The sequence below is a fragment of the Amycolatopsis pretoriensis genome (assembly GCF_900107925.1).
Lineage (GTDB): Bacteria > Actinomycetota > Actinomycetes > Mycobacteriales > Pseudonocardiaceae > Amycolatopsis > Amycolatopsis pretoriensis.
Genome location: NZ_FNUJ01000010.1, coordinates 57,672 through 173,014 on the forward strand (window position 1 = coordinate 57,672; position 115,343 = coordinate 173,014).

Below are 115,343 nucleotides of genomic sequence, written 5' to 3' on the forward strand. Positions count from 1 at the left end.
CAACGGCGCGCTTCCGCTCTCGGCTCTCGACAACGTGGACAGAATCGTAGGTGATCGGCGACCCGCCGCGGCCGAGCCTTCGCATCTGGCCCGAACCCCGAACGGTACTGAGCTGGCGTTCAAGCTGACCTACACCGACGAGGTCCCGACCCGCCCATCGAGCACACGGGCCACCTCCACGTGATCGGTGAACCCCACATCGGCGACCCGGTCCCGATCGTCATCCCCGGTCGCCCCCGATGGCACTTGTGCTGTTCAGCCCGCCCTGAAAATACCGCGGCGGCATGATCGCACTTGGAAAGTGAACCTCATGCCGGCGGCTCAAGCACGACAGGCAGGCTGATGCGCAACGTCCGCTCATGCCGGATCCAGAGCGTGACCGCGAGCGCGGTAACGTCGCCCGGCGCCGTAGATCCCCACCGCGGTTCGATGTGGTTCCGGATCCGGCTGAGATAGTTCTCCTCGGTGCGGACCTCCACGTCCAGAGCGTCCGCCCACAACGCCGCCCACACAGCCACGGTGGTCCTGGCGGCCCGTGGATCCAACCACGTACCGCGCCGCTGGTCAGCCTCGATCTTCGTCGCGTAGTCGTCAGCCAGCTTCTTGGTACCAAAGCCGGAACGTGATCCGATCCGGCCGCCGCGTACCGCACACGCCACGAGTGCGCACCGATCTTCTCTGTCCAGGCCATCATGACCTCCACGTTCGCGTTTGAGCCGGACAGAGCAGGTGTGCGCCGCCAACGACGAAACCGCAACCGAAAGACACCTTGTGCACAGGTCAACGCGCACTGTTATGGGACGCGGTCAACGTCGAACTGACTGCTAGGGGCTTCGCTGCCCTGGAACATCAGCCCAGCACTTCCGCGCCAGCCGGATCGGGGAAGCATTCGCGCACAACGGGATCGGCGTCACCTCGCAGCGCTCGGCAAGTACACCGAGGCGATCGACCAGTACACCCGCGCACTGGAGATCACGGGAGAAGTCGACGACAAGGGCCTGCGTGCCTAGTTGTTCAGCCGCCTGGGCCGCGCATATCACCAAGCAGGCGACCGCGCCGCGGCGCGGGCCATGTTCGACGAGGCCCTCGTGCTCGCGCGGACGCATGGCGACCGGTTGGAGGAGGCCGACGCCTTGGCCGCCTGGGCCAGGTCGCCCACGCCCGTGGCCCCGACCCAGGCCACGCGGCATTGGATCGCCGCTCTCGCCCATTACGACGCCGTCGGAGTTCCGGAAGCCGACCATCTCCGCGCGCGGCTGAACAGCTGAGCGTCGCCGCCCTGCCGCCTGCCGCAGTGCGACCGCGTGTCGTCAAGAACTGCTGCCTCACGCCACGACGAATGCCCGGCTCCGTCAGAATTGCCCACACCGGAACTTCTTCGGGCCGTCCGGGTACACCGCGGCCCGGACCTTGTCGAGGTTCGCCAGCAGCGCCGTCAGGTTGGCGGGGTCGTCGCGATAGCGGTGGGGGTCGCTGAGGTAGCTGAGCATGGCCTGGTTGAACGCCTGGCTCAGGCCGGACGGCATCAGGTCGGAGGCGTCGAAGCACAGGGTTTTCGGCTCGGTGAGGATGCGGGCGACCTTCCGGCGCACGGGGTCGTCCGGATAGCCCTCCGGCCGGACGGCGCGATCCGGTGAGAACGCGGCGGCGTTGCGGATGGCGGGCCAGATCGCCTGCCCGGCGTCGGACGCGAGGAACCGCATGAGCTTGTCCGCCGCGTCGCTTCGCTTGAACATAGCGGCGAAGTCGCCGGCCACCTCGTAGGTCGTGGGCTGCTTGCCGTCCGCGGTCGGGAACGGGAAGAAGTCGTAGTCGGTCCCCGGCCGGAGCGAGCCCCCGGAGTTGTCGATGTAGGAGGTGTGGTGCAGGTAGCAGCCGGGTTTTCCCGGTGTGAACAGCGGTTTCCCGGCGTCGGCGAAGTTGGTCAGCAGTGCGTTCTCGGTGCCGCCGGTGATGTTGCCGTCGCGGGACACGAGGTCGCCCCACGTGGACAGGGCGCGGGCGAGGTCGGGGGAATCCTGCCAGGACAGGTCGCCGTTCGCCCACTTTTCGTAGCCGGTGGTGCTGGCCTGGTGCAGCAGGAGGTCTTCGACCCAGTCGGTGCCGGGCCAGCCGGACACCGGGGTCGACTCGAGGCCCATGCACCACGGTGTGGCGCCCTTCGCGGCGATTACGGCGGTCAGGTCCTCGAGCCCGGCCCAGGTGGTGGGCGGCTGCCAGGCCTGGCCGAGCAGCTGCCGAATCGCCGCGGGGTTGTACCAGATCGTGCTCTTGAGGCTCACGACGACAGGGAGCGCGTAGCGGTGCGCTGGGCTGCCGGGTGGCTGGATCCCCTCCTCGATCGACTGCCAGAGCGGGCCGAACCGGCCGGCGTCGCCGAGTGTCTCGTCGAGGGGCTGCAGGGCGTCCTGCGCCGCGAACGTCTCCAGCTGCCCGCCGCTGGGCAGGATGGCGATGTTCGGCTGCGTCCCGGTCTCCAGGTCCTTCCGCAGTTCCTGGTCCAGCGCCCGGGTCGCCTGCCGGAACTCCACCTTGACCCCGGTCTGCCGGGTGAACTCGGCGAGCACGTGGTTTTCGAACGCGTCCCGCTCGGCACCGGACCAACTGGACAGCACGACGACGGTTTCGCCGGGCGGCGAGCACGCCGTGGTGCCGGCCGCGACCAGCGCTACGGCCGTCAACCCGGACAGCAGGCGGTGAACTCCGTGACGGATCATCGTGACCGGTACCTGTATTCCTGGATTCGTGGTTGCAGCCCGAGGTACACGAACAGGGCGATGCCCAAGCCCGCCACCGGGATGGCGAACTCGAGGCCGTTGCTGTCGTCCGCCGCGCCGGCCAGCGTGCTCGCGACGGCGGCGTGGGCGACCTGATCCGGCTGGGACGCAGCCATCTTCACCCGGCCACAGGTCGTGCCGTCGGCGGTGCACTGCTGGTTCAGCCGGGCGGCCACCGCGCCGTCGGCGGGATCGGTGCCGAATTGCGGCGTGCGGTCTCGCACGAGCTGCTCAACCGAGGAGCGCGCGTCCTCGAGCTGGGCCTTGGACGTCTCCGCGGTGGCCGCCGCGTACGCGGTGACCCCGATCAGCACGACCGCGGCCGCCGAGAGCCACCAGTTGACCGTCCGGCGGAACCGCTTGGCGAGGAATACCAGCGTGCCCGTCAGCAGACCCAGCAGTGCGAGCGCGAGCAGCAGCCAGATCACGAGCGCCCAGGCGGACATCCAGAACGAGGACGCCTGGTCCGCGAGTGCCTGCCGCTCCAGTTCGCCCAGCTTGCCCAGCTCGGCCAGCACGCCGGTGTGCATGAGACGAGAGGCGTAGACCATCTCGACCGTGCCCAGCCGGACCGAGCCCGCGACGTAGTCGGCGTGGGCCTGTTCGATCAGCTGCCGGTATTCGGTGAGCCGGTTTTCGATCAGCAGCAGCTGCTGGCTGACCGGCTCGCCGGCCTGGCCGGTCTCGGCGATCTGCTCGAGGTTCTGCCCGGCGAGGCCGGCTTTCGCCTGGTAGTCGCTGCCCGGCCCGGTGATCAGCGCCTGGCCGGCGCCGAAGCTGTGCACGGCGGCGCTGTCGGCCTCGGCCAAAGCTTCCGAGGCGGCCGACACGGCCATCATCGCGGGGATGGTGTGTTCGGTCGCGGCCCCGACGGTGGTCTTCACACCAACGAAGGCCCCGAAGGACGTGACCACCGCGACCGCGGTCAGCGCGAACAGCGCGCCCCGCAGCCGCCGCAGGGTGCTCGCGGTGGTGCTGGTGCGGGTCCGGTGCGACGCCGGGTGCGGCGTCCTGACGACCGTCACGGCGACTGCTCCGTGCCGAAGGGGTGGCCGCACTGCTCGCACACGCTCGGGTCCGGATCGTTCGTCCACCCGCAGTCCGGGCACGTCACCGGCTCGCCCGCGGCCACCGCCGGCCCCCGGCCGCCGCCGTCGTGGGTGGAGTGGGTCGAGATGACCTCGAGGCCCTTGATGTCTTCGATCCGGACCGGGGACTTGAGCCTGACCCGGCCGGCCGGGTCGCCCGGAACGTCCACCACCCGGCGCAGCGCGTCCAGGATCTCGCCGTTGCCGAGTTCCGTGGCGAGCCGGACGGCCGTGCTGAACCGCTCCTCGGCGGTTGCCCGGTCCTCGCGCCTGGCCGCCGCGCAGCCGGCGTCGATGGCGTCGGTGAGCCGCTGCTGGCTGATGCCGCGGGTGATCTCCTCGGGCAGCCGGGTCCGCGGCGACGGCTCGTCCGTCCAGTTCGCCAGCACGATCGCCGGGGCGACGGGGTCGGTGGCGGCGGGGCCGCGAACGTCCAGTTCAATCCGCGCCACGGCGACGTCCCGGTGGAGCGGCTTGCCGTCGGGGTCGATCGCGAGCCCCACCTGATAGTCGCGGGTGCCGTTCGCCCACGAGCCCGTCGGCAGCCGGGTGACCAGCTCGTCTTCGGCCACGACCTGGTCGGTGACGTCGAGGAGGCTCGGGAACAGCTGCTTGATGTACCGCAGCCGGGTGCCGCCGAACAACCGCAGCCGCAGGTCGACGTCGGGCACGACCTTGCGCATGGCTTCGCGCATCAGCGCGCTGAAGTCGTCCTTCATCCCGGTGAACTCGGCCACCCCGCGCGCCTGTCCGTTGAGGACGGACACGATCCGCTTGAGCTCCTGCGGCTCCCACGCGTCGCCGATGCCCCGGACGTCACAACCGAAGTGCCCGCGGACCCGGTCGAGGACCTCGGTGAGCTGCTCTGGTGTCTCGTGCTCGTTGCGGCCGTCGGTGAACAGCATGGCGTGGCGGACCGCGTCGGGGTGGGCCGTCAGCAGCCGGTCGGCCAGGGTGAGCCAGCTGCCGATCGCGGTGCCGCCGTCGGGCGTCAGCCCGTCGACGACCTCGCGCGCCGCCGCCCGGGTCGCGGGAGACGCCGGGACCAACCCGCCATCGGGCGGGTAGACGAGCGTGGCGTACTCGCGCCCGGCGATGATCCCGAACAGCACGCCGTCCCGCAGGACGTCGATGGCCGCGCGGGTCGCCTTCCGCGCCGCGAAGATCTTCGCCCGGGGCCGGTCCATCGACAGCGAGCAGTCCACGATGACAACCTCGGCCGCGCGCGTCCGGTCGCCGGCACCGTCGCCGAGCCCGGCCGCCGTCACGGTGATCACGGCGTCGACCGTGCGGGAGCCGCGGGCGAGGTCCTTGGTGTGGCTCACCTCGAGGGTGAAGCCGTTGTGGTCGGTCATCGTCTGCAGGTCACCACCAGGTTCTCGGGCGGACGGTGTTGGCGAGGTCGACCAGCGTGCCGGCCTGGTCGTCGTCGCCGGCCTGCTCGGCCAGCTCGGTGAACGAGCGTTCCAGCCGCCGCCGCACGCTCTTCTCGGTGACCGGGGCGCCGAGGACGTCTCCGCCGGGCAAGGTCGGCGAGCCGTCGCGGTACAGGTGCAACGCGGCCTGCTGGACCTCGGTGCGGAGCCGGGTGTGGGCCGGGCCGAAGCCGGCCGATTCGGTCAACCGGGTGACGGCCTGGTCCACGCCGCGCGGGTCCGGCCCGGGGTCGGTGCCGAGCCGCCCGGCACACACGCGGATGGCGGCGATCCGCGCCGCGTCGTAGTGCTTCGACATGGCAGTCACATCGTCCAGCGGTTTCACCGCACCGTTCCGGTCGGACCCGGCCAGCGCGATGCGCGCGAGCCCGAACGCGGCACTGACCTCGGCCGGGTCGGTGCGCCACACCACGTCGTAGTGCTCGGCGGCCTCGTCGTAGTGCTTGCGGGCCAGGGCGTGGTGCCCGGCGGCCTCTTCCCGGCTGCCGAGGAACTGCGCGCAGCAGCCCAGCGCGAGCCTGGGCACCAGTTCTCCCGGCAGGATCCGCCGTACTTCGGTGAACGCGGCCGCGGCGCCTTCGATCTCCTTGCGGTGCAACGCCAGCAGGCCCGCGTGCCAATGGGTGCGCCAGTCGTCGCCGAGCCGGCCGCCCGCCTCGCGGAGCGCCGCCTCGGCCTCGGTGTGCCGCCCCTGCGCCAGGTGCACGCGGCACCGCGCGAACTCGATCTCCGCCGTGGGCCTGCCGAACTTCGCCAGTTCGTCGAGCAGCCGGTCCGGGTCGCCGGTGGTGACCGTGGCGAGGAGACCCGCGGCCGGGTCGTCGGGATCGACGAGCAGGTCCGGCAGTGTCCTCGCCACCGTGTCCGGCTGGGGCATGCCGGGGTCGAGCGGATCCGGAACCAGCACGTCCTCGCCGGCCGGCTCGGCCGTCCACCGCCGCAGCGGCAGTGGCGTACCGAGGCCGTCGTCGATCAGGTCGGGCGCGGTCGCGAACCTGGCGGAGGGCTTGGGAGGCAGCTTTGTGCCGCCGCGCAGGGCGGTGAGCTGACGGAGCACGCCGTCGAGTTGTTCGCTCATCTCGGCGGCCGAGCCGGTCCGGTGGTGCCAGTCCGGGGCGGTCGCCCGGTCCAGCACGAGCCGAAGCGACTTGATCCCCGGTTCCAGCGGGTCCCTCGCGCCTGGCAGGCGGTGCCGGCCTTCGTCGCTGTGGGTCAGCAACGCGTACAGCGTCTTGCCCACCGAGAACAGGTCCATGTCCGGTTGCATGCCGCGGGCCTTGCGTTCCTCGCGGGGAACGGTGTAGCCGGGAGTCCACCACCCGGGGCCGGTGAAGCCGGCCTCGCAGGTGGCGCCCAGGTCGATCAGCCGGACCTGACGGTGTTGGTGGATCACGTTGTCCGGCTTCATGTCGCAGTACACGAGACCCTGGCCGTGCAGGTAGCCGAGTGCGGCCAGGATCTGCCTGCCGTAGTTGACGACGTCCTCCACCGGCAGCGGCCGCTTTTCGTCCCTGGCGAGCCGTTTGATCTCCTGCAACGACTTCCCGCCGACGTACTCCATGACGATGTAGCCGGTCGGCTTCCCGGTTCCCTCGCCCGGGGCGACGACGAAGTCGTGGATGCGAACGATGTTCTCGTGGTTGAGCCCGATCAGCCGTTTCTTCTCGTTGACGACGGCCTCGGCCGTCCTCGGGTCGTGCTCGTTGATCAGGCCCTTCACCGCGACCGGTCGCTCGTCGAGGTGGGTGTCCTTGGCCAGGTACACCCAGCCGACGCCGCCGTGCGCCAGCGGGCCGACCACCTCGTAGTGCCCGATCAGGTCGCCCGGCCGCAGTTTCGGGACGAACGAGAACGGCGTGCCGCACTTCTGGCACAAGCCGGAGGCTAGCCCGCGTCGGGTGCCGCGCGAGCGGCCGACCGGGTAGTCGCAGACACCGCAGCGGCGGCCGGTCTCCGGCACCTCGGTGTCCTGTCCCTGGGTGTGCGGCGCCGCTTCTTCCTCCGACGGCAGCTCGTCGAAGCCGGTTCCCGTCCGGGACCGGATGGCCGTCGGTGCCCCGGTGCCCGAACCGGGCTCCGGAACCGTCTCCTCGTTCGGAAGCGGCGGCAGGCCGCACACGTTGCAGAACCCGAACTCGATCTCCCCGGCACACCCCGGCTGCTCGCAGTGGATCATCGTGCACGCCCTTCCCCGCGCCGGTGGCGCACCGCGTCGGCATACCGGTGGACCGTGGCCTGCGCGTTGTCCAGGCCGCAGGGGGCCTGCCAGAGGGCGTCCCGGGCCGCCCGGTACAGCCGGGCGAGTTCGGGGTCCTCCACGAGCGGCCCGGTCGTCCGTTCCTTGTACGCGTCGAGCAGCCTGCGCAGCTCGTTCCGCCGGTCGAGCAACGCGTTCAGCCGGTCGAAGAGGTTCCGCGCGTCCCGCAGCAGCCGGGCCGCGGCCCGTTCGGCATCGGCCAGTGCCGCCTCGTCCGCCCGGTCGGCGGCGCGCAGGCCATGGGCCACAATCGACAGTTTCGCCGAAGCCGTGGAGAGCTTGCCCGGGCTGGGTGCTCCCGTCACCCGGGGCGCCACCTCCGTGTGCCGCTCCCGGGCCAGCCGGACCGCCGCGGTCGCGTCGGCCACCGACTTGTCGAGCCGGTCGAGCCGCTCTTCGGAGACGCCGCCGACGTGCATAACCGCCAGCCCGGGCAGGAGTTCCGTCCGGGAACCGAGCACGAGCTTGCCGCCGCCGCGCGGTGCGGCCGCCGCGATGGGTCCCAGCAGATCCCGCAGGAGGGAATCGGGTGTCGCGGCGTCGTCGGCCGAGTCCACGACCAGGAACAGCGCGGCCGCCGCCGGCACCACCCGGTCCACCAGTCCGGGGCCGGCCGAGTCGAGACCGATGCGTTCCGCGATCCGCATCGCCAGCTGCTCCGTGGTCTGGCCGGTCGCGTCGATCGCGAGGTCGACACTGCGGGCCGGCAGGACCAGGTCGGACGGCACCGAGGAGACGGCCTCGGCCGGCAGCCGCCTGCGGGACACCGGGTCCGACAACGACACCACCATGGCGAGGGCGGTGGAGCGCTCCGCCCCGGCCGGCCCCACGACGTTGAGGGCCATGCCTGGCGCGGTCGGCCGGAGGCGATCGCTGAGGGCCTGTGCGGCCAGCCGGACGCTGGTGCCGCCGGTGTCGTCCTGGTCGCCGCTCACCTCGTCGAGCCGCTGCTCCGCTTTGGTCACGAAGCCCGGGTCCGTAGCCGCGTCACCCGCCACCAGACTCGCCACCGGCGACAAGTACTCCGCGACCGTGTCCATCGGGATCATGTAGGCGGCGTCAGAGCCCTCCTTCGCGACCACGATGCCGACGATGTCCCCGGTCGCCTCGTCGAGCACGCCCGCGCCGCTGAAACCCCGGCGCACCCACGGTCCGACCGGCGAACGCGGGATCAGCTGCACCCACTCGTCCTCGGGCCCGCACGGTCCGACCGTCGTCGCCAGCGCCCATTCCGACCGGGCCCGGACGCCGTGCGGGTAGCCCTGCACCTTGACGTCCTTGTTGCGCGTGGAGATGTTCCGCAGTGGAGCGGAAACGGCGGCCGCCACCGGACGATCGAGCTCGAGCAGCGCGACGTCACCGCACTGGTCCTCGCGGGCCGGGACCCAGTGGCCGGCCATGACCGAAGCACCGCCCCGCGGCTGCCCGGGCAGCCCGACGAATTCGATGCCGATCCGCGCCGCCGGCTCGTCCGCCAGTCCCTGCCGGACGACGTGCGCGCAGGTCAGCACCAGCCGATCGCTCAGCAGCACACCTGCCCCGCACAGCTCGCCCCGCGCGCCGACGATCCCCACCCGCCAGGGGTATCCTCCCACTCGGTGAAGGTTACCGGTAATCCGTGTAGCGGGCTGCCGTTTTCACCACAAAAGTGGTTTCTTCATCTCTGGCGACACCCAGGTAAACCGCCGTTCGGGTGATTTCGAACGAGCAGGAATGGGTGGCTTCGTCGACCGGGCCGGCCATTGTTGATAACGTGCGGGCGTGGCGGAATTGATCTCCTATCAGCTGGACTCCGGCGTCGTGCGCGTCGAGGTGGACGACGACGAGTTCGCCCGGGTGTCGAGGACGGGTGACCTCGACACGACGACCAGGATCCTAGCGTCGGCACTCGGTCAGGTCCGAGACGCGGCGGACACGGCACTCCGGCAGTTCCGCGGCATGATCAGCAAACCCGACGAAGTGCAGATCGAGTTCGGCGTGAAGCTCACCGCCCAGGCCGGCGCCGTGATCGCCAAGTCCGGGCTGGAAGGCCAGTTGAAGGTAAAACTGGCCTGGCGGCGCGACACGGCGGACGAAGACGAAGAAGTGGATCAATCGGCAGCGGATCCGACACCCTCGGGGAGCTGACCGGAAGCCCGTCCGCGCGGGTTCGCGCAGAATCCGCGAATGGCGGCCGTGAACCGGCGCCCGGACAGCGGGGAAAGCGCATTCACCGAGCCGGGTCCGGCACTAGTTGCCAATGAGGTCGAACAGGTGACGGGTTCGTGTGGCCAGGCGTGAGATGCTCGCGCAGTAAGGCGACCAAGAACGGCGGCAGCGCGATCGTCCGCGCGGAGGCTCGGGTCTTCGGCGGCCCGAGCCAGCGCAGACATCTCCAACGTCCGCCCTCAGACACCACCACGCAGCGATCGACCGCCGCCCACGCTGTGCAGGCCAGAACCACCGTTAGCTACGCACTGTCTATGCCGCTGATCTTGCGTTCGCATTCGACAGGCTGACGAGCGCGCCGGGGGCGCGACTGCTGAATCGGGATCTTGCGCCTGAATGGCTAATCCGGTGAAACATGCAGCTCTACACCGCCATCGACACCTACAGTCCGTGACCCGGTCCGCGTATGCGAAGAAGCTCGAGCAGCAGCTCGCCCGGGGAACACCCGACTCGGTCACCGCGTCATGGCGAAAACCCAGTGTGCCAACCGCGTCTTGATCGACCGGTCCCAGAACAACCTCGCCAGACTATCCATCGCCCCGTACTCCCTGCGCAGCCGCGACCACCCGACCGTGTCCATGTCGCCGACCTGGGACGAAGTCGAAGCGTGCCGGCGCCCTGACCTGCGAAGTCTCTGTCTTGCCACGCCGCGGACGGGTATCTGAAGGTCAACTACAGCTCCCGACAGAAGGAGCCAGCCGCGAAAGGCGACATCACGACCTAGCACGAGAACAAGGGCGATGGCACGCTGGACAGGCTGCCTGAGTGTCACCCGGCTCGGAGATCGCCAAGCTGCGCACGAACCCTCTTCCGTGTCCGGTGGATACGGGCTTTGACATTCACCAGTGAAATCCCCAGGTAGTCGACGATCTCCTGATGAGTCATACCGCCGATTTCGCGAAGCAAAAGGGCTGCGCGGCATCTGGGTCGTCGGCCTGCAGCCGCTCGATCGCGTCGAGAAGGGCCACCCGTGTTCCGGCAATGACACTCGTCCTGCGCGGATCCGCTTGTTCGGGAAACGAAGCAGGATACTGCACCCGTTGCGCATGCGCACGAAGCCGACGGTAGGTCATGAGCGCACTGTTATCCGCCGCCGCACGCGGCGAGCTGAGCCTGCGCCAGGATCTCGCTGTCCGCCAGTTCTCCGAGCTGGCGCAGGACGAGGTCGTTGTAGGCCAGCACCCCGGGCTCGGCGGTGATCCGGCGCGCGAGGTGGAATGCGCCGACCGCGTCGGCGATCGGCCGGCGGCCCAGGAGCGCGAGCCCGCAGAGGACGGCTCCCTTGGCATCGAGCAGGAGGTAATCCCGGTGGGGCCACCCTTCCGTAGAAGCGCGGCGCCTCTTCGCCCCACCAGTGCACGGTGCTACGGCCGCTTCCGGCGCGAACCGCTTGCGCTGGATCGGCGGCTATCAAACCCAGCTGGGCAACTATCTGCTCGGGTACCGGCAATACAACAGCACGTACGCGCGCTTCACCCAGCCCGATCCCACCGGTCAGGAGTTCAATGCCTACGCCTACGCCAAGGGAGACCCGGTCAATCGCACTGACACCACCGGCACCGTCTCGGCAGGCTGTGTGAATGCAGGCGCGACCGCCGCCTTCGCTCTGCTCGGAGCGGCAGCAACCCCCTCGCGGTGGGAACGTCCTTCACCACGGTCGGAGCCATCGGTGGTACGGCACTCGCATGCCGTAACGGCTAGACTCGACCACCCTGACACGAGGAGAAAACCAGCCAATGAGTAAGTCAGTAAGCGTAGCCTTCACCGGTTTTTCCGCAGCCTTACTCATTGCCCTGGTGATCATGTCAGTAATTTGGCAGAACCCCATTTCGATCATCATAACTGTCATCTTCGCACTGCTATTCATTTACTCGGTTATCACCCTCAGGCGGAATTGGACGAAGCTGGAGTGAAACCGCTGCTCGCTGCCTCTTGATGGCTCTGGCGGTGCCGTGGCTTGCCGGGTGGTGGTCCCTTCATCAACGATGGGACCACCACCCGGTGCGTCTTCCGCGACGGGGAAGAGATGTTCAGCATCCAGTGCGGAGACCGGACGCCGCCAGTCCTTGGGAAGCCCCTGGCATTGATCTCACACGATGCTCTGTTCCCCGCAGCCACAGTCACCGCAAGCGCTTTTGTATGCTGACACCCGTTCTAAGCGACTGGGGGTTGGCGCATGCGGATCGTGATGACGTTGCTGGTGCGCGACGAGGCCGACATCGTGGCCGCCACGGTGGAGCACCACCTCGCCGCGGGGATGGATTTCATCGTGGCGACGGACAACGGGTCCGTCGACGGCACCACCGAAATCCTGGAACGCTACCGGGACGCCGGGGTACTCGAACTGTGGCACGAGCCAGGCCGCGACTACGAGCAGGCCCGATGGGTCACGGCCATGGCCCGGCGCGCGGCGGAGTCGCACGGCGCCGACTGGGTGATCAACGGCGACGCCGACGAGTTCCTCTGGCCCGGCGCCGCCACCGATGTCGACCGGACCGCCATCGCGGACGCGCTCGCCGCCGTCGACAGCCGGTGCGGCACCGTGGAGATGGTCCGCGACAACCTGGTGGCCGACCCGCCCGCCGCGGCCCGTGGCCCTCGACGCACGTCCTGCGCGACACTCTGGCGTTGTCGGCGCGTGGTACGCGGATCGGGAACAAAGTGTGCCACCGCGCCGACCCCGGGGTGACGATCGGCTTCGGCAACCACAGCGCGTCCGGCGTTCCGGGCGGACTTGCCGCCGAGCGGCCGTTGGGGATCCTGCACGTGCCCGACCGCGGGCTGGAGCAGTTCACCCGCAAGGTCGCCAACGCGGGCTCCGCGTTCGCCGTCAACACGCGCCTCGACCCGGGCATCGGCTGGCACATGCGCGAGGACTACCAGCTCCTGCTCGACGACGACCTGGCGCGAACCTGGTCTCAGCGGCAGCCGGATGCTTCCGCCGTCAGCGCCGGCCTCGCCGAGGGAACCCTCGTCCGCGACAGCCGGCTCACGGACCGGCTCACCGAACTCCTGCCGACCGCGGTCATTCCCGACGCTCTGAAAGATGTCTTTCGCGAAGAGTAGCGTCAGTGAGTGCGGACCTCGTCGAGGCGAAGGCGTTGCCGGCCCGGCTTCCGGGATGGCTGAAGCCGGCCACGAGCGGCAACAAGGGCAAGCGACGTGCCTGAGCTGTCCGGGCGACCGGGTCAGCCTTCAGTCGGCTCGTCGGTGGTCGCTTCCTCGACGATCTCCGCGATGTGGACCGTGTCGTCGTCCTGGTCGATGTCACCACCCTGGACATCGACTGTCTCCAGGTCGTACTTCTCGCGCAGGAACCGCTCACGGTAAAGATGCTCGGCGTCGCTGGTCAGTTTGGACAGCAGCCGCGCGTTGAGGCCGGCGCCGATCACGATGCCGACGACCGGCACGGCCTGTCCGAGCTTCTTCTTCGTCAGCTGCACCGCGGAACGCTCGTAGAACGCTTTGACGATCTGCGTGACGCCGTTCTTGTTCAGCTGGTCCCACGTCGCCTTGCGGGCGAGGTCGTTCACGAGCTTGTTCAACTGGAGGTACGCGACGCTCTTGCTGGTCTGCTGGGCCATCCCGAAGCTGAGGACGCCGAGCGCGAAGACCCTCTCCTGCGGCAGCTCGGTGTCGTAACCGTAGTACGCGGCGGTGTGGGCGATCGCCCTCGTCATCGCGCCCAGTACGAGCACCGCGTCGGCCGCGATCGCGGCGGCGACCGTGCCCGCACCGGGTGCCGCGCCGGCGCCCGCGCCGACGATGCCACCGGCTGTCGTGAGCAGTTCGCCGCCGGAGACCGCCAGGCCGGCGGCCGCGCCCTCGAGCGCGCTGAACGCCGGGTAGCTCAGCCCCAGCCGGGGCTTGGCCTTGTCGATGTCGCCCAGGTCGAGCTGGTGGATGTCGCTCAGCTCGCTGACGGCGTGTCCGCGCTTGGCGTACGCCGCGACGACCGCCTTGCGTCGCAGTGTCGCTTCACTGGCCTTGTTCACCAACGTCAGCAATCCGTCGATCGAGTTGTGGACGATCGTGGTCAGCTGTTCCGCGCCGGGCACCTGCTCCAGCCGTCCCTTGGCGACCTGGCCGCCCTCGACCAGGCGATTGCGAACGCGTTCCGGAACCAGACGACGCTCGTTGACCGTCAGCCGCTCGTCACGCCAGCGCTCGATGTCCTGCCACGCCGTACGCTCGTACGGGCTCATCTGCTCGATGCCCACGGCCACCCCCTCGATGCCAAGACCGCTCCGCCTGCCGCGGCGAACTCATGGGGCATGGTAAGCGGTTCCGTTGCCCGGCAGCGCCCGCATCGGCGATGCTGTGGGTGTGGAGTACGTGTCCAGAGTGCCGCGACCGCCGCTGGACGGGCTGATCGACGACATCTACTACCTCGAAGGCACGGCGCCGTACGCCCGGCTGACGCTGCCGCCGATGCCCGGGGCGTGGCTCATCGTCAACCTCGGGGCGCCGTTCCAAATCCGCGCCGGCACCGAGACCGAGATGGCCGAGTACGCCGACGGCTGCCTGGTCACCACGCCCACCCACGCGGTGGAGTTCGGCTACCCGCTCCGGACCCGGTCCGTCGGTGTGCACTTCAAGCCGTGGGGACCGGCGCCGTTCGTGCCGATGCCCGCGGCCGAGCTGCGCGACCGGCCGGTCACGGTCGAGCAGGTCTGGGGCCGGACCGCCGTCGCCGAGCTGCGCGACCGGCTGGCCACGGCGGACGGACCACACGAGATGCTGACGCTGCTCGAGGAAGAGCTGTTGCGACGGCTGCGCGAGACCGCCGGCCTGGGACTGGTCCGCCACGCGAGCAGCGTCATCGCGGCGGCCGGCGGGGCGGTGGCGATCGGTGACCTGAGCGTGGCGGCCGGTGTCAGCAGTACTCATCTCACGCAGCGGTTCAAGGAGCTCGTCGGCGTCACGCCGAAGCGGCTGGCCCGCTCCTACCGCTTCGCCGCCACCGTGTTCTCGATCGATCCCGCCGAAGCGATCGACTGGGGCGAGCTCGCCGGTGGCGCGGGTTACTTCGACCAGGCCCACTTCGGCCACGAGTTCCGGGCGTTCACCGGCCTCACGCCGACCCGGTACGTCGAAGTCCGGCGGCGGTTCCTGCGCGAACACCCCGGCCACGTGCTGGACGGCTGGCCGCTGCCAGCCGATTGATTTCTTACAAGAGTGACAGCTGCCGGCACGCTAATTTGGGGCGATCCAAGGAAGAGGAGAGCCTCGTGGGCGAAGTGGTCATGTACAGCTCGGTGTCCGTGGACGGCTTCATCGCGGACGAGAATGACCAGCCCGGACCGCTGTTCGAGTGGTTGTCCGGCGGTGACGTCCCGTTGGACGAGAGCGGCGAGGTGAAGGTGTCGCAGACGTCTTACGACTACACCCGGCCGTACTGGGACCGGATCGGGGTGACAGTCGTCGGCCGGCACGTCTTCGACCTGACGGACGGCTGGGACGGGAAGCCGCCGGGCGGGATCGACCACGTGGTCGTCGTGACGCACCGGCCGGCGCCCGAGGGCTGGGACCCCGAGGCGCCGTTCCACTTCGTCGACGGCGTCGAGGCAGCCGTGGCGAAGGCGCAAGCGCTTGCGGGTGAGCGCCTGGTCGAGGTCGCCGCCGGTGACGTCGGGGGCCAGGTGCTTGCCGCGGGCCTGGTCGACGAGGTGCGCATGGACGTCGTACCCGTCGTGTTCGGGGCCGGCAAGCGCTACTTCGGGTCGGTCCACGCGCAGCACTTGCTGGAGGATCCTGACGTGGTGCCGGGCAACCGGGTGCTTCACTTGCGTTATCGGGTGCGCCGTTGACCGATCCGGAAGCCGCCGGTCTTCGGCTCGATCAGTTCCGCCAGCCGCAGCGGGGTGCGGTCCTCGAACATCGGGCCGATCAGCTGCACTCCGACCGGCAGGCCCTCGGGAGAGCGCCCCGCGGGCACGGCCGTGGCGGGCAACCCCGGCATCGTCGCCAGGCCGGCCCAGACCAGCTGGTCGAAGTACGGGTGCCGGGCGCCGTCGACGTCGATGGTGCGTTCCATCGGGTTGGGGTGGTGGTCGTGCGGGAACGCCGGGGTCGGCGTGATCGGGCACGCGACCGCGTCGAACTCGGTGAACAGCCGGCGCCACGCTCGGCGGTGGAGTTCGCGGCCGTGGTTCGCCCGCAGCCAGTCGCTGTGGCTGAACGCCATCGCGTTCAGCCGGACCGCGTCCAGGCCGGTCGCCTGGGCCTGGAGCCGCTCCAGGGATTCGATGGGGAACCGCGCGATCGAACCGGAAATCAGCAGTTGCATGTAGAGCGTCGCGGCTTCGGTCAGGTCGGGTAGCAGCGGGCTGTGCCGTTCGACGCGGGCGCCGCCATCGGCGAGCGCGGCCGCCACGCGGTTCAGGCCCTCGCGCACCGCGGATCCGGTCGGGATCAGCGGGTGCTCGTCGAGGACCAGGACCCGGAAGTCGCCGAGCCGATCGTGGCGGGCGGGCGGCAGGGCCACGCGGTGCGCCAGGCCGTGCGTCAACGGGTCCGGGCCGGCCATCACGTCGAGCAGGAGCGCGAGGTCGCGGGCGGTGCGCGCCATCGGGCCGACGACCGCGAGGTCGAGGTCCACCGGCAAGGCCGGCTCGGACGGCGCGACCATGCCGCGGGTGGCCGCCAGCCCGAGCGTCGGCTTGTGCGCGTAGACGCCGCAGAAGTGCGCGGGCGTGCGCAGCGAGCCGGCGATGTCGGAGCCGATCGACAACGCGCCGAACCCGGCCGCCAGGGCCGCCGCCGACCCGCCGGACGATCCGCCCGAGGTGCGGCCGCGGTCCCACGGGTTGGTGGTGGTGCCGTAGAGCTCGTTGAAGCTCTGGATGTCCTGCAGTCCCAACGGCACGTTGGTCTTGCCCAGCACGACCGCGCCCGCGGCCTTGAGCCGCGACACCTGTACCGCGTCCTCGGCCGGCAGGTGGTCCCGGTATTGCGGCATGCCCCACGTCGTGGGCAGCCCGGCGACGTCGTAGGACTCCTTGACCGTCACCGGGACGCCGAGCAGCGGCCGGTTCTCGCCGCGAGCGCGTACCTCATCGGCGTCGCGCGCGGCGGCTCGCGCACGGTCGAAGTCCGGCACGCAGATCGCGTTGATCACGTCGTCTTCGCGCTCGATCCGGGCGATCGCCTCTTCGGTCAGTTCCGCCGATGTCACCGCACCGTCGCGCATCGCGGTGATGAGTTCTTCGGCCGAGTGAAAGCTCCAAGTCATGATCCGGAAGCTAGCGACGTGCCGGGGAGGGCACGAAATTCCGGTTGGTGCAACGAGAAGGCCGCGCGGGCCGTCGGTGGCCTCCACCCGGGTAGTCACGGAACGCCGCGCCGCGCAATGGGATGGACGTCTCACACGCACAACGGCCTGCTCGCCGAAGAAGGCGGGGCTCACGGCACCCGCGGATCCAGGAAGTTCGTCCACACCCAGTCCGACAGCGGCCCGAACGCGGGCTTCGCCGGGACGAACACCGCGGACGGCGCCACGTGCGCGGCGCGCGCCCGGGTCCAGACGTCGAACCACCACCGGCGCAACGCCGCCGGGTCGCCCAGGACCGCCGGTGGGGCTCCCAGGTGACGGCGCCAGATCTCCGCTCGCATCCTGCGGATCGGGCGCCAGCCGGGTGGGTTCGCCGGGCCCGCGCCGCGGGGGTCGTGGACCGTCAGCATCACCTCCGTGTCGTGGGTCCAGCTGCGGTAGCTGCTGTTCACCGACCCCACGACCGCCGTGACGTCGTCGACGATCGTCAGCTTGCTGTGGACGTACGCGGTGCGGCCCGTGGTCGTCCCGTCGTCGCCCGTGCGCTCGAACACCCAGAACCGGTTGGGGAACGCCGCGACCAGCGGGGTGAGCATCAGGCGCCGGCGGTAGGCGAGGTCCGGCAGGTCCCCGACGCTCGCCTCGTTCGCCATCACCACCACGCCCCAGAGGTCCGGGTTCGCCCGCAGCGCGTCCTTGATGGCCTTCGTCAGCTCTTCGGTTCCCGAGTAGTACTGGTCCTCCATGTAGAAGTACTGCTTCGCCGACCGGATCGCGGCCGCGATCGCCCGGGCCGAGGTCTGGATCTTGGCGGGGTACGGGAACCCCGGCGCGTAGGTGTGCGTGACCTGGGACGTCAGCGGCCCCGCGGCCGGTGACGGCGGGACGCTCAGGCCGCGCAAGGCCGGCAACGGCGCCAACGGGACCGCCGGCGGTGGGACGGTCGCCCGCCACCGGCTGGTGAACGTGCGGAGCAGGCTGTCCGCACCCGGTCCGTCGACGCGCACCGTCACGTCGAACAGCGGGGCGCCGGGGAGGCGCTTGCCCGCGGCATCCGTGGCGTACAGGCGATCGGTGCTGAACTCGATCCCGCCCACGTAGGCGACGAACCGTTGCTTCGAGCCGACGATCAGCAGCTTCTGGTGGTGCGAGCCGGCGAAGAGGTGCGCGTCGTCGATGTGGCACCACGCGTCGTGGCCGTCGGCCCTGAGCTTCTTCACCAGCGCCTCGGTGGCCAGGTTGTGCGCGCGCGTCGGGCCCCACCGGGCGGCCAGGTCGAGGAGGATCTGCCGGACCCGTGGCGGGAACCGGCGCAACGTGGTCTGGTCGAGCGCCCCCGCCCAGAGCAGCAGCCGGATCTGCGCGCCCTTGTCGGCGGCGAACCGCAGTGCCTCGCCGAGGTTGTCGGTGCGGCCGGACGCGGTCGGCACCGGCAGGTCGTTTTCGCAGTTCCAGCCGGCCAGGTAGACGAACGGTTCCGGGTGGTTGGCCGCCGCCCGGATGTCGGCGAGCATTCTCGGCAGGGCGGCCTCCCCGCCGACGAGGTGCTCGATCCGCGTGCCCGCGGCCGGCGCGTCGAGCCCCGAACTGGGATCGGCAGGCAGGAACGGCTCCTCCATCAGACCGTGGTGCCGAGGTTGGACCCGATCTCGATGTCGGTGCCCGAGGACGGCGTGTACTCGTTCCACTCGGCGATCAGCGCGCCCTTGGTCCCCGGCTGCAGCACGACGAACGGCGCCACCGAGCCGTCGTGCGCCCGGGCGGTCGACGCGACCGTCAGCCGCGTGCTGTCGGGGATCGCCGTGATCACCGTCGTTTCCTGCACGACACTCCCGTCCGCCGGGTCGGTCTTGTCGGCCGAGTCGAGCACCACCTGCGCGCCCACCAGGAACCCGTCGGTCGACCCGACGCGGAAGGTGACGGGGCTCGTGCTCTTCGGCAGCACCGCGGACGTCGTCGTGTAGGCGGCGTCTTCGAGCCGCACCGCGCTGCGGCCCGGGTTCGCCGGCGGGATGCCCGGGTAGTTGCGGTCGTCGTAGGCCGCGATCTCCTTGGCGACGGACAGGTACCGCGGGTCGGGCACGACCGGTGGGCTCTTGAACCCGCCCTCGGCGAACGCGACCCAGGCCTCTTCCCAGCCCTTGCGGACCGTCAGCACCACGCGCGCGCTGCCCGAGCGCAGGAACGCCTGCCGCGTGCTGTCCGGGTGCTGCAGCTGCCGGACGAACTCCCAGCTCTGCGGCGTGTCCCAGAAGTAGGAGTAGAGGAACGTCACGACGTTCTCCCACTCGATGGCCTGGTTGACGAACCGGATGACGCCCTCGTGCTCCCGGACGGTCGCCCAGCTCGCGGCGTCGAGGCCGAGGTCGTTGCCGTCGAAGCCGATCCCGTGCTCGAGGTCGACCCCGGCCTTCTTGAACGCCTCGACGACGTCCGGTGGCATGAAGGCGAAGCCGGGTCCGAGCAGGAACCGCACCACGCCCTTCATGATCTCTTCGTTTTCCTCACGCCGGAGCGTCAGCGTGTCGACGTTCTCGATCTTCTCGGCCAGCACCGCGATCTTGGCGGCGGTGTCCTGCTGCCGCTCGAAGTACTGCGTCTGCGCCGCGTCCCGCAGGATGTTCCAGACGGTCGCCTGCCACCGTTCCTTGACGACGGTGCTGAGCGGCGGCTTGCGCGGGTCCGGGTCGAGCTTGGTCGGGATCTCCTCGAGCTCGGCGACCAGCTTCAGCTGCGTGTTCCGGTTGTGCCCCAACGCGAACGACACGACGACCTTGCCGGTCGCGTGCAGCATGAAACCCTTCCACTGCTCGGAGGTCAGCTCGATCGGGCCGAACTGCCCCTGGGTGCCGCGGTTGGTGTAGGACGACCCCAGCACCGCGATGGAGAACAGGTTTTCGTCCCCGGTCTGGCTCGTCAAGGCGTACCAGAGCGTCAACGTCCGGATCCGGTAGCCGTCCGGGATTTCCAGGGGATCCATCGTGTAGATCCCCGGTTCGTCGAACGACGGCACGCTCGTCGCGGTGCGCTCGACCGGCGCCGGCAGCAGTGGCGGGTCCGGCACGACCGCGCCGAAGCACTCGGCCAGGACCAAGTGGTGCGGCTGCGCTTCGCCCGGCAGCGTGTCCGCCGTGATCTTGTTGTGCGGCAGGTTGAAGACGAACGGGCCGATGCCGTCGCGCAGGTCCGCCAGCTGCTTGTGGGCCTTCCGCAGCCCGGCCCCGGGCTCGGGGATGACCAGGTCGTAAGTGAGCCGCAGGCCGTACCGGTACAGCCGCACCCGCCACTTGCGCATCAGGCTGAAGTAGTCGACGCGCATCGCCTCGGTCGAGCTCGGGTTCCGGATGGTCCGGGTCGACTGCTCCTCCGCGCCCGTCACCGTCGTGGTCGAGATGGTGATCTTGTGTTCCTGCTTCGTCCGCGCGGACGCCTTCTTCGTCAGCTCGGTGGCGTGTTTCGTGCTCGTGGTGGCGGACTGCGAAGTCGAGTCCTGGGCGGTGAACCCCGACGACGCCGAGCCGGAGATCACCGGGATCCCGCCCGACACCGACCCCGTCACGTTGAACTGGTTCGAGTGCTGGGCCTGTGAGGTGGCGGCCTGGCTGAGCTCGGTGTTGTCGGTCACGCCGGTTTCGCTGGTGTTCTCCAGCGAATCGGTCACGATCGACGTGAACTCCTTGCTCAGCACCGACCATTCCTTGTGGCTGACCGCGGTTTCCTCCAGCGGTGCCAGCGGGATGGTGGCGATCAGCTCGCCGCGCTGCAGCCCGGCGGGCGCCATTTCGAGCCGTTCGAGGTTCAGCATGCCCAGTGGTGTCGCCTGGGTGTTCGCGGTCAGCGCGCCGACGGCGATCGCCGCGTTCCGGACCCGCTGCCGCGCCTGCCCGAGCCGCGTCGCGGTCACGTCCGGGTCCTGCAGCGCCTGGGTCAACGCCCGGCCGCGCAGCTCGGCGACGGCGTCGCCGAGTTTCGTGAGGTCCGCGACGGACGCGTCGACGAGCTCGCCGGCGTCCGGTCCGTCGCCGGCCTCGAACCCGCGCAGCAGGTCCGTCGTCGACGCCTCGACCTGGACGCCGGTGTCGCGCAGGAGCGCTTCCGCGTCGCCGACTTCGCCGGGCCGCAGCCCGAGTTCCCGCGCGAAGGCGTGCTTGACCAGGGCTTGTCCGCTGCTGGGGACCGGCATGGTCAGCTGGACGTGTGTCGCCTTGGCGATCTCTCGCGTCGCGCTCGTCAGCACCGCGGGCGCAGGTGGTGGCGGTGCCGCGTGCTGGTCGGTCTGGTGCGCCTGGGCTTCGGTCACGTCCGGCTCCGTCCGTGCGGTGGGTTCCGCCTTCAGGCTTCCGGGCCGCGGTGCGGTCGTCGACGGCCGGCGGGCCCGCCGAGCGGGCACGACCGCACGTCCCGAACGGTCACCCCTTGAGGCACCGGCGGGTAGTGATTTCCTCCGTCCTCAGTGGACGTTTCCCAGTGAAGTGCGGTACCAGGCGGCCGCTTCGGCGAGACGCGGGCCGAAGCCCGGTCCCGGGGAAACGCCCGTGAGGTCCCAGATGCGGGTGCTCTCGTACCAGTGGTCCCGCGTCAGGAGGGAATACTGGTGGTCGGTCAGCGCCGGCAGTGCCGCGCGGGTGCGGGCCCGGTGCTCGGCCAGCGGGAGGTCCGCGACCGGAACCGGGAGGCCGAGCAGCTCGCACACGGCCGTGATGAGGACGCGCAGCCGGACGGGGTCGGGATCGGCCACGTGGAAGACCTCGCCCGCGCCGCCGGTGCCGGGGTTGAGCGCCAGCACGGCGATCGCCGCGGCCAGATCGGCGACCGCGACGAGCGACGTGCGGGCCTCGCCCCCGGCGGCCCACGCCGGGACCGCGCTGATCCACCGGGCCAGCGCGGGAACGACGTGCCGGTCACCGGCACCGTGCACGAGGTGCGGCCGCAGGACGACCCCACCGGCGGCGAGGACGAGGCGTTCGCCGGCCAGCCTGCTGCGGCTGGTGGCGGACGCCGGCCCGGTCGCGAGGGGGGACTGCGGAGCGAACTCGCCGGTCGGCCGATCGTGACCGGCCCGCGAGCCCGGCCCGCCGCGGGTGGCCGGCGATCCGCCGCCCGCCGCCGGGCTGGACCCCGAACCGCCGACGGCGCTTGGCCCCCTGCGACCGGCTCGTGGCCCTGGGCCGGCCTGGTCCGTCGACTCGCCGCGGCCGGCCGGCGAATCCGGGCCGGACCACGGACCGCCGCGGACGGCCCGCGAGCCCGAGCCGGCCTCGCCTGCCGACCCGCGGTGACCGGCCGGCGACTCTCGGGCCGCTTCTGATCCGCCGCGACCGGCAGGCGAACCCGAGCCCGACCCCGACTCGCCGCGATCAGCCGGCGCCCCCAGGTCTGACCCCGGCCCACCGCGGCCAACCTGCGCCCCCAGGTCCGACCCCGGCTCACCACGGCCAACCTGCGAGCCCAAGCCTGCCCCCGGCCCACCGCGGCCGGCCAGCGCCTCCAAACCTGCCCCCCACCCGCCGCCTACCTGCGAGCCCAGGCCCGACCCCGACTCGCCGCGATCGGCCGGTGCCCCCGGGTCCGACCCCGGCCCACCGCCTACCTGCGAGCCCAAGCCTGTCCCCAGCCCGCCGCGGCCGGCCGGCGAATCTCGGGCGGCCTTTGATCCGCCGCGACCGGCAGGCGAACCCGAGCCCGCCCCTGACTCGCCGCGATCGGCCGGTGCCCCCAGGCCCGACCCCGGCCCACCGCTGCCGGCCAGCGCCTCCAAACCTCCCCGCAACCCACCGCCTACCCGCGACCCCAGGCCCACCCCCGACCGGCCGCGGCCGGCCGTCGGAACCGGGTCCGTCCCCAGACCGGACCCGGGCTCCGACCCGAACTCCCCCACCGGCTCCGGTGCTCCCCTGTGGACCCCGTCCCGGTAAACCGCGCAGGTGCTCAGGTACAGCACCTCCGTCGTGCCCGCGCGGCGGGCTTCCGCCAGCAGCTTTGCCGTGCCGTCCTCGTTGACGGCCGTGCACAGTGCCGCGTCGCCCCCTATCTGGGAGGCCAGGTGCACCAGCGTCGTGATGCCCGTGCACAGCCCCGCCAACCCCGCCGCGTCGGTGATGTCGCCGCGCCAGGTCGTCACGCCCGCGTCCGTCATCCACGCCGGCAGCGGGCGGCGGGCCAGGACGCGGACCCGCGCGCCCGCGCCGCGGGCGATCAGCTCGCGCAGCACCGCCGTGCCGACGAAGCCGGTCGCGCCGGTGACCAGGAGGTCCGGCTCACCGGTTCTCACGACAAGTGCATCCCCAGCGTGCCACTCGCGACCGTGGCACCCTTCTGCCGGACCTCGACCCGGACGAACCGGTTGCGGCCCGGGCCGGCCGGATCCGCGTCGACCACCAGCACGCACTCCGAGTCGAACTCCACGTACTGGTCGAACCGGAAGTCGACGCACCCCGGCAGCGCGTACGGGTCGCCGATCGCCAGCAGGGCCGCCTGACGCGCCCCTTCGATGAGCAGCATCCCCGGCGCGTGGTCGACCGGGTGGTCGAAGAGCACCGCGTGGTCCGGGTCGAAGCGCAACGCCCACGTGCCGTCCGTCGGCGTCGCCGCCACCAGGACGTCCTCCACGCGGTCACGGCCGACCGACGCCGGCGTGACCGCGGGCAGGACCGCGGCCTGGAACGGCGTCGCCGCGAAGTGGTCACCCCGCACCCGGCGGTAGACCGCCGAGGTCACGCAGCGCCAGCCCTCCGACGCCGTGCCGATCCGCCGCCCGCCGCGGAAGCACTCGAAGTCCAGCCGCATGCCCCCGACGTGCTTGCCGCGGAACTCGACCTCGTGCGCGGTGACCCGCAGGACGACGTCGACCGGCCAGCCGCCGGTGGCCAGGCCCGTTTCGTCGATGTCGTAGGACTTGTAGTCCGAAAGGAAGCTGTGGCTGAGCGGAACGCCGTACGCCCGGTGCGCGATCAGCAGCGCCGCCTGGCGGATGGTCTCCGCGTACAGCATCGGATCGTGGGAAACGGGCGTCCGCGGCCCGAAGAAGCTGTGCCGGCGCGGCCACTGCGCGCCGACTTCGAACCGGCCTTCGCCGAGGATGTGCAGGTCAGTGACGAAAACTTCCGAAACGGCCGCGCGGTGCACGAGGCTGCGCGGGATGGTCTGCTGGAAGTCTACCGAGCTCACCGACGGGATCGTCGCGATCTTGGTTTCCGGAATTTGGCGTACAGTCTCCTGAAGCATGGTGCCGACCATGACAGTCCTCCCAGATTTTCTTCCCCAGTGTCCCCCCACATCAGTTCTAGCGGAATCGGACACGCAAAACCATACCAACCGAGCGGTTTTTTTAGTGGCTTTCCCGGCCGCCGGGACGTAGACTGTGCCTCTGCGGGGTACCTGCCAAACGGTCTACTGTGGACCGATCCGCCGGAGCGAGAGGGGCTGATGTGGCTCGCCAAGAGCGTGCGGAGCAGACACGGAACGCGATCCTCGAGGCGGCCGCCTCGCGGTTCGACGCGGTCGGCTTCCTCGGTGCGAGCTTGTCGGAGATACTGACCGAAGCGGGCGTCACCAAAGGCGCGCTGTACTTCCACTTCAAGTCCAAGGAAGACCTGGCCGACGCTCTGATCGACGAGCAGTTCACGGTCTGGGACCCACTCGCGGCGATCGAGAACCCGGGGCTGCAGACGGTCATCGACCTGACCCAGGGGATGGCGGCCAGCCTGCAGTCCGACGTGCGGGTCCGGGCGAGCATCCGGCTGGTCATCGAGCAGGGTTCGTTCATCGCGCCGGCGGGCAACGCGTACAAGCGGTGGATCGACACGATCCACGGCTGCCTGCTCGCGGCGAAGGCGGCGGGCGACCTGCGCAAGGAGATCAACGCGTACGACCTCGCGGTGTTCGTGCAGGCGTCGTTCACCGGGATCCAGCTGAGTTCCCAGGTGCTGACCGGCCGCAACGACCTGCTCGAGCGCACGACGTTCATGTGGAGCACGATCCTGAGCTCGGTGGTCCCGCCGCGGCGGCTGCACCGGTTCGCCCCGCAGGGCACCGAGCAGGTGACGGCCGCGGTCTGAGGCTCAGCAACAAAGGGCGGCCCGGTCGGGCCGCCCTTTTTTCTTTCTGTACAACGAAAGTGCTCAGGTCCGCGCCGGGCGGACCGGCGACGGCCGGCGGGACAGCTCCAGCAACCGCCACAGCTTGCCCAGCGTGGCCGCCAAGTCGTTGTCCGGGACGACGATCCGGCTCGACACCACCGACTCCAGGCCGACGCACGTCACCACCACCAGCAGCTCCGCGGTCTCGACCGGCACGTCCGCGCCGAGCTCGCCGCCGGCCACCGCTTCGGTCAGGTACTGGTGGACCTGCGCCAGCCACGCCCGGGAGAACAGCACGAACCGCTCGTCCACCGAGCCCATCTCGCGCGCCAAGCGGAAGCTCGCGCCCACCTTCGGGTCGCGGTCGAGCCAGTGCATCAGCGCCCGGCTCAGGTCGGCCAGCCGCGGCAGCGCCGGACGGGGAACCGGCTGGCGGCGGACGTGCTCGCGCAGCACCGCCGTCGCCGCGTCCTGGACCTCGTCGCAGATCTCGTCCTTGGAGGAGAAGTGGAAGTACAGGCCGCCTTTCGTGACCCCCGCCGCCTGCGCGATGCCCACCATGCTGGTGGCCGCGTACCCGTCCTGGTGCAGCAGCTCGGCCGCGGCCTCCAGCAACAGGCGCCGCGTGTGTTCCGAGCGTGCCTGCTTGGTCACCGTCGGTCTCCTCCGTCCGGCGCAGGGACCCTGCGCGCTCGATCATGATTACATACCAACCGCCCGGTTTACAACCGGGGTAACCCCAGAAACCCGCTCCGAGCAAGGAGATTGGCGACCGCTCGCAGAACAAACCGACCGACCTCCCGGTTTTGTCTTGAAAACCGGGAGGTCGGTTTAGTACGCTGCCGGAGTGGGACCGGGCAGTTGGGCGCTGGAGGACAACACTGGGGGCGCCGGGCCGGGCAGATCCGATCGACGCGGACACCGGAGGGCACAGGAAATGGACTACGGGATACTGGGGCAGATCAGGGTCGGAGGGCGGCCCGGCGTGAGCGCTCCGCGGGCACGCAAGATCGAGACGCTCCTGGCCGTGTTGCTGGTCAAGCGCAACCAGGTCGCGACCACCGAGCACCTGATCGGCGAGCTCTGGGGCGAGCACCCGCCGGCCCGCGCGAGCGCCGCGCTGTACGTCTACGTCTCGCAGCTGCGGAAGCTGCTGCGCGGCACGGGCGCCGACGCGGACGACAGCCCCGTCGTCACCAGCCCGCGCGGCTACTCGCTGCACGTCACCGACGGCGAGCTCGACGCCGACCGCTTCACCCGCCTCTACGAGCGCGGCCGGTCGCTGTACTGGGACCGCAGCTACAAGGAGGCCGCGGCCGTCCTGCGCGAAGCCGCGAATCTATGGCGCGGTGAGGCGTTCGGCGGCTTCACCGACTCCCCCGACGTCCAGGCCTACGCCGCGCTGCTGGAGGAAACCCGGCTGGAGTGCCTGGAACTGCTGATGGAGACCGAGCTGCTGATCGGACGTCACCGCGAGGTCGTCGGTCAGCTGTCCGCGCTGGCGAAGGAGCACACGCTGCGCGAGACGTTCTACGAGTACCTGATGACCGCTTTGCTGCGCTCGAACCGCCGTGCGGAGGCTCTCGAGACCTTCGCTTCCGCCCGGCAGAACCTCGTCCAGCAACTGGGCATCGAGCCCGGCAGTTCGCTGCGGAAGCTGCACCACAGCATCCTCGTCGGCGAGATGTCGGACGCGGTCTGACCCGGCCCGCGTCCGGCCCCCGACGGCCCGGTCCACCGCCACCAGCGGGGACCGGGCCGTTTTCGTGCTCAGGGGGGGAGCGGTCAGCTGCGGTAGACCGACACGACCGGCGTGCCGCACGCGGCGGGCTCGCCGTACCAGCCGCCCCAGCGGCTCTCGAGCGCCAGGTCGGCCAGCTCGGCCATGAGGTCCAGCTCCGCCGGCCACACGTACCGCAGCGGCACCCGGGCGTCGGCCAGGAACAGCGTCTGACGCGCGCAGTCGTGCCCGGTCACCAGCGGATCCGTCGCCCAGCGGGCCGGATCGGGGTGGTAGCCCTGCACGACGAGGGCGGCGCCGGGCCGCAGCAGCGCCGCCAGCCGGCGGACCGCGCGCACCTGGTCCCGCTGCACGAGCAGCCGGGAGAGCACGTCCGAACCGGCGTGCACGACGTCGAACCGCTGGGCAGGCAAGCTGTCCACGCCCGCCTCCGCGGCGGCGTACCCCAGTTCGGCGAGCTCGTCCGCGACCGGGCTCCCGCTCAGCACGAGCACGCGCGGACGGTGGGCGACGCGGTCGGCGACCTCGGCGAGGAACGCCGCCGCGCCGGCCGGATCGGCGGCCAGCGGGGCGGACCACGCGTCGAGGGTCACGGCCGGGTTCTCGGCGGTGCGGGCCGGCATCGGGCCACCTCACTTCACGGACGGGTCGGATCGTCTCTACGCAGAGTGCCCGACCGACCTAAAGTCGACCTTGCGCGCACGAAAAGGCGGCCCGTGCTCGGGGGCACGGGCCGCCTTCGCCACCGCGGAGGGGGTCAGCCGCGGGCGCGCTGGTGGAACTTCCGGATCGCGAGGTACGCGCCGCCGGCGGTGATGACGACCGACCAGGCCAGCGCCAGCCACACCGTCGATGCCACGGCCGTGCCGTTCATCAGGCCGCGGACGGCGTCGATCACCACCGTCACCGGCTGGTTGTCGACGATGGCCCGCAGCACCGACGGCATCGACCCCGTGGGCACGAGCGCGCTGGTGGCGTACGGGACGAACACGAAGATCATGCCGAGGCCGCCCGCGCCCTCGACGGTCTTGGCGATCGACCCCAGCAGCGTCGCGAGCCAGAACACGCCGGCCGAGAACAGCACCAGCAGGCCGACCGCGGCGAGCCAGCCGAGCACGCCGCCCGCCGGGCGGAACCCGATCGCCAGGCCGACCGCGACCATCACCACGAGCGAAAGCATGCTGCGCAGCACGCCGGAGACGACGTGGCCGACGAGGACGGCCGAGCCGGCCATCGGCATCGAGCGGAACCGCTCGACCAGGCCCTGGGTCAGGTCCGCGGCCACGCCGACCACGGTCGTCGTCGAGTTGAAGCCGATGCTGACGACCACCAGGCCGGGCACCAGGTAGTCGACGTAGGCCATGCCGGGCAGGTTGATCGCGCCGCCGAACATGAAGCGGAACAGGAGCAGGAGCACGATCGGCAGCGAAACCGCCTGGATCAGCATCTCCGGGTTGCGGACGATGTGCTTGATGTTGCGCGCGACCAGCACCCGGCAGTCGGACAGCGCCAGCGCGAACGCCGAACGGGTCGGGGTGCCCGGGACCTGCGTCCCCTCGAGCTCCCTGGACAGGGTCTGGGTCATCGCTTCGCTCCCGCGGTTCCGGTGAGGGTGTGGAAAACGTCGTCCAGGGTCGGCTCGGAGAGCTCCAACCCGGTGGTTTCGAGGCCCGCGTCGTCGATCCGGTTGAGCACCAGCCGGACCTGGGCCGGCTGGTCGATCGCGACGCTGACGGTGTCGCCGGTCAGCACCCCGCCGGCGACGTCGTGCGCGCGCGCCGCCTCGGTTTCGGTGGCGAAGGTGAGCTTCAGCCGCTCGGTGCCCACCTGGCGCTTGAGCTCGGCCGCCGTGCCCTCGGCGACCACGCGGCCCTTGTCGATCACCGCGATCCGGTCGGCGAGCTGGTCGGCTTCTTCGAGGTACTGCGTGGTGAGCAGGATCGTGGTGCCGCCGTCGAGCAGCTCGCGGATCGCGTCCCACATCGCCGAGCGGCTGCGCGGGTCGAGACCGGTGGTCGGCTCGTCCAGGAACAGCACCGGCGGCGAGGTGATCAGGCTGATCGCCAGGTCGAGCCGGCGGCGCATGCCACCGGAGTACGTCTTGACCTGGCGGTCGGCCGCGTCGACCAGGTCGAACTGCGCGAGCAGCTCGGTGGCGCGGCTCTTCGCCGCCGGCGTGGCCAGGTGGAACAGCCGCGCCATCATCTCCAGGTTCTCGCGGCCGGTGAGCAGCTCGTCGACCGCGGTGTCCTGCCCGGTCAGGCCGATCTGCTCGCGCACCGTCCGCTTGGACCCGGCGAGGTCGTGGCCGTTGATGGTCACGGTGCCGCCGTCGGCGTCCAGGAGGGTGCTGAGGATCCGCACCGTCGTGGTCTTCCCGGCGCCGTTGGGGCCGAGCAACGCGAACATCGTGCCGCGCCGCACGCTCAGGTCGACGCTTTCCAGGACGTCCACGTCGCCATAGGACTTGCGCAGCCCCCGTGCTTCGATCGCGTAGCCGGTGACCATGGGGTTACCTCTCCTCGTTCGGGTCGTTCCAGTGGGCCACAACCCGGCCGGCCCGGACAACAGTGGCCGGGGCCGGCCGGATTAGGGGTTCCCGCCCGGTGCGGTCAGTCGTCGCTGGCACCGATGGCCATGCTGATCAGCGCGTCGGTGTCGAGGTCGTCGATCGACGCCTCTTCCACGGCTTCGGGCTCCTCGGTGATCTCTTCGGCCAGGCGCACGCCGGCCAGCTCCAGCAGCCCGTCCAGCAGCCCGGCCGCGCGCAGCTTCTCCAGCGGGATGCCCGCCAGCGCGTCCCGGACTCCTTGCTCCGTAACGGCTTCCTCCGGGACGGCCTCTTCGGCGGGTGCCAGTTCGCCGACGAGGAACTCGGACAGGATCCGCGGGGTCGGGTAGTCGAAGATCAGGCTCACCGGCAGCTTCAGCCCGGTGACGAGGCTGAGCTTGTTGCGGAACCCGGTGGCGGACAACGAGTCGAAACCGACCTCGTTGAACGAGCGGTCCGGCTCCACCGCCTCCGGCCCGGCGTGGCCCAGCAGTGCGGCGGCGTGCGTGCGCACCAGGGTCAGCACCATCGGGACGCGCTTGTTCGCCGCCAGGCCGGCCAGCTTCTTCGCCAGCGACTCGGTGTCCTCGGCCGCGTCCTGCGCCGCGCGGCGGCCGGGCGTGCCGGCCAACCCTCGCAGCACGGCGGGGAGGTCGTCGCCGCCGGACGACGCCAGCACGCGCGTGTCCAGCGCGATCGGCACCAGCTGCGCCTCGGCCGCGCCGACCGTCGCGTCCAGCAGCCGCAATCCGTCCTCAGTGGACAGTGCGGTGATGCCGGTCTCGCCGATCCGGTGCGTGTCCGCGTCCTCCAGCGCCGCGCCCATGCCGTCGCTCCACAGGCCCCACGCCAGCGAGGTGCCGGTGAGGCCCTCGGTGCGGCGCCGGGCGGCCAGCGCGTCCAGGAACGCGTTGGCCGCGGCGTAGCTGCCCTGCCCCGGTGCGCCGAGGACCCCGGCGGCCGAGGAGAACAGCACGAACGCGGTGAGGTCCAGCTCGCGGGTCAGCTCGTGCAACGCAGTCGCCGCGTCGACCTTCGGCCGCAGCACGGTGTCGAGCCGGTCCGGCGTCAGCGACGTCAGGACGCCGTCGTCGAGGACGCCGGCGGCGTGCACGACCGCCCGCAGCGGCGCGTCGGCCGGGATCCCGGCCAGCAGCGACACGAGCGCGTCCCGGTCGGCCACGTCGCAGGCGGCCAGGGTGACGTCGGCGCCGAGCTCGGTCAGCTCCGCCCGGAGCTCGGCCGCGCCCGGGGCTTCGGCCCCGCGGCGGCTGGTGAGCAGCAGGTTGCGCACGCCGTGCTCGGTGACCAGGTGCCGCGCCACGGCCGTGCCCAGCGCGCCGGTGGCGCCGGTGACGAGCACCGTGCCTTCGGCGTCCCACACCGGGGCCGCCACCGCGTCGGCCGCCCGGACCAGCCGCGGCACCAGCACCGCGCCCGCCCGCAGCGCCACCTGCGGCTCGTCGGACGCCGACACCGCGGCCAGCGTCCGGCCGGTCGGGGTGCCCGCGCCGAGGTCGACGAGCGCGATCCGGCCGGGGTGCTCGGCCTGCGCCGAGCGCACCAGGCCCGCGACCGCGGCCCCGGCCGGGTCGGGGTTCTCCCCCGCCTCGGCGGCCACCGCGCCCCGGGTCACCACGATCAGCGAACCGGTGGACCCGGCCAGCCAGTCCTGCAGCAGGCCGAGCACGCGATGCAGTTCGGCGTGGACGTCGCCGGTGCCGCCCGCGGGCAGCACGACCAGGCCACTCGTCTCGGAAACCGACTCGGCCGCCTTGGCACCCAGCGCCTCGGTGAGACCGAAGGCGTCCGGGCCCAGCACGGTCCAGTCGGTGACCTCGGCGACGGCGTCGAGGTCGGTCCGCTCCCAGGCGACGCGGAACAGCGAGTCGCCGCCGCCGGCCGGCACCGCCTGCGGCACCGCCGACATCGGGCGCAGCAGCAGGGATTCCACCGACGCGACCGGGGCCCCGGCGCCGTCGGCGACGTCGAGGGAGACCGCGCCGGAGCCGACCGGGCGGACGTGCACCCGCAGGGTCGTCGCCCCGACCGCGTGCAGCCGGACGCCTTCCCAGGCGAACGGCAGCGCCGGTTCGTCCCCGGCCGCCCCCGAGACGCCGATGGTGTGCAGCGCGGCGTCGAGCACGGCGGGGTGGATGCCGTACCGGTCCACATCGGACACCGCGGCCGGCAGCTGGATCTCGGCGAACGCCTCGCCGTCGCGCTTCCAGGCCGCGACGAGCCCGCGGAACGCGGGACCGTAGACCAGGCCGTCGGCGGCCAGCTCTTCGTAGGTGCCCTCCAGCCGGACCTCTTCGGCGCCGGCCGGCGGCCACTCGGACAGCTCGAACTTCCCGGTCTTGCCCGCCTTGGCGAGCTTGCCGATCGCGTGCCGCGTCCAGGCGGCGCTGTCGCCTTCCGGGCGGGAGTGCACGCTGAACGTCCGGGTGCCGCCGCCGTCGGGTGCGCCGAGCGCGAACTGCACGCGGATGCCGGAGCGCTCGGGGACGACCAGCGGGTACTCCAGGGTCAGCTCCTCCAGCCGCGGGCAGCCGGCCTCGTCGCCGGCCCGGATCGCCATCTCGACGAAACCGGTGCCGGGGAACAGGATCGAGCCGCCGACGACGTGGTCGGCCAGCCACGGGTGCGTGCCCACGGACAGCCGGCCGCTGAACAGCAGCCCCTCGGCGTCGGCCAGTTCCAGCGCCGAGCCGAGCAGCGGGTGGTCCTCCTCGCCGACGGCGCCGGAGGTGCTCTCCAGCCAGAAGCGCTGCCGCTGGAACGGGTAGGTCGGCACCGGCACCGGCCGCGCGCCGGTCGGCTCGTAGACCGCGGACCAGTCGACGTCGACGCCGCTGACGTGCAGCTGTGCGACCCCGGTCAGCGCGGCGACCGCCTCGTCGTTCTCCTTGTGCAGCAGCGAAGCCAGCGCCTCGGGCTGTTCGTCGAAGCAGCCCGCGGCCATCGCGGCGAGCGTGGTGTCCGGGCCCAGCTCCAGGAAGCGGGTGACTCCGTCGGCGGCGGCGCGGGTGACCGCGTCGAGGAACCGGACGCCCTCACGGACCTGCTGGACCCAGTACTCCGGCGAGGTCAGCTCGGCCGGCCCGCCGGTGACCGTGGAGATCACCGGGATGCGCGGGGTGCTGTAGGTCAGCTCCGAGGCCACCGTGCGGAACTCGTCGAGCATCGGGTCCATCAGGCGGGAGTGGAACGCGTGCGAGACGCGCAGCCGCTTGGTGCGCTCGAACTTCGCCGCGACCTCGGCGACGGCGTCGGCCTCGCCCGAGACGACGACCGCGCTCGGGCCGTTGACGGCGGCGACGTCGACGCTGTCCCCCGCGGCTTCGCGCACCGCGTCCGGAGTCGCTTCGATCGCCACCATCGCCCCGCCCGCCGGCAGCGCCTGCATCAGCGCACCGCGGGCGACGACCAGCTTCGCCGCGTCTTCGAGGGAGAGCACGCCGGCGCAGTGGGCTGCCGCGATCTCGCCGATCGAGTGCCCGGCGAGCACGTCCGGCTTGACGCCCCACGCCCGGACCAGGCGGAACAGCGCGACCTCCAGCGCGAACAGCGCGGGCTGGGTGTAGCGGGTCTCGTCGAGCCCTTCCCCGCTGTCGATGATCGCCCGGATCGGGCGGTCCAGGTGCCGGTCGACCGCGGCGCAGGCCTCGTCGTACGCGGCGGCGAACGCCGGGTACTGCTCGGCGAGCCGCGCGCCCATCTTCGCGCGCTGCGAACCCTGGCCGGCGAACAGGAACGCGGTTCGCCCGCCCGCGGTGGCGATCCCGCTGACGACCCCGCGCGCCTCCTCTTCGTCGACCAGCGCCGCGAGCCCGCGGACGAACTGCGGTGACCGGCTGCCGATCAGCACCGCCCGGCGGTCGAACGCGCCGCGCGTGGTGGCCAGCGAGAAGCCGATGTCGGCGAGGCTGCCCTCGGGCTCTTCGTCCACATAGGACATGAGCTGCTCGGCCTGCGCCCGCAACGCCGCGGCGCCGCGGCCGGAGACCGGCCAGGCGACGGGACCGTCGTGGGACGGCCCGCCGCCGCCGACCTCGGGCCGGTCGCCCTCTTCCAGGATCACGTGCGCGTTGGTGCCGCTCACGCCGAACGACGAGACGCCCGCGCGGCGGGTGTGCCCGTTCGGCAGCCACTTCACCGGCTCGGCCAGCACCCGGACGGTGCCCGAGGACCAGTCGATCTCGCTCGAGGGCCGGCCGACGTTCAGCGTCGCGGGCAGTTCGCCGTGGCGCATGGCCAGCACCATCTTGATGACGCCGGCCGTGCCGGCCGCCGCCTGCGTGTGCCCGATGTTCGACTTCACCGAGCCGATCCACAAGGGACGGTCGGCGGCGCTCTCCTTGCCGTAGGTGGCGAGCAGCGCCTGGACCTCGATCGGGTCGCCCAGCTTCGTGCCCGTGCCGTGCGCCTCGACGGCGTCCACATCGGACGCGCTCAGGCCGGCGTCGGCCAGCGCCGCGCGGATCACGCGCTGCTGCGCGGGACCGTTGGGCGCGGTGAGCCCGTTGGACGTGCCGTCCTGGTTGACCGCGCTGCCCTTGAGCACCGCGAGCACCGGGTGCCCGAGGCGCCGAGCCTCGGACAGCCGCTCCAGCACCAGCACGCCGACGCCCTCGGACCAGGTGGTGCCGTCGGCGTCGTCGGAGAAGACCTTGCACCGGCCGTCGGGGGCCAGGCCCTGCTGCCGGCTGAACTCGACGAACGTCTCCGGGGTCGCCATCACCGTGACGCCACCGGCCAGCGCGAGCGTGCAGTCGCCGCTGCGCAGCGCCTGCGCCGCCATGTGCATCGCGACCAGCGACGACGAGCACGCCGTGTCCACGCTGACCGCCGGGCCCTCCAGGCCGAGCGAGTAGGAGACGCGGCCGGTGACGATGGAACCGGCGCTGTTCGCGCCCACGTAGTCGTGGTACTGCACCCCCGCGTAGACGCCGGTCGGGCTGCCCTTGAGCGAGACCGGGTCGATCCCGGCGCGCTCCAGCGCTTCCCAGCACGACTCGAGCAGCAGCCGCTGCTGCGGGTCGATCATCGGCGCTTCCTTCGGCGAGACACCGAAGAAGCCCGGGTCGAAGTCGCCGGCGTCGTAGACGAACCCGCCGCGGGCGACGTACGTGGTGCCCGGCCGGCGGCCGGTCGGGTCCAGCAGGCCGTCGACGTCCCAGCCGCGGTCGGCCGGGAAGTCGCCGATGGCGTCGCGGCCGCTCGCCACCAGGTCCCACAGCTGCTCCGGCGAGGTGACCCCGCCCGGCAGCCGGCAGGCCATCCCGACGATCGCGATGGGCTCGTCGGAGGCGGCGGAAAAAGCCACCGTGGTGATCTCGTCCCCCGTGCCGGCCAGCTCGGCCAGCAGGTGGGCGGCCAGCGCCGACGGCGTCGGGTGGTCGAAGATCAGGGTCGCCGGCAGCCGCTGCCCGGTGGCCGCGGTGAGCCCGTTGCGCAGCTCGATCGCGGTGAGCGAGTCGAAGCCCAGCGAGGAGAACTGGGCCGCCGACTCGATTTCGTGCGCGCCGCCGTAGCCGAGCACGGTCGCGGCGTGCCCGCGCACCAGTTCCAGCACGGCGTCGGCGCGGTCGTCCTCGGGCAGGGCCAGCAGCCGCGCGGCGAAGGAGCCGGCCGGAGCCGCGGACGCGCTCGCCGCGACACGCCGGGCGCGCCCGCCGACGAGGTCCTCCAGGGTCTTCGGGACGCGGTCGAGCTTGCGCAGCGCCGGCAGGTCGAGCTTCACCGGCACGACGGCGGCCTGCCGGGACGCCAGCGCCCGGTCGAACAGGCCGAGGGCGTCCGCGGTGGACAGGGGCACGATGCCCCCCGAACCCAGGCGCGAGACCTCGGCCTCGGTCAGGGTCCCGCCCATGCCGCCGACCTCGCCCCACAGGCCCCAGTCCAGCGACAGCGCCGGCAGTCCCTTCGCGACGCGGTGGGCCGCGAGGGCGTCGAGGAACGCGTTGGCCGCGGCGTAGCTGCCCTGGCCGGGCGCGCCGAGCACGCCGGAGACCGACGAGAACAGGACGAACGCCGAAAGCGCGGTGTCGCGGGTCAGCTCGTGCAGGTTGCGCGCGCCGTCGACCTTCGGCCGCAGGACCGCGTCGAGCCGCTCGGGCGTGAGCGCCGTGACGACGCCGTCGTCGAGGACACCGGCGGCGTGCACCACCGAGGTGAGCGGGTGCTCGGCCGGGATCGCGGCCAGCACCGCGGCCAGCGCGTCGCGGTCGGCGACGTCGCAGAGCGCGATGTCGACGTGCGCGTCCAGCTCGGTGGCGAGCCGCTCCAGCTCGGGCGTGCTCCGGCGGCTCACCAACAGCAGGCGGCGGACGCCGTGCGTGCCGACGAGGTGCCGGGCGAGCGTGCCGCCGAGGGCGCCGGACGCGCCGGTGACCAGCACGGTGCCGCTCGGGTGGAAGTACGCGGGCTCGGCCGCGTCCGCGATCCGCACGAGCCGCGGGACGAGGACCGTGCCGAAGCGGACGGCGGCCTGGGGTTCGCCGGTGGCGAGGACCCCCGCCACGACGTCGTCCGCGGCGCTCTCGGCGTCGAGGTCGAGCAGCACGAAGGTGTCCGGGTTCTCCTCCTGCGCCGAGCGCACGAGGCCCCAGACGGTGGCGGCGGCGAGGTCGGTGACGTCCCCGGCGGCCGCGACGGCCCCGCGGGTGACGACGACCAGGCGCGCGTCCGCCGGGTGCTCGGCGGCCAGCCAGTCCTGCAGGGCGGCGAGCACGCGGTGGGCCGGTTCGGGAGTTCCGGTGCAGTCGAGGACCTCGGCGGCAGCCGCGTCCACAGGGGACTCCGGGACGACCGCGCGCTGCCAGTCGACGCGGTACAGCGGCGCGACCGCGTCGGCCGCGACCGGCGTGGTGAACGCGCGGAACACCGCCTCGGTCACGGTGGCGACGGGCGCCCCGGTGGTGTCGGCGAGCGCGACCTCGTAGCCGTCCTCGGTGGTCGGGGTGAACCGCACCCGCAGCGCCGAAGCGCCGGTGGCGTGCAGTTCGACGCCGGTCCAGCAGAACGGGACGCGGCCGACGCCGCCGTCCCCACCGCCCGCGACGCGCAGGGCGTGGGTGCAGGCGTCGAGGGCCGCCGGGTGCAGGCCGAAGCGGTCGGCGTCGCTGTCCTCGGGCAGCACGACCTCGGCGAACACCTCGCGCCTGCGGCTCCAGACCGCGTGCAGCGAGCGGAACAGCGGGCCGTAGCCGAGGCCGGTGTCGGCGAAGTCGTCGTACACGCCCTCGATCGCGACGGGCTCGGCACCGGCGGGCGGCCATTCGGCCAGCTCCACCCCGCCGCGGTACGACGGCGGCGTGACCGTGCCGCTCGCGTGCAGCGTCCACGGCTCGCTGTCGGCGCCTTCCGCGCGCGAGTGGACGGTGACGGCGCGGACGCCGTGCTCCCCCGCCGCGCCCACGGTCACCTGGACCTGCACGCCACCGCGTTCCGGCACCACCAGCGGGCTGCTGAGCGTGAGTTCTTCGATCCGGCCGCTGCCGACCTGGTCGCCGGCGCGGACGACCAGTTCCAGGAACGCCGTGCCGGGCACGGTGACGACGTCGCCGAGCCGGTGCTCGGCCAGCCACGCGTGCGTCTCGACCGACAGCCGCCCGGTGAGCACCACGCCGTCGGTGTCGGCGAGTGCGATGGCGGCGCCGAGCAGCGGGTGCCCGGCCGAGGTGAGGCCGACCGCGGTCACCTCGTCGCGGTTGGCGCGGGCGTCGAGCCAGTAGCGCTTGCGCTGGAACTCGTACGGCGGCAGGTCGACGCGCTGGGCGCCGGTGCCGGCGAAGACCGCGGCCCAGTCCGGGACGAGCCCGCTGACGAACAGCTCGGCGAGCGCCGTGAGCGCGGTGGCGGGCTCGGGACGGTCCTTGCGCAGGACCGGCACGACCACGGCGTCGAAGCTCTGGCGGGCGAGCGCGGAAAGCACGCCGTCCGGCCCGACCTCGACGAACCGCGAGACGCCCTGGGCGCCCAGTGCGGTGAGCCCGTCGTGGAACCGGACGGCGGCGCGGACGTGCGAGACCCAGTACTCCGGCGTCGCGATCTCGGGTCCGGCAAGCGCGCCGGAAACGTTGGAGATCACCGGGATCGTGGGCTGGGAGTAGCTGAGCGTCCGGGCGACGGCGGCGAACTCCGCCAGCATCGGCTCCATCAGCGGCGAGTGGAAAGCGTGCGACACCTTCAGCTTCGAGGACTTGTGGCCCTCGAACCGCGCGACTACTCCCGCGACGGCGTCTTCGGTGCCGGACAACACCACGGAGTCCGGGCCGTTGATGGCGGCGATGCTCACGTCGCCGGTCAGCAGCGGCGTGACTTCGTCCTCGGTCGCCTGCAGGGCGACCATCGAGCCGCCGGTCGGCAGCGCCTGCATGAGCTTCGCCCGGGCGGCCACCAGCGCGGCGGCGTCGGCCAGCGAAAGCACGCCCGCGACGTGCGCGGCGGCCAGTTCGCCGACCGAGTGGCCGAGCAGGAAGTCGGGCTTGACGCCCCACGAGGACAGCAGCCGGTACAGCGCCACCTCGATCGCGAACAGCGCGGGCTGGGTGTAGCCGGTCTGGTTGATCAGGCGCGGATTCTCGAAGACGACCGTCTTCAGTGGACGGTCGAGGTGCGGGTCCAGCGCGGTGAAGACCTCGTCCAGTGCCTCGGCGAACACCGGGAACGCGGCGGCCAGCTCGGCCCCCATGCCCGCGCGCTGAGCGCCCTGGCCGGAGAAGAGGAACGCGGTGAGCCCCTCGACGGCGGTGCCGGTGACCAGCTCGCCGGCCGCCAGGGCCGTGAGACCCGCCTTGCCGTCGAGCACCACCGCGCGGTGGCTCAGCGGCGAGCGGGACGTCGCCAGCGAGAACCCGAGGTCGAGCGGGGTGGCATCGTCCACGACGGACAGCAGTTTCGAGGCCTGCGCCCGCAGCGCCGCGGCGCCGTGCCCGGACAGGGGCCACGGGACCGGCACTCCGGCGGGCCAGCTCGGCGTGGTTTCCACGACCTCGGCGGCGGGGGCTTCCTCGACGATCACGTGCGCGTTGGTCCCGCTGACCCCGAACGACGAGACACCGGCGCGGCGCGGCTTCTCCCCCGCCGGCCACGGACGCTCCTCCGTCAGCAGCGAGACGTTCCCGGCGGTCCAGTCGACCTCGGCGCTCGGCTCGGTGACGTGCAGGGTCTTCGGCAGCACGCCGTTGCGCAGCGCCTGCACCATCTTGATCACGCCGCCGACGCCGGCCGCGCCCTGGGCGTGGCCGATGTTCGACTTGATCGAACCGAGCCACAGTGGACGGTCGCGGTCCTGGCCGTAGGTGGCGAGCACGGCCTGCGCCTCGATCGGGTCGCCGAGCGTGGTGCCGGTGCCGTGCCCTTCGACGGCGTCCACATCGGACGCCGAGAGCTGCGCGTTGGCCAGCGCCTGGCGGATGACGCGCTGCTGGGACGGGCCGTTGGGCGCGGTGAGGCCGTTGGACGCGCCGTCGGAGTTGACCGCGGTGCCGCGCACGACGGCGAGGACCCGGTGGCCGTTGCGGCGGGCGTCGGACAGCCGCTCCAGCAGGAGCGTGCCCGCGCCTTCGGCCCAGCCGGTGCCGTCGGCGCTGTCGGAGAACGGCTTGCAGCGGCCGTCGGCGGCGAGCCCGCGCTGGCGGCTGAACGCGACGAACGGGCCGGGCCGCGACATCACCATCACGCCGCCGGCGAGTGCGAGCGCGCAGTCGCGCTGCCGCAGCGCCTGCACGGCCAGGTGCAACGCGACGAGCGACGACGAGCAGGCCGTGTCGACGGTGATGGCCGGGCCTTCCAGGCCCAGCGCGTAGGCGATCCGGCCGGAGATGACCGAGCCGGCGTTGCCGGTGCTCAGGTAGTCCTGCACTTCACCGGCGAGCACCGACTGCGGCAGCTCGTCGTAGTAGTCCTGGTCGCCGCTGCCGAGGAAGACGCCGACCTGCTGCTTGGCCAGGGAATGGGGTGCGATGCCGGCGCGTTCGAAGGTCTCCCACGCCAGCTCCAGCGTGAGGCGCTGCTGCGGGTCCATGGCGAGCGCCTCGCGCGGCGAGATGCCGAAGAACGGCGCGTCGAACTGGGCGACGTCGTGGATGAAGCCGCCCTCGCTCACGTAGCTCGTGCCCGGGCTGTCGGGGTCGGCGTCGAACATCGTGTCCAGGTTCCAGCCGCGGTCGGCCGGGAACGGCCCGATCGCGTCGCGGCCCTGCGCCACCAGTTCCCAGAGGTCCTCCGGGGACCGGACGTCGCCCGGGTACCGGCAGCCCATCGCGACGATGGCGATCGGCTCGGCTCCGGCGGCCTCGACCTCGCGCAGCCGCTCCCGCGTCTCCTGCAGGTTGGCGGTCACCCGCTTCAGGTAGTCGACCAGCTTGCTTTCGTCAGTCATCGTGGACATACCTCTCAGGCGCCGAGCTCGTTGTCGATGAGGGCGAACAGCTCATCCGTGGTCGCGGTCTCCAGCACTTCGGTGGTCTTCGTGCCGGACAGGGTCTTGTGCAGGGTGGTCACCATCGCCTGCAGGCGGGCGACGATCCGGGACCGGTCGATCTCCGCGGCGTCCAAAGTGGACGTCACGGCTTCGAGCCGGTCGAGTTCCGTCTCCAGCGGGACCGCCGCTTCGCCGCCCAGCTGCGTCCACAGGTGCTCGGCGAGCGCCTGCGGGTTGACGTGGTCGAACGCGACGGTGGCCGGGAGCTTGAGACCGGTGGCGACGCCGAGCCGGTTGCGCAGGTCGACCGCGGTGACCGAGTCGAACCCGAGCTCCTTGAACGCGCGGGCCGGTTCGACCGCCGAGCCGTTGTCGTAGCCGGCGACCACGGCGACCTGGCCGCGGACCAGCTCCAGCAGTGTCCGCTGCTGTTCGGCGGTGGTCAGCGAGGCCAGCTTCCCCTTCAGGTCGCCGGTGTCCTCGACCGGACCGGACTCCTCCTGGGCGACCTCGGCCAGGGCGCGCAGCAGCGGCCGCGGCCGGGCGAGCTGGTACACCGGGGCGAACACGGCCCAGTCGATGTCGGCGACCACCAGGTGGGTCTCGTCGCGGTCCAGGGCCTGGCCCAGGGCCTCGACCGCGAGCTCCGGGGCCATCTCGGCCAGGCCGATGCGCCGCAGCAGGTCGCTCGCCTCGGCGCCGACCATGCCCCCGCCGCCCCACGAACCCCAGGCGACGGCGGTCGCGGTACGTCCCGCGGCACGGCGGCGGCGGGCGAGCGCGTCGAGGTAGGCGTTGCCCGCGGCGTACGCGGGCTGGCCGGAGGTGCCCCACACGGCGGCACCGGAGGACATCAGCACGAACGCGTCCAGCTCGGTGTCGCCCAGCAGCTCGTCGAGCAGGGCCGCGCCGGTGATCTTGGCGCGGGTGGCGGCGGCGAACTCCGCGGGCGTGACGTCGGCCAGGGCCGGCTCGTCGGTCAGCACGCCGGCGGCGTGCACCACCGCCGTCGGCGGGTGCTCGGCCAGCAGCGCCGCGAGCGCCCGCTCGTCGGTGACGTCGCAGGCCGCGACCGTGACGCGGGTGCCGCCCAGCTCGTCGACCAGCTCACGCGCGCCCACGGCGTCGAGGCCGCGGCGGCTGGTGAGCACGAGGTGCTCGGCGCCGCGGCCGGCCAGCCAGCGGGCGACGTGCGCGCCGACCGCGCCCGTGCCGCCGGTGACCAGCACCGTTCCCCGCGGCGTCCACTCGGTCTCGGTTGCCGGCAGCGGCGCGCGGACCATGCGCCGGGCGAACACCCCGGACGGCCGGATCGCGACCTGGTCCTCGTTGTCCGCTCCGGACACCACCGAGGCCAGCCGCGCGGCGTCCGCGGGACCCTCGACGTCGACCAGGCCACCCCAGGTGGCGGGCTGGTCGAGCGCGACGACCGTGCCGAGGCCCCACACCGCGGCGGCGGCCGGGTCGGCGTCGGCGAAGGCGTCCACCGCGACCGCGCCGCGGGTGACGACCCACACCGGAGCGTCGCTGTCACGCAGGACTTGCAGCAGGGCGATGGTGGCGGCGACCGCGGTGCTGAGCGCGGGGTGCTCCGGGTGTTCGCGGGTGTCGAGGGCCAGCAGCGACAGCACGCCGTCGAACGGCCGCAACGCCGTCGCTTCGGTGAGCGCCTCGGCCAGTTCCCCGTGCTCGGCGATCACCCGGACGACATCGCCCTGCTCGGCGAGCGCATCGGCCAGTTCGGCCGCCTCGGGGACGTCAGCCGGGACGACGACCAGCCAGGTGCCGATCAGCCCGCCCGTGACGGTCACCGGCGCCCAGGAGACCCGGTAGCGCCAGGACTCCACAGTGGACAGGTCGGTGCGGCGGCCGTGCCAGGCGGCCAGCGCCGGGACGACCTCGGCCAGCGGGGCGGCTTCGACGCCGAGCCGGGCGGCGAGCGCGTCGACGTCGCCGGCGGTGACGTCCTGCCAGAAGTCCTGGTCGGCGACCTGCGCTCCGGTCACGGGAGCCGCGGGGGCTTCCTCTTCGTGCCAGAAGCGCTTGTGCTGGAACGGGTACGTCGGCAGTTCGACGATCCGGCCGCCGGGGACGAGGGAGGCCCAGCCGGCCGCGCCGCCGCGGACCGAGTGCTCGGCCAGCGACGTCGCGAACCGGGTCATGCTGCCTTCGTCCCGGCGCAGGGTCCCGGTGACGGAACCGCTGTGGCCGCCTTCGTCGAGCGTCTCCTGGATGCTCATCGCGAGCACCGGGTGCGGGCTGACCTCGACGAACCGGGTGTAGCCCGCCTCGGCGAGCTTCGCGACGACCGGGGCGAACCGGACCGTGGTGCGCAGGTTCGTGAACCAGTACCGGGCGTCCATGGTCGCCCCGGGTTCCTCGGTCACCGTGGAGGTCATCGCGACCGTTCCAGCGCCGGGGGTGATCGGGCCGAGGTCGGCCAGCAGGCGGTCGGCGAGGTGCTCCACGTGCGCGGAGTGCGACGCGTAGTCCACCGGCACGCGCTTGGCGCGGAAGCCTTCGGCGACGAGCTGGTCACGCAGCTGGTCGAGGGCATCGCCGTCACCGGAGAGCACCGCCGAGGTGGCGCCGTTGTCGGCGGCCAGGGAGATCCGGCCGTCCCACGCGCCGAGGCGGGCCGACAGCTCGGCGGCGGGCAGGCCGGCGGCGAGCATGCCACCGCCGCGGCCGCCGAGGACGTCGCCGATCGCCTTGCTGCGCAACGCGACCACGCGGGCACCGTCCTCAAGGGACAGGGCACCCGAGACGCTGGCCGCGGCGATCTCCCCCTGGGAGTGCCCGATGACCATGTCCGGCTCGACGCCGTGCGCGCGCCACAGCGCGGCCAGCGAGACCATCACCGCCCACAGCATCGGCTGGACGACGTCGACCCGGTCGGCGGGCGGCGTGCCGGGCTCGCCGTGGAGCACGGCGACGACCGACCAGCCGGTGAACTCGGACAGCGCCGCGTCGCACTCGGCCATCCGGGCGGCGAACGCGGGCGACTGGGTCAGCAGCTCGGTCGCCATGCCGGTCCACTGGGAGCCCTGGCCGGGGAAGACGAACACGGTCTTGCCGCGGACGTCGGCGGTCCCGGTGACGACGTCGGGGCGTGACCCGCCCGCGGCCAGCGTCTCCAGGGCCTGCCGGGGGTCGGTCGACAGCACCACCGCGCGGTGGTCGAACTGCGCGCGACCGGTGGCGAGGGTGTGGGCGACGTCGACGAGGTTCTCGTCCACATGGGACACCAGCCGACCGGCGGCCGCGGCCAGCGCGGCCGGGGTCTTCGCCGAGAGCACGAGCGGGTGGACCACCGGCGCGGGCGGTTCTTCCCGCTCCTGGTCCGGTGCCTGCTCCAGGATCACGTGCGCGTTGGTGCCGCTGACGCCGAACGAGGACACGGCCGCGCGGCGCGGGCGGGAGACCTCGGGCCACTCACGCGGCTCCGCCAGCAGCTCCACCGCGCCCGCGGTCCAGTCGACGTGGCTCGACGGGGTGCCGAGGTGCAAGGTGCGCGGCAGCCTGCCGTGCCGCAGCGCCTGCACCATCTTGATCACGCCGGCGACGCCGGCGGCGGCCTGCGGGTGCCCCATGTTGGACTTGATCGAGCCGAGCAGCAGCGGCTCGCCCGTCGTGCGCTGCCCGTAGGTCTCCATCAGCGACTGCGCCTCGATCGGGTCGCCGAGCGCGGTGCCGGTGCCGTGAGCCTCGACGGCGTCCACATCGGACACCGACAGCCCGGCGTCGGCCAGCGCCGCCTCGATCACCCGGACCTGCGACGGGCCGTTCGGGGCGGAGAAGCCGTTGCTCGCGCCGTCCTGGTTGACCGCGGAACCGCGCAGCACCGCCAGAACCCGGTGACCGTTGCGGCGCGCGTCCGAGAGGCGCTCCACCACGAGCACGCCGACGCCCTCGGCCCACGACGTGCCGTCGGCGTCGTCGGAGAACGACTTGCTGCGCCCGTCCGCGGCCAGGCCGCGGCGGCCGGAGAAGTCGACGAACATCTCGGGCGTGCCCATCACGGCCACGCCGCTGACCAGCGCGAGCGTGCAGTCGCCGCGGCGCAGGCCCTGGGCCGCCATGTGCAGGGCCACCAGCGACGACGAGCACGCGGTGTCCACCGAAACCGACGGTCCTTCGAGCCCAAGAGTGTAGGAGACCTGCCCGGAGACCAGGCTTCCTTCGGGGCTGCCGCCGCTGTAGTCGTGGTACATCACGCCGGCGAAGACACCGGTGGGGCTGCCCTTCAGCGCCTGCGGGTCGAGCCCGGCGCGCTCGATGGCCTCCCAGGACGCTTCGAGCAGGATCCGCTGCTGGGGGTCGGCGCGGCGGGCGTCCCGCGGGCTGATGCCGAAGAACTCCGCGTCGAAGTTCGCGGCGTCGTAGAGGAAACCGCCGTGGCGCGTGTAGGTCTTGCCGGGCCGCTCGGGCGTCGGGTCGTAGACGCCCTCGATGTCCCAGCCGCGGTCGGCGGGGAACTCGCCGATGACGTCCCGGCCCTCGTCGACGACGTCCCAGAGGTCGTCCGGCGTCGCGATGCCCCCGGGGTAGCGGCAGCTCATGCCGATGATCGCGAGGGGCTCGGTGTCCCTGGTCTCCAGCTCGTGCACGCGGTGCCGGGCCTGCTTGAGGTCCGCCGTCGCGCGCTTGAGGTAGTCGCGGAGCTTGTCCTCGTTGCCCATGGCTTTCCCGTTCACCGAAACTCCCATCACGAAATGCCCAGTTCGTTGTCCAGCGCGGCGAAGAGCTCGTCGTCGGTGGCGGCGTCGAAGTCGGCCTCCGGCGCGTCGTGGCCGGTGTGCGCGTCGGTCCACTTGCGCACCAGGGCGTCGAGCCGGGCGGTGACCTTCGCGGCCGAGCCGTTGAGCGACCCGGCGGCGCCGCCGAGCAGCGCCTCGAGCCGGTCGATCTCGGCCAGCAGCGGCTCGGCGGCGCCGCGGGCCGGGCCGAGCAGCGCGTTCAGGCGCCGGGCGAGCGCGGCCGGCGTCGGGTGGTCGAACACGATGGTCGCGGTCAGCTTCAGGCCGGTCAGCGCCCCGAGCTGGTTGCGCAGCTCCACCGAGGTGAGCGAGTCGAAACCCATCTCCTGGAAGGCGCGCTCGGGCTCGACCGACGCGGCCGAACTGAACCCCAGCACCGCGGCGACCTGCTCGGCCACCACGGTCAGGAGGTGGGCCTCGCGCTCGGACTCGGGCAGCGCGCCCAGCCGGGCGGCGACCGCGCCGCCGGACCGCGCGGCCGGGCGGCGGCTCGGCGCGGGCCGGACGAGCCCGCGCAGGACCGGCGGCAGGGCGTCGCTGCGGGCGCGCAAGGCCGCGAGGTCGAGCTTCACCGGCGCCAGCACGGCGTCGTCGGCGGTGAGGCACGCGTCGAGCAGGGCAAGGGCTTCGCCGGTGGCCATCGGCGGCGTGCCGAGGCGGCGCAGCCGGCGGAAGTCGGCCTCGTCGAGTTCGCCGGCCATGCCGCCGTCCTCGGCCCAGGCACCCCAGGCCAGTGCCGTCGCCGCGAGCCCGTGGGCCCGGCGGTGGCGGGCCAGCTCGTCGAGGTAGGCGTTGGCGGCGGCGTACCCGGCCTGCCCGGCCGCGAGGACGGTGCTCGCGGCCGAGGAGAACAGGACGAACGCGGCCAGGTCGCGGGTCAGCTCGTGCAGGTGCCACGCGCCGTCGACCTTGGGCGCGAAGACGCGGTCCAGCTCGTCGTCGGTGAGGGTCTCGACCCGGCCACCGGCGGCGACACCGGCCGCGTGCAGGACGGCGGTCAGCGGCGCGTCGGCCGGGACCGCGTCGAGCAGCGCCCGCACGGACGCCGCGTCGGTGACGTCGCAGCTCGCGATCGTCACCTCGCCGCCCAGCTGCCGGAGTTCTTCGCTCAGCTCGGCCGCACCGGGCGCGTCGGCGCCCCGGCGGCTGGTGAGCAGCAGGCGGCGCACGCCGTGGCGCGTCACCAGGTGCTTCGCGACGACCGCCCCGAGCCCGCCGGTGCCGCCGGTGATGAGGACGGTCCCGTCGGGGTTCCAGTTCAGCTCCCCGGCCGGCGGGGTCGCGGGGGTCAGGCGCGGCACGACGACCTTGCCGTCGCGGACCGCCACCTCGGGTTCGCCGGTGGCCAAGGCGGGCCCGGCGGCGCCGTTCGCGTCGAGGTCGACGAGCACGAACCGGCCCGGGTTCTCGGCTTCGGCCGCCCGGATCAGGCCCCAGACCGGCGCGAGGGCCGGGTCGACGTCCTCGCCGTCGACCGACACCGCGCCGCGCGTGACCACGGCCAAGCGGGTTTCGCCGTCTTCGGCGAGCAGTTCCCGGACCGCGGTGAGCACCTGCCGCGTGACCGCGCGGGCCGCGGCGGGCGGCGAACCGTCCGGAGTGGACACTTCCAGCACCTTCGCGGCCCCGGCGTTCCCGGTGGGGGAAGCGGGTTCCCACGCCACCCGGAACAGCGAGTCCCGGCTCGGCGCCAGCTTGTCCAGCGAGATCGGCCGCGCGGCCAGGGACTCGACGGACAGCACGGGCGCGCCGGCGTCGTCGGCGATCCGCAGCGTGATGGTGTCCGGGCTGGTCGGCGACACGTGCACCCGCAGCGCCGCGGCGCCCGCGCGGTGCAGGGTGGTACCGCTGAAGGCGAACGGCAGCATCGGCTTCGCTTCGCCGTCCCCGGGCTCCGGGCCGAGCAGCTGAGCGTGCATCGCGGCGTCGAGCAGCGCCGGGTGCAGGCCGTAGCCGGCGGCGTCGGCGCTGTCGGGCAGGACGACGTCGGCGTACACGTCGTCGCCGCGGCGCCACATCGCCCGCAGGCCCTGGAAGGCGGTGCCGTAGTCGTAGCCCAGCTCCGCCAGGTGCGCGTAGGGGTCGGCCAGCTCGACCTCGACGGCCCCCGCCGGCGGCCACTCGGCCAGGTCGAACGCCGGCGGTTCCGCCTCGGTACCGGCGAACCCTTCGGCGTGCCGGATCCAGGTGTCCTGGCCGTCGAGTCGCGAGTGGACGGTGAGCCGGCGGCGGCCGTCGTCCTCGGCGTCCACCGAAACCTGGATCGCCGCGCCCCCGCCTTCGGCCAGGGTCAGCGGGGCGTGCAGCGTCAGCTCCTCGATCCGGGCGCAGCCGGCCTCGTCGGCGGCGCGCTGCGCCAGCTCGAGGAACGCCGTGCCGGGCAACAGGATCGTGCCGAGGACGACGTGGTCGGCCAGCCACGGCGCGGTGGCGGTGGACAGCCGGCCGGTGAGCACCAGCGTGTCGGAGTCCGGCACCCGCACGACGGCGCTGAGCACGGGGTGCCCAGCGGGCTGCTGGCCGTGGTCGGCGGCGTCCCCGGCCGCGGTGGTGGCGGGTGCCCAGTAACGGGTGCGGCGGAACGAGTAGGTGGGCAGCGCGACCCGCCGGGCGCCGGCGTAGAACGCCGCCCAGTCCACGGGAATCCCCCGCGTGTGCAGGGTCGCGAGCGCGGTCACGACGGTGTGGGCTTCGGGGCGGTCCTTGCGCTGGGCCGGCACGAAGGCGAGTGCGTCGTCGTCCAGCGCGGCCTGGGCGGCGGCGGTGAGCACCGCGCCCGGCCCGATCTCGACGAACGTCCGGACGCCCTCGCCGGCCAGTGTGCGCACGCCGTCGTGGAACCGGACGGCCGCGCGGACCTGGTGCACCCAGTACTCCGGCGTCGCCAGGTCGGCGTCGGCGGAGACCGTCGAGACGATCGGGATCGCGGGCGCGTGGTAAGTGAGCGTCTTCGCGACGGCGGCGAACTCGGCGAGCATCGGGTCCATCAGCGGCGAGTGGAAGGCGTGCGAGACGCGCAGTTTCGAGGTCTTGCGGCCGTCGAACTCCGCGACGACTCCCGCGACGGCCGCTTCGGTGCCGCTGAGCACAACTGAGTCCGGACCGTTGATGGCGGCGATGCTCACGTCGGAAGTGAGCAGCGGCATCACCTCGGCTTCGGTGGCCTGGATCGCGACCATCGCGCCACCGGCGGGCAGGGCCTGCATGAGCTTCGCCCGCGCGGCGACCAGCGTGCAGGCGTCGCCGAGCGAAAGGACGCCGGCGACGTGCGCCGCGGCCAGTTCGCCGATGGAGTGCCCGAGCAGGAAGTCCGGCCGCGCGCCCCAGGTCGCCAGCAAGCGGAACAACGCGACCTCGACGGCGAACAGCGCGGGCTGCGTGAAGCCGGTCTGCCGCAGTGCTTCCTCGTCGTCGAGCACCGTCCTCAGTGGACGGTCGAGGTGCTGGTCCAGTTCGGCCGCCACGGCGTCGAGCGCTTCGGCGAAGGCCGGGTACTGCTCGGCCAGAGCCAGGCCCATCCCGGCGCGCTGGGCGCCCTGACCGGTGAACAGGAACGCCGTCCGGCCGCTGCGCCGGCGGCCGCGCACGACGCCGGGTGCGTCGGCACCCTCGGCAAGCGCGGTGAGCCCGGCGAGCAGCTCCGTGCGGTCGGTGCCGACGACGACGGCCCGGTGGTCCAGCGCCGAACGCGTGGTGGCGAGCGAAAAACCGATGTCTTCGAGCGAACCGGCGGCATCGGCGAGCCGCCGCGCCTGCGCGGCCAGGGTGTCCGCCGAGTCGGCCGACACCTGCCACGCGACGACGGGCAGCGCGGCAGGGGGCGCCGGCTCCTCCTGGACCGCCTCCGCCTGCTCGACGATCACGTGGGCGTTCGTGCCGCTGATGCCGAACGACGACACCGCGCCGCGGCGGGGCCGGGACACCGCGGGCCACTCGCGGGACTCGGTGAGCAGCTCGACGCGCCCGGCCGACCAGTCGACGTGCGGCGAGGGCGCGTCCACGTGCAGCGTCTTCGGCAGCACGCCGTGGCGGATGGCCTGCACGACCTTGATCACGCCGCCGACGCCGGCGGCGGCCTGCGCGTGCCCGATGTTCGACTTGAGCGAGCCGAGCCACAGCGGCTCTTCGGCCGTTTCGGGGCGCTGGCCGTAGGTCGCCAGCAGGGCCTGCGCCTCGATCGGGTCGCCCAGCTTCGTCCCGGTGCCGTGCCCTTCGACCAAGTCGACGTCCGATGTGGACAGTCCGGCCGATTCGAGCGCCTGCTGGATGACCCGCTGCTGCGCCGGTCCGTTGGGGACGGTGAGCCCGCTGGAGGCGCCGTCGGAGTTCACCGCGCTGCCGCGCACGACGGCGAGCACGTCGTGGCCGAGCCGGCGGGCGTCGGACAGCCGCTCGACGACGAGCACGCCGACGCCCTCGCCCCAGCCCGTGCCGTCGGCGCCCGCGGCGAACGCCTTGCAGCGTCCGTCGTCCGACAGGCCGCGCTGCTCGGCGAAGTCGATGAAGGTGCCTGGTGTGGCCATCACGGTGACCCCGCCGACGAGGGCCAGCGCGCAGTCGCCGCGGCGCAGCGCCTGGGCGGCCCAGTGCAGGGCGACGAGCGAGGACGAACACGCGGTGTCCACGGTGACCGCCGGGCCCTCCAGCCCGAGCGCGTAGGCGACGCGGCCGGAGACGACGCTGCCGGCGGCCTCGTGGCCGAGGTAGTCGTGGTACATCACGCCGGCGAACACGCCGGTGTCGCTGCCGCGCAACGTCTCCGGCACGATGCCGGCCCGTTCCAGCGCGGTCCACGACGTCTGCAGCAGCAGGCGTTGCTGGGCGTCCATCGCGCGTGCCTCGCGCGGCGAGATGCCGAAGAACTCGGGGTCGAACTCGGCGGCGTCGTAGAGGAAGCCGGCCTCGCGGGTGTTGGTGGTGCCGGGCCGTTCGCCCGCCGGGTCGTAGAGCGCGTCCAGTGCCCAGCCGCGGTCGGCCGGGAACGGGCCGATGGCGTCGGTGCCGGTCGCCACCAGCTCCCACAGGTCGTCCGGGGAGCCGACGCCACCGGGGAACCGGCAGTCCATGCCGACGATGGCGATCGGCTCGGTGCCGGCCTCCCGCGCGTCCCGCAGGGCCTGCTTCGCCTCGCGCAGTTCGGCGGTGGCGCGCTTGAGGTAACCGAGCAGCTTGCCCTCATTTTCCGTGCTCACGTCATGACCCCCAGTTCGGCACCGGCGAAGCAGAAATTGGCACTCACGTAATCGACCGCCTCGGGAAGTTGCCGCGATTTCCAGGTGATTCCGGGAAAAACGCTACCCAGATGTATTCGCCCGCCCCACCCCTAACGGGCCCAGGCAGGGGCCCGGGGCACCTCGCAGGTAATCGCCGACCGTCGCAGTCGGGATCAGCGGAGCAGTTCGGCCATCACCGTGCGCGGCGCCGGCAGTGCGGCGATCTCTTCGCGCAACGCCGTCGCGGCGCGGGACAGGTCCTCGTCGGTCGTCAGCGTGCGCGCTTCTTCGCCGGATCCGGTCTTCCCGGCGCCGGCCGCCGTGATGCGGGACGCGATCGCCGACTCGGCCAACGAAAGCTGGGGCAGGCCGTGCGCCGCTGCCGCGAGGGCCAGGGCCGCGTCGCCGTCGTGGATGACCGCCGCGCACGTCGGCAGCAACGCCGCCGGGGGCGCGGAGTCGACGAGCCGGACGTTGGCCGGCATCGTGACCCCCGCCGGGATGCGGGCCGCGCACACCAGCTCGAAGTCCGCTCCGGCGACCACGTCGAAGAGCGGGCCGAACAGCGTTTCGTCGGTGAGGGACAACAGCACCCGGCTGCGCCTTGCCTTGCGGCGCAACCAGTTCGGCACCACCACGGGACCGAAGTAGGGCACGTGCCGCATCGCGCGGACCTCGCCGCTCCCGGCCCGCAGCGACGGCGGCACGGTGTCCAAAGTGACGTCCGCGGTGTCGTCGGTGGCCGGCTCGTCCAGTGCGCCGAGGACGCGGACGGCGACGGCCCCGACCGCCCGCGCGGCGGCCGTTCCCGCCGGGGCCAGAGCGTCGGACACCACGACCTGGGGGCGCCACAGCTCGGCGAACCCGGTCAGGGCGGCGGACTCGGCGAGCGCCCCCTCGTCCCCGCTTTCCAGCTCGATCGCCACCGAACTGGTGCGGAGGATCTCTTCGACGAACGAAGGGCGTCCGGCGATCTTCACGTCATGGCCCGCCGTCCGCAATGCCCACGCGAATGGCGCGAGGTTGTGCAGCCGGGCGGGCGAAGACGGGGCGGCCATGAGCACACGCATGGAATCCACTCCAGAAAAAGGAAACCGGGGCACCCCCGGCGCGAATGGTTGTTTCGAGATTAACCGCGCCGCAGGTGCCCCAGTACCCCTATCGCTCACTGCCCGGGCAGGGTCACCGCCTCGATCGGCTTGCGCCGCATGGCGAGCCGCCCGGCGAGCGCGGTGACCGGCCAGACGATCAGGAACACCGCGACCACCACCGCGACGAACACCCAGATCGGCCCCGACGGGATGATCTCGCCGGTCGTGATCGCCATCGGCAGCACCGTGAACAACGAAATGACTATCCCGAGCACCAGCCCGACCACCGCGACGATGCCGCCCTCGATGAACAGCATCCGCCGGACCTGCCGGCGATCGGCGCCGGCGAGCCGCTGCACGCCGAACTCCCGGCGGCGGGCGAGCACGGCCACCGCGAGCGTGTTCACCGCCGCGATCGCCGCGTAGGCGATGGCGAGCACGGCCAGCAGGTAGTTGATCAACGCCTCGACGTCGGCACCCGCCTGGAAGTTCCGCGCCAGCGTCCCGTCGTCGCCGACGGTGGTGCCCGGGAAGCTCCGCAGCTGCTCGCCGAGCGTGGACATCAGGGCGTCCACGTCCTGCCCGGGTGCGGCCTTGACCAGCACCTGGTCCGGCAGCCCGGCGGTGGTGTGCGCCGTGAGGAGGTCGGCGGGCAGCACCATGCTCGGGTAGCTCGACGGGCTGTCGAGCAGCGCGACCACGTTCACCGCCACCGAGGCCCCGTCGCCGAGGCGCATGGTGATCCGGTCGCCGAGCTTGATCTCCAGGTCGTCCGCGACGCCCTCGGGCAGCGCGACCGCGTCGCCGCTGAGGTTCCTGAGCGACCCCTGCGTGACCTCGGTCGCGAGCACCGTGCCGCCCTGGTCCTCGGCGGCGACGCCGAACAGGCGCAGCGGATCGCTGCCGTTGCCGTCGTAGGGCTGCTCGATCCAGCCGCGGCTGGTGACGAGCGGCGACACGGTGCCGACGCCCGGCGTGCTCCGGATCCGCGCCAGCTCGTCCGGTGAGACGCCACCGGTGTTCGTGCTGACGACCGCGTCCGCGACCAGCTGGCCGGCGTACGACGACACCTGGGCCCGCTGCGCGGTGGTCTCCGAATACACGTTGCCGAGCGCGACCGCGGTGGCGAGCGTGATCGGGGTGAGCGCCGCGGCGAACGCCACCGCGCGCGTCCGGGAGTTGATCACGGCCAGGGTGGCGTCCCGGCCCGCGATCCGCTGGATGAGCGGGCCGAAGCGGTCGGCGACGAAGGTCATGATCTCCGGGCCGATCAGCGCCACCGCGATGGCGCCGGTGAGCAGCGCCGGGCCGCCGATCGCCGCGGCCGAGTCGGCCGGCATGAAGACCGTGGTGGCGGCCAGCAGCACGGTCACGGCGGCGAACACCAGTGCGCCCGTGCGGCGCAACGGGTTCACCTTCGCGCTCGGGATCGCGGCCTCGGCCAGCGCCTGGATCGGCCGGGCCCGCGACGCCGCCAGCGCGGCGAACCACGCGGCCGCGAAGGTGATCGCGAGCGTGGCGACGATGCCCGCGCCGAACGCGATGATGTCCTGGGCGAACACCAGGTCCTCCGGCACGATGCCGATCGAGACGCTGGTGGTGAAGATCCGGTCGCCGATCAGGCTGCCGAGCAACGCTCCGCACACCGCGGCGATCGCCCCGACGGCCATGGTCTCGGCGACGACCATCCGGTGCACCTGCTTCGGCGTCGCGCCGGTGGCCCGCAGCAGCGCGATCTCCTGCTGCCGCTGCCGCACGGTCAGGCCGATCGTCGCGGAGACGACCAGCGCCATGACCACCAGCACCATGCCGCCGAACACCGCGGCCAGCAGGATGAGCGGGAGCCGGCTGGAGTCCACGCCGAGGAATTCGGCCGCGCCGCGGTCGTCGCCGGTCAGCACGCTGACGCCGCCGACCTCGCCGGCGATGCGCGCGGCGAGCTCACCCGCGTCCACGCCGTCGGCGGGGAACACGCCGACCAGGTCGACGCGCCCCTGGTGGGTGGCGAACCGCTGCGCGTCGGCGGCCGGGAAGAAGAACGCGGGTGCCCGCACGGCCTGGCCCGGCTCGGCGATCCCGGCGACGGTGAAGGACTGCTGCCGGCCGTCGACCACCAGGTCGACGGTCCCGCCGGCCGCGACCCCGGCCGCGCTCGCCGTGGCCGGGTCGAGCACGACCTGGCCGGGCGCCGTGGGCTGCGCGCCCTGGCGCACGGTGTAGCCGCCGAGGGCGGCGGAGTCCCAGCTGTGTCCGGAAAGCACGGCCGAGCCCTGCGGCGAGCCGTCCCGCAGGAGCACGGCGGGGAACGAGACGTCCGCCACCGCGCGCCCGACGCCCGGGACCGCGGCGATCTTGGCGACCTGGTCGGCGGGCAGCCCGGCACGCTCGGCGTACGGGACGACCTCCGACTCTTCGTCGGGCAGCTTGAACCCCGACGAGCCGCCGACCACGACCGGCGCCGACGCGAGCCGCTGCGGCTTCGCCTGCAGCACGATGGCGGTCTCGAACAGCCCGGCGCACGCGATCAGCAACCCGCAGCCGATGAGGATCGCGACGAAGGACGCGAGCGACGCCGCCACGCGGAACCGCAGGCTGGCCAGGGCCAGGTTGAGCACCACTCGCCGCGAGCTCACCGCTGCCTCCGCGCCTTGGCCTGCGCGCCCAGCTGCGCCAGCATCGAGGCGACGGCCTCCACGCCCGGCGAGGCCAGCTGGGTGACGATCTGGCCGTCCACGAGGAACAGCACGTTGTCCGCGAAGGACGCCGCCACCGGGTCGTGCGTGACCATCACGATGGTCTGCCCCGCGCGCACCAGTTCGCGCATCAGGTTCAGGACCTCGAGCGCGGTGTTCGTGTCGAGCGCGCCGGTCGGTTCGTCGGCGAACACCACCGCGGGCCGGGCCGCGAGCGCGCGGGCGATCGCGACGCGCTGCTGCTGGCCGCCGGAAAGCTCACCGGGGCGGTGCTTCACGCGCTGCGACAGCCCCACGCGCGCGATCACCTCGTTCACCCACGCCCGGTCCGGCTCGCGGCCGGCCAGCAGCGTCGGCAGGGTGACGTTCTGCTCGACGTTCAGCGCGGGCATGAGGTTGAACGACTGGAAGACGAAGGCGACGTGCTGACGGCGCAGCACCGTCAGCTGGGTTTCGCTCTTGCCCTTCAGGTCGGCACCGGCCAGCCGGACGCTGCCGGAGGTCGGCTTGTCCAGGCCCGCCGCGCAGTGCAGCAGCGTGCTCTTGCCGGAGCCCGACGGGCCCATCACCGCGGTGAAGGAGCCGGCGGGGAAGCTGACGGACACCCCGGCAAGCGCTTCCACCGCGCTGTCACCGGAGCCGTAGGTCTTGTGCACCGAGTCCAGCTGGACCGGTGACTCGACGGAAGTCATGGCGGACACGTCGTTCACTCCGATCCTTCCCGGGGGCGGCGGGCCGGGTCGAGGTACCACCAGAGCAGCAGCACGACCCCGCCGATGCCGATCGTCCACAGCCAGAACGGCGCCTTGAAGCTCATCGTGATCAGGCACATGAGCAGCCAGATCACGAACTGGGCGCCGCCGACGATCGCCCACACGACCGTGACGATCCAGCGGGTGAGCCCACCTTTGGACCGGGCTTCGTCGATACTCTCCGGCATGGAGTCCCCCATATCGGGTTTGCAAGATAACTGTGTATGGCTTACACAGTTTAGCAGCGGGCGGCGCTCCGGACCACCCCGGCCCTACCCGCCCGCCCCGGACACCGCGCGCAGGCGGCGGTCCCACTCGCGCGCGGCCCACACACCACCCGCCAGCGCCCCGCCGCCGAACAGCACCCAGAGCAGCCACGGGTCCCATTCCCCGCTGATCACGCCGACCATCAGCCAGATGACGACGTGGACGACGCTGACGAGCAGCCACAGCGCGACCGCGACCCGCGGCGCCGCCTCGAGCGCCGGCGGGATGACGTCCCCTACCCGGCCGGCGACCGCGACGCGCAGCGCGGCCTGCGTGGTCGCGGTCTGCACCAGCGCCAGCCGCCGGGCGGCCTCGGTGACGTCGTATTCGCCCTCCGAACGGGCGTGCTCGATCTCGGTGGCCGCCAGCTTCCGGTCCAGCTCGGTGACGCGGCCCGCGAAGCGGTGGGTCGCGGTCACGACAGCGGACCTTCGGTCAGGACGCGTTCCCGTGCAGGCTTGGATGCCGCCACGACCATTCCCGTAGCCTCTCAGCTTGATTAGTGTAGGGCTTGCACAGTTTACTCGAAGGACACCGCGGAGCGAAAGATGACCACCGAGCCCGATCGTGCCGACCTCCGGCAGCTGCCCCCCGGGCTGACGCCCGCCTGGGGCGCCGCGCCGCGCCCCCGCCGTGGCCCCAAGCCCTCCCACAACGTGGCACAGATCGTCGCCGCCGCCGTCGAGCTCGCCGACGCCGACGGGCTGGCCGGCGCGTCGCTGCCCAACATCGCCGCCTCGCTCGGGCTGACCACCAACGCGCTGTACCGCTACCTCGGCTCGAAGGACGAACTGCTGGTGCTCCTGGCGGACGCCGGCTTCGGGCCGCCCCCGGAGCTGCCGGCCGGCCTCGGGTGGCGGGCCACCGCGCGAGCCTGGACCCACGCCGCGCTGGAGCGCTACCGCGCCCGCTCGTGGCTGCTGGACGTCCCGGCCCGCGGTGACGCCGTGACCCCGCACCTGCTGGGCTGGACGGAGCTGCTGCTGGCGGCGCTGTCCGCCGCCGGTCTGTCCGATGTGGACGCTCTCGGCTGCGCGCGGCTGGTGGCCGACTTCGCCCGCGGCACGGCCGAACGCCGGCGCGCCCTCGCCGACCCGGACTCGGCCAGTTTCCCCGACCACGCCGACGGTGTCCGCGAATTCCTGCGGCCCCTGCTCGCCGACCGCGGCTACCCCCGCGTGGCCGCCCTCGCGGCCGGGCGGCAGTACCCGGCGGCCGCGGACGTCGACTTCGGCCTGGACCGCGTCCTCGACGGCATCGCCGCCTTCCTCGAAGGGTCTCGTTCCGGGCATTGACCGCCCCTCGCCGTGGTGCCGCGAATGGTTCCGGCGCCGGCCGGGAGCCCCGGCAAAGTCGCGCAGCCAAGCCGGCCGTCACCGGTGACCGGCCGCCCCGAGCCGGTCATGCCACCCCGGACTTTGCCGGAACCCTGCCGGGGGACGGCGGAATCCGCGCGGGTCCCCGCCGCGATCGGTTCCGACAATACGAGCGCGCGCCGGGCGCACCCACCCCTAACGGCCCCGCGACCACGCCCTGATCCCGCCCCTACGCCGCGTGGCGCGCGGCGGCCAAGGTCCGCTTTAGACGGTCTTTAGGGGTTGTCGGTCCTCGTCGGTGGATGACAGATTTTCGGCACGTCCGAAAATCTGTTCACCTCCGTTATGCCGTGCTCGCCACTGTGTCGGCGATGGCCGGTACGGGAATGGCTCGCCCATTGGACTGAGACTGGGGATCGGTATGCACAGGAAGATACGCAAGCTCCTGGTCGTGGGAGCGCACGGCGACGACGAGACGCTCGGCGCGGGCGCCACGATCGCGCGGCTCGCCGACGAAGGCGTGACGATTTCGCTCTGCATCCTGACCAACGACGACGGCTCGCGGTCACCGACCGGCACCGGCGTCGTCAACCGCACCACCGCGATCGAACTGGCCGCGAAAACACTGGGCATCGAACGCGTGCGCATCAACGAATTCGGGGACAACCGGCTCGACACCGTCAGCCACCTCGAGCTCAACCGCGTGGTGGAGAACGAAGTCCGCGACTTCGAACCCGACACGATCTTCACCACGAGCATGTGCGACCTGAGCACCGACCACGCACTGGTCAGCCGCGCCGCGCGGGTGGCGGGCCGGCCGGGCAAGGGCAGCGTGCAGGAGGTCCGGACGTTCGAGATCCGCTCCGCCACCGACGTCGGCGAGGCGTCCGGGCTGCCGGTCACCTTCCGCCCGAACTGCTGGCAGCGCCTCGAGGAATCGCACGTCGACCGCAAGATCGAGGCCCTGCGCGCGTACGGCAAGGAACTCGAGCCGTGGCCGCACCCCCGCAGCGAGCGGGGTGTCCGCGCGCTGGCCGAGTACCGCGGTTCGCAAATCTCCGCCGGCCTCGCCGAAGCCTTCGAAATCGTCCGGGTCGTGCACTGATTTCGTCCCGCCCACATTCCACCGTGCAAGAGACGGGTGAACCGCAATGACGAGTACTGTCGCTGAATTCGAAGCCATCGCCGAGCTGAACCAACTGACCTCGGTCGCGGTGATCGGGATGGGGTACGTCGGCCTCCCGACCGCGCTCGGCCTGCACGAGAGCGGCGTCGAGGTGATCGGCATCGACCTCTCGCAGAACCGCCTCGACGCGATCCGCTCCGGCGAGGTCGACCTGATCGAGGCCGACCACCGCCGGCTGGAGAAGGCCGTGCACCAGGAGGACTTCCGGCTCACCGCCGACTCGGCGCGGATGGCCGAGGCCGACGCGGTGCTGGTGTGCGTCCCGACCGGGCTCGACGAGTACCTGATGCCCGACCTCGGCCCGCTGGAGAGCGCCTGCGCGGCGCTCGTCCGGCACGCCCGGGCCGGCCAGACGCTGATCCTCACCTCCACCAGCTACGTCGGCACGTCCGGGCGGCTGCTGGTGAAGCCGTTGACCGCCCGGGGTTTCCGGGTCGGGCGCGACATCTTCATCGCCTCCAGCCCCGAGCGCATCGACCCCGGCAACGTGACGCACACGCAGCAGGAGACCCCGCGCGTGCTGGGCGGCGTGACGCCGACGTGCACCGCGATGGCGCAGCGCGTGATCAACCTCCTGACCCCGGCCGTGCACTGCGTCAGCTCGGCCGAGGCCGCCGAGCTGACCAAGCTGTACGAGAACACCTTCCGCGCGGTGAACATCGCGCTGGCCAACGAGTTCGCGGAGATCAGCGACGGCTTCGCGATCGACCCGATCGAGGTGATCGACGCGGCGGCGAGCAAGCCGTACGGCTTCATGGCGTTCCACCCCGGCCCCGGTGTCGGCGGCCACTGCATCCCGTGCGACCCGCACTACCTGCTCTGGCAGCTGCGGGCGACGCAGCACAACGCACCGCTCGTCACCCAGGCCATGCACGCCATCGCCGAACGACCCAAGCAGGTCGTCGACCGCGTGGTCAGCACGTTGTCCCACCACGGGAAGGGCCTGGCCGGCACCCGCGTGCTGGTCGTCGGCGTGACGTACAAGCCCGGCGTCCAGGACGTCCGCTCGTCGTCCGCGCTGGACATCATCGACCTGCTGGCGGCGAAGGGCGCGAAGGTCGGCTACCACGACCCGCTGGTGCCGACGATCCGCGTCACCGGGGGTCAGCTGGACAACGTCGTCGAGCCGGAGGGCGGCGACTGGGACGTCGCGCTGATCCACACCGTCCAGCCCGGCCACGGCTACGACTGGCTCGGCGACTGCCCGGTCGTCATCGACGCCACCTACCGCTTCGACCCTTCGCTCTTCGCGAACTGAGAGGACTTCCGACGTGCGTTACCTCATCACCGGCGGCGCCGGCTTCATCGGCTCCCACCTGACCGAATACCTCCTGGACCGCGGCGACGAGGTCGTCGCGCTCGACAACCTCAGCACCGGCACGCTCGACAACCTCGCCGGCTTCCGGGACAACCCGGGCTTCCGCTTCGTGCGCGGCTCGGTCACCGACCCGTCGGCCGTCGAGGCGTGCATGGCCGGGATCGACGCGATCTTCCACCTCGCGGCGGCGGTCGGCGTCTTCACCATCCTCGACAAGACGATGGAGAGCCTGCGCACCAACCTGCACGGCACCGAGACGATGCTGGACGCGGCCCTGCAGCACGACGTGCCGATCCTGGTCGCGTCCACGAGCGAGATCTACGGCAAGAACACCGCCGACGGCCTCACCGAGGACGCCGACCGGATCATCGGCTCGCCGCTGAAGAACCGCTGGTCCTACGCCGAGGCCAAGGCGCTGGACGAGACGTTCGCGTACCTGTACGCGGTGGAGCACGGCCTGCGCACGGTGATCGTCCGGCCGTTCAACACGGTCGGCCCCCGCCAGACGGGCCGCTACGGCATGGTCATCCCCCGGTTCGTGAAGCAGGCCCTGGCCGGCGAGCCGATCACGGTGTTCGGCGACGGCCAGCAGACGCGCTGCTTCTGCCACGTCCTCGACGTGGTGCCGGCGCTGGTGGCCCTGCTGCACGACGAAACGGCGTACGGCAAGGTGTTCAACCTCGGCAGCAACGAGCAGACGACGATTTCGCAGCTGGCGGAGCGCGTGATCACGGCGACGGGCTCGTCGAGCACGATCGCGAAGGTTCCGTACGAGGAGGCTTACGGCGACGGGTACGAGGACATGCAGCGCCGGATCCCGGACTGCACCCGCGCCAACCAGCAGATCGGTTTCGCCCCCACGCGGACCTTGGACGACATCATCACCGCGGTCGTCGCGGACCGTCGGGGGTCTTGAGTTCCGCCCATGGCCCGGGCAGGTGACCTGCCCGGGCCGTGGGGTTTCTTTCCGGCGCTGCATCCCTTCGGGGTGCAGCGCCTTTTCGCGTTGCGGGGTAGCCGGGGGCCGAGTTCCGTAGCCGGCCACCCGAAAGGTCATGAACGACTCGTTCAGCGCGTCGGACGCGATGAACGACCCGTTCATGACATCCGTCAGCGGCCACCGGTCACCGGCCCATCCACGCGTTGCCTGCGCACGGAAACGGCGGAGGTGCCCTGGGCACCTCCGCCGTCCGCGTCCGCGACTACCGCGAACCGAGCCACTCCTCGACCGCCTGCGCGGTCGTCACCGAGCTGCCCTCGACCAGACTGAAGTGGTCACCCGGGACCACCGCGGTCTCGTCCGCCAGACTCCACGCCGTCCGCCACGCCTCCGAGTCCCCGCTGCCGGCTTCGCCCGCGTCGAACCGGTCCTGCGGGCGCACCAGCAGGCTCGGGGCCGCGATCTCCGGCAGGGTGACCTCGGGGAGGACCTCCAGGTACCGGGCGAGCGCGGTCAGCTTGGTCCGGTCGTACGGCCCGTACTTGTCCTCGTTTTCGAGCAGCCCCGAAACCAGGCCGAGCGTGGCCTGGTCGCGCTCCTCCTGGTCGTCGCGCTCCATGTCCTCGCCGCCGGCCGCGTACGTGTCCAGCAGGACGACCGCGGCGGGACCGGTGCCCGACTCCGCCAGCCGGCCCGCGACGGCGTGCGCGAAGATGCCCGCAGACGAGTACCCCAGCAGCGCGAACGGCTCGTCGCCCACGGCCTTGCGGACGCTCTCGGTGAGCACGTCCAGGATGGCCTCAGCCGACTCCGGCAGCAGCTCACCCGCCAGGAACCCCGGCATCGGCAGCGCCGACAGCGTGCGCACGCCGCGGAAGTGCGAAGCGAACCGCGCGTACTGGTACGCGCCGCCCATCGCCGCCGGAGTGGACAGGCACAGCAGGTGCGGCCCGCGCGGGCCCTCGGCCATCCGGACCGGCGCCGGGAGCTGGTCGATGTCGGCCGCCGACCGGAACGCCGGCCGCAACCTCGCCGCCGCGCTCAGCAGGCCGAGCCCGGCCTCCGTCTGTCCTACCCGGACGGCGTCGGTGAACATCTGCTTCAGCCCGTCGGAAGCCGAATCGGCTGCCGCGCCCGCACCGTCCATTTCGGACAGCAGGTGCGCGGTCAGCGCCACCGGGTTCTGGTGGTCGAAGATGACCGTCTGGGACACGCTCAGGCCGGTGGCCGCGTTGAGGCCGTTGCGCAGGCCCACCGCGGTCACCGAGTCGAAGCCCGATTCGAGGAAGTGCCGGTTCGGGTCGACCGCGTCGGCGTCCGCGTAACCGAGTACGGCCGCGGTGTGGTCGAGCACGACCTGCAGGAGGATCTTCTCCCGCTGGGCCTGGGTCTGCCCGGCCAGCCGCTTGCGCAGCACGTCCGGGTCGGCCGCGACGGCGGTGCTCGCCGTGCGGCGCACCGAGACCGGTCCGGCCTTGCCGGATTTCACCGGCGCGGCCACGGTTTCCCGCACCTCGGCGACGGGCCGCACCGTCACGGCGTCGATCGACGCCACCGGCTGGCCGGCCTGGTCGGCCAGCGTCACCGCGACCGCGTCTTCGCCGGCCGGGGTCAGCCGCACGCGCAGCTTCGACGCCGCGGTGGCGTGCAGTTCGACGCCCGCCCAGGCGACCGCGAGGCCCGGCTCCGCGCCGGGACGCAGGCCGGCCGCCTGGACCGCGGCGTCCAGCGCGGCCGGGTGCAGGCCGAACCGGTCGGCCTGCGGGCTCGTCTCCGGCTCGAGGCTCACCTCGGCGAACACCTCGTCACCCCGGCGCCAGCCCGCGCGCAGGCCCCGGAACGCCGGGCCGGAGCCGAGCCCGCCGCCGGCCAGTGCGTCGTACCGGCCGTGCACCGGCACCGGCTCGGCCCCGGCGGGCGGCCACTCCTCGAGGCCCTCCGGCTTGACCTGCCCGCCGGCCAGCAGGCCGGTCGCGTGCCGGGTCCACCCGGCGGTCGGGTCGTCCGGGCGCGAGTACACCGTCAGCGACCGAGCGTCGGCTTCGTCCCGCGCGCCGACGACGGCCTGCACCTGCACCTTCCCGCGCTCCGGGAGCACGAGCGGCGTGTGCACGGTCAGCTCCTCGATCCTCGAGCAGCCCGCTTCGTCGCCGGCGCGGATGGCGATCTCGACGAACGCCGCGCCGGGCAGCACGATCTCGCCGCCCACGGTGTGCTCGGCCAGCCAGGGGTGGGTTCCGGCGGCGAGCCGGCCGCTGAGCACGATGCCGTCCGAGTCCGCCAGCCACATCGCCGCGCCGACGAGCGGGTGCCCGGTCGGCTCGAGCCCGGTGGTGGCCAGGTCGCCGCTCGCCCGGATCGCCTCCATGTCGACGTCCGTCCAGAACCGCTTGCGGTGGAACGCGTACGGCGGCACCGGCACCCGCCGGACCTCCCGGCCGGCGAACAGCCGCGTGCCGTCGAGGGCCAGACCGTCCACGTGCAGCTGTCCGGCCGCGCGCAGCACCGCGGTCGTCTCGGCGAGCTCGCCGGGCAGCACGGGCAGTTCGGTGACGTCCTCGGCCGGCCCGGCCAGGCACGGCCGCACGTCCCGCGCGAGCTCACCGCCGGGGCCGAGGTCCACGAACCGGTTCACCCCCGCCGCCTCCAGGCTGCGGACGGCGTCGAGGAGGCGGACCGGCTGCCGCAGGGTGGCGACCCAGTGCGCGGGCTCGGACAGCTCGTCCCCGACCGGGGCGCCGGTGACGGTGGAGACCACCGGAACGCGCGGGGTGCCGTACGACAGCTCCCCGGCGATCTCGGCCAGCTCCTCCAGGACCTCGTCCATCCGCGGCGAGTGCGCGGCCTGCGGCACCGGCAGCCGCCGGGTCTCGCGGCCGCGTTCTTCCCAGTGGGCGGCGATCTCGAGCACCGCTTCCTCGTCGCCGGAGACCACGACGGACGCCGGTCCGGCGACCTCGGCGATCGCGACCCGGCCGGTCAGCAGCGGGCGGACTTCCTCCTCGCTCGCCGCGATCGCGACCATCGCGCCGCCGGTCATCTCCTCCAGCAGCTGCGCGCGAGTGGCGACCAGCTTGACCGCGTCGGGCAGCGACAGCACGCCGGCGACGTGCGCGGCGGCCACCTCACCGCCGGAGCGGCCGAGCACGTAGTCGGGCCGCTGGCCCCAGAACTCGAGCAGCCGGAACAGCGCGACCTGCACGGTGAACAGCGCCGCGTGCGCGAACGACGTCCGCGCGAGCAGCTGCGCCTCGACCGAGCCCTCCTCGGCGAACAGCACGGCCGGCAGCGGCCGGTCCAGGTACGTCCCGAACTTCTCGCTGACGTCGATGAATTCCCGGGCGAACGCGGGGAAGGCCGCGCAGAGGTCCTTGCCGCTGCCGGGCCGGACCGTGGCGTGGCCGGCGAACAGGAACGCCGTCTTCGCGCCCGCCCGGACGCTGCCGCGCAGCACCGCTGCGGCGGGCTCGTTCGCGGCCAGCGCAGCTAGCCCCGCGAGCAGCTCGTCACGGGTCTCCCCGACGACGGCCGCGCGGTGCGGGGCCGGGGCCCGGAAGGTGGCCAGCGAGTAGGCGAGGTCCGGCAGGGCGGGTTCGTCGGTCAGCCGGGACAGCAACCGCTCTGCCTGCAGCGGCAGGGCTTCCTTGCTGCGCGCGGACAACAGCAGCGGCAGCGGCCCGTGCGGCCCGGGCACCACGGGCTCGTCCTGCTCGCGCACGGGCGCCTGCTCGATGATCACGTGCGCGTTGGTCCCGCTGTAGCCGAACGAGGAGACGCCGGCGCGACGCGGACGTCCGGCGTCCGGCCACGGGATGGTCTCCGCCAGCAGCCTGACCCGCCCGGCCGACCAGTCGACCTGCTCGGTCGGGTCGTCCGCGTACCGGGTCATCGGCAGCTGCTCGTGCCGCAGCGCCATCACCATCTTGATGACGCCGGCGACGCCGGAAGCGGCCTGGCTGTGGCCGATGTTCGACTTGACCGAGCCCAGCCACAGCGGGCTGTCCGCCGGCCGGTCCTGGCCGTAGACGGACAGCAGGGCGCGTGCCTCGATCGGGTCGCCCAGGGTCGAGCCGGTCGCGGACGCCTCCACGACGTCCACATCGGACGGTTTGAGGCCGCCGAGCGCGAGGGCCTTGCGGATCACGCGTTCCTGCGACGAGCCGCTCGGCGCGGTGAGCCCGTTGGACGCGCCGTCCTGGCCCACCGCGCTCGACCGGATCACCGCGAGGACCTCGCGGCCGTCGCGCAGGGCGTCGGACAGCCGCGCGACCACGAGGACACCGACGCCTTCGGACCAGCCGATGCCGTCCGCGGCCGCGGAGAACGACTTGGACCGGCCGTCGGCGGCGGTGCCGCCGGCGTCGAAGTGGGCGAACGGGCTCGGCGAGGTGAGCGCCGAAACCCCGCCGATCAGCGCGAGCGAGCAGTCACCCTGGTTCAGCGCCTGGCTCGCGGAGTGCAGGGCCACCAGCGACGACGAGCAGGCCGTGTCGATCGAGACCGACGGGCCCTCCAGGCCGAGCGCGTAGGACACGCGGCCGGACACCACGCTGCCGAGCACGCCGGTGCTGCGGAACAGGCCGTTGGTCTCCAGGTCTCCGCCCGGCCCGGGGTCGTAGTCCGACTTCATGACTCCGGCGAACACGCCGGTGTCGCTGCCCTTGAGCGAAGCCGGGTCGATCCCGGCGCGTTCCAGGGCCTCCCAGCAGGTCTCCATCAGCATCCGCTGCTGCGGCTCGATCATCGGCGCCTCGTTGGGGCCGATCCCGAAGAAGGCCGCGTCGAAGTCGGTGATGTCGTGCACGAACCCGCCCTGCGGCACCCGCCCGCTCGCCTCGACCAGGCCGAGCCAGTAGTCCATGTCCCAGGACCGGTTGGCGGGGAAGGGCGAGATGCCGTCACCGCCGGTGGACGCGAGCTCCCACAGTTGTTCCGGGGTAGCGACCTCGCCGGGGTACCGGCAGGCCATCCCGATGATCGCGATCGGCTCGTCCCCGACCACGGTGGTCAGCGTGACCGGCTCGGGTTTGCCGCCCAGCTCGCCGAGCAGCGACTGGTAGAGGTGCTCGGCCAGCTCCGCCGCGGTCGGGAAGTCGAACACGAGGGTGGGCGGCAGCGGCAGGCCGGTGGCCGCGCCGAGCTGGTTGCGCAGTTCGACGGCCAGCAGCGAGGTGAAGCCGAGGTCGTTGAACGCGCGGTCGACGTCGATGAGGTCCGCGGAGTCCTGGTCGAGCACCGTGGCGATGTTGGCGAGGACGACCCCGCGCACGGCCTTGAGCCGTTCGGTGGCGGGCAGCGCGAGCAGTTTGCCCCGCAGGGAGTCCGGGTCGGCCTCGGCGCCGGCCTGCGCGGCGGCCTCCGGTGCGCTGGCGGCCCGCCGCGCGGCCGGTTCCGGCGCTCGTCGAGGTTCGCGCCGCGGCGCGGCGGCGCCGCGGACGGCGGCCAGCTGCTCCTCGGAGATCTGCCGCAGCGTCAGCGAGGCGACCGAAGCGACCGGTTTCCCCGCCACGTCGGCGAGTTCGAGGGTGACGGTGTCCGATTCCGTGCGGCGCAACCGCACCCGCGCCGCCGCGGCCCCCGAGGCGTACAGCTCGACACCGGACCAGGCGTACGGGAACGAGACGCCTTCCCCGTCGCCCGCGAGCCCGATCGCGTGCAGGGCCGCGTCGAGCACGGCGGGGTGCAGCCCGAAGCCGGCCGCGTCCCGGCGGGCCCGTTCGGGCAGGCTCACCTCGGCGAAGATCTCGTCCGCACCGCGCCACGCGGCCCGCAGGCCGCGGAACACCGGCCCGTAGTCCAGGCCGCGCCCGGCCATTTCCTCGTACAGGTCCGCGAGGTCCAGCTCTTCGGCTCCGGCGGGCGGCCAGGAGGACTGCGCGGACGACGCCGCGCCGGTCGCGGCGACCAGCACACCGCTCGCGTGCCGGGTCCACGTCCCTTCGCCGGTCAGGTCGTCGGTGCGCGAGCTGACCGCGAACGAGCGCGCGCCGGACGCGTCCGGCGCGTCGACGCTCACCTGGAGCCGGACGCCACCCTCCGCGGGCGTCGCCAGCGGTGCCTGCAGGGTCAGCTCCTTCAGCCGGGAGCAGTCCACCCGGTCCCCCGCCCGGATCGCCAGTTCGACGAAACCCGTGCCGGGGAACAGGACCGAGCCGCCCACGGCGTGGTCGGCCAGCCACGGGTGGGTGCCGACGGAAACGCGTCCGGACAGCACGACACCCTCGGAGTCCGCGAGCACGGTGGCCGCACCCAGCAGCGGGTGGTCCACCGGTTCCAGGCCGAGGGAAACCGGGTCGCCGTAGATCTTGGCCGACCGCAGCCAGTACCGCTGCCGCTGGAAGGCGTACGTGGGCAGGTCGGCCGCGTGCGCGCCGCGGCCGGAGAAGAAGGCCTGCCAGTCCGGTGAGACGCCGTGCGCGTGCAGCTCGCCGACCACGGTGGTCACGGCTTCCGCGCTCGAGGCGGACACGACGAGGGCGTCGCCGGTCAGGCTTTCCCGCGCGCCGGCCGGCCCGAACTCGACGAACCGGTTCACGCCCTGGGCTTCCAGGTGCCGGATCCCGTCCGCGAACCGGGTCTTGGTGCCGAGCCGCCGGACCCAGTACGCCGGCGAGCACAGCTCTTCTTCGGTCGCCAGTTCCGTGCCGCCGCCCGGCAGCACCGGGATGTCCGGCTCCGCGTAGCTCACCGCCTCGGCGGCTTTCCGGAGCGCGTCGGGCTCGTCGGCCGTGGCCAGCGCGGCCGCGTCCGCCAGCGACAGCACGCCGGAGACGTGCGCGGCGCTCAGCTCGCCGATCCCTTGGCCGGTGACGAAGTCCGGGGTGATCCCCCACGACTCCAGCAGCCGGAACAACGCGACCTCGACGGCGAACGCGGTGCCGTTCTCACCCACCTTCGCGCGAGCTTCTTCGTAGGCCGTGGCGAACGCGGGGAACGCGGCGCTCAGCTCCTGCCCGAGACCGCCGGACGCGGTGCCGGAGAACAGGAACGCCGTCGACGTCTCACCGCGGGCCACCCCCTGCACGACACCGGCGGCGGACTCGCCCTCGGCGACGGCGGCCAGGCCGCGCAGCAGGTCCTCGCGACCGGTCCCGGTGACCACGGCCCGGTGCGGGAACGCCGACCGGCCGGTGGCGAGGGAGTAGCCGATGTCGAGCGGCTCGAGGCCGGGGTTGCCGCGGACGTGCTCCAGCAGCCGCGCGGCCTGCGCCCGCAGCGATTCGGGGTCGCGGCCGGACAGCACCCACGGGATCGCGCCGCCCGCGGGGGTTTCCCGCTCCGGGGACTCGTCCGCGGGTGCCTCCTCCAGGATGATGTGCGCGTTGGTGCCGCTCATGCCGAAGCCCGACACCGCGGCCAGGCGAGGCCGCTCGTCACGCGGCCAGTCCGCCGGCTCGGTGAGCAGCTCGACGCCGCCGGAAGCCCAGTCGACCCGGTGGTTCGGCTCGTCCACGTGCAGCGTCTTGGGCAGGAGGTCGTTGCGCAGCGCGAGCACGACCTTGAGCAGCGAGGCGACCCCGGCCGCGGCCTGGGTGTGCCCGAGGTTCGACTTGACGGAGCCGAGCCGCAGCGGCCGGCCGTCCGGCCGTTCCCGGCCGTAGGTGGCCAGCAGTGCCTGCGCCTCGACCGAATCGCCGAGCGGGGTCGCCGTGCCGTGCGCCTCGACGAGGTCGACCTGGTCGCTCGACACCTGCGCGTTCGCCAGCGCCTGGCGGATCACCCGCTGCTGGGCGGGCCCCCGCGGCGACATCATCCCGTTCGAGGCGCCGTTCTGGTTGACCGCGCTGCCGCGGACGACCGCGAACACCGGGTGGCCGTTGCGGCGCGCGTCGGAAAGCCGTTCCAGCAGGAGCATCCCGGCGCCTTCGGACCAGCCGATGCCGTCCGCGGACTCGGCGAACGACCGGCACCGGCCGTCGACCGACAGCGTGTCGTCGACGCTGAACTCGGCGAAGGTCTGCGGCGAAGCCATCACCGTGACCCCGCCGGACAGCGCGAGCGAGCACTCGCCCTGGCGCAGGGCCTGCACCGCCATGTGCAGGGTCACCAGCGAGGACGAGCACGCGGTGTCCACGGTCACCGTGGGCCCTTCGAGGCCGAACGCGTACGCGAGCCGGCCGGACACCACCGCGGAGGAACCGTAGTGGCCCGGGTAGTTGTGGTACATCACGCCGGTGAACACCCCGACCGGGCTGCCCTTCACCGACGCCGGCGGGATCCCGGCCCGTTCGAACGACTCCCAGGTGGTCTCCAGCAGCAGCCGCTGCTGCGGGTCCATCGTGATCGCCTCGCGCTCGCCGAACCCGAAGAACCCGGCGTCGAACTCGGGGGCGTCGTACAGGAACCCGCCGTGCTTGGTGCGGCTGGCGCCCGGGCGCTCGCCGGTCGGGTCGTAGAGGCGTTCGGTGTCCCAGCCGCGGTCGGCGGGGAACTCGCCGACGACGTCGGCGCCGTCGGCCAGCAGCCGCCACAGGTCCTCCGGCGTGCTCACCCCGCCCGGGAACCGGCAGGCCATGCCGACGATCGCGATCGGCTCGTGGCCGGCCCCGCTGAGCTTCTTGTTCTGCGCGCGAAGACGCTCGGTCTCCTTCAGGGACGCACGGAGGGCGTGAACCAGCTTGTCGTCGGACTTGTTCATTCAGACCTTCTCCTGAGTCGCGTGGTCCCGGTGAACGGTGTCGGCGGGGAGGTTTTCCGCATCGCCCGGTGCACCCACCTGACGCGGTACGTTACGAGCGATGAGCACGGCGTACCCACCCCTAAGAGCGGGCCCGAACCCCCTGAGCGAGCCCGGATTCCCGCCTCTGCCCTAAAGGTGGCTCGGCGGGGTTTCGGCGGGCGCGAGCTCGGGGGCCAGCGCGGCGCGCCCGGCGACGCCGAGCTTGCGGTACACACGGGTCAGGTGCTGCTCCACCGTGCTCACGGTGATGTACAGCGTTTCCGCGATCTTCCGGTTCGTGTGGCCGCCCGCCGCGAGCTCGGCGACCCGCAGCTCGGCCTCGCTCAGCGCGGAGGACGCCGCCGTCGAAGCCGGTTCCGGGCGCGCGGCCGCGGGCCGGGACGCGGTCGGCAGCGCCGCCGGCGGCCGGGCCGGCAGCGATCGACCGGCCGGCCTCGGCACGTGGACCGGCTTCACCAGGTTCGAGGAGCGTTCCGCGCGCTGGCCCAGCTGGTTGATCGTGCGCAGGGTCTTCGCCAGCTCCAGCCGGTCGCCGGCGTCCTTGAACGCCTCGGCCGCCCGGGTCAGCAGGCCGGCGCGCGCCTCGGCGTCGCCGGCCAGCGCCAGCACCCGCAGGGCGGACCCGCGCGAGTAGGCGTCGGTCGGTGCGGCGGCCGCGAGCTGCTGGCGGGCCAGTTCGATGGCCAGTGCCGGGTTGCCCAGCCGCAGGTTGGCCTCCGCGAGGTCCGTGCGCCACGGCACGATCGTCGGCAGCTCGAGGTTCCACTCGCGCAGGATCCGCCGGCACTGCTGGAAGTCGCTGACCGCGGCGAGACCCCGGTTGGTCGCCAGGTGGAAGTGGCCCCGCGCCCGCAGGTACCGGACGCCGCCCAGCGTCGTCATCGCCGCGTCCGGCAGCGGGCACCGCAGCACCGCGGCCGCCGCCTTGAACGCGCCCGCCGCGGTGTGCGCGCCCAGCAGCGTCGCCAGCGGGTAGCTGATCGCGACGCCCCAGTTCGGCGCGTCCAGCACTTCCAGGGCCTGCTGCGCCCGCTCCGCCGCGTGCGCCACGTCGCCCTGGCGCAGCACCAGGCTCGCCCCGATCGCGTCGAGCATCGCCTTCCAGGTCACCGCGCCGCGGTACTCGGCCTCTTCCCGCAGCGACGTGCACCAGCCCTCGGCGCGGTCGGCCTTGTTGTCGTGGGCCAGCGCGAGGATCGCGGTGGCCAGCGCCTCGAGCGAGGTGTCCGACAGCCGGCAGTTCTGCAGGATCCGTTCCGCGCACGCGGAAGTCACGTCGGAGCCGCCGGTGTGCCACACCGCGGCCAGCGAGTTCGCCGTGCGCAGCCAGGGATCGCTCGGTTCGGCCGAAGCCGCCGAGACGCCGTAGTGCCAGTGCCCGGCGAGGCTGAACTCGGCCGCGGTGCGCGGGTCGAGCGGCTCGATGTCGTCCCCGAGCGCCGCGAACGCGCCCTCGAAGGTGTCCCGCTCGCCGAACCACAGCGACTGCCGGACGAGCGCGATCCGGTCGGTCTGGTCCAGCGAGTCCCCGGCGTCGCGCAGCGACTGCACGTGCGGCGCGGCCGCGGCCGGGTTCACCCGCCAGGTGATCTTGGCGAGCAGCTGCGAGATCATCTGCTGCTCCCACCGCGCCGTCGACACCGACGCGGCGAGCTTCAGGCAGCGGGTGGCGAAGTCGATGTCGTCCGCCAGCATCACCTCTTCCGCCGCCGCCACCAGCACCGGCAGGGCCCACTCCGCGTCCGCTTCGCCCGCGGCCACGAGGTGCCGGGCGACGTCGGCGGCGGGCAACCCGCGCGTGTGCTTCACGTCGGCGGCCCGCGCGTGCAGCCGCACCTTCTCGGGCCCGCGCAGCCCGCACACCACGGCGGCGGCGGCCGGCGGCTGCCGGAACCGGACGCCCGCGATCAAGCCCGTGTCGGCGAGCCGGCCGGCGGACGCTTCGGCGTCGAGCGGGTCCACGCCGGCGACGAGGGCCACCGCGTCGGTGGTGACGTCGGTGTCGAGCACCGCGATCGCCGTCGCCACCTCGCGCAGCGGCGAGTCGTAGTGGTGCATGAGCCGTTGCACGGCCTCGGAGTACGCCGAGCCGGTGTCCTCGCTGCCGCGATGGGCGTCGACGAGCGCGTTGACCAGCAGCGGGTTCCCGCCGCTGAGCTCGTGGATCCGCTCGGGCAGCCCGTCGTGCTGCTCTTCCGCCACCAGCTCCGCGATGGCCCGCACGGAAAGCGGCGTCAGCTGGACGTGCTGGTGCGGCTGCGCCGCGAACGGCTGCCCGCCGCCGCCGTACCAGGAGTCGGCGTGGTTGAGCACCAGCAGCAGCTTCGCCGACCGCGTCCGGCGCTGCAGGCGCAGGAGGAGCCGGGCGGAGACCTCGTCCGCGTGGTGGAGGTCGTCGACGGCCACGAGCACCGAGCGCTCGCGGGCCAGCCGGTGCACCGCGCTGCACAGCGCGGCGATCCCGTCGTCGGTGCCGTCGGCGGCGAAGTCCTCGGTCAGCGTCCGCGGCAGCGCGGGGCTCGCCAGCAGCTGGTCGATCACGCCGCCCGCCACGTCCCGCTCGTCGGCGGCACCGGTCGCGGTGAGGGTGAGGATGCCCAGTTCCCGGGCACTCGCCACCACCTGGTTCTGCAGCTGCGTCTTGCCGCTGGCCGGTCCGCCGCCGATCAGGACGGCTTCCCCGGCACCGGCGTCGCAGCCGATCAACAAGGCCTCCAGGAACGCCAAAGCCTCCTGCGGGTCGTTTCGGCGGTTCTGCCCCCAGATCGCGCCCATGGCAAGCTCCTCGAAGAAGACGTCTCGCTTCCTGCCCCACGACGTTCGCAGCAGCTCCCTAAGTGCAGCCAACCGCGATCTAAAGTCACTCGAACTGGGGACTTGACTACGCACGGTCGCCGCGTGGTAGGGGTTGCCGGTCCCGCGCCGGGACCGGAGACTTCCTGAACTGTGACTGCCCTGAACGAGAAATCGAGCCGGTGGCTCCGGCGATTCCACGCGGCCGACGACGCCGCGGTGCGACTGGTGTGCCTGCCGCACGCAGGCGGGTCGGCGACGGCTTTCTTCCCGTTCTCGCGGGCGGCCGCCGAAGGCGGGCTGGACGCCGATGTCATCGCCGTGCAGTACCCGGGCCGGCAGGACCGGCGGGACGAGCCGTGCTTCGACGAGCTCGCCGCGATGGCCGACGTCATCGCCGACGACCTCGGGCCGTGGATCGACCGGCCGGTGGCCCTGTTCGGCCACAGCATGGGCGCGACGCTCGGGTACGAGGTCGCGTGCCGGCTGGAGGCCCGGGGCACCCGGCCGCTGGGCCTGTTCGCCTCCGCGTGCCCGGCGCCGTCCGTGCCGCGGGGCGAGTACGTCCACGAGCTCGGAGACGACGGTTTGATCACCGCTCTCAAGGAGATCAGCGGCACCGGCAGCGCCGACAGCGCCGTTTTCGGCGACGACGAGCTGCTGCGCATGGTGCTGCCCGCCATCCGCGGGGACTACACCGCCGTCGAGACGTACCGCCCCGAGCCCGGGCTCGCGCTGGACTGCCCGGTCCAGGTGCTGCTGGGCGCGGACGACCCCGTGGTCGACCTCGCCGAGGTCACCGCGTGGCGCGGCCACACGAGCGGCCACTGCGCCGTGCAGGTGCTGGAAGGCGGGCACTTCTACCTGAACGCCCAGCTCGACGACGTGCTGACGACCGTCGCCGCGCGCCTGCGCGACTGGCGGGTCGAGGCGCTCGCTTCGGCAACCCCTGATCTCGGGTGGCTAGTGGGGGAGTAAACCCCAGGCCGCCTTCAGGTGCCGCCCCCATGGTCCGCAGGGCCCGGGTCCGCGAAACTGGGTACAGCAAGGAAACAGACGCAGACCACCGCCCACGGAGGTAGCCATGATGGCCATTCGAACCGCTCCCGGCGTCACCCAGCGCATGCTCCCCGACGGCCACCTCGAGCTGATCTGCACCAGCACCAGCCGCCAGGTGGAGTGCGAACCGGTGGCCGCGGCCATGTGGATCGCCCTCAAGCAGCACAACGGCGACATCGACGGCGCCAGCGCCGTGCTCGCCGCGCTGTGGGAGACGGACGTCGAAGACCTCCGTTACGACATGATCGCCCTGGCCGGTTCCCTCTGCTCCCTCGGGCTTCTCACCGAGGTGTGAGCGCGGCCCCGGCTCGCCGGGGTCCTGCGGTCGGTGGCGGGTGGCCACCGGCCAGGTGTTCTCCGAGGTTCGACGAGACCGGTTTGGGCACACCCAGGCCGGACGTCGATTGCCGGAGACCGTCTCTCCCCACAACGCAACGCGAGTCCCCCACCGCGCCGTGGCCGGCGTCAGCGGGGGACTCGTGTGCTGGAACTCGCGTGGTCAAACCGGTTTGGTGTCCAGTTCCTCGTCCAGGAGCGCGAAGAGGTCCTCGGCGCTGGCGTTCTCGATGTCCGCCTGCTCCTCGGGAGCCGAGTACGACGCCAGCAGCGCGGTCAAGCGGCTGACCAGCTTCTCGCGTTCAGGCCCCTCCAGGACGTTGTCCCGCAACGCGGCCTCGAAAGCGGCCAGCTGGGAATCCACAATGGACGGCTGGTCGGCCAGGCCTTCGCCGAGGAACCCGGCCACGGCGCCCGCGGACGGGTAGTCGAAGATCAGGGTCGCCGGCAACCGCCTGCCGGACAGCTCGTCCAGGCGGTTCCGCAGCTCGATCGCCGTCAGGGAGTCGAAGCCGAGCTCGATGAACCCCTTGCGGGGGTCGATGGCGTCCGGGCGGTCGTGGCCGAGCACCACCGCGGCCGTGCCGCACACGAGGTCGAGCAGCGCCCGCTCCCGTTCCCCGGCCGGCAGGGCCACGATCCGGGCCCACGAGTCGTCGGCGACCGCGGCTCGCCGCCGCGTGCCGCCACGCACCAGGCCGCGCAGCATCGGCGGCACCTCGTGCCCGCCGGACCGGAGCCCGGCCACGTCGAGCCGGACCGGCACCAGCGCCGGCTGCGCGGTGCCGAACGTCGCGTCGAACAGCTCGAGCCCGTCGGTGAACGACAGCCCGGCCACGCCGGAGCGCGCCATCCGGACCAGGTCCGTCTCCCCGAGCGCGCCCGCCATGCCGCCGGACCACAGGCCCCACGACAGCGACACCGCCGGCAGCCCGAGCGAGACGCGGTGGTGGGCCAGCGCGTCGAGGAACACGTTCCCGGCCGAGTAGTTCGCCTGCCCGGCCGAACCGAACGTCCCGGCGACGGAGGAGAACAGCACGAACGCGGCCAGGTCGAGGTCCGCGGTCAGCTCGTGCAGGTGCCAGGCCGCGTCCAGCTTCGGCCGCAGCACCGCGTCCATCCGGTCCGGGGTCAGCGCGAGCAGCACGCCGTCGTCCAGGACGCCCGCCGTGTGCACGACCGCCGTCAGCGGGTGCCCGGCCGGGACACCGGCCACCAGCGCGGCCGCCGCGGTCCGGTCCGCGAGATCGCAGGCCACCAGCGAAACCGAAGCGCCCAGCTCCTCCAGTTCCGCCTTCAGCTCCGCCGCTCCCGGTGCCGCCTCGCCACGACGGCTGGTGAGCAGCAGGTGACGCACGTCGTGCGCGGTCACCAGGTGCCGCGCGAGCAACGCGCCCAGCGCCCCGGTGCCGCCGGTGACCAGCACGGTCCCGTCCGGGTTCAGCGACGGCGGCCGGCTCTCGGGGGCGAACTTCGCCAGCCGGTGCACCAGCACCGCCCCGTCCCGGACGGCGACCCCGGGCTCACCGGCGTGGATCGCCCCGAGCACCGTGGCCAGCGGCGGCTCAGCGCCGTCGACGTCGACCGCCGCGAACCGGTCCGGGTACTCCAGCTCGGCCGACCGGACGACGCCCCACAGCGCGGCGTGGGCGAGGTCGCCGACGCCCTCGTTGGGACGGGTCGCGATGGCGTGGGAGGCGACCACGACGAGCCGCGAACCGGCCAGCGCCGGTTCGTCGACCCACGTCCGCACCAGATCCAGCAACTCGTGGGTGGCTTCGCGTGCCACGGTGGGCGACGCCGTCTCGGGCGCGGCGAACGACACGAACGCCACGTCCGGGGCGGCCGTCCCGGCTCGCACCGCATCGATCAGGGCATTGATGTCCACATAGGACTCGCCACCGAGGCCGAAGGGGTCCGCACCGAGCACCGCGTGCGAAACGCCGGAAGCGGCGTCGCCGGTGTAGGGCTGCCATTCGACCCGGAACAGCGAGTCGCCGGCCGCCGGGCGGGTGACCGCGGCGAACGCGTCGTCGGCGATCGGCCGCAGCGCCAGCGATCCCACGGTGACGATCGGCGCCCCGGTGAGATCGGTGGCCGTGAGCGACACGGTGTTCTCGACGTCCGAGGAGAGCAGCACGCGCAAGTTCGACGCCCCACCGGCGTGCAGCGAAACCCCGCTCCACGCGAACGGCAACGCCGGCTTGTCCTCCGTCAGCCCGGCGAGGCCGATGGTGTGCAGCGCGGCGTCCAGCAGGGCCGGGTGCAACGCGAACGCGGAACCGTCGGTGTGCTCCGGCAGCGAGACTTCGGCGGCCAGGGTGTTCCCGTCGCGCCAGACCCGGCGCAGCCCGGCGAAGACCGGTCCGTAGTCGAAGCCCTGGGCGGCGAGGTCGTCGTAGCGGCCGGTCACGTCGATCTCGACCGCCCCGGGCGGAGGCCACTCGGCGGCGGCCACGGGCGCGTCCGCCGTCGGCGACAGCCGGCCGCTCGCGTGGTGCGTCCACTCCCCCGTGTCCGCGGCCCGCGAATAGATGCCGACCGCACGGGCACCCGACTCGTCCTCCGCGCCCACCGTCACCTGGACCGGGACGGCTCCGTGTTCGGGCAGGATCAGCGGGACCGCGAGCGTCAGCTCGTCGAGCTTCGCGCAGTTCACCTCGTCACCCGCCCGCACGGCCAGTTCGACGAACGCCGTGCCGGGGAACAACGGCACCCCCTGCACGACGTGGTCGCCGAGCCACGGCTGCGCACGCAGCGAAAGCTCCCCCGTGAGCACGACACCGCCGGTGTCGGCGGTCGCCACGACCGCGCCGAGCAGCGGGTGCCCGGCGTCGACCTGCCCGACCTCGGTGACCCCGCGGACGCGGGCGCCGGTCGGGTTCTCCAGCCAGTAACGCTTGCGCTGGAACGCGTACGTCGGCAGTTCGACCGGCGCACCACCGGCGTAGAACGCCGGGAAGTCCACAGTGGACCCTACGGTGAACAGCGAAGCCACGGCGGTGGCCGCCGACTCGCCTTCGGGCCGGTCCTTGCGCAGCACCGGGACGAACGTCGCCCGGTCGTCCGCGCCCAGGCACAGCTGGCCCATCGCGGTGAGCACGGCCGACGGGCCGACCTCGACGAACGTCGTGACCCCGGCGTCGAGCAGCGTGCGGATGCCGTCGGCGAACCGCACGGCGTCGCGCACCTGGCTCACCCAGTACTCCGGCGAGGTCAGGTCGGCGTCCGGCGAGACCGTCGACACGATCGGGATCGCCGGCTCGGAATAGGTCAGGTTCCGGGCGATGAAGGCGAAGTCGGCCAGCATCGGCTCCATGAGCGCCGAGTGGAACGCGTGCGACACCTTCAGCCGCGAAGTCTTCTCGAACTTCGACGCCACCGCGAGGACCGCGTCCTCGTCGCCGGACAGCACCACCGACGCCGGTCCGTTGACGGCGGCGATCGACACGCCGTCGGTCAGCAGCGGCAGGACGTCCGCTTCGGCCGCCGCGATGGCGACCATCGCCCCACCGGCGGGCAGGGCCTGCATCAGCCGTGCCCGGGCCGTCACGAGCGTGCACGCGTCTTCGAGCGAAAGGATTCCGGCGACGTGCGCCGCGGCCAGCTCGCCGATCGAGTGGCCCAGCAGGTAGTCCGGGGTGACGCCCCAGGACTCGAGCAGCCGGAACACCGCGACCTCGACGGCGAACAACGCCGGCTGCGTGTACCCGGTCTCCTCGGAGCCCAGGACGGTCCGCACCGGCACGTCGAGGTGCTTGTCCAGTTCGGCGGCGACGGTGTCGAAAGCCTCGGCGAACGCGGGGTACGCCGCCGCCAGCTCCAGGCCCATCCCCGCGCGTTGCGCGCCCTGGCCGGTGAACAGGAACGCCGTGCGCCCGGTCCCGGCCACGCCTTCGACGACCCCCGCCGCCGTGCGGCCGGCCGCGTACTCGGTCAGCGCGCGGATCGCGCCGGCCCGGTCGGGCGCCACGATCCCGGCGCGGTGCTCGGCCTGGGTCCGGGTGGTCGCCAGCGACAACCCGACGTCCACAGTGGACGCTTTACCGGCGGCGGAAGCGAGCTTGCCCGCCTGCGCCCGCAGGGCGTCCGGGTCGTTGGCGGACAGCAGCCAGGTCACCGGCCCGTCGTCCGAGGACAGGGTCACCGGGTCGCCCTGCTCGACGATCACGTGCGCGTTGGTCCCGCTGATGCCGAACGACGACACGCCCGCGCGGCGCGGCCGTCCGTTCTCCGGCCACGGCTTCGGCTCGCTGAGCAGCGAGACGGTGTCGGTCCATTCGACGTGCGGCGACGGCTCGTCGGCGTGCAGCGTGCGCGGGAGGACGCCGCGCCGAAGCGCCTCCACCATTTTGATGACGCCGCCGACGCCGGCCGCGGCCTGCGTGTGGCCGACGTTCGACTTGAACGACCCGACGTGCAGCGGCCGGTCGGCCGTGGCCACCTTGCCGTAGGTGGCGATCAGCGCCTGCGCCTCGATCGGGTCACCGAGCTTGGTACCGGTGCCGTGCGCCTCGACGGCGTCCACATCGGACAGTTTCAGCCCGGCGTCGGCCAGCGCCGCGCGGATCACCCGCTGCTGCGCGGGTCCGTTGGGGACGGTGATGCCGCTGGACGCGCCGTCGGAGTTGACCGCGCTGCCGCGCAGCACGGCCAGCACGTGGTGGCCGTTGCGACGTGCGTCGGAAAGCCGTTCCAGCAGGAGCATCCCGGCGCCTTCGGAGCAGCCGACGCCGTCGGCGCCGCTGCCGAACGCCTTGCACCGGCCGTCCGGGGAGAGGCCCTGCTGCTCGCTGAAGTAGACGAACATGTCCGGCGTCACCATCACGGTGACCCCGCCGGCCAGGGCCAGCGAGCACTCGCCGCGGCGCAGCGCCTGGGCCGCCCAGTGCAGGGCGACCAGCGACGACGAGCACGCCGTGTCGACCGACACCGACGGCCCTTCCAGCCCCAGGGTGTAGGAGATGCGGCCGGAGATGAGGCTGCCGTCGCTGCTGCCGGCGCCGTAGTCGTGGTACATCACGCCGGCGAAGACGCCGGTCTTGCTGCCCCGCAACGTCGACGGCACGATCCCGGCGCGTTCCACGGCCTCCCACGCGGTTTCCAGCACGACCCGCTGCTGCGGGTCGAGCGTGCGGGCCTCCCGCGGGGAGATGCCGAAGAACTCCGGCTCGAAATCGGCGGCGTCGTGGAGGAAGCCGCCTTCCTTCGAGTACGTCGTGCCGGGGCGGCCGGCCGGGTCGAAGATCGACCCGGTGTCCCAGCCGCGGTCCTCGGGGAACTCGCCGACGGCGTCGGTACCGCCGGCGACGAGGTCCCAGAGCTCCGAAGGCGTGGTGACGCCGCCGGGGTACCGGCAGCCCATCCCGATGATGGCGATCGGCTCGCTCATCGCCGCGGTGAGCTTCTGGTTGTCCGCCTTGAGCCGCTCGTTGTCCATCATGGACTGGCGCAGCGCGGCGACGATCTGCTCGGTGGACGGCTGGCTCACTGGGACTCCTCGGTTTCGGTGCCCGCCATCGCGGACTTGACCAGGTCGGCCAGGTCCATGCCGGCGATGGCGGCCACTTCGTCGGTTCCGTTGGCCTCGGCCACCTCTTCGACCGGCTCGCCGAGCTCGGGCAGCAGTTCGCCGAGCAGGAACCGGGTCAGCGGCAGCGGGCTCGGGTAGTCGAAGATCAGCGTCGCCGGCAGGCGCAGCCCGCAGGCCGCCCCGAGCCGGTTGCGCAGTTCGAGCGCGGCCAGCGAGTCGATGCCCAGGTCGGTGAAGCCCTTCTCGACGCCGACCGCCGAAGCGTCGTCGTAGCCGAGGACGGCCGCCGCGTGCTCGCAGACCAGCTGCAGCAGCGCGCTTTCCCGTTCGTCGGCCGACATCCCGGTCAGCTTGTCCGCGAAGCCCGTCTCGGGTGCCGCGGTCACCGGACCCGCCGCCGCGGCGGCCCGCCGCGGGCCGGCCGTGACCAGGCCCCGCAGGAGCGGTGCGATCCGGTCGGCCTCCCGCAGGTCGGCCAGCTTCACCGGCACCAGCGTGGCCTCGCCGGCCGCGAGGGCGGCGTCGAAGAGCGCGAGACCGTCGGTGACGGCCAGCTCCGCGACCCCGTACCGGGCGACGTGCGTCAGGTCGACGGCGTCACCACTGCCCTCCCACGGACCCCAGGCCAGCGACGTCGCCGGGAGGCCCAGCGCCGCGCGGTGCCCGGCGAGGGCGTCCAGGAAGACGTTGCCCGCCGCGTAGTTCGCCTGCCCGGCGGCGAGCAGCAGGCCACCCGCCGAGGAGTAGAGGACGAACGCCTTCAGGTCCAGCGACGCGGTCAGCTCGTGCAGGTGCCAGGCCGCGTCCACCTTGGGCCGCAGCACGTTCCCGACCTGCTCCGGGGTCAGCGCGGTCAGCACCGCGCTGTCCATCTGCCCGGCGGCGTGCACCACCGCGGTCAGGTCGGGCAGCGACCCGATCAGCGTGGCCAGCTCGTCCCGGTCGGTGACGTCGCAGGCCGCGACGGTCACCGAAGCACCCAGCTCCTCGACCAGCTCCCGCGCCCCCGGTGCGTCCAGGCCGCGGCGGCTGGTCAGGACCAGCTTCCGGGCGCCGCGTGCGACCAGGTGCCGGGCCAGGTGGCCGCCGAGCAGGCCGGCGCCACCGGTGATCAGCACCGTGCCGTCGGCGTCCCACTCGACCGGGTCGCCGACCGTGGTGACCTTCGCCAGCCGCGGCACGCGGACCTCGCCGACCCGGACGATCGCTTCCGGCTCGCCGGAGGCGACCACCGCGGGCAGGGCCCGCAGCGACTGCGGCACGTCGTCGACGTCGACCACCTGGACCCGGCCGGGGTTCTCCGCCTGCGCGGCCCGCACCAGGCCCCAGACCGGCGCCTGGGCGAGGTCCGGGTCGTCGGCCACGGCGCCCCGCGTGACGACCAGGAGCTTGCCGTCGGACGGACCGTCGAGCCAGCTCTGCAGCTGCTTCAGCGTCGCCTGGACGGTCGCGTGGACCCGGGTGGGCACGTCTCCGCCGGCGGAGGTCACCGGCAGGACCAGCACGTCGGCGGCCACCGGCTCGTCGTGCGTCGGGACGCCGAGGCCGAGGTCGTCGGTGCCGAGCACGGCCCAGCCCTCGAGGGACTTGACCAGCCGGACCCCGGCGGCGGGCTGCCAGTCGATGCGGTGCAGCGAGTCGGGCACCTTCGCGCCCAGCTGGCCCTCCGAAACCGGCCGCGTCACCAGCGACTCGATCCACGCGACCGGCGTGCCGGCCGCGTCGGCGAGGGCGAGCGAGGCGTCCTTGCCTTCCTTGCGGACCCGCACCCGCAGCGTCGTCGCTCCGGAAGCGTGCAGCGAGACCTGGTTCCAGGCGAACGGGATCGTCGTCTCGGTCAGCGCCTTCGGGCCGCCGACGAGGAAGTCCGTCGCACCCAGCGCCGAGTCGAGCAGACCCGGGTGCAGCCCGAAGTCCCGGGAATCGGTGCCGTCGGGCAGCGCCACCTCGGCGAACACCTCCCCGTCCCGCAGCCACACCGCGCGCAGGTTCCGGAACACGGGGCCGTAGCCGAAGCCGAGGCCGGCCAGGTCGTCGTAGAGCCCGGTGAGGTCGACGGCTTCGGCGCCCTCCGGCGGCCACGCCGTCAGGTCGAACTCCGCCGGCTGGGCCCCCGTGGCGAGCGTTCCGGCCGCGTGCTGCGTCCAGACGTCGTCCGTGCGGGAGTGCACCGACAGCTCGCGACGGCCGTCCGCACCGGGGGCGCCGACGACGACACGGAGGTCGACGCCGCCTTCCTCCGGCAGCAGCAGCGGGGCCTGCTGGGTCAGTTCCTCCAGGAGGTCGCAGCCGACCTGGTCGGCGGCGTGCAGAGCCAGCTCGACGTACGCCGTGCCGGGCAGCATCGTCCGGCCCAGCACCACGTGGTCGGCCAGCCAGGTCTGCTTGTCGACCGCGAGCCGGCCGGTCAGGACCGCGCCGCCGTCCGGCAGCTCCACCAGCGCGCCCAGCAGCGGGTGCGCGGCGGACTTGGCGCCGAGCGAGTCGACGTCACCCGCGGGCTTCGTCGCGTTGAGCCAGTACTCCTTGTTCTGGAACGCGTACGTCGGCAAGTCCACTGTGGACGCACCGCGGCCGGCGAACAGGGCCCGCCAGTCGATCTTGGCGCCCCGCGAGTAGACCGTGGCCAGCGCGGTGAACAGCGTCTGCACCTCGGCGCGGCCCCGGCGCAGCGCGGGCACGCCCACGACGCGGTCGGGCCGGTCGGCGACGGAGGTGTCGCACTCGCGGGCCATGCCGGTCAGGACCGCGTCCGGGCCGAGCTCGACGAACCGGGTGACGCCGGCCGAGAGCAGCGTGCCGACGCCGTCGGCGAAGCGCACGGCCTCGCGGACGTGGTTGACCCAGTACTCCGGCGAGCAGAGCTGCTCGGCGGTGGCGATCTTGCCGGTCACGTTGGAGACGACCGGGATGCCCGGGGCCGAGTACGTCAGCTTTTCCGCCACCACGGCGAAGTCGGCCAGCATCGGTTCCATCAGCGAGGAGTGGAAGGCGTGCGAGACGACCAGCTGCTTCACGCGCCGGCCGGCTTCCTTGAAGGCCGCCATGGCGGCCTTCACCGCGTCCTCGGGACCGGAGATGACCACCGAGCGCGGGCCGTTGACCGCGGCGACGTCCACCCCGGCCGGGAGCGCGGCGCGCACCTCGTCCTCGGTGGCCGCGATCGCCGCCATGGCACCGCCGGACGGCAGGGCCTGCATGAGCCGGCCGCGGGCGGCGACCAGGGCACACGCGTCGGCGAGCGAGAGCACCCCGGCGACGTGCGCCGCGGCCAGCTCACCGATCGAGTGCCCGGCGACGTAGTCCGGCGTGAGGCCCCACGACTCGACCAGGCGGTAGAGCGCGACCTCGATCGCGAACAGCGCGCACTGCGTGTACGCGGTCTGGTTCAGCAGCTCGCTGCCGTCCCAGATGACGTCCTTGAGCGGGACCTCGGTGTCGAACAGGCCGCAGGCCTCGTCGAACGCGCCGGCGAAGACCGGGAAGGCCTCGTACAGCTCGCGGCCCATGCCCGGCTGCTGCGCGCCCTGGCCGGTGAAGAGGAACGCGGTCAGGTCGGCGGCGCTGGTCGCGCCGGTGACCGTGCCCGCCGGGGTCCCGCCGCCGGCGAGCCCGTCGAGGGCCTTCAACGCGCCCTCCCGGTTCGCCGCCAGGACCACCGAGCGGTGGTCGAGCGCCGCCCGCCCGGTGGCGAGCGAGTAGCCGACGTCGGTGAGGTCCAGCTCCGGGTTCGACCGGATCCACGCGGCCATCCGGGCCGCCTGGTCGGCGAGCGCGGCGGCGGTGGTCCCGGCGATCGGCAGCGGCACCGATGCCAGCTCCGGCGCCGTCCGGCGCGGACGCTCCACAGTGGACGGAGGTGCCTCCTCGATGATGATGTGCGCGTTGGTGCCGCTGATGCCGAAGGACGAGACACCCGCGCGGCGCGGGCGGCCGTTCGGCAGCCACGGCCGGGCCTCGCTCAGCAGCTCGATGTCGCCGGTGGTCCAGTCGACGACCGGGGACGGCGCGTCGATGTGCAGCGACTTCGGCAGCATGTTGTGCCGCATGGCCTGGACGACCTTGATCACGCCCGCCGCGCCCCCGGAAGCCTGCGCGTGGCCGATGTTGGACTTCACCGAGCCCAGGTACAGCGGCCGCCCGTCCGGGCGGTCCTGGCCGTAGGTGGCCAGCAGCGCCTGCGCCTCGATCGGGTCACCCAGCTTGGTGCCCGAACCGTGCGCCTCGACGGCGTCGACCTCGGCCGGGGTGAGCCCGCCGGCCGCCAGGGCCGCGTGGATCACGCGTTCCTGCGACGGCCCGTTCGGGGCGGTGAGGCCGTTGGACGCGCCGTCCTGGTTGACGGCGCTGGAGCGGACCACCGCGAGGACCTCGTGCCCGTTGCGCTGGGCGTCGGAGAGCCGCTCCAGCAGGAGCAGGCCCGCGCCTTCGGCCCAGCCGACGCCGTCGGAGGCCGCGGAGAACGACTTCGACCGGCCGTTGGGCGAAAGCACGCCCTGGCGGCTGGAGTCGACGAACAGGTCCGGCTGCGAAAGCAGCGTGACACCGCCCGCGAGCGCCAGCCCGCACTCCCCCGCCCGCAGCGCCTGCACCGCGAGGTGCAGCGTGACCAGCGAAGACGAGCACGCGGTGTCGACCGTCATACACGGGCCCTCGAGGCCGAGCAGGTAGGAGATGCGGCCGGAGACGACCGCGCCCGAGCTGCCGTTGGGGATGTAGGCGGCGACGTCGAGGGGCGCGCCCGGGACGCGGCTGCCGTAGTCGTCGTACATGGCGCCGGTGAAGACGCCGGTCATGCTGCCGCGCAGCGCGGTCGGGTCGATGCCGGCCCGCTCGATGGCCTCCCACGCCGTCTCCAGCAGGAGCCGCTGCTGCGGGTCCATGGCCAGCGCCTCGCGCGGGCCGATGCCGAAGAACGCCGGGTCGAACAAGGTGCCTTCGTGGAGGAAGCCGCCTTCGCGGGCGTACGTCTTACCCCGCTTGCCACGCTCGGGGTCGTAGATGCTGTCGATGTTCCAACCGCGGTTGGTCGGGAACTCCGACACGGCGTCGACCTCGTCGACCAGCAGCTGCCAGAGGTCCTCCGGCGACCGGACGCCGCCGGGGTACCGGCAGGCCATGCCGACGATCGCGATCGGTTCCTGCATCGACGCGTTCGTCCGGGTCGTCGTGGCCGGGACCTTCGCGACGGCGCCGAGCAGCTTGCCCTTGACGAAGCCGGCCACCGCCTTGGCGGTCGGGTGGTCGAAGATCAGCGTCGCCGGCAGGGTCAGGCCGGTCGCGGTGCCGAGCAGGTTGCGCAGCTCGACCGCGGCGAGCGAGTCGAAGCCGAGCTCCTTGAACGCCCGGGCACCGTCCACTTCGGACTTGTCGGTGTAGCCGAGCACGGTGGCCACCTGCGTGCGGACGATGTCCAGCAGCACGCGGTCGCGCTCGTTGTCGGCCAGTGCGGCCAGCTCCGCGGCCAGCGCGTTGTCGGCCGCCTTCGCCGCCTTGGCGGTCCGGCGGGCCTTCGGCGGGACGAACCCGCGCAGCAACGCGGGCAGGTCGTCGGTGCGGGCCCGCAATGCCGCGACGTCGACCCGCAGCGGTGCGATGACGGCGTCGGCGGTCGAGGTCGCCGCGTCGAACAGCGCGAGCCCCTGCTCCGCGGTGACCGCGGGCAGGCCGAGCCGCGCCATCCGGGCGAGGTCCGCCTCGGCCAGCTCGCCGCCGAGGCCGGTGTTCTCGGCCCACAGCCCCCACGCGAGTGCCGTCGCCGGCTGGCCGGCGGCCTGGCGGTGCGCGGCGAGGCCGTCGAGGAACGCGTTGGCGGCGGCGTAGTTCGCCTGGCCCGCGGGCAGCACCTGGCCACCAGCGGAGGAGAACAGCACGAACGCGGCGAGGTCCCGGGTCAGTTCGTGCAAGTGCCAGGCGGCGTCCACCTTGGCCCGCAAGACCGAGTCGAGCCGGTCGGCGGTCAGCGAGTCGAAGACACCGCTGTCGGCCGTGCCCGCCGCGTGCACCACGGCGGTGAGGTTGTCGATCGTGCCGAGCACGCTCTCGACCTGGGCGCGCTCGGTGACGTCGCACGCGGCGACCCGCACCCGGGCCCCCAGGTCGGTGAGGTCCTCGACCAGCTGCCGGGCGCCCGGCGCGCCGAGCCCGCGGCGGCTGGTGAGCACCAGGTCGGTGACGCCGTGCTCGGCCACCAGGTAGCGGGCCAGCAGGCTGCCGAGCCCGCCGGTGCCGCCGGTGATGAGCACGGCTCCGGTGCCCCACGGGGACGCGTCGCCGGCCTCGGTCTTGGCGTAGCGCGGCACGAGGACCGCACCGGCGCGGATCGCGGCCTCCGGCTCCCCGGAGGCGACGACGGCCGCGATGGTCCCCGCCGGCGCGTCGGCGTCGGCGTCGACCACGAACACGCGGCCCGGGTGCTCGGCCTGCGCACCGCGCGCCAGGCCCCACAGCAGACCCTGCGTCACGTCCACAGTGGACTCATCGGCGGGCACCGCGTCCTGCGTCACGACGGCCAGCTTCGTGGCGGCGAACCGCGAGTCGGCCAGCCAGGCCTGCAGCTCGGCGAGCAGCCAGGCGGCGTTGGCCCGCGCGGTCTCCGGCACGTCGCCGGTGCGCTCGGGCACGCTCAGCGTGAGCAGGCCGGGCACCGGCTCGCCGCGGTCGACGGCGCCGACCAGGTCGGCGAAACCGGCGTAGGTGGCGGCCACCCCGACCCGGCCGCGGCCCACGGCCACGACCTCGGCGTCGGACTGCGGCGCGGGCACCGGCTGCCAGGCGATCTTCAGCAGCGAGCCGTCCACTTCGGACGATGCGGTCAGCTCGCGGCGGACCGGGCGGGAGACCAGCGAGTCGATGGTCGCGACCGGCCGGCCCTCGCTGTCGGCCACCTCGATGGCCGACACCTCGTCGCCGTTCAGCCGCTCGATCCGCACCCGCAGCACCGAAGCGCCGGCGGCGTGCAGCGTGACGCCGTTCCAGACGAAGGGCAGCAGCGTCGCGCCGCCCGGGTCGCCGAGGAGGTCGGCGTGCATCGCGATGTCGAGCAACGCCGGGTGCAGGCCGTACAGGTTCGCCGTCGCCGCCGCCGGTTCCGGCAGCGCGACCTCGGCGAACACCTCGGTGCCGCGCTTCCAGGCGGCCGTGAGGCCCTGGAAGGACGGGCCGTAGCCGTACCCGCGCTCTTCGAGCAGGTCGTAGGCGCCCTCGACCACGATGGGGGTCGCCCCGGCGGGCGGCCACTCGGTGAGCCCGGCGGGCTCGGGCCGCGGTGCCGCGGACAGCGTGCCGAGCGCGTGCTGGGTCCACTCGTCGCCGTCGGCCGGCCGCGAGAAGACGGTGATCGGGCGCCGGTCGCCGTCGGCGGGGCCGACGACGACCTGCAGCGCCACGGCGCCGTCCGGGGGAAGGACGAGCGGCGCCTGCAGCGTCAGCTCTTCGACCGTCGAGTGGCCGACCTGGTCGCCCGCCGCGATGGCGAGCTCGACGAACCCGGTGCCGGGCACCAGGATCGCGCCCTTGACGACGTGGTCGGCCACCCACGGCACCGACCCGGCCGACAGCCGGCCGGTGAGCACCGTGGTGTCCGAACCGGACAGCGGCACGACCGCGCCGAGCATCGGGTGCGGCAGCGGCTGCTGCCCGACCGCCGTCACGTCGCCGGACGGGGTCGCGTCGAGCCAGTAGCGCTTGTGCTGGAAGGCGTACGTCGGCAGGTCGAGCCGGATCGGGCCGTCGCCGAGCACCTTGCCCAGGCCGGCGGCACCACGGGCGTGCAGGCGCCCGAGCGCCGTCAGCGCGGTGCGGACCTCGTCGCGGTCGCGGCGGCCGAACGGGACGAACGCGGCGTCCGGGTCGATCTGCCGGCCGAGGGCGGTCAGCACGCTGTCCGGCCCCAGCTCGAGGAACGTCCGCACGCCGTCGGCGGCCAGCGCCGTCACGGCGTCGGCGAAGCGGACGGCTTCGCGGACGTGCGTGACCCAGTACTCGGGCGAGGTCAGGTCCGCGTCCGGCGAGACCGTGGAGACGACCGGGATCTTCGGCTGGTGGAACGTCAGCCCCGCGGCGATCTCGCGGAACTCGTCGAGCATCGGGGCCATCAGCGGCGAGTGGAACGCGTGGCTCACGCGCAGCCGGCGCGTCCGGACGTCGGTGGCGCGCTCGATGCGGGTCACGACGTCGGCGGCACCGGAGATGACGACCGACGCGGGGCCGTTGACGGCGGCGATGCTGACGTCGTCTTCGTACCCGCGGATCAGTTCCCGCGCGGCCTCTTCGGTGGTGGCGAGGGAGACCATCGCCCCCGGCGGCGTGCTCAGCGCGCCCATCAGGCGGCCGCGGGCCGCGACCAGCTTCGCCGCGTCCTCCAAAGAAAGCACCCCGGCGACGTGCGCTGCGGCCAGCTCGCCGATCGAGTGCCCGGCGAGCGCGTCGGGGACGATCCCCCACGACTCGGCGAGCCGGAACAGCGCGACCTCGATCGCGAACAGCGCGGTCTGCGTGTACTGCGTCTGGTCGAGCAGGCCGCGGTCGGCGAGCGCGGTCGTGCCGAAGACGACGTCGCGCAGCGGCACGTCGAGCAGCGGGTCGAGCGCGGCGCAGACGGCGTCGAAGGCGTCGGCGAAGACCGGGTAGGTCTCCGACAGCGCGGCCCCCATCCCGACCTGCTGCGCACCCTGCCCGGAGAACAGGAACGCGAGCTTGCCTTCGGTGACGGGCTCGCTGCCCTGCTCGCCGGTGGCCAGCGCGTCGAGGCCGGCGGCCAGCTCGGCCGCGGTCCCGGCGACGACCACCGCGCGGTGCTCCAGCGCGGCGCGGGTCGAGACGAGCGAACGGGCCAGCTCGGCGACGGGGATGTCCTCGTGGTCGGCGAGGTATTCGCGCAGGCGAGCGGCCTGGCCGCGCACGGCGGCCGGGGTGCGGCCGGAGAGGGCGACGGGGACGACCGCGTCGGGCTGCGGCTCGGCCGGTTGCTCGACGACGGCGTCGGCCGGGGCCTGCTCGATGATCACGTGGGCGTTGGTGCCGCTGATGCCGAACGACGAGACCGCGGCGCGGCGCGGGTGGCCGTTGGGCGACCAGTCCCGCCCCTCGGTCAGCAGGCGCACCGCGCCCGTGTCCCAATCGACCACAGTGGACGGACGGTCGACGTGCAGGGTCTGCGGCAGCTGCTCGTTGCGCAGCGCCATGACCATCTTGATGATGCCGGCAACGCCGGCCGCGGCCTGCGTGTGGCCGATGTTGGACTTGATCGAGCCCAGCCACAGGGGCTGGTCCTCGGCGCGGTCCTGGCCGTAGGTCGCGAGCAGCGCCTGCGCCTCGATCGGGTCGCCCAGCGTGGTGCCGGTGCCGTGCCCCTCCACAGCGTCCACTTCGGACGGCTGAAGACCCGCGTCGGCCAGGGCCTTCGCGATCACGCGCTGCTGCGACGGGCCGTTCGGGGCGGTGAGGCCGTTGGACGCGCCGTCGTGGTTGACCGCGGAGCCCTTGACGAGCCCGAGCACCGGGTGCCCGTTGCGCTGGGCGTCCGAGAGCCGCTCGACGAGCAGCATGCCCGCGCCCTCACCCCAGCCGGTGCCGTCGGCCGCGTCGGCGAACGAGCGGCAGCGGCCGTCGGCGGACAGGCCGCGCTGGCGGCTGAAGTCGACGAAGGTGTCCGGAGTGGACATCACGGTGACACCGCCGGCCAGGGCGAGCGTGCACTCGCCGCGGCGCAGGGCCTGGACCGCCCAGTGCAGGGCGACCAGCGAGGACGAGCACGCCGTGTCGACGGTGACCGTCGGGCCCTCCAGGCCGAGCGCGTAGGACACGCGGCCGGAGACGACGCTGGCGAGGCTGCCGTTGCCGAGGTAGCCCGCGATGTCGTCGGACACCGTGCCGAGGCGGGTGCCCCAGTCGTGGTACATGACGCCGGCGAACACGCCGGTCGCGCTGCCGCGCAGCGAAACCGGGTCGATGCCGGCCCGCTCGAACGCCTCCCAGGACACTTCCAGCAGCAGCCGCTGCTGCGGGTCCATCGCGGCCGCCTCGCGCGGGCTGATCTCGAAGAAGTCGGCGTCGAACTCGGCGGCGTCGTGCAGGAACGCGCCGTGCTTGACGTAGGAGTGGCCGGGCTTGCCCGGCTCGGGGTCGTAGAGCGCGTCGACGTTCCAGCCGCGGTCGGCCGGGAACGGCGTGAGCGCCTCTTCCCCGCCGGCGACGAGCCGCCACAGGTCCTCCGGCGTCGCGACGCCGCCGGGGTAGCGGCAGGCGATGCCGACGATGGCGATCGGCTCCTCCGGGTCGGCCGTGGTCACCGGCGCGATCGGCTTGACCGGGGCCAGGCCGCCCAGGCGCGTGACGAGGTACTCGGCCAGCGCGCGCGGGGTCGGGTGGTCGAAGACGAGCGTGGCGGGCAGCCGCATGCCGGTGACGGAGTCGAGGATGTTGCGCAGCTCGACCGCGGCGAGGGAGTCGAACCCGATCTCGCCGAACGGGCGGGCCGGGCTGATCGCGCCCGGGCCGTCGTGGCCGAGCACGGCCGCGACGTGCGTGCGGACCAGGTCGAGCACCGCGCGGTCGCGGTCGGCCTCCGACAGCGAGGCGAACCGCTCGGCGAACTGCCGCTCCGGCGTGAGCTCCCCCGCGACCGCCGCGATGCGCCGCCGGTTCGCGGGGGCGAGACCGCGCAGGAGCGCCGGGACGTCCTCCCGGACGCCGAGCGCGGCGCGGTCGACGCGGGTCGGGACGACGGCCGGGGCACCGGTGCCGACGGCGGCGTCGAGCGCCGCGAGGCTTTCGGCCGCGGTCAGCGGGGCGAGCCCCAGCCGGCCGATCCGGCCCAGGTCCTTTTCGGACAGTCCGGCGCTCATGCCGAGCGCGTCGCCGCCGTCGGTCCACAGGCCCCAGGCCAGCGACGTCGCGGGCAGGCCCTGCTCGCGGCGGTGCTCGGCGAGGGCGTCGAGGAAGGTGTTGCCGGCCGCGTAGTTGGCCTGGCCCGCGCCGTCGACCAGCCCGGCCGAGGACGAGAACAGGACGAACGCGGTCAGGTCCGACGTCAGCTCGTGCAGGGCCCAGGCGGCGTCGACCTTCGGCGCGAGGACGGTGTCGAGGCGCTCTTCGGTGAGCGAACCGATCAGGGCGTCGTCGAGGACACCGGCGGTGTGGACGACGGCGGTCAGCGGCTGCTCGATCTTCTTCAGCGCGGCCGAAAGCGACCGCTTCTTGGTGACGTCGGCGGCGATGACCTGCACCGTCGCGCTCGCCTCCAGTTCGGCGACCAGTTCGGCCGCGCCCGGGGCGTCGCCGCCGCGGCGGCTGAGCAGCACCAGGTGCCGGACGCCGTGGGTGGTGACGAGGTGGCGCGCGACCTGCGCGCCGAGGCCACCGGTACCGCCGGTGACGAGCACCGCGCCTTCGGGCTGCCACGCCGGGGCGTCGGTGGCCAGGCGGACGAGCCGCGGGGCCAGCACGCGGTCGCCGTCGACGCGCAGCTCCGGCTCGCCGGACGCGAGCGCGGTGGCCAGCGTCGCGGCGGTGGTCTCGCCCTCGACCAGGACGATCCGGCCCGGCTGCTCGGCCTGCGCCGAGCGCACCAGCCCGCGCACGACCGAGTCGGCCAGCGTGCCGCGTGTCTGCAGCACGAGCTTGGCCGGGGTGGCCTCGGCGAGGAACGACTGGAGGAGCTCCAGGACGCGGTGAGCGGTCTGGCGGGCGGCGGCGGGAATCCCGCCGCGTTCGCCCGGCACGCTCACCAGCCGCACCTCACCGGGATCCGCGTCGGAAGCCGCGACCGGCGTCCATTCGACGGTGTGCAGCAGGTCCTGGGCCCGCGGGCCCAGGTCGGCGCCGCTGACCGGGCGGGAGCGGAACGACTCCACCGACAGCACGGGCGCACCCGCCGCGTCGGCGATCTCCAGGGAGACCCCGCCGGTGGCGGGCGAGGTGATCCGCACGCGCACCTCGGCCGCGCCGGAGGCGTGCATCCGCACGCCGGTCCACGCGAACGGCAGGCGGATCTCGCCGGCTTCGCGGGCCTCGCCCGGGGCGAAGTCGGTGGCGTGCAGGACGGCGTCGAGCAGTGCCGGGTGGATGCCGAAGTCCCCGTCCCGTTCGGGCAGCACGACCTCGGCGTACACGACGTCATCGCGCTTCCACGCCGTGCGCAGGCCCCGGAACAGCGGGCCGTAGCCGTAGCCCTGCGCGGCCAGTTCGTCGTACAGCTCGCTCGTGGCGACGACCTCGGCGCCGGACGGCGGCCACTCGGTCAGCGGCCGGGGCTCGCCGGCCGCGGCCTCGGCCAGCACGCCGGTGGCGTGCCGGGTCCAGGCGACGTCCTGCTCGGCGCGCGAGTAGAACTCGATGGTGCGGCGGCCGTCCTCGACCGGGCCGACCACGGCCTGCACCTCGACCCCACGTCCCTCCGGAACGGCCAGGGGTGCCTGCAGGGTCAGCTCGTCGACGACGTCGCAGCCCGCGCGCCCGGCGGCGTGCAGGGCCATCTCGACGAAAGCGGTGCCGGGCAGCAGGGCGGTGCCGGCGATGGTGTGGTCCGCCAGCCACGGGTGCGAGCGCAGCCCGATCCGGCCGGTCAGGACCAGGCCGTCGTGGTCGGCCAGGCCGATCTCGGCGGCCAGCAGCGGGTGGCCGGAGGCGAGCTGGCCGAAGTCGGCCGCGTCGCCGCGACCGGGTGCGGTGAGCCAGAAGTGCTTGCGCTGGAAGGCGTACGTCGGCAGGTCGACGACGTTCGCCGGGCCGAAGAACGCGGGCCAGTCGATCGCCACGCCGCGAGTGTGCAGCCGGCCGAGCGCGCCGGCCAGGGTCGTGACCTCGGCGTGGTCGCGGCGCTGCGCGGGCACGAACGCGATGTCCGAGCCGTGCGGGCCGGTGGCGGCCAGGGCCGCGAGGACGGCGTCCGGGCCGACCTCGATGGCGGTGGTGACGCCGGCCGCGGCGAGCGCGGCGACGCCATCGGCGAACCGCACGGCGCGGCGCACGTGGTAGAGCCAGTAGCCGGGCGAGGTCAGCTCTTCGGGGGTGGCCTGGCGGCCGGTGACGTTCGAGATGACCGGGATCTTCGGCGCCGAGAACTCGACGACCTCCAAGACCTCGCGGAACTCGGCGAGCATCGGCTCCATCAGCGGCGAGTGGAACGCGTGCGACACGCGCAGTTCGCTCGTCTTGCGGCCCTGCTCGCGGAACACCGCGGCGACGGCCTCGACCTCGCCGCGCTCGCCGGACACGACGACCGACGCGGGCCCGTTTATCGCGGCGATGCTGACGCCGTCGGTGAGCAGCGGGCCGACCTCGTCCTCGGTCGCGGCGATCGCCACCATGCCACCACCCTCGGGCAGCGCCTGCATGAGACGGCCGCGCGCGGCGACGACGAGACAGGCGTCTTCCAGCGACCAGACGCCGGCGATGTGCGCGGCGGCCAGCTCGCCGATCGAGTGCCCGAGCAGGACGTCCGGCTTGACGCCCCACGACTCCAGCAGCCGGGCGAGCGCGACCTCGACGGCGAACAGCGTGCACTGCGCGTACTGGGTGCCGTTCAGCTCTTCGGCGTCGTCGCCGAAGAGGACGTCCCGCAGCGGGCGGTCCATCTGCACGTCGAGGTGGTCGATGGCCTCGTCGAAGACCTCGGCGAAGACCGGGTACGCCAGGTACAGCTCGCGACCCATGGCGAGCCGCTGTGAACCCTGGCCGGTGAACAGCATCGCGAGCTTGCCCGGCGTGCGTTCGCCGGCGACGACCGCGCTGTCCGGCTCCCCCGCCGCGAGCGCGCGCAGGCCGCGAACGGCGTCCTCAGTGGACTCTGCGACGACGACCGCGCGGTGGTCGTGCGCGGCGCGCGTGCCGGCCAGGGAGAAACCGACCTCGGTCAGGTCGGCGACCTCCACAGTGGACACGAGCTTGTCAGCCTGCGCCCGCAGGGCTTCCGCACTTCGGGCCGAGAGCACGAGCGGGACGACCGGCACCGGTTCGGTGGTGCCGTCGACGTCCGCTGTCGCGGGTGCCTGCTCGATGATGACGTGGGCGTTGGTGCCGCTGACGCCGAACGACGAGACACCGGCGCGGCGGGGGCGCTCGACCTCCGGCCACTCGCGGGCCTCGGTGAGCAGCTCGACCGCACCCGCGGTCCAGTCGACGTGCGGAGTCGGCGCGTCGACGTGCAGGGTCTTGGGCAGCCGGCCGCGGCGGATCGCTTCGACCATTTTGATCACGCCGGCCACGCCGGCCGCGGCCTGGGTGTGGCCGATGTTGGACTTGATCGAGCCGAGCAGCAGCGGCGTCTCGCGGCCCTGGCCGTAGGCGGCGAGCAGCGCCTGGGCCTCGATCGGGTCGCCGAGCCGGGTACCGGTGCCGTGCGCCTCGACGGCGTCCACTTCGGACGCTTCCAGCCGGGCGTCGGCGAGCGCGCGGTGGATCACGCGCTGCTGCGACGGTCCGTTGGGGGCGGTGAGGCCGTTCGACGCGCCGTCGGAGTTGATGGCGGTTCCGCGGACGACGGCGAGCACCGTGTGCCCGTTCGCGACCGCGTCGGAGAGTCGTTCCAGGACCAGGACGCCGACACCCTCGGCGAAGCCGGTGCCGTCGGCACCCGCGGCGAACGCCTTGCAGCGGCCGTCTTCGGCGAGGCCGCGCTGGCGGCTGAACGCGGTGAAGGTGCCGGGGCCGCCCATGACGGCGACGCCGCCGGCGAGCGCGAGCTGCGTCTCACCGCGGCGCAGGGCCTGCACGGCGAGGTGGAGCGCGACCAGCGAACCGGAGCACGCGGTGTCGACGGTCAGCGTCGGGCCCTCGAGGCCGAGCGCGTAGGCGACGCGGCCGGAGACGACGCTGGGCGCGTTGCCGGTGAGCATGTACCCGTCGAGGCCGTCCGGGGCCTCGTGCAGGCGCGGGCCGTACTCCTGGGCCTCGGCGCCGATGAAGACGCCGGCGGGCGTGCCGCGCAGCGTCGTCGGGTCGATCTTGGCGCGCTCCAGTGCTTCCCACGCCGTCTCGAGGACGAGCCGCTGCTGCGGGTCCATCGCGGACGCCTCGCGCGGGGCGATGCCGAAGAAGCCCGCGTCGAACTCGCCGGCGTCGGGCAGGAACCCGCCGGAAGTGACGTAGCTGCTGCCCGGGCGGTCGGGGTCCGGGTCGTAGAGGCCGTCGAGGTCCCAGCCGCGGTCGGTCGGGAACCCGGTGATGGTGTGCACCTCGTCGGCCACGAGCCGCCAGAGGTCCTCGGGCGACGCCGTCCCGCCCGGGTAGCGGCAGCCGATGCCGACGATCGCGACCGGCTCGTCCGGGTCACCGGACAAGGCAGGTCCACTGTGGACGATCTCGGCTCCGAACACCGCCGCGTGCAGGAAGCGCGCGACGGCGACCGGGGTCGGGTGGTCGAAGGCCAGGGTGACCGGCAGGTCGAGCCCGGTGGCCTCGGTGAGCCGCGCGTGCAGCTCCACCGCCGCCAGCGAGTCGAACCCGTGGTCGGAGAACGCCTTCTCCGGGTCGAGCACCGCCGGCACGTCCGGGCGCGCCGCCAGCAGCGCACCCCGGGTCGCGTCGTGGACGACGTCGGCCAGGAATGCCGCGCGGTCACCGGCGGGCAGTTCGGTCAGCCGCTCCGCGAACCCGGACGCTCGATTCGATTCGGTCTCAAACTCACGCATTCCGCACTCCACCGCTGTAGCAAGCCAGCACTCATGGTCGTCTTGATCGATCGTAGGTCGGCGCACGGCACGGCCGGATCCCCTGAAAACCCGCCTAGGGGCAGGGAAATCCGTCGCCGCGCCGCCGCCGGGGACTCGCGCCGTTACCAGGCGACGCGCAGGAGCGACGGCCCCCGCACGATGACGCCGTACTCCCACTTCACGCCCTCGCGGCCGTCCGCGAGCCGCAGGTCGGGGAACCGCGCCAGGATCGCCTTCAGCGCTTCCTGCAGTTCGAGCCGCGCCAGCTGCGCGCCGATGCAGTGGTGCGGGCCGTGCCCGAACGCCACGTGCGGGTTGGGGCTGCGCGTGAGGTCGATGCGGTCCGGGTCGGCGAACACCTCGGGGTCGCGGTTGGCCGCGTGCAGGGCCGGCAGCACCGGGTCGCCCGCGCGCACCACGACGTCGCCGAAGCGGATGTCCTCGGTGGCGTAGCGCGCGAACATCGCGGCGGTGTTGATCGGCACGTACCGCAGCAGCTCCTCGACGGCCGTCGGCATCAGGTCCGGGTTCTCCCGCAGCTGCGCCAGCAGCTCGGGCTGCGTGAGCAAGGTGAAGATGAAGCTGGGCAGCGCCGTGGAAACGGTCTCCACCCCACCGGTGAGCAGGCCGGCGCCGGCGATCGCGATCAGCTCCTGCTCGGTCAGCTTGTCGCCGGCGTCGCGGGCGTAGACGAGCGCGCCGAGCAGGTCGTCGGTCGGCTCCTCCCGCCGCTGGGCCACCAGTCCGGCCACGTACTCGTCGAGCTTGTCGCCGTAGACGTCGAGCACGTCGCTCTTCGCCGTCGCGTCGCTGACGAGGGCCTGGGTCCACTCGCTGAAGATCTTGTGGTCTTCCTTCGGCACCCCGAGCAGGTCGCAGATCACGGTGACCGGCAGCGGCCGCGCGAGCTCTTCGACGAGGTCCGCGCTGTCGCCGTGGGCCTGCATGGCGTCCAGCAGCTCGTTGACCAGGTCGTGCACGCCCTCGCGCATCGCCTCCAGGCGGCGCGCGGTGAACGCCTTGCTCACCAGGCGGCGCAGCCGGGAGTGGTCCGGCGGGTCCATCCCCATGATGCCGTCGCCCATCTGCTGGCGGCGCATCCGCGGCTGGTCGAGGCCCTGCGCGAGCTCCCGGCTGAACCGCGGATCGGTCGTCACCAGCTTGACGTCGGCGTACTTCGTCGCCAGCCAGGCCGGTTCGCCGAAGGGCATCTGCACCCGGCTCAGCGGCTCTTCGCGCTGCAGGATGTGGTACTGCTCGGAAACGGAGATCTCGTGCATGTCGAACGGATACGCACGGACAGTCCGGCGTGAACTCGTCACGACTCGCCCCCAATCGCTCTCATCGGTTGTTCCAGCGCCTCGGCGTCGAAGGCGTTCTGGACGTGGGAAAGCGCCGACATCAGCGTCGACGAGGTGATCCGGTCGGCGTGGCGGCGTTCCACCACGCGGTGCAGCGGCAGCGACCCGAGCTCCGACCAGCCGAGCCGGCCCGCCGGGTCGAGGAAGCTGCGCGCCTGCCCGGCGTTGTCCGGGTGCAGGCAGTACGGGACGTCGAGCAGGCCGCGCTTGAACGCGACGACGATCGCGCGGCCGAGGTCGGCGTGGCTGTTCAGCACGGCGTCGACGAGCGCGTACGCCTCGCGGTAGACCTGGTTGTCCGGCTCCACCACGGCCTTTTCGGTGACCGCCCGTGCCGCCGCGCCCGCGTGCTCCAGCGCCGAGACGTTCTCGGCGACGGTCGGGATCCGGTGCGCCTCCGCGGTCGTCTTGACGATCAGCCGTTCCGACCCGGTCGTCACGGCCAGCTCGGCCGCCCGGCCGAGCAGGCTCCGGGCGCCGTCCGACGTCCGCGGGAACAGGCCCATGTAGGCGTAGATCACGACGTGCCAGGTGGCGTCGGGCAGCAGCTCGGCGCACAGCCGGCGCAGCGCGGACACCGCCTCCTGGTCCTGCGCCATGCTCGTCTGCTGCGCGTAGCTCACCGAGATGCTGCGAACACCCTTGCGGTAGAAGAACAACGCCTCCAGCACCGAGAGCGCCACCAGCTCGCTCGGCGGGCACAGCTGGCCCATCATGCAGCCGCCGAAGGTCTCCAGGTGCGGGCGACCGCCCGGGTGCTCGGCGTCCAAGAGCAGGTCGCAGCAGTGGGCCCAGTTGCGCACGGACTCGTCCAGCGGCGTGCGGCTGTAGGGCAGGCAGTAGGAGACCGGGCCGCCCTCGGTGGCGTGCAGGCCGGCGGCGATCATGGCGCGGAAGATGTCCGCCGGCCGCGCCGACCCGTGACGCACCTGCACCGGGAACTCCGGTCCCTCGAGACCGTCGAGCATCGCGCGGGTGACCCCCGGCGGGTGGTTGACGATCGGGTAGCCGTTGAGCGCGATCCCGTTGCGCAGCGCGTGCGCGACGGAAGCGGTGTCGCAGACGCGGGTGTAGCTGTCGAGCGTCACCGTGCCGACGGTCGCCGCGGCCGCGTTCCTGGTCGCGGCCAGCCCGGCCCGCATGACGGCCGGGTCCGCGAACCCCATGCGGGGCTGCACGACGAGCTCGCCGGCGGCGTGCCGTCGCGCGACGAACTCTTCGAAGCTCATGCCGCCTCCGCGGGGAAGAGCACGTCGGCGGTGCTCACGCCTCCACCTGGGTCACGCCCGCCGACAGCGTCGCGGCGAATCGGCGGAAGGATCCCGCGCCCTGCTGGTCGTCGAAGACCGCGTCGAACCCGGCGAGCAGCAGCTGCGCGGTCTCCTCCGCGGTCAGCGCCCCGCCGACGCCGAGCTTGCCGCCGATCACCACCGGCAGCGCGCGCAGCTCCGGAAGAGCGCGGATCCGCTGGATCACGCGCAGGCCGTCCTGGTGGCCGTGGCCGTTGACGCTGCTCAGCACGAGCATCGCCGGCCGGCGGCTCAGGCACTCCGACTCCAGCAGCTCGTCCGGCACGCAGGCGCCGAGGTTCACGACGTCGAAGCCGAGCTCGCCGACGAGCAGCTGGAGGTAGACGAGGTTCCAGGTGTGGGAGTCCGACGCCATGCTGCTGACGATCACCGTCCGCCGCGGCGGTTCGGTGACGATCCCGGTCCCGTAGGCACGCAGTTCTTCCGTCATGGGGAAACCTCGTAGACTCGCTGGTAGTCCAACCGCGACACCGAGACGACGTCGTCGCCGCGCACCACGACCTCCACCGGCGTGGGCCGGCCGAGGAAGCTGATCAGGCTCGCGGTGACGCCGTAGGCGCCGACGTTCGGCACGGTGACGACGTCGCCGGAAGCCAGCTCGGGCAGCTTCGCCGCCTTGGCGAGCGAGTCCCCGGGAGTACACAGTGGACCGACGAGGCTGCCGACCGCGTCACCGGTTTCCTCGACCCCGACGGCCGCCGGCAGCAGCCGGCCGATCCCGGAAAGGCCGCCGACGACGTTGATCCCGGCGTCGAGGACGACGAACCGGCTGCCGCGGCTTTCCTTGACGTTGACCACGCCCGCCAGCAGCGAACCGCAGCTGCCGGAGAGGTAGCGGCCCGATTCGCAGGCCAGTTCGATCCCGCCGTCACGCCACTCGGGCAGGTGCAGGTCGAGGAGCGTTTCGAGGCCCGAGCGCAGCTTCGGGTAGTCGGTGCGCGGGCCGGGCACCGCGTACGGCGAGGAGAAGCCGCCGCCGATGTCCAGGACCTCCAGGGGCAGGCCGACTTCGTCGCGCAGCCGCGCGGCCGAGGTGAGCACGAACTCGTACTCGCCGAGCAGCGCGTCCTCGTCCTGGGCGTTGCTCATGGTGAAGAAGTGCGCGCCGACGACCCGTGCGCCCGGCACCGCCTTCAGCGCGGGCATGATCTCGGGCAGCGTCTCGGCGTCGATGCCGAACTGCGACGGGCGGCCCATCATCCGGATTCCGGTGCCACCGCTGCTCGCGGTCGTGTTGACGCGCAGCAACGCGGACGCGGTGACGCCGTGCTTTTCGGCGGCGGCACCGACGTGCTGGAGGTCGGTCAGCGACTCGACGGAGAACAGCCGGACGCCGGTGGCGATCGCGTACTCCAGCTCGGCGTTCGTCTTCCCCGGTCCGGTGTAGAGGATCCCGGCCGGGTCGAACCCGGCCTGGAGGGCGTTGGCCAGTTCGCCGGTCGAGCTGATCTCGGCGCGGCAACCGCCGCGGCGCAGCTCACGCGCGATTTCGGGGTGGGGGTTGGACTTCAGCGCGTAGAACAGCTGGAAGCCTTCGGGCAGCATGCCGAACAGCTGGTCGCGCGACTCGGCGACGACGTCGAGGTCGTAGACGTAGGCGGGCGTGCCGTATTCGGCGGCGAGGTCGCGGCTCATTTGCGGGCGCCTTCCACGAGCAGGGCGAGTTCCTTGGTGGCGTTCTTCCCGTGCGCCGTGAGCGGGAACTCTTCGACGACGTGGCACAGCGACGGGACCTTCTGCGGCTCGAGGCGCTTGGCCAGCTCGCGCAGCACGGTCGTCGGCGGCAGGTCGGTCTCGACGCAGATGGCGAGGTCCCGCGTCTCGCTCGGCGGGATCGCCCCCGCCGCGCGGACGCCGGGGATGTCCATCGCGGCGGCTTCGATTTCCAAAGTGGACATCCGGATGCCCTTGCGCTTGAACATGTCGTCGCGGCGGCCCTCGAAGTAGAGGTAGCCGTCGGCGTCGAGGCGGCCGTAGTCACCGGTGTGCAGGCGCGGCTCGCCGGTGGTCTCGTCGCGGCGGAACGCGCGGGCCGAGATCTCGGGCGCCCGCCAGTAGCCGGGCATGACGTGCGGGCCGGCGGCGACGATCTCACCGATGTCCCCGGCGGGCAGCTCGGTCCCGTCGGCGGCGAGGATCAGCACGGAGGTGCCCGGCAGCGGCAGCCCGGACGAACCGGGGCGCTCGGTGTCCTCGTCGGGGGGCATGATCGTGATGCGTTTGCATTCGGTCTGGCCGAACTGGCGGACGACCTTGACCCCGGGGAACGCGTTGCGGAGCTGCGCGATGGTGGTGTCGGGCAGAGCCGCGCCGGTGTTGGTGAACAGGCGCACGGGCGCGGCCGGTTCGTCGTCCCGCGCGGCGAGGGTGGCGATCATGGTGGCCAGCGACGGGACGATCGGCACGACGGTGGCGCCGACCTCACGCATCCGCTGCAGCAGCCGCAGGTCCGCTTCGGCGTCGGCGAGCACGATCTCGCTGCGGCCGAGCGTGCTCAGGAGAACCTTGTAGAGGCCGTAGTCCCAGGACATCGGGAACCGGCAGAAGACGACGTCGTCGGAGCGGTAGCCGAGGACCTCCTGGATGGCGCGGGAGGCGAAGGTGACCTGGCGGTGCGGCCCGATCACGCCCTTGGGGGCGGCGGTGCTGCCGGAGGTGTAGACCAGGACGGCGATGTCGTCCTCGGTTGTATTGGCGGCTTCGGCTTTGTGGCCCAGCGTTTCCTGTACTTCCGTCCAAAAGGGACCGAAGTTCTCCGGCGTCAGCACGAGAACGGGTTCGGCGTTGGCCACGACGGAGTCGAAGTGGAACTTCTTCATCGCCGGGTTGATCGGCACGAAAACCGCACCACGGCGGGAAGTCCCGTAGAAGAGCGCGACGAGCGCCCGATCGGTGGGCAGCTGCACGACAACGCGATCGGCGGGCGCGACCCCCCGGCGGGCGAGCACCACGGCGACGGCGTGGCTCCACGCCTCGAGCTCACCGTAGGTCCAGGCACCGGCACGGTCCCGGACGGCCGACGCCCCGGCCGCATCGGCCGCCGCGGCATCGAGCAGAGAATGGACCAGAGAATCGTTCACGACTGCCACTCCGTAGGACTCGAAGGATGACCGGGCCGGCGTGGAAGACACACCTGGAGACCTACGGAAAGCTATCCGCGCCGACCTGCGGATCCACACCCCTAACGGCCCCTAACCCCCGCCCACCGGGGCCACCCGGCCCCCGCCCCGGAAACGCATGAACGACTCGTTCATCGCGTCCGATGCGATGAACGAGTCGTTCATGACCTCCGCCCGCGACCCGGCCGCCGATCCCCGGGCACGCCAAAGCGGCAGACCGCGTCAGGCGACTGGCGCCAGAATCTCCGCCGCCCGGGCCGCCAAGGTCTTTCGGTCGATCTTGCGGTTCGAGTTCAGCGGGAACTCCGCCACGTGCCGGTAGTGCCGCGGGATGACCCCCTCCGGTAGCACCGCCCGCAGCGCGCGCACCATCTCCAGCACCGGCCGCTCGCCGCCGGTGTAGAACACGAACAGCTCCGTCCCCGCGTCGCCCGCCACGCCCAGCGCCACCGCGTCCTGGATGCCGCAGTCGCGCAGGGCGTGCTCGACCTCCGTCAGCTCGATGCGCCAGCCCAGCACCTGCACCTGGGAATCGAGCCGCCCCAGGTACGCCAGCCCGTCGGGCAGCCGCCGCACGCGATCCCCCGTGCGGTAGAAGCGCTTGCCGTCGCGCTCCAGGAACCGGCCCTTTTCGTCGGCCGGGTCGAGGTAGCCCGGCGTCATCTGCGGACCCGCGATGCAGAGCTCGCCCTCGTCCGGATCGTCACCCAGCAGGACGTGGTCGTGGCCCGCGTGCACCTCGCCGATCGGCACCACTCCGTTGATCGCCACCTGCGGCGTCGAGACGTCGTCCCAGCGGTAGCCCGACACCGTGATGGTCAGCTCGGTGGGCCCGTACAGGTTCTCGATCAGGGACGACGACGCCGCGGCCCGCCAGTCCGCCGTGTCGCGGACCGTCAGCGCCTCGCCCGCGAAGAAGCTCCACCGCAGCCCGGGCAGGGCACCCGGGGTCAGGCCGCCGGTGCGGCGGACCAGGTCGATCGCGCTCGGCGTGGAGAACCACACCGTGAGCCCGCGCTCGGCCGCGAACCGCGGCAGGTTGCGGTACGCCCCGCCCGGCAGCACCACCGCCGGCGCCCCCGCGCCCCACGCGCAGAACAGGTCGAACATCGCGCAGTCGAAGTTCAGGTCGAACGTCTGCGAGAAGACGTCGTCCGGGGTGAAGTCGTACCGGGCGTCGAGCAGGCCGAAGTAGTGCTCGACCGCCGCGTGCCCGATCCGGACGCCCTTGGGCCGCCCGGTCGAACCCGACGTGAACAGCACGTACGCGGTATCCGACGAAGGCGCCAGCGGGGCCGTCAAAGCCTGCGAAGCCGCGGTCGAGCCGAGCACCGGAACGCCCTCCGGCGCCACCGCGCGACCCCGCTCGTCCGCGACGAGCACGTCGATGCCGGCCGCCGAGACCATCTGGGCGGTCCGCGCCGCGGGGAAGTCCGGACGCAGCGGGACGATCGTCGCGCCGGCGTACAGCCCGGCCAGGATCCCCGCGTACGCCGTGACCCCCTTGCCCGCTAGGACCCCTACGGTGCGGGCGCCGGCTTCTGCCAGCGCACCGCCCCAGAGGAGGGCCAGGTCGTTCAGCCGCTCGTAGGTCAGTACCTCGTCGCCCACGTGGACGGCCACGCCGCCGCCGGAACGTTCGAGGCCGCGCAGGAACCGCGTGTGCAGCCCGCTGGTGAGACCGGTGTCCATCGTGATCCTCCGCGTGAATAGGGGTGCCGATGCGTCGATCCGGGACGGAGACGCGCGGTAGAGTCCAAAACCGAACCGGGCGGTCGGTTTCCTCTCGGTAGATCCCAACCTAGCGATCCGGAGTAGCCATGTGGGACAGCACTTTTGACGAGACGCTTCGCACGTTCCTCCCCTTCCTGCCCGCCGAGGAGGCACTGACCGAAGAGACCCCGCTCCGCGAGTACGGGCTGGACTCGCTCGCCACCGTGGAGCTGCTCTCCGTGCTGGAGCAGAGCTACAACGTGCGGTTCGAGGACGACGCCCTGAACCTGGAGACCTTCGAGAACCCCGGCCGGCTGTGGACCACGCTGTCCGCGCTGCAGCCCGCTAGCTGACCCGCGACGGTCCTGCGCCCCGGCGGCGGGGCTGCAGGGCCATGCGCGGGTTGACCGTCACGACCTCGAACCGGCTCGTGGTGACGCGGACGCGCCCGAACAGCGTGTCCGGTCCGGCCACCCAGAGCTTGCCCACGCCGAGCTCGGCCAGCGACGTCACGACGTCCGGCCAGCGCAGCGGCTTCACGATGCTGTCGAGCAGCATCGTGCGGACCTGCTCGCCGGTGCGCAGGACCTCGCCGTCCTGGTCGGCCACGATCGGCAGCAGCGGGTCGTGGAAGGTCAGGTCGCCGATCACCTCGTCCTCCGCCTTGCGACGCAGCGCGCCGAACGCGCGCGAGTGCAACGGCGGGCGCATCGTGTAGAGCGACAGCCCGCCCATGCTCCGCACCGTCTGCTTGAGCCAGTCGAGGTTCTTTTCGCGCAGAGAGACCATGTAGAAGTCGTGATCGATGTAGCACGAGATGTCGAACCACTCGCCCCGGCCGTCCAGTTCGGACAGTGCGTCCGTGAGCTTCTCCTCCGAGGTGCGGACGAACGAGTGCGTCACGACGTCGGTGTACTCGGTCGCGAAGAATTCGGTGAGGCAGCGGGCGAGCTCCGCGGTCATCCACACCGCGTCCGGGAAGGTGAGGGAACCGGAGTAGACGCTGGCGGGCTTCTCACCGAAGCTCGGCCCGGCGCAGCAGTCGGGGCTCATCCCGTGCTCCTGCTCGGCCCATTCGGCCAGCGCGACGCAGGTGAGCATGAAGCCGACCTGGGCGTACTCGGAGTAGTCGCCCTCGGTCTCGCGGAAGCGGTCGATCAGCGAGTAGCCCAGCCGGTCGTTCGCCTCCGCGATCAGCCGTCGGGCGAAGGGGTTGATGAGCAGGAACTTGCCGAAGTCGGCGAAGCGGCACGGGCTCATGCCGGGGAAGACGACCGCCGACCCCGGCCGGATGGCCTCATCCATGGCTGACGACCTCTCGTGCGGTGGCCCGGTGCCCGGGCGTGGTGGGGTGGACGTCCTGCAGGAAGCCCAGCAGGACTTCGCGGAACCGCTCGGGCTCCTCGAGGTGCGGGACGTGGCTGGAGTCTTCGAAGATCTCCCAGCGCACGTCGTGGATCCGGTCGAAGTACGGCTGGACCGTCACGGGCGTGGCCTCGTCGTGGCGCCCGGTCACGAGCAGGGTCGGCGCTTCGATGTCGTCCAGGTGGTCGATCACCGAGTAGTCCTTGAGCGTGCCGGTGACCGTGAACTCGCTCGGGCCGTTCATCGTCGCGTAGACGGTGTTGTCGTCGGCCATCTCCATGAACGACGCCAGGTAGTCGGCGGGCCACGGCAGTACGCGGCAGACGTGCCGGTCGTAGAACGCGCGCATCAGCTCGAAGTACTCCGGCGCGTCGGTGGTGCCGTCGGCCTCGTGCTTGCGCAGCGCGGCGTCCACGCCGGGCGGGAGCTGCGCGCGCAGCACGTCCATCTCCTGGCGCCACAGCGGGTACGACGCCGGCGAGTCGGCGATCACCAGCCCGCGCAGGCCCTCCGGCCGCTGCGCCGCGTGCCGCGCGACGACCAGGCCGCCCCACGACTGTCCGAACAGGACGTAGTTGTCCTCGACGCCCAGCTGGTGCACCAGGTTGTCCAGCTCGTCGCCGAACAGCTCCGGGGTCCAGAAGTCCGCACCCTTGCCCGGCAGCCGCGTCGAACCGCCGCTGCCCAGCTGGTCGTAGTGCACCACCGGGTACCCGTGCTCGGCGAGCGAGCAGAGGTTCAGCAGGTAGTCGTGCGTGCTCCCCGGACCGCCGTGCACCACGACGACGGCCGGCAGCTCGCTCCCGGCGGCTCCGGTGACCCGGTACCAGGTGCGGTACCCGCCGAAGGGAACCCAGCCCTTCACGATGGGTGCCACGGCCATGCTCATTCACCTCGTCCGTTTCCCTCGCGTCCGGCTTCTGCGCGGCCGGAACCACCTTCATGTCTAGCCGGTGCGCGAGCGCGGTCACCAGCCCCTAAGGGGCGTCTAAAGCCGAGCTAAGTGCCAGGGACCTCTTTAACGCACCGCAGTTCCCGAGCGAAAGGTTTCCGCGCGGGAACAGGGGTTCCGGACCCCTACGGCCGCATTGCCGGGTCTGCCCCGGCGCCCGCCGCGCTTACCGTTTCCCCAGCAGCAGTGTTTCCCGGACCCCGGCATCGGAGAGTGCGTTGTGCGCGTCATGGTGATGGTCTTCCCGACGAGGACGCACGTCTACAGCATGGCCCCGGTCGGCTGGGCGCTGGCCGCGGCCGGGCACGAGGTGCGGTTCGTCGGCCAGCGCAATCCCCGTGAGGTCCTGCCGTTCGCCGAAACCGGCCTCGACGCGATGTGGTTCGGCGAGGACCTCGACATCGCCCAGCACCGGCGGCTCAGCGCCGGCGGCGACGACGAAACCCTGCACGGCAAGCACCAGCTGTCCGAAAGCCGTCCGGAGCGCTACACCGAGGAGTACGTGCGCACCGTCTACGAAGGCTGGGTCGACGTCTTCCGCTGGAACTCCCCGGAACCGCTGCTCAACGAGCTCGTCCGGTTCGCCCGGCAGTGGCAGCCGGACCTCGTCCTGTGGGACCCGCTGGTCTACACGGCGCCGATCGTCGCGCAGGCGGTCGGTGTCCCGCACCTGCGGATGATGTACGCGGCCGACCAGACGGCGCGGATCGGCGCCCAGTACCGGGACCTGCGCGCGAGCAGGCCCGAAGACACCAGCCCGGACCCGTTCGTCGAGTGGATGTCGGCCGAGGTGGGCCGCTACGGCGCGGAGTACGACGACAACTTGCGCTACGGCGTCAAGACCATCGACTCCCACCCGTCCTACCTCCGCTACGACGGCGTCGACGTCGACTACCTCCCGGCGCGCTTCGTGCCGTTGAACAAGCCGATGGCGCTGCCGCGCTGGGTGGTCGAACCGCCGTCGCGCCCGCGCGTGATGCTGACCCTCGGCATCTCCAACCGGCAGACGCTCGGTGAGGAGGAGACGTCGGTTTCCGCGCTGCTCGACGGCCTGTCCGACCTCGACGTCGAAGTGATCGCGACGCTCAACGCCGAGCAGCTCGCGTCGGTGGACAAGGTCCCGGACAACGTCCGCGCGGTGGACTTCGTGCCGATGTACGAGCTCCTCGCGAGCTGCTCGGCCATCGTGCACCAGGGCGGCGGCGCGACGATCGGCAACGCGGTCGTCAACGGCGTCCCCCAGCTCGTGATCCCGGGCACCACGTGGAGCGAGCGGATCTCCGCGCTCGCCCAGGAAAAGCGCGGCAACGGCCTGATGGTGGACCTCGAGGACGTCACGCCGGACACCATCCGAAGCGGACTCCAGCGGCTGCTGGAGGAACCGTCCTTCCGCGACAGCGCACTCGAGGTCCGCGACGAGATGCTGGCCACGCCGACGCTCGACGACCTCGTGCCGGAGCTCGAGCGGATCGCGCGATGCCGGTGACCCAGCGGCCCCGTGTCGTCCGCACCATCGGTTTCCTCATCGCGAGCTTCCCCCTCCGGATCGCCGCGTTCGTGCTCGTGCTCGCGACGACCATCCTCGGCATCGCCACCACCATGCTGTGGATCGGCATCCCGATCCTGATCACCGCGACCTCGGTGGCCGGCGGCCTGGCCGACCTGGAACGCCGCTGGGTGAGCACCATGCTCGGCGTCGACGTCCCGGCGCCGCGCCGGCTGCCGCACGGCGCCGGGCTGCTGCAGACGTGGCAGATGCGGCTCCTGGACCCGGCCACGTGGCGCGAGCTGATCTACGCGCTGCTCGCGCTCCCGCTGGGCATCGTCGAGTTCGTGGCCGGGATCGTGTCCGTGGCCGTGCCGCCGTTCGGCATCTTCGTGGCGCCACGGATCGGGGCGTTGCACGGCGCGTTGACGCTGTCGCTGCTCGGGCCGGGCCGGACGGCGCAGCTGGAGGCCCGCACCCGGCAGCTGAAGGACTCGCGCGCCCGCGGTGTCGACGCCGTGGAGGCCGAACGCAAGCGCATCGAACGCGACCTGCACGACGGCGCGCAGCAGCGGCTGGTCGCCGTCGCGATGAGCCTGGGCCGGGCGCAGCTGAAGCTGGACGTGAACGATCCCGCCGACACGGCCGCCGTACGCGAGCTGGTCGGCGCGGCCCACGCCGACGCGAAGCTCGCCGTGTCCGAGCTGCGCGACCTCGCCCGCGGGATCTACTCGCCGGTGCTGCAGGACCGCGGCCTGGACGCCGCGCTGTCCGCGCTGACCGCGCGGATGCCGATCCACGTGGACGTCGAGGTGACGGTGGAACCCCGGCCACCCGCGCCGGTGGAGACCACGACGTACTTCATCGTCAGCGAAACCCTCACCAACATCGCCAAGCACGCGGGCGCGGACCGCGCGTCGGTGCGCGTGACCCGCGACGACGACACGGTGGTCGTCGAGATCATCGACAACGGTCACGGCGGCGCGTCCGTGCGTCCCGGTGGCGGACTGGCCGGCCTCGCCGACCGGGCCGGCACCATCGACGGTGTGCTCACCGTGGTCAGCCCGGTGGGCGGCCCCACGGTCGTGCGCGCCGACCTCCCCGTCCGCTGGTGAAATCTCCCCCAGGAGCTGCGAAATGCGTGTGGTGATCGCCGAAGACTCCGTGCTCTTGCGCGCCGGTGTGCAGAGCCTGCTCTCCGACGTGGGCATCGAGACCGCGGCCGCCGTGTCCAACGGTGACGACCTGCTCGTCGCCATCCGCGAGCACCGGCCGGACCTGGTCATCGCCGACGTGCGGATGCCCCCGACGTTCACGGACGAGGGCCTGCGCGCGGCGTTGGCCGCCCGCAAGGAGATCCCGGGCCTGCCGGTGCTGGTGGTGTCGCAGTACGTGGAGGGCAGCTACGCGGTGGACCTGATCGCGGAGGGCACGTCCGGAGTCGGTTACCTGCTGAAGGAACGCGTCGCCGACGTCGCCGACTTCCTCGAGGCCGTCCGGCGCGTGGCCGGCGGCGGCTCCGCGATCGACCCCGACGTCGTCGCGCAGATGCTGGCCCGCAGCCGCCGCGACCCGCTCGACGCCCTCACCGCCCGCGAGACGGAGGTGCTCGGGCTGATGGCCCAGGGCCTGTCGAACGCGGCCATCGCGAAGCAGCTGGTGGTCACGCAGGGCGCGGTGGAGAACCACATCAGCAACATCTTCTCGAAGCTGGGCCTGGAGGCGAGCCGCGACGAGAACCGCCGCATCCGCGCGGTCCTGACCTATTTGGACAGTACGGCCGTCCGCGCCTGACTCGCCCAGCCGCAAGTCCGTGAATGGCACATTCAGGGACGCTAAGTCCCTCAATGTGCCATTCACGGACCTTCGCTCAGCGGGAGGTGCGCCAGCTCGTCGCCGGCTGGAACGGCACGCGACGGCGCAAGCGCACTGGTGCCGGTTCCGCGGCCGCGGGCCGGGTGGCGCCGGCCGCGGCCAGGACCGCCACCAGCGCCGCCAGCTCCGTCTCGTCGGGCGCGCCACGCACGACCCGCACCACCGGGCCGTCCATCAGACCGGCGGGTTCCCGTGCTTGCGCGCCGGGAGATCGGCGTGCTTGGTGCGCAGCATCGCCAGTGACCGGATCAGCAGCGACCGCGTCTCGCCCGGCTCGATCACGTCGTCCACGAGGCCGCGCTCGGCCGCGTAGTACGGGTGCATCAGCTCGGTGCGGTACTCCTTGATCTTCTGCGCCCGCACGGTTTCCGGGTCGTCGGCCGCGGTGATTTCGCGGCGGAAGATCACGTTGGCCGCGCCCTCGGCGCCCATCACGGCGATCTCGTTCGTCGGCCACGCCAGCGAGACGTCGGTGCCGATCGAGCGTGAGTCCATCACGATGTACGCGCCGCCGTAGGCCTTGCGCAGGATCAGCTGCACCCGCGGCACGGTGGCGTTGCAGTACGCGTAGAGCAGTTTCGCGCCGTGGCGGATGATGCCGCCGTGCTCCTGGTCGACGCCGGGCAGGAAGCCGGGCACGTCGACCAGCGTCACGAGCGGGATGTTGAACGCGTCGCACGTCTGCACGAACCGCGCGGCCTTCTCGCTGGCCTCGATGTCGAGCACGCCGGCCAGGACCGCGGGCTGGTTCGCGACGATCCCGACGACGTGCCCGTCGAGGCGGGCGAGCGCGCACACGACGTTGGTCGCCCAGTCCGCGTGCACCTGGAGGAACTCGCCGTCGTCGACGATCTCCGCGATGACGGCGGTCATGTCGTACGCGCGGGCCGGGTCGACCGGGACGACGTCGAGGAGCCGGTCGGTGCGCCGGTCGGCCGGGTCGCCGGCCGGGAAGTGCGGCGGCGCCTCGTTGTTGTTGGCCGGCAGCAGGGACAGCAGGTACCGGACGTCGGCCAGGCAGGTCGCCTCGTCGTCGTAGGCGAACGCGGCGACGCCGGAGGTCGCCGCGTGCACGTCGGCGCCGCCGAGGCCGTTCTGCGTGATCTCCTCGCCCGTCACCGCCTGCACGACGTCGGGGCCGGTGATGAACATCTGCGAGGTCTCGCGGACCATGAACACGAAGTCGGTCAACGCGGGCGAGTAGGCCGCGCCGCCCGCGCACGGGCCGAGCATCACCGAAATCTGCGGGATGACCCCGGAACAGCGGGTGTTGCGGCGGAAGATGCCGCCGTACCCGGCGAGCGCCGTGACGCCCTCCTGGATCCGGGCCCCGGCGCCGTCGTTGAGCGACACCAGCGGCGCGCCCGCGGCCTCGGCGAGGTCCATCACCTTGTGGATCTTCTGGGCGTGCGCCTCGCCGAGCGCGCCGCCGAAGACCCGGAAGTCGTGCGCGTAGACGAAGACCGTCCGCCCGTCGACCGTGCCCCAGCCGCAGACGACGCCGTCGGAGTGCGGCCGGCGCTGCTCCAGGCCGAACCCGGTGGCCCGGTGCCGGCGCAGGGCCTCGAGCTCGGTGAACGAGCCCGGGTCGAGGAGCAGCTCGATCCGCTCGTGCGCGGTCAGCTTGCCGCGCTCGTGCTGCCGCCGCGTCGCCGCTTCGTCCGGCCCGCGGCGCGCCGCGTCCTTGATCTCGCGCAGTTCGACGAGCCGGTTGGCGAACGCGGCGGGTGCCTCAGACACGGGCCCCGCCCAGCTCGCCGGCCAGCCGCCCGAGGATCACGTCCTGGTGACGGGTGAGGAAGAAGTGCCCGCCGGGCAGCTCGACCAGGTCGAACCCGCCGGTGGTGTAGTCGGCCCAGGAGGCGACTTCGTCGATGGTGGCCATCGGGTCGGCGTCGCCGGTGAAGGCGACGATCGGGGTCGCGAGGGGCTCGCCCGGCGTGTCCCGGTAGGTCTCGACGGCGCGGTAGTCGTTGCGCACGACGGGCAGGATCATCCGGACGACGTCGTCGTCGCCGAGCAGGTTCATCTCGGTGCCGCTCAGCCGGCGCAGCTCGTCGATCACGCCGGCGTCGGTCCGGGTGTGCACGCTGTCGTCGCGCACCCGCGAAGGCGCGCGCCGCCCGGAGACGAACAGCCCGGCGACGGGCACCCCGGCCCGTTCGAGGCGCCGCGCCGTCTCGTAGGCGACCATCGCGCCCATGCTGTGCCCGAAGAGGGCGAGCGGGCGGTCGGTCTTGTCCCGCAGCAGGTCCGCGACGCGGTCGGCCATGGCGCCGATGCTGGTCAGGAACGGTTCGTGGCGCCGGTCCTGCCGGCCCGGGTACTGGACGGCGAGGACCTCGATGTCCGGCGCCAGCGCCTTCGCGACGGGGAAGTAGAACGTGGCCGAGCCGCCGGCGTGCGGCAGGCAGACCAGCCGCGCCTTCGCCTCGGGTGACGCGGCGAACCGGCGGAACCAGTTCTCCTCGGCGTTGCCGTCGTGGGCGACCATGTCGTCCCACCGCCTTTCGGGTCGGAGCGTCCGTCAGGCCAAGCTAGCCAGGGCGAGGGCGGCCCAACGACCCCTAACGGCCCCTAAGGCCGCCGCCGGACGCGCGCATAAAAGCCGCCATACCGGGTACGCCATTTGCGAGCGGCCGCGCTCGTGGGGAAGCGCGGTGTCGGGAGGAGTCGCACTGTGCGCGTGAGCTGGAACGGAGCCGATCAGGCCGGGTGGCAGGTGCTGGACGTCGCCGGCGTCGACCGGCCCGGGCTGACGACCGCCCGGCGGTGGGCCGAGGCCAAGCTGGGTGCGCTGCGGGAGACGGACCTGATCGACACCTTGATCGTCGTCGGCGAGCTGCTGGAGAACGCTTTCGTCCACGGTGGCGGGCCGCGGCAGCTGCGGATCCACCACGCGCACGACCCGTGCGAGGTGACCGTGGCCGTGGCCGACGACGGGACCGGCGAACCGAAGATGCGCGTCCCCGACCACGGTGGTGGCCGGGGACTGCTGCTGGTGGACCAGCTCAGCCTCGACTGGGGCGTGAGCCACCACGACGACGGCAAGCTCGTGTGGGCCCGCGTCGGGTGCGAGGAGGATTAGCCTCCCGCCAGCCGCAACAGCGCTTCTTCGGTGCTCGAGTGCACCGGCAACAGGTCGTCCAGGTGCAAGACGGCGATCGGCCGCAACAGGGCCCGGCACCGCCCCGCGACGGCGAAGGGCACCCCGGTGAGGGTGGCTTCCGCAACGGCGTCGAGCAGGATCGACAGGACGCGGGCACTGCAGAACGTCACGGCCGAGACGTCGAAGACGAGGGCGGCCGGGGCGAGCCGAAGTTCTTGGCGCAGCAGGGTTTCGAGGTGTTCGGTGACGGCGAGATCGAGCTCACCGGTAGCGGTGATCACGCTGGCATGCGCGGTGGCGGTGACATCGAAGACGGCGGGCGGGGAAAGCTGGGGAGCAAGCATTCGCGGAACCTCCTGGGCATAACGCCGTGAGGGTCGAGCACGACGGCTACAGGCTGAACCGCTGACCTCACCACCCTACAAGCGATGCGCAACCGTTGCACACTGGTTCCGCGCGCAGCGCGACCCACAGGAGGAGCTGGGTGGTCATCCCGTCGCCTGAGGCCGTCAAATCACTTTGAGCCGGGCCCGCAACCCAGAGACCAGGGCGAGGGAGAATGCCAGGCTTGCGGGCCCGGCTCAAAGTGATAGGCCTCGTTCAGGCGACGGGATGACCACCCAGCGGCCCACGTCCCCAACGAGAGACGGCAGCGAAACAGCAGGCCATCCCAGAGCCTGCCCGTCCGGCGAGGACAGTCTTTTGCTTCTAAGCCGCGGCAGAGGCACGCCGCAGCACAGCCTCCCGCCGGAACCGGCCAGGCGTAGTGCCCACCTCGGCGCGAAACGCGCGACCGAACGCCGACTCCGACCGATAACCCACCCGGTCCGCAACGGTCGCAACCGGCGCATCCGTGGTGGTCAGCAGCTCAGCCGCCGCCATCACGCGAGCCCGGGCCAGGAACGCGCCCACGGTCATCCCCGTCTCCCGGACGAACCGTCGCAGAAAAGTCGCACGGGACATCGAGGCCTGCCGACCGAGCCGCTCGATCGTCCAGTCCTGCCCCGGTTCGGCCAGAACGCTCCCGACCGCATCGGCGATGCCCGGATCGGTCACCGCCGTCCAAACGACGTCCGCGCCGCGGGCCGTGCGAAGCACCATCGCGAGCAGCACCGTGCACAGCGCGGCGAGGATCGCCGCCGTCCCGGACCCTTCGCGGCTCGCCTCCAAGCGCATCAGCGAACTGAGCGCGCGCAGGACCTCGTCGGTTTCGGCGGACTGCCCGAACGCCACGTGGATCGCCCCAGGCAGGCTGCGGAACAGCAGCGCGCCGGCGCCCGCGTTGACCGTGTAGTGCCCGCAGAACAGGTCGATCACCGGGTCGCCGCCGCGCTCGCTGCGCGTCGTGGCGAACGCGTCCCCGTCCGTCTCGACGATCCCCCGCGGCCGGCCCGGCCCCGCCGTGACCACCCGGTGCGCGGCGCCGCTCGGGATCAGCACGACGTCGCCGGAGCGCAGTTCGAACACCTCGCGGCCGACGTACAGCCGGCACTCGCCGTCCAGGAGGACGTGAAACGGCACTTCGAGCTCGCCGTAGCGGGCGATGTCCATCCGCGTGGCCGCCCCGAGCAGGCAGTGCTTCTCGAGCGTCGCTCCGAGCTGGGCCATGCGCAGCAACCGGCTGATGGTGTCCACGGTGATACTTTGGGGCAGTTATCTGATCCGAACAAGCCTGGTCGGATCATCGCGGCCGAAGCAGACTCGGGCGCATGGAAACCACCCAGCTCACCGCGGACGTCTTGGTCATCGGCTTCGGCAAAGGCGGGAAGACCGCCGCGCACGCCCTCGGCGACGCGGGTCAGCGCGTCGTCCTCGTCGAGCGCTCGGAGAACATGTACGGCGGCACCTGCCCGAACGTCGGCTGCGTGCCGACCAAGATGCTCGTCCACTACTCGACCGGCCGCCGCCTCGAAGACGACGCGCAGGAGTTCTTCGCCCGCTCCATCGAAGGCGTCCGCACCCTGACCAGTGCCTTCCGCGCGGGCAACTTCGCCTCGCTCGACGGGAAGGACACCGTCACCGTCATCACCGGCACCGCCCGGTTCGCCGACCCGCACACCGTCACCGTCGGCGAAGGGGACGACCGGATCACCGTCACCGCCCCGACGATCATCCTCAGCACCGGTTCCGCGCCGGTCGTCCCGCCGATCCCGGGCCTGGCCACGAGCAAGCACCTGGTCAGCAGCACCGAGCTCACACAGGCGGCGACGCTGCCCGAGCGGCTCGTGGTCGTCGGCGGCGGTTACCTCGGGCTCGAGTTCGCGTCGATCTACCAGCACTTCGGCACGCACGTCACCGTCCTCGAAGGAGCGCAGCGGCTGCTGCCGCGTGAGGACGAAGACATCGCCGAGGCCGCCCGCGAGATCCTCGAAGGCGACGGCATCCGGATCATCACCGGCGCCAAGATCACGAAGGTCGAAGACAGCGGCGCCGTCGCGAAGGTCGTCTACGAAAAGGACGGCGAGACGCACGAAGTCGAGGCCGGCGCGCTGCTGCCGGCGACCGGCCGGCGTCCGGTCACCGACGGGCTGCGGCTCGACGCGGCCGGCGTCCGGACCACACCCGCCGGCGCCGTCGAGGTCGACGAGCACCTGCGCACGAACCAGCCGCACATCTTCGCCGTCGGCGACGTCAACGGCGGCCCGCAGTTCACCTACGTGGCCCTCGACGACGCCCGGATCGTGCTGGACCAGCTGCTCGGCGAAGGCAAGCGCACCACGGCCGACCGGGTCGCCGTGCCGCACACGCTGTTCACCACCCCGCCGCTGGCGACCGTCGGCCTGACCGAGCGCGAAGCCCGCGCGCAGGGCCGGAACATCAGGGTCGGCAAGAAGCGGGTGGCCGACATCGTCGCCATGCCCAGGGCCTACACCGTCGAAGAAACGCGCGGGATGATGAAGTTCGTCGTGGACGCCGACACCGACCTGGTCCTCGGCGCGGCGCTGCTGAGCATCGACGCCCAGGAGGTCGTCAACACCGTCGCGCTGGCCATCCGCCACGACGTGACCGCGACCGAGCTGCGCAACGCCATCTACACGCACCCGAGCTCGACCGAGGCGTTCAACGAGGTCATCCCTGTGCGGTGAGCACACCCGCGGCGGCATCCGGTGGGCACTTCCCCCATGGCCAGACCGGCGCCGCCGCCCTAGCGTGGGAACCCGGTGACGAGGAGGTTCCCGCGGATGCTGATCGACGACCTGGCCGCCGTGCTGCCGGCGGACCGGCTGGTCCGTGACCCGGACGTCGTGGCGGGCTTCGCCCACGACGAGGCCGAGTGGGCGCCCTATGCCCGGCCCGCCGTGGTCGTCCGGCCGCACACCGCCGAAGAGGTCCAGGCCGTGGTCAAGGCCTGCCTGAGAACCCGCACGCCGCTGGTCACCCGCGGCGCGGGCACCGGCCTGTCCGGCGGGGCGAACGCCGTCGACGGCTGCGTCGTGCTGGTCACCGACCGGCTCACCGCCGTCAAGGAGATCAACGAGCGCGAGCGGTACGCCGTCGTCGAGCCCGGCGTCGTCAACGACGACCTGCGGGCCGCCTGCGCCGAGCGCGGGCTCTGGTACCCGCCCGATCCGGCCAGCTCGCCGTGGTCGACCATCGGCGGGAACGTCGCCACCAACGCCGGCGGCGTCTGCTGCGTCAAGTACGGCGTCACCCGCGACTACGTCCTCGGCCTGCAGGTCGTCACCGGCACCGGCGAGCTCGTCCGGCTCGGCCGCCGCACCGCGAAGGGCGTCGCCGGCTACGACCTGACCGGGCTCATGGTCGGGTCGGAGGGCACGCTCGGCGTCGTCACCGAAGTGACCGTGCGGCTGCGGCCGGCCCGCGCGGCCGAGCGGACGGTCGCCGGGTACTTCGACACGACCGTCGACGCCGGGCGGGCCGCCGCCGCGGTCGCGGCCCAGGGTGTGCTGCCCTCGGCGCTCGAACTCGTCGACCGGCACTGCCTGGCCGCGGTCGACCAGTGGAAGAACATGGGCCTGAGCGCCGACGCGAACGTCGTGCTCCTCGCCCGCACCGACGCTCCCGGCGCGCTCGGCGAGCACGAAGCCGCGGAAATCCTCGACTGCTTCGAGCAGGCCGGCGCGACCTGGGCCGCGCAGTCGACCGACCAGGCCGAGGCCGACGCGCTGTTCGCCGCCCGCCGCCTGGCCTACCCCGCGCTCGAACGGCTCGGCCCGCTGCTCACCGAAGACGTCTGCGTCCCGACGCAGGCGGTGCCCGAGATGCTCGCCCGCATCGATGCCGCGGCGCGGCGCCACGGCGTCCACATCGCGAACGTCGCGCACATCGGCGACGGCAACCTGCACCCGCTGCTGGTCACGCCGGCCGGCGACGACACCGCACGGAAGAACGCCCAAGCCGCGTTCGACGACATCATCGCCGGCGCGCTCGACCTCGGCGGCACCGTCACCGGCGAGCACGGCGTCGGCCTGCTCAAGCAACCCGGCCTCGTGCGCGAACTCGGTCCCGAGGTGGTCGCGATGCACCGCGCGGTCAAGAAAGCCCTCGACCCGCAGAACATCCTCAACCCCGGCAAGGTCTTCCCCGAAGGGACACCCGCATGATCGTCCGCACCACCTCCGGCGACGTCCGCGGCGAGCCGATCGCCACCGGCGTCCGGTTCCGCGGTCTCCCCTACGCCGCCGCACCCGAAGGCGAGCTGCGATTCGCGGCACCCGCGCCCGCGCCGGCGTGGGACGGCGTCCGCGACACGCGTGAGGCCGGACCCACCGCGCCGCAACGGCACCGGACGATCCCCGGCCTCGACCTCTCCGCCGTGGTCGGCGACGGCTGGCGGCCCGGCGGCGACTACCTGACGGTCGACGTGTGGACGCCGGACCCGGGCGCGTCCGGGCTCCCGGTGCTGGTCTTCGTGCACGGCGGCGCGTTCATCGGCGGCACCGGGTCGGCCCCGGTCTACGACGGCACGGCGTTCACCCGCGGCGGCGCGGTGCTGGTGACCGTGCAGTACCGGCTGGGCATCGACGGCTTCCTGCCGCTCGACGGCGGCGAGACCAACCTCGGCCTGCGCGACCAGCTCGCCGCGCTGCACTGGGTCCAGGACAACATCACGGCGTTCGGCGGCGACCCGGCGAACGTGACGCTGTTCGGCGAGTCCGCGGGCGCGATCAGCGTCGCGTGCCTGCTCGGATCGCCGCTGTCGGCCGGGCTCTTCCACCGCGCGGTCGTCCAAAGTGGACACGCCAACATGGTGCGGGGCCGGGCGGAGCTGGAGCGCGTGACGCAGTCGGTCGCCGCCGGCCTCGGCGTCGAACCCACCGCCTCGGCGTTCCGCAAGCTGAGCACCGAGCGGCTGCTCGACGCGCAGGACGCCCTGCTCAAGCCCGGCGGCGGCCCCGACCTGCGCGACGAAGACGGGCTGGACCGCAGTTTCGGCCTGAGCCCGTTCCTCCCGCTGGTCGGCGACGACGTCCTGCCGCGGCACCCGGGTGCGGCGATCCGCGCCGGTGCGGGCGCCGACGTCGACCTCGTCGCCGGGACGTGCCGCGAGGAGATGCTGCTGTACTTCGGCCCGACCGGGCTGCTCGACGTGCTCACCGACGAACAGGCCGTCGCGATGCTCTCGGCGTCACACCCGGACGCGGCGGGCGTGCTGCGCGG

General features: G+C 72.6%; 65 protein-coding genes and 2 pseudogenes (1 of these 67 only partly in view). 24 read left to right on the plus strand and 43 right to left on the minus strand.

Translation table 11 applies throughout. The features are described from left to right. Positions 1-308 precede the first annotated feature (308 nt). A complete protein-coding gene (locus BLV96_RS49420) occupies positions 309-659 on the minus strand; it encodes a hypothetical protein (protein WP_143051077.1) in 351 nt (116 codons plus the stop codon). Between the two features lie 411 nt (positions 660-1,070). Between BLV96_RS49420 and BLV96_RS37865 the strand changes: the two genes are divergently transcribed. Beyond that, entirely contained in the window at positions 1,071-1,268 is a 198-nt protein-coding gene (locus BLV96_RS37865) for a hypothetical protein (protein WP_143051078.1), read from the plus strand. Positions 1,269-1,352: 84 nt separating this feature from the next. Here the strand turns inward: BLV96_RS37865 and BLV96_RS37870 are convergent, their stop codons facing one another. The 5 genes from BLV96_RS37870 to BLV96_RS37890 are packed head-to-tail and all read right to left on the minus strand — an operon-like array spanning position 1,353 to position 9,153. Further along, on the minus strand, positions 1,353-2,717 hold the full coding sequence (locus BLV96_RS37870) for an ABC transporter substrate-binding protein (protein ID WP_086675335.1): 1,365 nt from the start codon (positions 2,715-2,717) through the stop codon (positions 1,353-1,355). Further along, positions 2,714-3,802, minus strand: coding sequence for a hypothetical protein (locus BLV96_RS37875; RefSeq protein WP_086675334.1), 1,089 nt, complete (start codon positions 3,800-3,802; stop codon positions 2,714-2,716). Before BLV96_RS37875 ends, BLV96_RS37870 begins: the two co-directional genes overlap by 4 nt. Beyond that, complete coding sequence (locus BLV96_RS37880) at positions 3,799-5,220, minus strand: VWA domain-containing protein (RefSeq protein ID WP_086675333.1); 1,422 nt, start codon at positions 5,218-5,220, stop codon at positions 3,799-3,801. Before BLV96_RS37880 ends, BLV96_RS37875 begins: the two co-directional genes overlap by 4 nt. 10 nt (positions 5,221-5,230) lie before the next feature. Beyond that, positions 5,231-7,477, minus strand: coding sequence for a serine/threonine-protein kinase (locus tag BLV96_RS37885; RefSeq protein WP_086675332.1), 2,247 nt, complete (start codon positions 7,475-7,477; stop codon positions 5,231-5,233). After that, on the minus strand, positions 7,474-9,153 hold the full coding sequence (locus BLV96_RS37890; RefSeq protein WP_143051079.1) for a trypsin-like serine peptidase: 1,680 nt from the start codon (positions 9,151-9,153) through the stop codon (positions 7,474-7,476). Before BLV96_RS37890 ends, BLV96_RS37885 begins: the two co-directional genes overlap by 4 nt. A gap of 166 nt (positions 9,154-9,319) precedes the next feature. Here BLV96_RS37890 and BLV96_RS37895 point away from each other — a divergent pair, with 166 nt between their 5' ends. After that, entirely contained in the window at positions 9,320-9,685 is a 366-nt protein-coding gene (locus BLV96_RS37895; RefSeq protein WP_086675330.1) for a CU044_2847 family protein, read from the plus strand. Between the two features lie 545 nt (positions 9,686-10,230). Beyond that, positions 10,231-10,431, plus strand: a complete 201-nt coding sequence (gene ligD / locus BLV96_RS50950) for a non-homologous end-joining DNA ligase LigD (protein ID WP_341866135.1) — start codon at positions 10,231-10,233, stop codon at positions 10,429-10,431. Positions 10,432-10,534: 103 nt separating this feature from the next. Here ligD and BLV96_RS50955 read toward each other — a convergent pair whose 3' ends face one another. Both BLV96_RS50955 and BLV96_RS50960 read right to left on the minus strand, forming a co-directional pair. Further along, positions 10,535-10,651 (minus strand): sigma factor-like helix-turn-helix DNA-binding protein, encoded by a 117-nt coding sequence (locus tag BLV96_RS50955; RefSeq protein WP_244180778.1) that lies wholly within the window; start codon positions 10,649-10,651, stop codon positions 10,535-10,537. Next, on the minus strand, positions 10,648-10,839 hold the full coding sequence (locus BLV96_RS50960; RefSeq protein WP_244180780.1) for a hypothetical protein: 192 nt from the start codon (positions 10,837-10,839) through the stop codon (positions 10,648-10,650). Before BLV96_RS50960 ends, BLV96_RS50955 begins: the two co-directional genes overlap by 4 nt. Before the next feature lie 281 nt (positions 10,840-11,120). Here BLV96_RS50960 and BLV96_RS37905 point away from each other — a divergent pair, with 281 nt between their 5' ends. From BLV96_RS37905 to BLV96_RS37915, 3 genes are all read left to right on the plus strand, one after another. Continuing rightward, on the plus strand, positions 11,121-11,510 hold the full coding sequence (locus tag BLV96_RS37905; RefSeq protein WP_086675329.1) for an RHS repeat-associated core domain-containing protein: 390 nt from the start codon (positions 11,121-11,123) through the stop codon (positions 11,508-11,510). A 432-nt stretch (positions 11,511-11,942) separates the two neighbouring features. Continuing rightward, a complete protein-coding gene (locus BLV96_RS37910; RefSeq protein ID WP_086684330.1) occupies positions 11,943-12,455 on the plus strand; it encodes a glycosyltransferase family 2 protein in 513 nt (170 codons plus the stop codon). Continuing rightward, positions 12,452-12,832 (plus strand): hypothetical protein, encoded by a 381-nt coding sequence (locus BLV96_RS37915; protein WP_143051080.1) that lies wholly within the window; start codon positions 12,452-12,454, stop codon positions 12,830-12,832. The genes BLV96_RS37910 and BLV96_RS37915 overlap by 4 nt, the downstream gene beginning before the upstream one ends. 122 nt (positions 12,833-12,954) lie before the next feature. Here BLV96_RS37915 and BLV96_RS37920 read toward each other — a convergent pair whose 3' ends face one another. Beyond that, positions 12,955-13,986, minus strand: coding sequence for an EcsC family protein (locus tag BLV96_RS37920; RefSeq protein ID WP_143051081.1), 1,032 nt, complete (start codon positions 13,984-13,986; stop codon positions 12,955-12,957). Positions 13,987-14,110: 124 nt separating this feature from the next. Here BLV96_RS37920 and BLV96_RS37925 point away from each other — a divergent pair, with 124 nt between their 5' ends. Further along, on the plus strand, positions 14,111-14,932 hold the full coding sequence (locus BLV96_RS37925; protein ID WP_086684339.1) for a helix-turn-helix domain-containing protein: 822 nt from the start codon (positions 14,111-14,113) through the stop codon (positions 14,930-14,932). A gap of 65 nt (positions 14,933-14,997) precedes the next feature. Beyond that, a complete protein-coding gene (locus BLV96_RS37930) occupies positions 14,998-15,576 on the plus strand; it encodes a dihydrofolate reductase family protein (protein WP_086684342.1) in 579 nt (192 codons plus the stop codon). Here the strand turns inward: BLV96_RS37930 and BLV96_RS37935 are convergent. The 5 genes from BLV96_RS37935 to BLV96_RS37955 form a co-directional block, all read right to left on the minus strand. Beyond that, positions 15,558-17,000, minus strand: a complete 1,443-nt coding sequence (locus BLV96_RS37935; RefSeq protein WP_086684345.1) for an amidase — start codon at positions 16,998-17,000, stop codon at positions 15,558-15,560. The genes BLV96_RS37930 and BLV96_RS37935 overlap by 19 nt on opposite strands. A gap of 170 nt (positions 17,001-17,170) precedes the next feature. Beyond that, the gene (locus BLV96_RS37940; protein ID WP_086684348.1) at positions 17,171-18,658 is read right to left on the minus strand and encodes a phospholipase D-like domain-containing protein; all 1,488 of its coding nucleotides are present in this window, start codon (positions 18,656-18,658) and stop codon (positions 17,171-17,173) included. Continuing rightward, positions 18,658-21,339, minus strand: coding sequence for a hypothetical protein (locus BLV96_RS37945; protein WP_208608431.1), 2,682 nt, complete (start codon positions 21,337-21,339; stop codon positions 18,658-18,660). The genes BLV96_RS37940 and BLV96_RS37945 overlap by 1 nt, the downstream gene beginning before the upstream one ends. Positions 21,340-21,489: 150 nt before the next feature. Further along, a complete protein-coding gene (locus BLV96_RS51345; RefSeq protein WP_279627569.1) occupies positions 21,490-23,310 on the minus strand; it encodes an NAD-dependent epimerase/dehydratase family protein in 1,821 nt (606 codons plus the stop codon). Continuing rightward, complete coding sequence (locus tag BLV96_RS37955; RefSeq protein WP_244180782.1) at positions 23,307-24,206, minus strand: ScbA/BarX family gamma-butyrolactone biosynthesis protein; 900 nt, start codon at positions 24,204-24,206, stop codon at positions 23,307-23,309. Before BLV96_RS37955 ends, BLV96_RS51345 begins: the two co-directional genes overlap by 4 nt. A 260-nt stretch (positions 24,207-24,466) precedes the next feature. Here BLV96_RS37955 and BLV96_RS37960 point away from each other — a divergent pair, with 260 nt between their 5' ends. Then, positions 24,467-25,096 carry a ScbR family autoregulator-binding transcription factor gene (locus BLV96_RS37960; RefSeq protein ID WP_086676335.1) on the plus strand — a complete coding sequence of 210 codons (630 nt, stop codon included), beginning with the start codon at positions 24,467-24,469 and terminating at the stop codon, positions 25,094-25,096. Positions 25,097-25,159: 63 nt separating this feature from the next. Here the strand turns inward: BLV96_RS37960 and BLV96_RS37965 are convergent, their stop codons facing one another. Continuing rightward, positions 25,160-25,771 carry a ScbR family autoregulator-binding transcription factor gene (locus BLV96_RS37965; protein ID WP_086676337.1) on the minus strand — a complete coding sequence of 204 codons (612 nt, stop codon included), beginning with the start codon at positions 25,769-25,771 and terminating at the stop codon, positions 25,160-25,162. Between the two features lie 331 nt (positions 25,772-26,102). Here BLV96_RS37965 and BLV96_RS37970 point away from each other — a divergent pair, with 331 nt between their 5' ends. After that, positions 26,103-26,819, plus strand: a complete 717-nt coding sequence (locus BLV96_RS37970; protein WP_244180784.1) for an AfsR/SARP family transcriptional regulator — start codon at positions 26,103-26,105, stop codon at positions 26,817-26,819. Positions 26,820-26,902: 83 nt separating this feature from the next. On the opposite strand, the gene BLV96_RS50345 is transcribed toward BLV96_RS37970, so the two are convergent. The 11 genes and pseudogenes from BLV96_RS50345 to BLV96_RS38025 form a co-directional block, all read right to left on the minus strand. Then, positions 26,903-27,481 (minus strand): hypothetical protein, encoded by a 579-nt coding sequence (locus BLV96_RS50345; protein WP_086676341.1) that lies wholly within the window; start codon positions 27,479-27,481, stop codon positions 26,903-26,905. Positions 27,482-27,615: 134 nt separating this feature from the next. Next, positions 27,616-28,443, minus strand: a complete 828-nt coding sequence (locus BLV96_RS37980) for an ABC transporter permease (RefSeq protein WP_086676343.1) — start codon at positions 28,441-28,443, stop codon at positions 27,616-27,618. After that, the gene (locus BLV96_RS37985; RefSeq protein ID WP_086676345.1) at positions 28,440-29,366 is read right to left on the minus strand and encodes an ATP-binding cassette domain-containing protein; all 927 of its coding nucleotides are present in this window, start codon (positions 29,364-29,366) and stop codon (positions 28,440-28,442) included. The genes BLV96_RS37980 and BLV96_RS37985 overlap by 4 nt, the downstream gene beginning before the upstream one ends. A gap of 104 nt (positions 29,367-29,470) precedes the next feature. Then, positions 29,471-39,799, minus strand: coding sequence for a type I polyketide synthase (locus BLV96_RS37990; protein WP_086676355.1), 10,329 nt, complete (start codon positions 39,797-39,799; stop codon positions 29,471-29,473). Between the two features lie 14 nt (positions 39,800-39,813). Next, positions 39,814-44,538 carry a type I polyketide synthase gene (locus BLV96_RS37995; protein ID WP_346218117.1) on the minus strand — a complete coding sequence of 1,575 codons (4,725 nt, stop codon included), beginning with the start codon at positions 44,536-44,538 and terminating at the stop codon, positions 39,814-39,816. A gap of 11 nt (positions 44,539-44,549) precedes the next feature. Next, positions 44,550-49,781, minus strand: a pseudogene (locus tag BLV96_RS38000) (SDR family NAD(P)-dependent oxidoreductase); the annotation flags it as partial. A gap of 206 nt (positions 49,782-49,987) precedes the next feature. Continuing rightward, positions 49,988-50,884 carry a nucleotide disphospho-sugar-binding domain-containing protein gene (locus tag BLV96_RS38005; RefSeq protein ID WP_167379873.1) on the minus strand — a complete coding sequence of 299 codons (897 nt, stop codon included), beginning with the start codon at positions 50,882-50,884 and terminating at the stop codon, positions 49,988-49,990. A 95-nt stretch (positions 50,885-50,979) separates the two neighbouring features. Beyond that, on the minus strand, positions 50,980-53,538 hold the full coding sequence (locus BLV96_RS38010; RefSeq protein ID WP_086676351.1) for an ABC transporter permease: 2,559 nt from the start codon (positions 53,536-53,538) through the stop codon (positions 50,980-50,982). Beyond that, positions 53,535-54,290, minus strand: coding sequence for an ABC transporter ATP-binding protein (locus BLV96_RS38015; protein WP_091390204.1), 756 nt, complete (start codon positions 54,288-54,290; stop codon positions 53,535-53,537). Before BLV96_RS38015 ends, BLV96_RS38010 begins: the two co-directional genes overlap by 4 nt. A gap of 14 nt (positions 54,291-54,304) precedes the next feature. Further along, positions 54,305-54,538, minus strand: coding sequence for a hypothetical protein (locus tag BLV96_RS38020; protein WP_086676353.1), 234 nt, complete (start codon positions 54,536-54,538; stop codon positions 54,305-54,307). Between the two features lie 84 nt (positions 54,539-54,622). Next, positions 54,623-55,036 (minus strand): DUF1707 domain-containing protein, encoded by a 414-nt coding sequence (locus tag BLV96_RS38025; protein WP_091390120.1) that lies wholly within the window; start codon positions 55,034-55,036, stop codon positions 54,623-54,625. Positions 55,037-55,165: 129 nt separating this feature from the next. Here BLV96_RS38025 and BLV96_RS38030 point away from each other — a divergent pair, with 129 nt between their 5' ends. From BLV96_RS38030 to BLV96_RS38045, 4 genes are all read left to right on the plus strand, one after another. Beyond that, positions 55,166-55,912, plus strand: coding sequence for a helix-turn-helix domain-containing protein (locus BLV96_RS38030; RefSeq protein ID WP_086685049.1), 747 nt, complete (start codon positions 55,166-55,168; stop codon positions 55,910-55,912). Positions 55,913-56,354: 442 nt separating this feature from the next. Beyond that, the gene (locus BLV96_RS38035) at positions 56,355-57,038 is read left to right on the plus strand and encodes a PIG-L deacetylase family protein (protein WP_086685046.1); all 684 of its coding nucleotides are present in this window, start codon (positions 56,355-56,357) and stop codon (positions 57,036-57,038) included. A gap of 46 nt (positions 57,039-57,084) precedes the next feature. Next, on the plus strand, positions 57,085-58,377 hold the full coding sequence (locus BLV96_RS38040) for a nucleotide sugar dehydrogenase (protein WP_086685043.1): 1,293 nt from the start codon (positions 57,085-57,087) through the stop codon (positions 58,375-58,377). Positions 58,378-58,390: 13 nt separating this feature from the next. Beyond that, a complete protein-coding gene (locus BLV96_RS38045) occupies positions 58,391-59,353 on the plus strand; it encodes an NAD-dependent epimerase/dehydratase family protein (RefSeq protein ID WP_086685039.1) in 963 nt (320 codons plus the stop codon). A gap of 286 nt (positions 59,354-59,639) precedes the next feature. Here BLV96_RS38045 and BLV96_RS38050 read toward each other — a convergent pair. Together BLV96_RS38050 and BLV96_RS38055 are read right to left on the minus strand one after the other, a co-directional pair. Further along, positions 59,640-67,994, minus strand: a pseudogene (locus BLV96_RS38050) (beta-ketoacyl synthase N-terminal-like domain-containing protein); the annotation flags it as partial. A 192-nt stretch (positions 67,995-68,186) separates the two neighbouring features. Beyond that, complete coding sequence (locus BLV96_RS38055) at positions 68,187-70,832, minus strand: helix-turn-helix transcriptional regulator (protein ID WP_086682704.1); 2,646 nt, start codon at positions 70,830-70,832, stop codon at positions 68,187-68,189. A 171-nt stretch (positions 70,833-71,003) separates the two neighbouring features. Here BLV96_RS38055 and BLV96_RS38060 point away from each other — a divergent pair, with 171 nt between their 5' ends. Beyond that, the gene (locus tag BLV96_RS38060) at positions 71,004-71,828 is read left to right on the plus strand and encodes a thioesterase II family protein (RefSeq protein ID WP_167379874.1); all 825 of its coding nucleotides are present in this window, start codon (positions 71,004-71,006) and stop codon (positions 71,826-71,828) included. 106 nt (positions 71,829-71,934) lie between these two features. Next, on the plus strand, positions 71,935-72,204 hold the full coding sequence (locus BLV96_RS38065) for a hypothetical protein (RefSeq protein ID WP_086682707.1): 270 nt from the start codon (positions 71,935-71,937) through the stop codon (positions 72,202-72,204). Positions 72,205-72,408: 204 nt separating this feature from the next. On the opposite strand, the gene BLV96_RS38070 is transcribed toward BLV96_RS38065, so the two are convergent. From BLV96_RS38070 to BLV96_RS38105, 8 genes are all read right to left on the minus strand, one after another. Continuing rightward, positions 72,409-77,736 (minus strand): type I polyketide synthase, encoded by a 5,328-nt coding sequence (locus tag BLV96_RS38070; protein WP_167379875.1) that lies wholly within the window; start codon positions 77,734-77,736, stop codon positions 72,409-72,411. Continuing rightward, positions 77,733-93,410 (minus strand): type I polyketide synthase, encoded by a 15,678-nt coding sequence (locus BLV96_RS38075; protein ID WP_167379876.1) that lies wholly within the window; start codon positions 93,408-93,410, stop codon positions 77,733-77,735. Before BLV96_RS38075 ends, BLV96_RS38070 begins: the two co-directional genes overlap by 4 nt. 143 nt (positions 93,411-93,553) lie before the next feature. Beyond that, positions 93,554-94,711 (minus strand): cytochrome P450, encoded by a 1,158-nt coding sequence (locus BLV96_RS38080; RefSeq protein ID WP_086677951.1) that lies wholly within the window; start codon positions 94,709-94,711, stop codon positions 93,554-93,556. Positions 94,712-94,749: 38 nt separating this feature from the next. Further along, positions 94,750-96,021: a methylaspartate mutase gene (locus BLV96_RS38085; protein ID WP_086677952.1), complete on the minus strand. Its 1,272-nt coding sequence runs from the start codon at positions 96,019-96,021 to the stop codon at positions 94,750-94,752. A gap of 34 nt (positions 96,022-96,055) precedes the next feature. Then, positions 96,056-96,532 carry a cobalamin B12-binding domain-containing protein gene (locus BLV96_RS38090; RefSeq protein ID WP_086677953.1) on the minus strand — a complete coding sequence of 159 codons (477 nt, stop codon included), beginning with the start codon at positions 96,530-96,532 and terminating at the stop codon, positions 96,056-96,058. Next, positions 96,529-97,737: a type III PLP-dependent enzyme domain-containing protein gene (locus tag BLV96_RS38095; protein ID WP_086677954.1), complete on the minus strand. Its 1,209-nt coding sequence runs from the start codon at positions 97,735-97,737 to the stop codon at positions 96,529-96,531. The genes BLV96_RS38090 and BLV96_RS38095 overlap by 4 nt, the downstream gene beginning before the upstream one ends. Further along, positions 97,734-99,182, minus strand: a complete 1,449-nt coding sequence (locus BLV96_RS38100) for an AMP-binding protein (RefSeq protein WP_086677955.1) — start codon at positions 99,180-99,182, stop codon at positions 97,734-97,736. Before BLV96_RS38100 ends, BLV96_RS38095 begins: the two co-directional genes overlap by 4 nt. Before the next feature lie 261 nt (positions 99,183-99,443). After that, positions 99,444-100,913 carry an AMP-binding protein gene (locus BLV96_RS38105; RefSeq protein ID WP_086674111.1) on the minus strand — a complete coding sequence of 490 codons (1,470 nt, stop codon included), beginning with the start codon at positions 100,911-100,913 and terminating at the stop codon, positions 99,444-99,446. 128 nt (positions 100,914-101,041) lie between these two features. On the opposite strand from BLV96_RS38105, the gene BLV96_RS38110 reads away from it, so the two are divergent. Next, the gene (locus BLV96_RS38110) at positions 101,042-101,287 is read left to right on the plus strand and encodes a phosphopantetheine-binding protein (RefSeq protein WP_086674110.1); all 246 of its coding nucleotides are present in this window, start codon (positions 101,042-101,044) and stop codon (positions 101,285-101,287) included. On the opposite strand, the gene BLV96_RS38115 is transcribed toward BLV96_RS38110, so the two are convergent. After that, complete coding sequence (locus BLV96_RS38115; protein WP_086674109.1) at positions 101,280-102,239, minus strand: ACP S-malonyltransferase; 960 nt, start codon at positions 102,237-102,239, stop codon at positions 101,280-101,282. The genes BLV96_RS38110 and BLV96_RS38115 overlap by 8 nt on opposite strands. Then, positions 102,232-103,182, minus strand: a complete 951-nt coding sequence (locus tag BLV96_RS38120) for a proline iminopeptidase-family hydrolase (protein ID WP_086674108.1) — start codon at positions 103,180-103,182, stop codon at positions 102,232-102,234. The genes BLV96_RS38115 and BLV96_RS38120 overlap by 8 nt, the downstream gene beginning before the upstream one ends. Positions 103,183-103,480: 298 nt before the next feature. Between BLV96_RS38120 and BLV96_RS38125 the strand changes: the two genes are divergently transcribed. Genes BLV96_RS38125 through BLV96_RS38135 form a run of 3 tightly spaced genes read left to right on the plus strand, consistent with a single transcriptional unit; the run spans position 103,481 to position 106,531 of the window. Next, the gene (locus BLV96_RS38125) at positions 103,481-104,737 is read left to right on the plus strand and encodes a nucleotide disphospho-sugar-binding domain-containing protein (RefSeq protein ID WP_244180819.1); all 1,257 of its coding nucleotides are present in this window, start codon (positions 103,481-103,483) and stop codon (positions 104,735-104,737) included. Further along, complete coding sequence (locus tag BLV96_RS38130; protein WP_086674107.1) at positions 104,728-105,852, plus strand: sensor histidine kinase; 1,125 nt, start codon at positions 104,728-104,730, stop codon at positions 105,850-105,852. The genes BLV96_RS38125 and BLV96_RS38130 overlap by 10 nt, the downstream gene beginning before the upstream one ends. Before the next feature lie 22 nt (positions 105,853-105,874). Next, entirely contained in the window at positions 105,875-106,531 is a 657-nt protein-coding gene (locus BLV96_RS38135; protein WP_167379877.1) for a LuxR C-terminal-related transcriptional regulator, read from the plus strand. A 76-nt stretch (positions 106,532-106,607) separates the two neighbouring features. Here BLV96_RS38135 and BLV96_RS38140 read toward each other — a convergent pair whose 3' ends face one another. The 3 genes from BLV96_RS38140 to BLV96_RS38150 are packed head-to-tail and all read right to left on the minus strand — an operon-like array spanning position 106,608 to position 109,106. Continuing rightward, the gene (locus BLV96_RS38140; protein ID WP_086674106.1) at positions 106,608-106,787 is read right to left on the minus strand and encodes an acyl-CoA carboxylase epsilon subunit; all 180 of its coding nucleotides are present in this window, start codon (positions 106,785-106,787) and stop codon (positions 106,608-106,610) included. Further along, complete coding sequence (locus BLV96_RS38145) at positions 106,787-108,352, minus strand: acyl-CoA carboxylase subunit beta (protein ID WP_086674105.1); 1,566 nt, start codon at positions 108,350-108,352, stop codon at positions 106,787-106,789. Before BLV96_RS38145 ends, BLV96_RS38140 begins: the two co-directional genes overlap by 1 nt. Next, positions 108,345-109,106, minus strand: coding sequence for a thioesterase II family protein (locus BLV96_RS38150; RefSeq protein WP_086674104.1), 762 nt, complete (start codon positions 109,104-109,106; stop codon positions 108,345-108,347). Before BLV96_RS38150 ends, BLV96_RS38145 begins: the two co-directional genes overlap by 8 nt. Positions 109,107-109,298: 192 nt before the next feature. On the opposite strand from BLV96_RS38150, the gene BLV96_RS38155 reads away from it, so the two are divergent. Next, the gene (locus BLV96_RS38155; protein ID WP_244180786.1) at positions 109,299-109,700 is read left to right on the plus strand and encodes an ATP-binding protein; all 402 of its coding nucleotides are present in this window, start codon (positions 109,299-109,301) and stop codon (positions 109,698-109,700) included. Here the strand turns inward: BLV96_RS38155 and BLV96_RS38160 are convergent. Both BLV96_RS38160 and BLV96_RS38165 read right to left on the minus strand, forming a co-directional pair. Beyond that, on the minus strand, positions 109,697-110,065 hold the full coding sequence (locus BLV96_RS38160) for an STAS domain-containing protein (RefSeq protein ID WP_086674102.1): 369 nt from the start codon (positions 110,063-110,065) through the stop codon (positions 109,697-109,699). The two genes, BLV96_RS38155 and BLV96_RS38160, sit on opposite strands and share 4 nt — an antisense overlap. A 364-nt stretch (positions 110,066-110,429) precedes the next feature. Then, a complete protein-coding gene (locus BLV96_RS38165; RefSeq protein WP_086674101.1) occupies positions 110,430-111,356 on the minus strand; it encodes an AraC family transcriptional regulator in 927 nt (308 codons plus the stop codon). A gap of 74 nt (positions 111,357-111,430) precedes the next feature. Here BLV96_RS38165 and BLV96_RS38170 point away from each other — a divergent pair, with 74 nt between their 5' ends. The 3 genes from BLV96_RS38170 to BLV96_RS38180 form a co-directional block, all read left to right on the plus strand. Beyond that, the gene (locus BLV96_RS38170) at positions 111,431-112,807 is read left to right on the plus strand and encodes a dihydrolipoyl dehydrogenase family protein (RefSeq protein WP_086674100.1); all 1,377 of its coding nucleotides are present in this window, start codon (positions 111,431-111,433) and stop codon (positions 112,805-112,807) included. Between the two features lie 96 nt (positions 112,808-112,903). Next, the gene (locus BLV96_RS38175) at positions 112,904-114,286 is read left to right on the plus strand and encodes an FAD-binding oxidoreductase (RefSeq protein ID WP_086674099.1); all 1,383 of its coding nucleotides are present in this window, start codon (positions 112,904-112,906) and stop codon (positions 114,284-114,286) included. Beyond that, positions 114,283-115,343, plus strand: the 5' portion of a protein-coding gene (locus tag BLV96_RS38180; RefSeq protein ID WP_086674098.1) for a carboxylesterase/lipase family protein. 325 nt of this gene lie beyond the right edge of the window; 1,061 of the gene's 1,386 nt are visible here — the first part of the coding sequence; the start codon lies at positions 114,283-114,285; the stop codon falls past the right edge of the window. The genes BLV96_RS38175 and BLV96_RS38180 overlap by 4 nt, the downstream gene beginning before the upstream one ends.

Excerpts from the sequence above, each read along its gene's own strand:
- BLV96_RS38035 (WP_086685046.1), top strand. The coding sequence starts at position 56,355 with ATGCACAGGAAGATACGCAAGCTCCTGGTCGTGGGAGCGCACGGCGAC.
- BLV96_RS38065 (WP_086682707.1), top strand. The coding sequence starts at position 71,935 with ATGATGGCCATTCGAACCGCTCCCGGCGTCACCCAGCGCATGCTCCCC.
- BLV96_RS38160 (WP_086674102.1), bottom strand. The coding sequence starts at position 110,065 with ATGCTTGCTCCCCAGCTTTCCCCGCCCGCCGTCTTCGATGTCACCGCC.
- BLV96_RS38135 (WP_167379877.1), top strand. The coding sequence starts at position 105,875 with ATGCGTGTGGTGATCGCCGAAGACTCCGTGCTCTTGCGCGCCGGTGTG.
- BLV96_RS38120 (WP_086674108.1), bottom strand. The coding sequence starts at position 103,182 with ATGGCCGTGGCACCCATCGTGAAGGGCTGGGTTCCCTTCGGCGGGTAC.
- BLV96_RS37985 (WP_086676345.1), bottom strand. The coding sequence starts at position 29,366 with ATGGTCACCGGCTACGCGATCGAAGCACGGGGGCTGCGCAAGTCCTAT.
- BLV96_RS38170 (WP_086674100.1), top strand. The coding sequence starts at position 111,431 with ATGGAAACCACCCAGCTCACCGCGGACGTCTTGGTCATCGGCTTCGGC.
- BLV96_RS38095 (WP_086677954.1), bottom strand. The coding sequence starts at position 97,737 with ATGAGCCGCGACCTCGCCGCCGAATACGGCACGCCCGCCTACGTCTAC.
- BLV96_RS38140 (WP_086674106.1), bottom strand. The coding sequence starts at position 106,787 with ATGGACGGCCCGGTGGTGCGGGTCGTGCGTGGCGCGCCCGACGAGACG.
- BLV96_RS38075 (WP_167379876.1), bottom strand. The coding sequence starts at position 93,410 with ATGCGTGAGTTTGAGACCGAATCGAATCGAGCGTCCGGGTTCGCGGAG.
- BLV96_RS37870 (WP_086675335.1), bottom strand. The coding sequence starts at position 2,717 with ATGATCCGTCACGGAGTTCACCGCCTGCTGTCCGGGTTGACGGCCGTA.
- BLV96_RS37990 (WP_086676355.1), bottom strand. The coding sequence starts at position 39,799 with ATGACTGACGAAAGCAAGCTGGTCGACTACCTGAAGCGGGTGACCGCC.
- BLV96_RS38080 (WP_086677951.1), bottom strand. The coding sequence starts at position 94,711 with ATGCACGAGATCTCCGTTTCCGAGCAGTACCACATCCTGCAGCGCGAA.
- BLV96_RS38130 (WP_086674107.1), top strand. The coding sequence starts at position 104,728 with ATGCCGGTGACCCAGCGGCCCCGTGTCGTCCGCACCATCGGTTTCCTC.
- BLV96_RS50955 (WP_244180778.1), bottom strand. The coding sequence starts at position 10,651 with ATGACTCATCAGGAGATCGTCGACTACCTGGGGATTTCACTGGTGAAT.
- BLV96_RS38110 (WP_086674110.1), top strand. The coding sequence starts at position 101,042 with ATGTGGGACAGCACTTTTGACGAGACGCTTCGCACGTTCCTCCCCTTC.
- BLV96_RS38150 (WP_086674104.1), bottom strand. The coding sequence starts at position 109,106 with ATGGTCGCCCACGACGGCAACGCCGAGGAGAACTGGTTCCGCCGGTTC.
- BLV96_RS38055 (WP_086682704.1), bottom strand. The coding sequence starts at position 70,832 with ATGGGCGCGATCTGGGGGCAGAACCGCCGAAACGACCCGCAGGAGGCT.
- BLV96_RS38125 (WP_244180819.1), top strand. The coding sequence starts at position 103,481 with ATGGTGATGGTCTTCCCGACGAGGACGCACGTCTACAGCATGGCCCCG.
- BLV96_RS38175 (WP_086674099.1), top strand. The coding sequence starts at position 112,904 with ATGCTGATCGACGACCTGGCCGCCGTGCTGCCGGCGGACCGGCTGGTC.
- BLV96_RS38020 (WP_086676353.1), bottom strand. The coding sequence starts at position 54,538 with ATGCCGGAGAGTATCGACGAAGCCCGGTCCAAAGGTGGGCTCACCCGC.
- BLV96_RS38085 (WP_086677952.1), bottom strand. The coding sequence starts at position 96,021 with ATGAGCTTCGAAGAGTTCGTCGCGCGACGGCACGCCGCCGGCGAGCTC.
- BLV96_RS37980 (WP_086676343.1), bottom strand. The coding sequence starts at position 28,443 with ATGACCCAGACCCTGTCCAGGGAGCTCGAGGGGACGCAGGTCCCGGGC.
- BLV96_RS50960 (WP_244180780.1), bottom strand. The coding sequence starts at position 10,839 with ATGACCTACCGTCGGCTTCGTGCGCATGCGCAACGGGTGCAGTATCCT.
- BLV96_RS37940 (WP_086684348.1), bottom strand. The coding sequence starts at position 18,658 with ATGGAGGAGCCGTTCCTGCCTGCCGATCCCAGTTCGGGGCTCGACGCG.
- BLV96_RS38105 (WP_086674111.1), bottom strand. The coding sequence starts at position 100,913 with ATGGACACCGGTCTCACCAGCGGGCTGCACACGCGGTTCCTGCGCGGC.
- BLV96_RS50345 (WP_086676341.1), bottom strand. The coding sequence starts at position 27,481 with ATGCCGGCCCGCACCGCCGAGAACCCGGCCGTGACCCTCGACGCGTGG.
- BLV96_RS37880 (WP_086675333.1), bottom strand. The coding sequence starts at position 5,220 with ATGACCGACCACAACGGCTTCACCCTCGAGGTGAGCCACACCAAGGAC.
- BLV96_RS37865 (WP_143051078.1), top strand. The coding sequence starts at position 1,071 with ATGTTCGACGAGGCCCTCGTGCTCGCGCGGACGCATGGCGACCGGTTG.
- BLV96_RS37885 (WP_086675332.1), bottom strand. The coding sequence starts at position 7,477 with ATGATCCACTGCGAGCAGCCGGGGTGTGCCGGGGAGATCGAGTTCGGG.
- BLV96_RS37935 (WP_086684345.1), bottom strand. The coding sequence starts at position 17,000 with ATGACTTGGAGCTTTCACTCGGCCGAAGAACTCATCACCGCGATGCGC.
- BLV96_RS38005 (WP_167379873.1), bottom strand. The coding sequence starts at position 50,884 with ATGCGTGTGCTCATGGCCGCCCCGTCTTCGCCCGCCCGGCTGCACAAC.
- BLV96_RS37910 (WP_086684330.1), top strand. The coding sequence starts at position 11,943 with ATGCGGATCGTGATGACGTTGCTGGTGCGCGACGAGGCCGACATCGTG.
- BLV96_RS38115 (WP_086674109.1), bottom strand. The coding sequence starts at position 102,239 with ATGGATGAGGCCATCCGGCCGGGGTCGGCGGTCGTCTTCCCCGGCATG.
- BLV96_RS38015 (WP_091390204.1), bottom strand. The coding sequence starts at position 54,290 with ATGACTTCCGTCGAGTCACCGGTCCAGCTGGACTCGGTGCACAAGACC.
- ligD (WP_341866135.1), top strand. The coding sequence starts at position 10,231 with ATGGCGAAAACCCAGTGTGCCAACCGCGTCTTGATCGACCGGTCCCAG.
- BLV96_RS38090 (WP_086677953.1), bottom strand. The coding sequence starts at position 96,532 with ATGACGGAAGAACTGCGTGCCTACGGGACCGGGATCGTCACCGAACCG.
- BLV96_RS38030 (WP_086685049.1), top strand. The coding sequence starts at position 55,166 with ATGACCACCGAGCCCGATCGTGCCGACCTCCGGCAGCTGCCCCCCGGG.
- BLV96_RS38040 (WP_086685043.1), top strand. The coding sequence starts at position 57,085 with ATGACGAGTACTGTCGCTGAATTCGAAGCCATCGCCGAGCTGAACCAA.